The sequence below is a fragment of the Microbacterium sp. NPDC090014 genome (assembly GCF_044748285.1).
GTDB lineage: Bacteria > Actinomycetota > Actinomycetes > Actinomycetales > Microbacteriaceae > Microbacterium.
Genome location: NZ_JBIVFS010000001.1, coordinates 1,012,979 through 1,128,321, shown reverse-complemented (window position 1 = coordinate 1,128,321; position 115,343 = coordinate 1,012,979). Strand labels below are relative to the sequence as shown.

91 protein-coding genes and 3 tRNA genes (2 of these 94 running past the window's edge) are annotated in these 115,343 nt (G+C 68.5%); 33 read left to right on the top strand and 61 right to left on the bottom strand.

Features of this window, described 5'->3' with window-relative positions:
• Window positions 1–1,097, top strand: partial view of a DUF4192 family protein gene (locus tag ACIPV5_RS05350; RefSeq protein ID WP_400340208.1) — the 3' portion only. The gene continues 22 nt to the left of window position 1, outside the view; 1,097 of the gene's 1,119 nt are visible here — the last part of the coding sequence; its start codon lies off the left edge, out of view; the stop codon is at window positions 1,095–1,097.
• On the opposite strand, the gene lysS is transcribed toward ACIPV5_RS05350, so the two are convergent.
• Entirely contained in the window at window positions 1,090–2,616 is a 1,527-nt protein-coding gene (lysS, locus tag ACIPV5_RS05345; protein ID WP_053098735.1) for a lysine--tRNA ligase, read from the bottom strand. The genes ACIPV5_RS05350 and lysS overlap by 8 nt on opposite strands.
• An 80-nt stretch (window positions 2,617–2,696) precedes the next feature.
• Between lysS and ACIPV5_RS05340 the strand changes: the two genes are divergently transcribed.
• Window positions 2,697–4,544 carry a DUF2207 domain-containing protein gene (locus tag ACIPV5_RS05340; protein WP_400340206.1) on the top strand — a complete coding sequence of 616 codons (1,848 nt, stop codon included), beginning with the start codon at window positions 2,697–2,699 and terminating at the stop codon, window positions 4,542–4,544.
• Window positions 4,545–4,546: 2 nt separating this feature from the next.
• Here ACIPV5_RS05340 and ACIPV5_RS05335 read toward each other — a convergent pair whose 3' ends face one another.
• The 10 genes from ACIPV5_RS05335 to hpt form a co-directional block, all read right to left on the bottom strand.
• Entirely contained in the window at window positions 4,547–5,251 is a 705-nt protein-coding gene (locus tag ACIPV5_RS05335; RefSeq protein ID WP_053098733.1) for a DUF2520 domain-containing protein, read from the bottom strand.
• A complete protein-coding gene (locus ACIPV5_RS05330; RefSeq protein ID WP_400340205.1) occupies window positions 5,244–7,148 on the bottom strand; it encodes a PH domain-containing protein in 1,905 nt (634 codons plus the stop codon). Before ACIPV5_RS05330 ends, ACIPV5_RS05335 begins: the two co-directional genes overlap by 8 nt.
• The gene (locus ACIPV5_RS05325) at window positions 7,145–7,741 is read right to left on the bottom strand and encodes a PH domain-containing protein (RefSeq protein ID WP_053098732.1); all 597 of its coding nucleotides are present in this window, start codon (window positions 7,739–7,741) and stop codon (window positions 7,145–7,147) included. The genes ACIPV5_RS05330 and ACIPV5_RS05325 overlap by 4 nt, the downstream gene beginning before the upstream one ends.
• Entirely contained in the window at window positions 7,677–8,174 is a 498-nt protein-coding gene (locus ACIPV5_RS05320; protein WP_053098731.1) for a DUF3180 domain-containing protein, read from the bottom strand. Before ACIPV5_RS05320 ends, ACIPV5_RS05325 begins: the two co-directional genes overlap by 65 nt.
• The gene (gene folK / locus ACIPV5_RS05315; RefSeq protein ID WP_400340203.1) at window positions 8,171–8,710 is read right to left on the bottom strand and encodes a 2-amino-4-hydroxy-6-hydroxymethyldihydropteridine diphosphokinase; all 540 of its coding nucleotides are present in this window, start codon (window positions 8,708–8,710) and stop codon (window positions 8,171–8,173) included. Before folK ends, ACIPV5_RS05320 begins: the two co-directional genes overlap by 4 nt.
• Window positions 8,707–9,099, bottom strand: a complete 393-nt coding sequence (gene folB / locus ACIPV5_RS05310) for a dihydroneopterin aldolase (protein WP_400340201.1) — start codon at window positions 9,097–9,099, stop codon at window positions 8,707–8,709. The genes folK and folB overlap by 4 nt, the downstream gene beginning before the upstream one ends.
• Window positions 9,100–9,102: 3 nt before the next feature.
• A complete protein-coding gene (folP, locus tag ACIPV5_RS05305; protein ID WP_285365292.1) occupies window positions 9,103–9,903 on the bottom strand; it encodes a dihydropteroate synthase in 801 nt (266 codons plus the stop codon).
• The gene (gene folE, locus ACIPV5_RS05300; protein WP_053098727.1) at window positions 9,900–10,499 is read right to left on the bottom strand and encodes a GTP cyclohydrolase I; all 600 of its coding nucleotides are present in this window, start codon (window positions 10,497–10,499) and stop codon (window positions 9,900–9,902) included. The genes folP and folE overlap by 4 nt, the downstream gene beginning before the upstream one ends.
• Window positions 10,500–10,502: 3 nt before the next feature.
• Entirely contained in the window at window positions 10,503–12,503 is a 2,001-nt protein-coding gene (ftsH, locus tag ACIPV5_RS05295; RefSeq protein ID WP_400340199.1) for an ATP-dependent zinc metalloprotease FtsH, read from the bottom strand.
• An 81-nt stretch (window positions 12,504–12,584) separates the two neighbouring features.
• Entirely contained in the window at window positions 12,585–13,136 is a 552-nt protein-coding gene (hpt, locus tag ACIPV5_RS05290) for a hypoxanthine phosphoribosyltransferase (protein ID WP_053098725.1), read from the bottom strand.
• Between the two features lie 137 nt (window positions 13,137–13,273).
• Here hpt and ACIPV5_RS05285 point away from each other — a divergent pair, with 137 nt between their 5' ends.
• Window positions 13,274–13,861 (top strand): DUF937 domain-containing protein, encoded by a 588-nt coding sequence (locus ACIPV5_RS05285; protein ID WP_056276759.1) that lies wholly within the window; start codon window positions 13,274–13,276, stop codon window positions 13,859–13,861.
• A gap of 95 nt (window positions 13,862–13,956) precedes the next feature.
• Here ACIPV5_RS05285 and tilS read toward each other — a convergent pair whose 3' ends face one another.
• Window positions 13,957–14,943: a tRNA lysidine(34) synthetase TilS gene (tilS, locus tag ACIPV5_RS05280; RefSeq protein ID WP_400340197.1), complete on the bottom strand. Its 987-nt coding sequence runs from the start codon at window positions 14,941–14,943 to the stop codon at window positions 13,957–13,959.
• 77 nt (window positions 14,944–15,020) lie between these two features.
• On the opposite strand from tilS, the gene ACIPV5_RS05275 reads away from it, so the two are divergent.
• Window positions 15,021–15,677 (top strand): TMEM175 family protein, encoded by a 657-nt coding sequence (locus tag ACIPV5_RS05275; RefSeq protein ID WP_400340195.1) that lies wholly within the window; start codon window positions 15,021–15,023, stop codon window positions 15,675–15,677.
• On the opposite strand, the gene ACIPV5_RS05270 is transcribed toward ACIPV5_RS05275, so the two are convergent.
• Together ACIPV5_RS05270 and ACIPV5_RS05265 are read right to left on the bottom strand one after the other, a co-directional pair.
• Window positions 15,644–16,441: a 3-hydroxybutyrate dehydrogenase gene (locus tag ACIPV5_RS05270; protein ID WP_400340193.1), complete on the bottom strand. Its 798-nt coding sequence runs from the start codon at window positions 16,439–16,441 to the stop codon at window positions 15,644–15,646. The two genes, ACIPV5_RS05275 and ACIPV5_RS05270, sit on opposite strands and share 34 nt — an antisense overlap.
• Window positions 16,438–17,817, bottom strand: a complete 1,380-nt coding sequence (locus ACIPV5_RS05265; protein ID WP_056276751.1) for an MFS transporter — start codon at window positions 17,815–17,817, stop codon at window positions 16,438–16,440. Before ACIPV5_RS05265 ends, ACIPV5_RS05270 begins: the two co-directional genes overlap by 4 nt.
• A gap of 111 nt (window positions 17,818–17,928) precedes the next feature.
• Between ACIPV5_RS05265 and ACIPV5_RS05260 the strand changes: the two genes are divergently transcribed.
• A complete protein-coding gene (locus ACIPV5_RS05260; RefSeq protein ID WP_400340191.1) occupies window positions 17,929–18,900 on the top strand; it encodes a LysR family transcriptional regulator in 972 nt (323 codons plus the stop codon).
• A gap of 68 nt (window positions 18,901–18,968) precedes the next feature.
• Window positions 18,969–19,460: an inorganic diphosphatase gene (locus ACIPV5_RS05255; protein WP_053098719.1), complete on the top strand. Its 492-nt coding sequence runs from the start codon at window positions 18,969–18,971 to the stop codon at window positions 19,458–19,460.
• Between the two features lie 68 nt (window positions 19,461–19,528).
• On the opposite strand, the gene ACIPV5_RS05250 is transcribed toward ACIPV5_RS05255, so the two are convergent.
• On the bottom strand, window positions 19,529–20,896 hold the full coding sequence (locus ACIPV5_RS05250) for a peptidoglycan DD-metalloendopeptidase family protein (RefSeq protein ID WP_400340190.1): 1,368 nt from the start codon (window positions 20,894–20,896) through the stop codon (window positions 19,529–19,531).
• Between the two features lie 211 nt (window positions 20,897–21,107).
• On the opposite strand from ACIPV5_RS05250, the gene ACIPV5_RS05245 reads away from it, so the two are divergent.
• The 5 genes from ACIPV5_RS05245 (at window position 21,108) to ACIPV5_RS05225 (ending at window position 23,549) form a co-directional block, all read left to right on the top strand.
• Window positions 21,108–21,180, top strand: a tRNA-Glu gene (locus ACIPV5_RS05245).
• A 29-nt stretch (window positions 21,181–21,209) separates the two neighbouring features.
• Window positions 21,210–21,283 (top strand) — tRNA-Asp (locus ACIPV5_RS05240).
• Between the two features lie 70 nt (window positions 21,284–21,353).
• Window positions 21,354–21,426 (top strand) — tRNA-Phe (locus ACIPV5_RS05235).
• Between the two features lie 261 nt (window positions 21,427–21,687).
• Window positions 21,688–22,311 carry a GntR family transcriptional regulator gene (locus ACIPV5_RS05230; protein ID WP_082297981.1) on the top strand — a complete coding sequence of 208 codons (624 nt, stop codon included), beginning with the start codon at window positions 21,688–21,690 and terminating at the stop codon, window positions 22,309–22,311.
• Between the two features lie 317 nt (window positions 22,312–22,628).
• Complete coding sequence (locus ACIPV5_RS05225) at window positions 22,629–23,549, top strand: AEC family transporter (protein WP_285365312.1); 921 nt, start codon at window positions 22,629–22,631, stop codon at window positions 23,547–23,549.
• Here the strand turns inward: ACIPV5_RS05225 and ACIPV5_RS05220 are convergent.
• Entirely contained in the window at window positions 23,530–24,264 is a 735-nt protein-coding gene (locus ACIPV5_RS05220; protein WP_400340188.1) for a DUF2071 domain-containing protein, read from the bottom strand. The two genes, ACIPV5_RS05225 and ACIPV5_RS05220, sit on opposite strands and share 20 nt — an antisense overlap.
• 69 nt (window positions 24,265–24,333) lie before the next feature.
• Between ACIPV5_RS05220 and ACIPV5_RS05215 the strand changes: the two genes are divergently transcribed.
• From ACIPV5_RS05215 to ACIPV5_RS05200, 4 genes are all read left to right on the top strand, one after another.
• The gene (locus ACIPV5_RS05215; protein WP_400340186.1) at window positions 24,334–24,837 is read left to right on the top strand and encodes a hypothetical protein; all 504 of its coding nucleotides are present in this window, start codon (window positions 24,334–24,336) and stop codon (window positions 24,835–24,837) included.
• Window positions 24,838–25,000: 163 nt separating this feature from the next.
• Complete coding sequence (locus ACIPV5_RS05210; protein ID WP_056276732.1) at window positions 25,001–26,431, top strand: hypothetical protein; 1,431 nt, start codon at window positions 25,001–25,003, stop codon at window positions 26,429–26,431.
• Window positions 26,432–26,543: 112 nt separating this feature from the next.
• Window positions 26,544–27,449, top strand: coding sequence for an ABC transporter ATP-binding protein (locus ACIPV5_RS05205; RefSeq protein WP_400340184.1), 906 nt, complete (start codon window positions 26,544–26,546; stop codon window positions 27,447–27,449).
• Window positions 27,446–28,276 carry an ABC transporter permease gene (locus ACIPV5_RS05200; protein WP_400340182.1) on the top strand — a complete coding sequence of 277 codons (831 nt, stop codon included), beginning with the start codon at window positions 27,446–27,448 and terminating at the stop codon, window positions 28,274–28,276. Before ACIPV5_RS05205 ends, ACIPV5_RS05200 begins: the two co-directional genes overlap by 4 nt.
• A 79-nt stretch (window positions 28,277–28,355) precedes the next feature.
• Here ACIPV5_RS05200 and ACIPV5_RS05195 read toward each other — a convergent pair whose 3' ends face one another.
• The 7 genes from ACIPV5_RS05195 to ACIPV5_RS05165 all read right to left on the bottom strand — a co-directional run bounded on the left by ACIPV5_RS05195 (window position 28,356) and on the right by ACIPV5_RS05165 (window position 33,747).
• Window positions 28,356–29,474, bottom strand: a complete 1,119-nt coding sequence (locus ACIPV5_RS05195) for an acyl-CoA desaturase (protein ID WP_053098710.1) — start codon at window positions 29,472–29,474, stop codon at window positions 28,356–28,358.
• Window positions 29,475–29,622: 148 nt separating this feature from the next.
• On the bottom strand, window positions 29,623–29,907 hold the full coding sequence (locus tag ACIPV5_RS05190; protein ID WP_295100509.1) for a hypothetical protein: 285 nt from the start codon (window positions 29,905–29,907) through the stop codon (window positions 29,623–29,625).
• Window positions 29,908–30,065: 158 nt separating this feature from the next.
• Window positions 30,066–30,473 (bottom strand): twin-arginine translocase TatA/TatE family subunit, encoded by a 408-nt coding sequence (locus ACIPV5_RS05185; RefSeq protein ID WP_400340181.1) that lies wholly within the window; start codon window positions 30,471–30,473, stop codon window positions 30,066–30,068.
• Window positions 30,470–31,264 carry a twin-arginine translocase subunit TatC gene (gene tatC, locus ACIPV5_RS05180; RefSeq protein ID WP_320491445.1) on the bottom strand — a complete coding sequence of 265 codons (795 nt, stop codon included), beginning with the start codon at window positions 31,262–31,264 and terminating at the stop codon, window positions 30,470–30,472. The genes ACIPV5_RS05185 and tatC overlap by 4 nt, the downstream gene beginning before the upstream one ends.
• A 3-nt stretch (window positions 31,265–31,267) precedes the next feature.
• The gene (locus tag ACIPV5_RS05175; protein WP_053098707.1) at window positions 31,268–31,510 is read right to left on the bottom strand and encodes a twin-arginine translocase TatA/TatE family subunit; all 243 of its coding nucleotides are present in this window, start codon (window positions 31,508–31,510) and stop codon (window positions 31,268–31,270) included.
• 42 nt (window positions 31,511–31,552) lie between these two features.
• Entirely contained in the window at window positions 31,553–32,527 is a 975-nt protein-coding gene (locus ACIPV5_RS05170; protein WP_400340179.1) for an intradiol ring-cleavage dioxygenase, read from the bottom strand.
• An 89-nt stretch (window positions 32,528–32,616) separates the two neighbouring features.
• The gene (locus ACIPV5_RS05165) at window positions 32,617–33,747 is read right to left on the bottom strand and encodes a low temperature requirement protein A (RefSeq protein WP_400341243.1); all 1,131 of its coding nucleotides are present in this window, start codon (window positions 33,745–33,747) and stop codon (window positions 32,617–32,619) included.
• Between the two features lie 354 nt (window positions 33,748–34,101).
• Between ACIPV5_RS05165 and ACIPV5_RS05160 the strand changes: the two genes are divergently transcribed.
• The 7 genes from ACIPV5_RS05160 (at window position 34,102) to ACIPV5_RS05130 (ending at window position 45,603) form a co-directional block, all read left to right on the top strand.
• Window positions 34,102–35,634 carry a sugar transferase gene (locus ACIPV5_RS05160; protein WP_072590690.1) on the top strand — a complete coding sequence of 511 codons (1,533 nt, stop codon included), beginning with the start codon at window positions 34,102–34,104 and terminating at the stop codon, window positions 35,632–35,634.
• 98 nt (window positions 35,635–35,732) lie between these two features.
• A complete protein-coding gene (locus ACIPV5_RS05155) occupies window positions 35,733–36,881 on the top strand; it encodes a DUF1972 domain-containing protein (RefSeq protein ID WP_400340177.1) in 1,149 nt (382 codons plus the stop codon).
• On the top strand, window positions 36,878–37,993 hold the full coding sequence (locus ACIPV5_RS05150) for a Gfo/Idh/MocA family protein (protein ID WP_053098702.1): 1,116 nt from the start codon (window positions 36,878–36,880) through the stop codon (window positions 37,991–37,993). The genes ACIPV5_RS05155 and ACIPV5_RS05150 overlap by 4 nt, the downstream gene beginning before the upstream one ends.
• Window positions 37,994–37,995: 2 nt before the next feature.
• Window positions 37,996–38,883, top strand: a complete 888-nt coding sequence (locus ACIPV5_RS05145) for a hypothetical protein (RefSeq protein ID WP_200955152.1) — start codon at window positions 37,996–37,998, stop codon at window positions 38,881–38,883.
• Window position 38,884: 1 nt separating this feature from the next.
• Window positions 38,885–40,030 (top strand): glycosyltransferase family 4 protein, encoded by a 1,146-nt coding sequence (locus tag ACIPV5_RS05140; RefSeq protein WP_400340175.1) that lies wholly within the window; start codon window positions 38,885–38,887, stop codon window positions 40,028–40,030.
• A 178-nt stretch (window positions 40,031–40,208) separates the two neighbouring features.
• Window positions 40,209–40,826 carry a DUF4352 domain-containing protein gene (locus ACIPV5_RS05135; RefSeq protein WP_053098699.1) on the top strand — a complete coding sequence of 206 codons (618 nt, stop codon included), beginning with the start codon at window positions 40,209–40,211 and terminating at the stop codon, window positions 40,824–40,826.
• A gap of 64 nt (window positions 40,827–40,890) precedes the next feature.
• Window positions 40,891–45,603: a PKD domain-containing protein gene (locus ACIPV5_RS05130; RefSeq protein WP_400340173.1), complete on the top strand. Its 4,713-nt coding sequence runs from the start codon at window positions 40,891–40,893 to the stop codon at window positions 45,601–45,603.
• Between the two features lie 58 nt (window positions 45,604–45,661).
• Here the strand turns inward: ACIPV5_RS05130 and ACIPV5_RS05125 are convergent, their stop codons facing one another.
• From ACIPV5_RS05125 to ACIPV5_RS05090, 8 genes are all read right to left on the bottom strand, one after another.
• Window positions 45,662–48,061, bottom strand: coding sequence for a right-handed parallel beta-helix repeat-containing protein (locus ACIPV5_RS05125; protein ID WP_400340171.1), 2,400 nt, complete (start codon window positions 48,059–48,061; stop codon window positions 45,662–45,664).
• 284 nt (window positions 48,062–48,345) lie between these two features.
• Complete coding sequence (locus tag ACIPV5_RS05120; RefSeq protein WP_082298073.1) at window positions 48,346–48,969, bottom strand: CDP-alcohol phosphatidyltransferase family protein; 624 nt, start codon at window positions 48,967–48,969, stop codon at window positions 48,346–48,348.
• Window positions 48,970–49,058: 89 nt separating this feature from the next.
• Complete coding sequence (locus ACIPV5_RS05115) at window positions 49,059–54,410, bottom strand: PKD domain-containing protein (protein ID WP_400340169.1); 5,352 nt, start codon at window positions 54,408–54,410, stop codon at window positions 49,059–49,061.
• Between the two features lie 95 nt (window positions 54,411–54,505).
• A complete protein-coding gene (locus ACIPV5_RS05110; protein ID WP_400340168.1) occupies window positions 54,506–55,156 on the bottom strand; it encodes a hypothetical protein in 651 nt (216 codons plus the stop codon).
• A gap of 54 nt (window positions 55,157–55,210) precedes the next feature.
• A complete protein-coding gene (locus tag ACIPV5_RS05105) occupies window positions 55,211–56,410 on the bottom strand; it encodes an O-antigen ligase (RefSeq protein WP_150115149.1) in 1,200 nt (399 codons plus the stop codon).
• 61 nt (window positions 56,411–56,471) lie between these two features.
• A complete protein-coding gene (locus tag ACIPV5_RS05100) occupies window positions 56,472–57,797 on the bottom strand; it encodes a hypothetical protein (protein WP_400340166.1) in 1,326 nt (441 codons plus the stop codon).
• 37 nt (window positions 57,798–57,834) lie between these two features.
• Window positions 57,835–59,064, bottom strand: coding sequence for a lipopolysaccharide biosynthesis protein (locus tag ACIPV5_RS05095; RefSeq protein ID WP_400340164.1), 1,230 nt, complete (start codon window positions 59,062–59,064; stop codon window positions 57,835–57,837).
• 106 nt (window positions 59,065–59,170) lie between these two features.
• Window positions 59,171–60,349 (bottom strand): glycosyltransferase, encoded by a 1,179-nt coding sequence (locus tag ACIPV5_RS05090; protein WP_400340162.1) that lies wholly within the window; start codon window positions 60,347–60,349, stop codon window positions 59,171–59,173.
• Between the two features lie 162 nt (window positions 60,350–60,511).
• Here ACIPV5_RS05090 and ACIPV5_RS05085 point away from each other — a divergent pair, with 162 nt between their 5' ends.
• The gene (locus ACIPV5_RS05085) at window positions 60,512–60,973 is read left to right on the top strand and encodes an adenylyltransferase/cytidyltransferase family protein (protein WP_053098689.1); all 462 of its coding nucleotides are present in this window, start codon (window positions 60,512–60,514) and stop codon (window positions 60,971–60,973) included.
• A 49-nt stretch (window positions 60,974–61,022) separates the two neighbouring features.
• Here the strand turns inward: ACIPV5_RS05085 and ACIPV5_RS05080 are convergent, their stop codons facing one another.
• On the bottom strand, window positions 61,023–61,415 hold the full coding sequence (locus tag ACIPV5_RS05080; protein ID WP_056276678.1) for an SIP domain-containing protein: 393 nt from the start codon (window positions 61,413–61,415) through the stop codon (window positions 61,023–61,025).
• A 108-nt stretch (window positions 61,416–61,523) separates the two neighbouring features.
• On the opposite strand from ACIPV5_RS05080, the gene ACIPV5_RS05075 reads away from it, so the two are divergent.
• The 3 genes from ACIPV5_RS05075 to ACIPV5_RS05065 are packed head-to-tail and all read left to right on the top strand — an operon-like array spanning window position 61,524 to window position 65,006.
• Entirely contained in the window at window positions 61,524–61,787 is a 264-nt protein-coding gene (locus ACIPV5_RS05075; RefSeq protein ID WP_053098687.1) for a glutaredoxin domain-containing protein, read from the top strand.
• A gap of 38 nt (window positions 61,788–61,825) precedes the next feature.
• Window positions 61,826–63,214: an MFS transporter gene (locus tag ACIPV5_RS05070; RefSeq protein WP_400340159.1), complete on the top strand. Its 1,389-nt coding sequence runs from the start codon at window positions 61,826–61,828 to the stop codon at window positions 63,212–63,214.
• Window positions 63,215–63,251: 37 nt separating this feature from the next.
• A complete protein-coding gene (locus ACIPV5_RS05065) occupies window positions 63,252–65,006 on the top strand; it encodes an aldehyde dehydrogenase family protein (protein WP_400340157.1) in 1,755 nt (584 codons plus the stop codon).
• Between the two features lie 24 nt (window positions 65,007–65,030).
• Here ACIPV5_RS05065 and pip read toward each other — a convergent pair whose 3' ends face one another.
• On the bottom strand, window positions 65,031–65,993 hold the full coding sequence (pip, locus tag ACIPV5_RS05060) for a prolyl aminopeptidase (RefSeq protein WP_171821979.1): 963 nt from the start codon (window positions 65,991–65,993) through the stop codon (window positions 65,031–65,033).
• Window positions 65,994–66,002: 9 nt separating this feature from the next.
• On the bottom strand, window positions 66,003–66,884 hold the full coding sequence (locus ACIPV5_RS05055; RefSeq protein WP_056276671.1) for a neutral zinc metallopeptidase: 882 nt from the start codon (window positions 66,882–66,884) through the stop codon (window positions 66,003–66,005).
• Between the two features lie 50 nt (window positions 66,885–66,934).
• On the opposite strand from ACIPV5_RS05055, the gene ACIPV5_RS05050 reads away from it, so the two are divergent.
• Both ACIPV5_RS05050 and ACIPV5_RS05045 read left to right on the top strand, forming a co-directional pair.
• The gene (locus ACIPV5_RS05050) at window positions 66,935–67,924 is read left to right on the top strand and encodes a malate dehydrogenase (protein WP_072590671.1); all 990 of its coding nucleotides are present in this window, start codon (window positions 66,935–66,937) and stop codon (window positions 67,922–67,924) included.
• Between the two features lie 52 nt (window positions 67,925–67,976).
• Window positions 67,977–68,447, top strand: coding sequence for a recombinase family protein (locus tag ACIPV5_RS05045; RefSeq protein WP_056276664.1), 471 nt, complete (start codon window positions 67,977–67,979; stop codon window positions 68,445–68,447).
• 25 nt (window positions 68,448–68,472) lie between these two features.
• Here the strand turns inward: ACIPV5_RS05045 and ACIPV5_RS05040 are convergent, their stop codons facing one another.
• From ACIPV5_RS05040 to ACIPV5_RS04985, 12 genes are all read right to left on the bottom strand, one after another.
• A complete protein-coding gene (locus ACIPV5_RS05040) occupies window positions 68,473–69,225 on the bottom strand; it encodes a hypothetical protein (RefSeq protein WP_056276661.1) in 753 nt (250 codons plus the stop codon).
• Window positions 69,225–70,436: a hypothetical protein gene (locus ACIPV5_RS05035; RefSeq protein WP_400340154.1), complete on the bottom strand. Its 1,212-nt coding sequence runs from the start codon at window positions 70,434–70,436 to the stop codon at window positions 69,225–69,227. Before ACIPV5_RS05035 ends, ACIPV5_RS05040 begins: the two co-directional genes overlap by 1 nt.
• On the bottom strand, window positions 70,436–70,732 hold the full coding sequence (locus tag ACIPV5_RS05030; RefSeq protein WP_053098679.1) for a hypothetical protein: 297 nt from the start codon (window positions 70,730–70,732) through the stop codon (window positions 70,436–70,438). Before ACIPV5_RS05030 ends, ACIPV5_RS05035 begins: the two co-directional genes overlap by 1 nt.
• Complete coding sequence (locus tag ACIPV5_RS05025) at window positions 70,729–71,031, bottom strand: SAV_915 family protein (protein ID WP_053098678.1); 303 nt, start codon at window positions 71,029–71,031, stop codon at window positions 70,729–70,731. Before ACIPV5_RS05025 ends, ACIPV5_RS05030 begins: the two co-directional genes overlap by 4 nt.
• Window positions 71,032–71,050: 19 nt before the next feature.
• The gene (gene eccCa / locus ACIPV5_RS05020) at window positions 71,051–75,025 is read right to left on the bottom strand and encodes a type VII secretion protein EccCa (protein ID WP_230100959.1); all 3,975 of its coding nucleotides are present in this window, start codon (window positions 75,023–75,025) and stop codon (window positions 71,051–71,053) included.
• The gene (locus ACIPV5_RS05015) at window positions 75,022–76,266 is read right to left on the bottom strand and encodes an FHA domain-containing protein (RefSeq protein ID WP_053098676.1); all 1,245 of its coding nucleotides are present in this window, start codon (window positions 76,264–76,266) and stop codon (window positions 75,022–75,024) included. Before ACIPV5_RS05015 ends, eccCa begins: the two co-directional genes overlap by 4 nt.
• On the bottom strand, window positions 76,263–77,627 hold the full coding sequence (locus ACIPV5_RS05010; RefSeq protein ID WP_053098675.1) for a hypothetical protein: 1,365 nt from the start codon (window positions 77,625–77,627) through the stop codon (window positions 76,263–76,265). Before ACIPV5_RS05010 ends, ACIPV5_RS05015 begins: the two co-directional genes overlap by 4 nt.
• A 118-nt stretch (window positions 77,628–77,745) precedes the next feature.
• A complete protein-coding gene (locus ACIPV5_RS05005; protein ID WP_187248882.1) occupies window positions 77,746–79,182 on the bottom strand; it encodes a hypothetical protein in 1,437 nt (478 codons plus the stop codon).
• Window positions 79,172–80,509: a S8 family peptidase gene (locus ACIPV5_RS05000; protein WP_400340151.1), complete on the bottom strand. Its 1,338-nt coding sequence runs from the start codon at window positions 80,507–80,509 to the stop codon at window positions 79,172–79,174. The genes ACIPV5_RS05005 and ACIPV5_RS05000 overlap by 11 nt, the downstream gene beginning before the upstream one ends.
• A complete protein-coding gene (locus ACIPV5_RS04995; RefSeq protein WP_053098672.1) occupies window positions 80,509–80,946 on the bottom strand; it encodes a hypothetical protein in 438 nt (145 codons plus the stop codon). The genes ACIPV5_RS05000 and ACIPV5_RS04995 overlap by 1 nt, the downstream gene beginning before the upstream one ends.
• Before the next feature lie 127 nt (window positions 80,947–81,073).
• The gene (locus ACIPV5_RS04990; RefSeq protein ID WP_082298072.1) at window positions 81,074–81,355 is read right to left on the bottom strand and encodes a WXG100 family type VII secretion target; all 282 of its coding nucleotides are present in this window, start codon (window positions 81,353–81,355) and stop codon (window positions 81,074–81,076) included.
• A gap of 41 nt (window positions 81,356–81,396) precedes the next feature.
• Window positions 81,397–81,711 carry a WXG100 family type VII secretion target gene (locus tag ACIPV5_RS04985; protein WP_053098670.1) on the bottom strand — a complete coding sequence of 105 codons (315 nt, stop codon included), beginning with the start codon at window positions 81,709–81,711 and terminating at the stop codon, window positions 81,397–81,399.
• Between the two features lie 444 nt (window positions 81,712–82,155).
• Between ACIPV5_RS04985 and eccD the strand changes: the two genes are divergently transcribed.
• From eccD to ACIPV5_RS04970, 3 genes are read left to right on the top strand one after another with little or no spacing between them, the layout of a single operon-like run.
• Window positions 82,156–83,490 (top strand): type VII secretion integral membrane protein EccD, encoded by a 1,335-nt coding sequence (gene eccD, locus ACIPV5_RS04980; RefSeq protein WP_056276643.1) that lies wholly within the window; start codon window positions 82,156–82,158, stop codon window positions 83,488–83,490.
• Between the two features lie 3 nt (window positions 83,491–83,493).
• Window positions 83,494–84,846, top strand: coding sequence for a type VII secretion protein EccB (eccB, locus tag ACIPV5_RS04975; RefSeq protein ID WP_400340148.1), 1,353 nt, complete (start codon window positions 83,494–83,496; stop codon window positions 84,844–84,846).
• Window positions 84,846–86,186 carry a S8 family serine peptidase gene (locus ACIPV5_RS04970; RefSeq protein ID WP_400340146.1) on the top strand — a complete coding sequence of 447 codons (1,341 nt, stop codon included), beginning with the start codon at window positions 84,846–84,848 and terminating at the stop codon, window positions 86,184–86,186. Before eccB ends, ACIPV5_RS04970 begins: the two co-directional genes overlap by 1 nt.
• Before the next feature lie 116 nt (window positions 86,187–86,302).
• Here the strand turns inward: ACIPV5_RS04970 and ACIPV5_RS04965 are convergent, their stop codons facing one another.
• The 10 genes from ACIPV5_RS04965 to ACIPV5_RS04920 form a co-directional block, all read right to left on the bottom strand.
• Window positions 86,303–86,863: a hypothetical protein gene (locus ACIPV5_RS04965; RefSeq protein WP_400340144.1), complete on the bottom strand. Its 561-nt coding sequence runs from the start codon at window positions 86,861–86,863 to the stop codon at window positions 86,303–86,305.
• Window positions 86,860–87,690 (bottom strand): PP2C family serine/threonine-protein phosphatase, encoded by an 831-nt coding sequence (locus tag ACIPV5_RS04960; RefSeq protein WP_056276631.1) that lies wholly within the window; start codon window positions 87,688–87,690, stop codon window positions 86,860–86,862. Before ACIPV5_RS04960 ends, ACIPV5_RS04965 begins: the two co-directional genes overlap by 4 nt.
• Window positions 87,687–89,459, bottom strand: a complete 1,773-nt coding sequence (locus ACIPV5_RS04955; protein WP_400340142.1) for a DUF5684 domain-containing protein — start codon at window positions 89,457–89,459, stop codon at window positions 87,687–87,689. The genes ACIPV5_RS04960 and ACIPV5_RS04955 overlap by 4 nt, the downstream gene beginning before the upstream one ends.
• Window positions 89,456–92,008 carry a transglutaminase domain-containing protein gene (locus ACIPV5_RS04950; RefSeq protein WP_400340140.1) on the bottom strand — a complete coding sequence of 851 codons (2,553 nt, stop codon included), beginning with the start codon at window positions 92,006–92,008 and terminating at the stop codon, window positions 89,456–89,458. Before ACIPV5_RS04950 ends, ACIPV5_RS04955 begins: the two co-directional genes overlap by 4 nt.
• Window positions 92,005–93,375, bottom strand: a complete 1,371-nt coding sequence (locus ACIPV5_RS04945) for a DUF58 domain-containing protein (protein ID WP_400340138.1) — start codon at window positions 93,373–93,375, stop codon at window positions 92,005–92,007. The genes ACIPV5_RS04950 and ACIPV5_RS04945 overlap by 4 nt, the downstream gene beginning before the upstream one ends.
• A complete protein-coding gene (locus ACIPV5_RS04940; RefSeq protein WP_053099368.1) occupies window positions 93,372–94,337 on the bottom strand; it encodes a MoxR family ATPase in 966 nt (321 codons plus the stop codon). Before ACIPV5_RS04940 ends, ACIPV5_RS04945 begins: the two co-directional genes overlap by 4 nt.
• A gap of 99 nt (window positions 94,338–94,436) precedes the next feature.
• The gene (locus ACIPV5_RS04935; protein ID WP_400340136.1) at window positions 94,437–100,427 is read right to left on the bottom strand and encodes an Ig-like domain-containing protein; all 5,991 of its coding nucleotides are present in this window, start codon (window positions 100,425–100,427) and stop codon (window positions 94,437–94,439) included.
• Window positions 100,427–101,557, bottom strand: a complete 1,131-nt coding sequence (locus tag ACIPV5_RS04930) for a serine/threonine-protein kinase (protein WP_400340134.1) — start codon at window positions 101,555–101,557, stop codon at window positions 100,427–100,429. The genes ACIPV5_RS04935 and ACIPV5_RS04930 overlap by 1 nt, the downstream gene beginning before the upstream one ends.
• A 169-nt stretch (window positions 101,558–101,726) precedes the next feature.
• A complete protein-coding gene (locus ACIPV5_RS04925) occupies window positions 101,727–102,293 on the bottom strand; it encodes a DNA-3-methyladenine glycosylase I (protein WP_053098659.1) in 567 nt (188 codons plus the stop codon).
• Between the two features lie 58 nt (window positions 102,294–102,351).
• Window positions 102,352–103,035, bottom strand: a complete 684-nt coding sequence (locus ACIPV5_RS04920) for a GntR family transcriptional regulator (RefSeq protein WP_082297970.1) — start codon at window positions 103,033–103,035, stop codon at window positions 102,352–102,354.
• A gap of 174 nt (window positions 103,036–103,209) precedes the next feature.
• Here ACIPV5_RS04920 and ACIPV5_RS04915 point away from each other — a divergent pair, with 174 nt between their 5' ends.
• Window positions 103,210–103,929 (top strand): GntR family transcriptional regulator, encoded by a 720-nt coding sequence (locus ACIPV5_RS04915; RefSeq protein ID WP_400340131.1) that lies wholly within the window; start codon window positions 103,210–103,212, stop codon window positions 103,927–103,929.
• Complete coding sequence (locus ACIPV5_RS04910; RefSeq protein WP_400340130.1) at window positions 103,929–104,603, top strand: GntR family transcriptional regulator; 675 nt, start codon at window positions 103,929–103,931, stop codon at window positions 104,601–104,603. Before ACIPV5_RS04915 ends, ACIPV5_RS04910 begins: the two co-directional genes overlap by 1 nt.
• A 149-nt stretch (window positions 104,604–104,752) precedes the next feature.
• Here the strand turns inward: ACIPV5_RS04910 and ACIPV5_RS04905 are convergent, their stop codons facing one another.
• From ACIPV5_RS04905 to ACIPV5_RS04885, 5 genes are all read right to left on the bottom strand, one after another.
• Window positions 104,753–105,799, bottom strand: coding sequence for an NAD(P)-dependent alcohol dehydrogenase (locus tag ACIPV5_RS04905; protein WP_400340129.1), 1,047 nt, complete (start codon window positions 105,797–105,799; stop codon window positions 104,753–104,755).
• Between the two features lie 132 nt (window positions 105,800–105,931).
• Window positions 105,932–108,001, bottom strand: a complete 2,070-nt coding sequence (locus ACIPV5_RS04900) for an acyl-CoA dehydrogenase (RefSeq protein WP_400340127.1) — start codon at window positions 107,999–108,001, stop codon at window positions 105,932–105,934.
• A gap of 150 nt (window positions 108,002–108,151) precedes the next feature.
• Window positions 108,152–109,384: an HTTM domain-containing protein gene (locus tag ACIPV5_RS04895; RefSeq protein ID WP_053098653.1), complete on the bottom strand. Its 1,233-nt coding sequence runs from the start codon at window positions 109,382–109,384 to the stop codon at window positions 108,152–108,154.
• Window positions 109,381–110,187, bottom strand: coding sequence for a DUF5819 family protein (locus ACIPV5_RS04890; RefSeq protein ID WP_230100871.1), 807 nt, complete (start codon window positions 110,185–110,187; stop codon window positions 109,381–109,383). Before ACIPV5_RS04890 ends, ACIPV5_RS04895 begins: the two co-directional genes overlap by 4 nt.
• 83 nt (window positions 110,188–110,270) lie before the next feature.
• On the bottom strand, window positions 110,271–115,343 hold the 3' portion of the coding sequence (locus ACIPV5_RS04885; RefSeq protein ID WP_400340125.1) for a choice-of-anchor G family protein. It continues 627 nt past the right edge of the window; 5,073 of the gene's 5,700 nt are visible here — the last part of the coding sequence; the start codon falls outside the window, past its right edge — the gene reads right to left on this strand; it ends in the stop codon at window positions 110,271–110,273.

Below are 115,343 nucleotides of genomic sequence, written 5' to 3'. Positions count from 1 at the left end.
CCGGCTCCGCTGAGTTCCTCAGCATCGTCCCCTCTCTCGCAGGCTTCACTCCGACTGAGAGCCTCGTCCTGCTGCCGTTCCGTGGCACACGCACGTACGGCGCGATGCGACTCGACCTCCCCCGCAGCCACGACGACCTCGCCGACTACGCGGATGCCGCGGTCGGCCTCGTCTCGCGAGTCGAGCGGACGGATGCGGTCGCCCTCGTGGTCTATACGGATGACACCGTGCAGCGCACACGCGACGGGCTGGTGCTCCCCTTCGCTGTCGAGGTCGATGAAGTGCTGGGTCGGGCGGAGGACGCCGGACTGCGTATCGTCGACGCGCTCTGCGTGACCCCCGACGGGTGGTCGAGCTACCTCGACGGCGATCCGCAGGTCCGCCGTCTCGACCGCCTCGCACCAGAGGTGCCGGGCGTCGGTGACGTCTCCGGGGACCAGCTGTCCGGTGCTGCTCTTCCTGCAGTCGGCTTCGCCGACAAGGAGCGGGTGGGGCGCGCACTGCGTGACGTCGGCGGTCTCCTCGAACGAGGTGGCACACCTGGGGCGACGGGCACGGAGAACCCTCAGGCGATCGCGGCGCTCGTGCTCCTCGAGGACATCCCGGCCTTCTTCGAGTCCGTTCTGGCATCCCCGGACGATCTGCCGCCGTTCGCCACCGCGGCCCTCCTCTGGTGCCTCGATCGCCCGCTCTTCCGAGACGTGGCGCTGACCCAATGGGCGACCGATACGCGCGGCGGCGAGCGCACGCTCCAGGCGCAGCTCGACTTCGCGGGCGCGACGACCAGGGTGCCCGACGACCTGGGCGATGTCTTCCTCGGCCGGGGACCCACTCCTGATCCGCAGCGACTCGCAGTCGCCCTCTCACTCGTCCGCACGGCTGCCGCTCTCGCCCCGCCTGCCGCGAGACCCGCTCCGCTCACCGCTGCGGCATGGCTCTCGTGGGCACTCGGCCGCTCGAGCCATGCCGCGCAGTACCTCGATCTCGTGCGGGCGATCGATCCCGAGTACGGTCTCGCCGCGCTGCTCGCGTCGATGATCGACGCGGCGATGCTGCCGGAGTGGGCGTTCAGACGCGGCGCGACGCCCGCTATTTGACGAGGGGGAAGAGGATGGTCTCGCGGATGCCGAGCCCGGTGATCGCCATCAGCAGGCGATCGATGCCCATGCCCATGCCGCCGGACGGCGGCATGCCGTGCTCGAGCGCCCGCAGGAACTCCTCATCGACCGGCATCGCCTCGACGTCACCGCGGGCGGCGAGCTTCGCCTGCTCGACGAAGCGCTCGCGCTGGATGACGGGGTCGACGAGCTCGGAGTATCCGGTCGCCAGCTCGAACCCGCGGATGTACAGATCCCACTTCTCCACGACGCCCTCGATCGAGCGGTGCTCGCGAACGAGGGGCGAGGTGTCGACGGGGAAGTCCATGACGAAGGTCGGGCGCACGAGGTCGCCCTTCACGAAGTGCTCCCACAGCTCTTCGACGAGCTTGCCGTGCGTGGCCTGAGCGGGCAGGTCCACGCCGTTCGCCTCGGCGAAGGCGATCAGGTCCTCGACCGGATCGCTCGGGGTGATCGTGCGACCGGATGCCGCCGACAGCGACTCGTACATCGAGATGCGATCCCATTCGCCACCGAGGTCGTACTCGGTGCCGTCCGCCCAGGTGACCGTGGTCGAACCGGCGACCGCGATCGCCGCCTGCTGCACCAGCTCCTGCGTCAGCGCGGCCATCTGGTTGTAGTCGCCATAGGCCTGATAGGCCTCGAGCATCGCGAACTCGGGGCTGTGGGTCGAGTCTGCGCCCTCGTTGCGGAAGTTGCGGTTGATCTCGTACACCCGCTCGATGCCGCCGACCACGGCACGTTTCAGGTACAGCTCGGGCGCGATCCGCAGGTAGAGCTCCGTGTCGAACGCGTTCGAATGGGTGACGAACGGGCGAGCGGACGCTCCACCGTGCTGCACCTGCAGCATCGGGGTCTCGACCTCGAGGTAGTCGTGGCTGCCGAACGTCGCTCGGAGGCTCGCGTTCACCGCCGCACGAGCGCGGACCGTCGTGCGCGCCTGTTCGCGGACGATCAGGTCGAGGTATCGGCTGCGGACCCGGCCCTCTTCGCTGAGCTCCGAGTACGCATTCGGCAGCGGCAGGATCGCCTTCGAGGCGATCGCCCACCCGTCGGCCATGATCGACAGCTCGCCGCGGCGGCTGGAGATCACCTCGCCGTGCACGAAGACGTGATCCCCGAGGTCGACGTACTCCTTCCAATCGGCGAGCGACTGCTCCCCGACGTTCGCGAGCGAGATCATCGCCTGGATCCGCGAGCCGTCGCCGGCCTGCAGCGTCGCGAAGCACAGCTTGCCGGTGTTGCGACTGAACACCACACGACCCGCGACTCCAACGACGACGCCCGTCTCGGCACCCGCCTCGAGCTCGCCGTACTCGGCGCGCAGCGCCGGGATCTGGTGAGTCACCGGCACGCTGACAGGGAACGCTCCCCCGCCGGCATCCGCGCGGTTCGCGACCAGACGCTCGCGCTTCGCCAGGCGCACGGCCTTCTGCTCGTGGACGTCTTCTTCGGTGGCGGCGGTGGTCGTCTCGGGCGCGGCAGACGCGTCAGTCATTCGGGGCTCCTTGAAAGTCGTGTCCAGTTTACCGAGGTCCGACCCCTCACCCTGCGGTCGAGTCTGGGTAGCCTCGAAGCATGGCAGCCACCAGACTCGCCCGCACGCTCGTCACGATCGGTCTCACCGCCGCTGCACTGCTCGTGCCCACGACACCGGCAGCTGCAGCTGCAGCAGCAGCGGGACCCGCACCTGCCGCCGGCGCCTCGACCGCGATCCGCGCCGACGTGGACGACTTCTCCTACGCATCGTGGGATGCACGGTACGAGGTGGGTCTCGACGACGACGGCCGCTCGCACATGCACGTCACCGAGTCCCTCACGGCTCGATTCCCCGAGGTCGATCAGAACAAGGGGATCGTCCGCGGCCTTCCGACGAGCTACGAGAACGCGTGGCTCGATGTGCGAGTGCTGTCGGTGACCGACGAGACCGGGGCCGACGTGCCCTACGAGACCGAGCAGGAGGACGGGCTGCTGCTGGTGCTCACCGGCGACGACGACTACGTGCGCGGACTCACGACCTACGTGATCGAATACGAGATGCGCGACGTGATCCTGGCGGCAGACTCCGGAGTCGACGAGTTCTACTGGGACCTCCTTCCTCTCGACAGCACGCAGCCCGTCGAGGACTTCCGTGCGGAGATCGTGTTCGACGAGACGATGACGGATCGGTTGACCGGAAACGCCCGCTGCTACACCGGCTACCAGGGATCGACGAACGAGTGCGACCTCGTCGCGTCGCCCGACGGCGCGCAGTTCGCTGTCGAGGCGAAAGAGCTCTCCCCCGGCGAGGGGATCACGGTCGCCGTCGGATTCGACCCCGGCACCGCTGTGCAGCCGTCGGCTCGGCAGCCCGATCCCGTGACCGACACCGTTCCCGCGATCGCGGCACTGGGCGGGCTCGGGCTCTCGGTCGGAAGCTGGATCGCCGTGTCGGCGTTCAAGAAGAAGCGACGCACATCCAGCGGCATCATCGTCGCGCAGTACGACGTGCCGGATTCGCTGCCGCCACTGCTGGCCGCCGGGATCGTGCCCGGCGCCAAAGACCCGATCCCCGCGGAGATCATCCACCTCGCGGTACGCGGCCTGCTGCGCATCGAGGAGGGCACCGACGTCGAGCAGCCACGGCTGCGACGCCTTCCGGGTGGGAGGATTCCTGACGAGCTCGACGCCCAGGCACTGGATGCGCTCTTCGTCGGCGCCGACGCCGCAGGAGTCGCCGAGGTTCCGAGTTCGAGCGAGGACTTCGCGGCCCGCATGAAGACGCTGTCGCAGAGCGGCATCGAGGCAGCGGTGTCACGCGGCCTCACCACCAAGGCGCGCAGCAGGGGCGCGATGATCCTGCAGTGGTGTGCGATCGGCGTCGTGCTCGCAGGCTTCGCCCTCGGCCTCTGGGGGATCATCGGCGGACGTGTCACAGCGATTCCTGCGTTCGTCGCGATCGCGTTCGGTGTCTTCCTCGTTCTCCTGTCCTCCTTCTACGGCTTCTCGAAGCACACCGTCCTCACCGCCGAAGGCGCCCGACTGTACGAATACCTCATGGGCGTCAGGGAGTTCATCCGCGTCGCCGAAGCCGACCGACTCCGGATGCTCCAGTCGTACACGGGCGCCGAGAGGCGACAGGACGGCAGCGCGAACGTGATCGTCGTCTACGAGCGCCTGCTCCCCTACGCGATGCTGTTCGGCATGGAGAACGAATGGGGCGCCATTCTCGAGCAGGTGTACGCCTACGAGCAACGAGGCGCGTCGTGGATCGGGGATCCCAGCGCGCCCTTCGTCCGCGGTCAGCTCGTGGCGTTCGCTGCGACGTCGCACGCGTCCGCGACGTACGCGGCACCGAGTGCGAGCTCGTCGTCGAGCGCAGGCGGATCGTTCGGCGGCGGCTTCTCCGGCGGAGGCGGTGGAGGCGGCTTCTCGGGCGGTCGCTGACGTCAGAGCAGAGGGGGCGGCCCTGACGCATCGCGGAGCGCCCGTTCGACCGTCGACTGCACCAGGGCGGAGAGGTATCCCCCCGGGTTCTCGACGCCGAGTTCACCGAGGCGCGAGGTGGACTGCGCGATGATCGAGCGTGAGAACTCGGTGACGGTCTGGATCGCGTCGGCGTAGGCCTCCCGATCCGCCTCCGAGATCACGACCGGCTCGCATCCCATCTCGACCGCCAGAGCCTGTGCGATGGGAAGCACCGCCGCCGGAGCGGTGACCGCCGCATAGCTCGCCTGCAGCTGACGCAGATCGATCGACGTGCCCGTGAAGGTGATCGCCGGATGCACGGCGAGCGGGATCGCACCGCTCGAGGCCGCCGGTCGCAGCACCTCGATGCCGTGACCGGGGTCCGTGTGCAGCACGAGCTGGCCGAGCTGCCAGCCTCCGACCTCGGCGATGCCCGCGATCAGGCCCGCCAGCTGATCGTGAGGAACGGCCACCACGACCAGCTCGCTGCGACGCACGACCTCCAGCGCATCGAGGATCGGGACGTCCGGCAGCACCGCTGACGCACGGTCGTCGTCAGAGCCGCTCGTGATGCCGATGATCGCGTGTCCTGCTCCGGCGAGAGCCGCGCCGATGACCGGCCCCACTCGTCCCGCGCCGATGATGCCGACTCCGAGGCGCCCATCGCGGCGCGTCGGATCACTCACCGTTCGGAGCCGGCGCTGCGGGCGGGGCCGGAGGTACGGGCGGAGCGACAGGCGGAGCCGGTGGCGCGACAGGCGGAGCCGGCGGCGCGACAGGCGGGGCCGGCTGCACGACAGGCGGAGCCGGAGGAGGCAGCGGGGCCCCGGAGACGCCTGCAGCGGCATCCGCCCCGGGGACCGGGTACCCGGGAACCTGCGCTCCCTCGGCATCCGTCACGTATTCGCCCCACCGGTGGGTGTGATCGCGCGCGGCGGCGGCGACCGCTGCCGAGCTCACCCTGTCGAGCAGGTACAGCGCGTCATCGCGTTCGAGACCCGACAGATAGCCCGTGATGAGCCCCTGCACGGAGTGCACCTGCGCACCGGACACACGCTGCGCACGGTCGATCGGCCCCTGCGAGAGCGACACTCCCTGCAGCCGGGCGAGCGGGAAGATCGCCAGCTTGCGCCAGACGATGCCACGCCGGAGCAGGAGTCCGAACTCGGTCAACGCGAAGCCGTGACGCTTCCACGACACGGGCCTGCGCCACCATGCGCGCCGAGGCATCGTCCGGTACGGGTCGCCCTCGACCGGTCCGAGAATGCCGTGCTCCCACACGAGCGGGATGTCGGCGACCGGAGCATCGGGAAGGATCAGCGCGAGCACGCGTTCGACATCGGCGCGCTTGCCGACCGGCAGCACGACGCTGAACTGCTGGGCCGAACCCGACGACTGCTGAGCGGCGCTCTTGCCGCTCATGCGGTTGATCCTGATGGTCCACCAGCCGAACGGCCGCCACAGCAGCGACTGCGTGACCTCCACGGCGAAGATGCGTCCAGGCGGCAGCGTCTCGGTCACGGTCGTCAGCAGACCGTACGTGATCCGCACGCCGTCGGGCGTCGGGGCGATCGAGTAGCGCAGCGACTTCGAGATCTGCGCCCAGGTGATTCCGACGATCGCGATGATCATGGGGATCGCGATGCCCAGCGTGATCCCGAGACCGAGGAACCCGCCGATGGGGTCTCCGTCGATCAGCGAGCCGATCGCGACGCCGCCGACCGCGACGCCGAAGATGATCCCGAAGAAGATGAGCCAGAGGACGCTCGAGATGAGCTGGGAGCCGACGAGACGCCCCGTCGGGATCTTCACCACACTCTCGGGCTCGACGTCGCCGAGGTCGACGCCGCTGATCAGATCGTTGACGCCGGCGTTCATCGATCCGACGAGTTGTGCCCGTGCCGAATCGGGCGCGACCGTCCCCGAGCCTGCGGCGTCAGAGGAGCGCACGCCGGCCGCGGCGTCCGCAGCTGTGAGTCTGGCTGCGCGCGCACCCGAGGCGAGGCGCAGGATGTCGGTGCGCACCGCCTCTGCGCGCGGAGTCGCGAGGTACTCGAGCTCGACGTTGGAATCGGTGCCGGCACCGACGACCTCGAGCTTCGCGAGTCCGATGATGCGCGCGGGGAACGGACGGGTGAGGTTGACGCCCTGCACCCGGTCGAGCGGAGCGCGACGGTGCGAGCGGAAGACGATGCCCTTGCGGACCTCGACGTGGTCCCCCGTGATCCGGAACTGCTGGAAGCGCCAGACGAACCAGAAGATGAGCACGAGGACGACGACCAGTCCGAGCACGCTGAGCAGCACGATGACGATGAGGTTGTTCTGCAGCACCCAGTCGACGGGATCCCCGCCGCTGTAGTCGTACTGCGCCTCTTCGGGGGTGAAGAGGTCGACGAACCAGGCGATCAGACGGTCGCGAAGGTTGGCGATCGCGATGCCCGCGATGATGATGAGGGCCAGCCCGCCCTTGAAGAGCGGGGTGAGCGGATGCATCCGATGCCACTCGCCGTCGGCGAGGGTCTCGCGCCCGGTGGCCGCGCTGGGCCGCTCTCCCGTCGGTGCCGGCGGCTGGTGCTCGCTCACAGGCCCGTCCGGCGAGTCTCGGCGACCTCGATCAGGGTGTCCCGCAGCGCTTCTGCCGCCGTCTGGGTGAGACCGGGGATCTGCACTCCGGTCGTCGCAGCGGCGGTGACCATCTTCAGCTGGGAGATGCCGAACGCGCGGTCCAGCGGCCCCTGGGTGATGTCGACGAGCTGCATGCGTCCGTAGGGCACGGCGATCATGCGCTGCCAGAGGATGCCCTTGCGGAAGACGATGTCGTCTTCGCGGAGCATGTATCCGATGGCCCTCGCCTGCCTCGGCAGGATGACCATGGTGATCAGCGTGATGAGCACGACGACACCCGCCGGGATCCACGCCCAGGTCTGATGCAGCACGAGCGCGAGAACCGCCGCGACCGCGAGGACGACGGCGATGAAGATCAGGTTCTGCACGTTCTGCGAGACCACGTAGCGAGGGGAGATCTGATGCCAGGTCCCGTCGAGCTCGAGTCTCGCCTCGCTGCGCGCGGTGCGCAGCTGCGGGTACGTGCCCTGGTCGAGGGCCGCGCGGTCAGTGACCTCCGCCGAGTTCAGCGGGGCCGGGATCCCCGGCTCGATCTCTGGGTTCTGAGTCATCAGGATCCTTCGGAAGTATGCAGAACTGTTCGGCGATGAGCGCGGCGACGGCCAGCACGACCGCGCTTCCGATCAGTGCCAGCATCGCCACAGTCGACCCTACCGGGGGATCGATCGGCCGGGAGAGGAGGAACGCCAAGAGGCCCGCTCCGAACCCCGCCATGATCGCCCCGACGAGACTGGACGCGCGGGCCAGCGTCACCGCGCGCGTCGCACGGAACGGATCGATGCGGACGCCGTTGCGAACACTCGCGCGCACGGGCCAGGCGACGCCCAGCGAGGCTGCGCCGATGAGCAGGAGCAGCACGGGCAGCAGCAACGACGGCGTGAAGGTCGTGCGGCCCATCGCCGTCAGCATGTGGTCGAGGACGAAGCCCCCGCCGGCGGCGAGCACGGCGAGGAGCACGAGGAGTCCGATCGAGGTGCGCTTCATCGCTGCTCCCGGCGTCGCAGATCCGCGACGAGGTCGGCGACCCGACCCGCACCGGGAAGCACTGCGTCGCGATCGAGTTCGAGCCACGGCTCGAGGACGAACAACCTCTCGAACGCACGGGGATGCGGCAGCTGCAGTCCGTCACCCTCCGCCGACTCGTCACCGTAGGCGATCAGGTCGAGGTCGAGTGTCCGATCGCCCCATCTCTCCAGGCGCTCGCGGCCGTACTCGTCTTCGATCGCGTGCAGCATGCCGAGCAGGATCGACGGAGCGAGGCGGGTGGTGACCAGGGCGACCGCGTTCACATACCCCGGGGCCTCGGGATCCGGCCCGTCGAGCCGCAGCGCGACGGTTTCGATCAACGAGGACAACCGCACGTCTCTGACCAGCGGCAGTCGCGAGATGCGCTCGGCGGCGGCGCGGATCGTGCCTTCGCGATCACCGAGATTCGCGCCGAAGGCGACGACCGCGACGGCATCCTCGCGCCCGGGTCGCGGGCCGGGGAGACTCGGCGGGTTCGCCAGATTGCGACTCATCGCGACTCCTCCTCGGCCAACTGCTGTCGCGCCCGGTGCACGGTGACGGCGACGTCCGAGAAGGTCAGGGCGATCGGAGCATGCGGCTTGTGCACCGTGACGGTGACGGAGTGCACCCGGGCGTCGGCGAGCGCGACAGCCGCGATGCGATCGGCGAGCGTCTCGATGAGGTTCACCGGCTCGCCCGCGACGACCTCTGCGACTCTCTCGGCGAGCTCTCCGTAGTGCACCGTGTCGGCCACGTCGTCCGATGACGCCGCATCGTCCAGCGGCATCCGCAGGCGCAGATCGATCGTGAACTCCTGACCGTTCTCCCGCTCGTGGTCGTACACGCCGTGCCGACCGAACACGGTCAGTCCGGTGAGGACGATCTCGTCGAGGACATCCATGGTTCATCCCTCCCAGGCATGCACGATGGCCAGAGCATCGCGGGTGGCACCGACATCGTGGACTCTGACGGCCCAGACTCCGGCGCGGGCGGCGAGGGCGCTCGTGACCGCTGTCGCGAGGTCGCGACGCGCCTCGGACACCGCCGCAGGGTCGGCGCCGATGGTCTCCGCGAGGAACCTCTTCCGGGAGGTGCCCACGAGCACGCGTGGCCCCAGCGCGACGATCTCGTCGAGGCCGCGGAGGACGCCCCAGTTCTGGCCGCCCTTCTTCGAGAATCCGATCCCCGGGTCGACGATCAGGCGCGACGGCGCGATTCCCGCAGCCGCGGCCTCGCCCATGCGCTCGCGCAGCTCTCCCGCGACCTCGCGGGCGGCACGACGATACTCGGCGTGCTCGTACATGTCAGCGGAGAAACCACGCCAGTGGCCGATCGCATAGTCCGCGCCGGACTCGGCGACGGCAGCCAGCATGTCGGGGTCGGCGAGCCCGCCGGAGACGTCGTTGACGATCCGAGCGCCCGCTCGGACGGCCGCCGCCGCAGTCGACGCGTTGATGGTGTCGATGCTCACAGGCGCGCCCTCAGCGACGAGTCGCTCGATCACGGGGAGCACGCGCTCCTGCTCGATCTCCGCCCCCACGCGCTCGGCTCCCGGCCTCGTCGACTCGCCGCCGACGTCGAGCACGGTGGCTCCCTCGGTCCGCAGCCGCAGGCCGTGTTCGACGGCCCGATCCACGTCGAGATACCGACCGCCGTCGCTGAACGAGTCGGGCGTGACGTTGACGATCCCCCAGATCCCCGTCATGCGTGCCCCGCGCTCGGGGCGCCGATAAGCGCGATGAGCTCCGCCCTCGCGATCGGGTCCGTGTACTCGCCGCGGGCGGCGATGGTCAGCGTGGACGCCTCCGGCTGCCGTCCTCCGCGCATCGTCACACAGCCGTGGCTGGCATCCAGCACGACGAGCACTCCGCGGGTGTCGAGGTGCTCCGCGATGGTGTCGGCGATCTGCTCGCCGAGTCGTTCCTGCACCTGGGGGCGGGTGGCGAGGATCTCGACGACGCGCACGAGCGCGCCCAGCCCGACCACCTGCTCGCCCGGAAGGTAGGCGATGTGCGCGCGCCCCGCGAACGGCAGCAGGTGGTGCTCGCACACCGACCGGAATCGGATGTCCCGCAGCAGCACGGCACCCGAGGGGAGCGTGTCGGGTGCGGGACCCCGGGCGACGCTGATCGTGTGCGCGAGAGGCGCTGCGGGGTCCTCGCCGACCCCGGCGAAGAACTCCGCATACAGATCGCCCATCCGCGTCGGCGTCTGCTTCAGCCCGGGACGGTCAGGGTCTTCGCCGATCGCCTCGAGCAGTTCCCTGGTGAGTCGCTCGACACGCGCGCGGTCGACAGACACGGGTCAGGCCGTCGCTGGTCGAGCCTGACCGGCTCCCGCCGATCCTGGCTGTGTGCGCGGAGCCGACGCCGGCGCCTGGATCGAAGCAGCCAGCGAGACGTCCTTCTTCGGGACCTCGATCGGGGGACGCTCCGAGACGGGGCGGTCTTCGCTCGAGAGCCACAGCGGACGTTCGGGGAGCTTCTTCACCTCGGTGAAGATCTCGGCGATCTGATTGTGGTCCAGCGTCTCCTCCTCGAGGAGGGCCAGAGCGAGCCTGTCGAGGATGTCGCGGTTGGCGCTGATGACCTCGTACGCCTCGTTGTGCGCCTGCTCGATGAGTGCGCGCACCTCGGCATCCACCCGCTCCGCGACCTTCTCGGAGTACTCGCGGCCACGGCCCATGTCGCGCGCGACGAACATGTCGCCACCCTCGGAACCGAGCTTGACCGGACCCACCTGGGTGGTCATGCCGTACTCGATGACCATCTTGCGGGCGATCGAGGTCGCCTTCTCGATGTCGTTCGAGGCACCGGTGGTCGGGTCGTGGAAGATGATCTCCTCGGCGACGCGGCCACCCATCGCGTACGTGAGCTGATCCTGCAGCTCGTTGCGCGTGACGGAGTACTTGTCGTCGAGCGGCAGCACCATCGTGTAGCCGAGGGCCTTGCCGCGAGGCAGGATCGTGATCTTCGTCACAGGGTCGGTGTAGTTCATCGCCGCAGCTGCGAGAGCGTGACCGCCCTCGTGATACGCCGTGATGAGCTTCTCCTTGTCCTTCATCACGCGGGTGCGACGCTGAGGGCCGGCGATCACACGGTCGATGGCCTCGTCGAGCGCGCGGTTGTCGACCAGCTGCGCATTCGAGCGAGCGGTCAGCAGCGCGGCCTCATTGAGGACGTTCGCGAGATCGGCACCCGTGAATCCGGGAGTCTTGCGGGCGACGACCTCGAGGTCGACGCTCTTCGACAGCGGCTTGCCCTTGCTGTGCACCTCGAGGATCTTCTGGCGGCCGCGGAGGTCAGGGGCGTCGACGCCGATCTGGCGGTCGAAGCGGCCCGGACGCAGCAGCGCGGGGTCGAGGATGTCGGGACGGTTCGTCGCGGCGATCACGATGACGTTCGCGTTCGGGTCGAAGCCGTCCATCTCGACGAGCATCTGGTTGAGCGTCTGCTCGCGCTCGTCGTTTCCGCCGCCCATGCCGGCACCGCGGTGACGACCGACGGCGTCGATCTCATCGATGAAGATGATGGCGGGAGAGTTCTCCTTCGCCACGTTGAACAGGTCGCGCACTCGCGATGCGCCGACACCGACGAACATCTCGACGAAGTCGGAACCCGAGATCGAGTAGAACGGGGCTCCCGCCTCGCCGGCGACCGCGCGGGCGAGCAGCGTCTTTCCGGTTCCGGGAGGGCCGTACAGCAGCACGCCCTTCGGGATGCGGGCGCCGATGGCCTGGAACTTGGCCGGGTCCTGCAGGAACTCCTTGATCTCGTGGAGCTCCTCGATCGCCTCGTCCGCACCCGCGACGTCGGCGAAGGTGACGGTCGGGGTCTCCTTGTTGACGAGCTTGGCCTTGGACTTGCCGAACTGCATGACCTTGCCGCCGCCGCCCTGCATCGACGACAGGAGCCACCAGAACAGCAGGCCGAGCAGCACGAGAGGAAGAAGAAGGGAGAGGATGCCGTCGAACCAGGTCGCACGCGGAACGGCATCGTTGAAGCCGTCCTTCGGGTCGGCGTCGTTGATCGCCGTGACCACTTCTTCGGCCCGGGCGTCGACGTAGTAGAACTGCACCTTGTCCGCGCCCTCGAAGGCCTTGGACAGGGTCATGTCGACCCGCTGGTCGCCGTCGGTGTTGACGACCTCGGTCACCGTCTTGCCGTCGAGCAGCTCGAGACCCTCCTGGGTCGTGATCTGCTTGGGGGCGCCGAGGTTCGAGATCAGCAGGAAGCCGCCGAACAGCAGCAGTCCGATCAGAGCGACGTAGATCAGCGGGTTCCGCGTGAGCTTCTTGACATCCATGGTCGGATCAGCGTATCGCGCGTGCCCTAGGTGGCCGCTGTGCGTTCACCCACGGCGTAGCGGGTGCGCTGGAGCGTCCGCTCAGCTGTAGACGTGCGGGGCCAGCACGGCCACATCGCGCAGGTTGCGGTAGCGCTCGTCGTAGTCGAGGCCGTAGCCGACCACGAAGTCGGTCGGGATGTCGAAGCCGACGTACTTGCAGTCGATGACCACCTTCGCGGCCTCGGGCTTGCGGAGGAGGGCGAGCACCTCGATGGACTCCGCACCGCGCGACTCGAAGTTCTCGAGCAGCCAGCTGAGGGTCAGACCCGAGTCGATGATGTCCTCGACGATCAGCACGTGCTTGCCGTTCAGGTCGGTGTCGAGGTCCTTGCGGATCTGCACGACACCACTCGACTTGGTGCTCGCACCGTAGCTCGAGACGGCCATCCAGTCCATCGGAGCGTGGAACGGAAGCGCGCGGGCGAAGTCGGCCATGACCATGACCGCGCCCTTGAGCACGCCGACGAGGATGATCTCCTTGCCCTCGTAATCGATCGCCACCTGGGCCGCGAGCTCATCGAGCTTCGCGATGATCTCCTCCTCTGTGACGAGGATCTGAGCAAGGTCGTCCTGGATCTCCGCGGCGCGCATGGATCGATTTTAGGCGACGCATCACCATGGTCCTGCACAGCATCCGCAGATCGTCGACCAGAATTCCGGATGCGCGCCGGCATCCCCACTACTCTGACGGTGTGACGGGCGGACGCCCCGGACGGAAGGATTCACCCATGGCTCTCGACGACATCCTGAAGCAGGTCCCGATCGACGACATCGCCGCGAAGCTCGGAGTCTCCCCCGACGTCGCCAAGGAGGCGGTCGAACAGGGCGGAGCGGTGCTGCTCGGCGGCCTCGCCAAGAACGCCTCGACCGCTGAGGGCTCCTCCGCGATCGAGAACGCGCTCAAGCGCCACGAGGGACGGACCGGTGCGGCGAAGGTCGACGACATCGATCAGACCGACGGCGGCAAGATCGTCTCGCACATCCTCGGCGACGACGAGCAGAAGGTCACCCAGAAGCTCACCGAATCGAAGGAGACCGCCGGCATCGACTTCGGCAAGCTCCTTCCGATCCTCGCTCCGATCGTGATGGGCCTGATCGCCAACGCCACCAAGGACAAGTCCGCGAAGTCCGCGCCTGCAGAGTCGCAGTCGGGCGGCGGCGGAATCGGTGACGTCATCGGCGGCATCCTCGGCGGCGGCTCCACGGGCGGCGGCGGAATCGGAGACATCCTCGGCGGCATCCTCGGCGGCGGAAGCTCGTCCGGCGGCGGCGGAATCGGAGACATCCTCGGCGGCCTGCTGGGCGGAAAGAAGTAGCCCCCGCCAGCCTGCCGGACGACACCCCTGCGGCCCCCTCCTGAGGAGGCGACCGCGGGGGTTCTCCGTCTCCGCGAGGAGTGGGATGCCGCGGCTCAGCGCGCGGTGAACACGATGCGGCCGCCCGCTCGAGCCGCCGAGCACCCCGGCAGATCGATGGGCCCCTGACCCGACCAGTCGATCGCCAGACGAGCGACCTCGAGGGTCTGCGATCGGGTCAGGCTCACGCCGAACTCGCTGTCGACCACGAGTCGGATGATGCGGTTGCGGAGAGCGGCGGGGTTCGCGGCGAGTGCGGCGACGCTCACGGAGATCCCCGCCTCGGCGTGCTCGACGATGTCCTCGATCGTCTCGTGGATCATCTCGTCGAACGCCTCGGCGTCTTCGCGCAGCTGCTCGGCGGTGCGCGCGAGCGCCTCGGCGATGCCGGGGCCGAGCTCGGTCTCGAGCACGGGAAGGACCCGGTCGCGCACCCGCACCCGGGCGAACCGATCATCTGTGTTGTGCGGGTCGTCCCAGACCTCGAGATCGGACTCCGCGCAGAACGCTCGTGTGGTCTCGCGCCGCACCCCGAGCATCGGGCGCACCCAGCGCAGTCCGTCATCGTCCTCTCGCACGGGAGCCATCCCCTGCAGGCTCGCGGCGCCGGATCCGCGTGCGAGACCGAGCAGCACCGTCTCGGCCTGGTCGTCGAGCGTATGCCCGAGGATCACGGCCGCCGCACCGGCATCCGTCGCGGCGTCCTTCAGCACCCGGTACCGCGCGTCTCGCGCCGCTGCCTCAGGGCCTCCGTCAGCGCCGACCTCCACGCGCACGACCAGCGCGTCGAGCCCCAGCGCGGCCGCCGCTCTCGCAGTGCGCGCGGCGACGGCATCCGACCCGTTCTGCAGCCCATGGTCGACGGTGAGCGTGCCCACCCGAAGCCCGAGCTTGGGCGCCTCGAAAGCGGTCGCCGCGGCGAGCGCGAGGGAGTCCGCTCCCCCGGAGAGAGCGACGACGACTGTCGACCCCTCGGGCAGATCGGCGAGCGCGGTGCGCACGGCGAGGCGGATCTCGGCGATGACGGGAGAGAGCGACGGCACAGACCAACGGTAGATCACGGGGACGGATCACCGCACAGCGCTCGCGCTGGACGGGCATCGCGCTCTAGCCTGGCGCCGTGACGGATCACGTGCTGCGGTTCAGGACCGAACGATTCAAGGCGTTCGTCGACGCGGTCGTCGCCATCGCGATGACGCTGCTGATCCTGCCGCTGATGGAGTCCGTGTCCGAGGCCGCCGCCGGAGGTCTGGGCACCGCCGAGTTCTTGCAGGAGCATGCAGGACAGCTGCTGAGCTTCGGGCTGAGTTTCGTCCTCATCGCCAATTTCTGGATGGGGCACCACCGACAGTACGACGAGGTCACGCGGATCACGAGCCCGCTTCTCTGGCTCAACGTGGCCTGGATGGCGACGATCGTCTGGCTGCCGGTGCCTACGGCGATGCTCGGTCAGATGGACACCGACCCGCTGCAGGTGGTCCTCTACATCGGCACGCTCATCGCCACGCAGATCACCACGCTCGGCGCGCGCATCTATCTGCTGCGGCACCCTGACCTGACGAAGACGCCGCCCTCCCGCATCCGTCACGGTGCCGCCGCCGACATCGCCTCGATCCTGCTCTCGGCGGTGGCGATGCTGCTGGCGATCAGCCTCGGAGGGGTGGGGTACCTCGCCCTGCTGCTGCTCTGGCTCACCGGACCTCTGTCATCGCTCCTGGATCGGCTCTGGACGCGGATCGTTCCTCATCGCGCCGACCAGCCGCCGTCCATCGCATAGCTCGCCCCGGTGACCATCGACGCCTCGTCGCTCGCCAGCCAGGCGACCAGCGATGCCACCTCGTCGGGCTCGATCAGGCGCTTGATCGCGCTTTCGGTCAGCATGATCTTCGCCAGCACCTCGGCTTCAGGGATGCCGTGCACACGCGCCTGGTCGGACAGCTGCTTCTCGACCAGCGCCGTGCGCACGTAGCCGGGGTTGACGCAGTTGCTGGTGACGCCGTGCTCCCCTCCTTCGAGCGCGGTGGCCTTCGACAGTCCCTCCAGCCCGTGCTTGGCCGCGACGTAGGCGGACTTGTAGGGCGATGCGCGCAGTCCGTGCACCGATGAGACGTTCACGATGCGGCCGAACCCGTTCGCGTACATCTCCGGCAGAGCCGCGCGGATCAGCAGGAACGGAACCTCCAACATGAGGGTCACGATCCGTCGGAAGTCCTCGGGATCGAAATCCTGGATCGGGCTGATGTGCTGGATCCCGGCGTTGTTCACCAGGATGTCGACACCGGCCAGCACGTCGGCCAGCCGGTCGTCGGTGACGGCGGCCGGCTCCAGCAGATCGACCACCCAGCTCGAGCCTCCGACCTCGGCCGCGGCGGCCTCGCACTGCGCGCGATCCTTGTCTGCGACCACGACGTGAGCGCCACGCGCGGCCAATGCTCGCACGACCGCCAGGCCGATCCCGCTGGCGCCTCCCGTCACCAGGGCTCGGCGGCCGCTCAGCGACAGACCGGCCCCACCCGGCCTCTCGATGCTTCGCTCGGTCATGCCGCGCTCACCCGGGGAGTGTTCAGCCCGTGCTTGCGTGCATCCGCGTCATCGATGTCGTGCAGGGACACCCCGCGGGTCTCCTTGAGGGTGACCACCGCGACCGCGGTGACGGCGCAAGCTGCCGCGACGTAGATCGCCACCGGCAGCCACGAGCCGAAGTCCTGCAGCAGGGCCGTGGCGATGATCGGCGCGAGCGAGCCCGCGACGATCGAGGTGACCTGGTACCCCAGGGAGACGCCGGAATAGCGCATGCGGGTCGGGAACATCTCGGCCATGATCGCCGGCTGCCCCGCATACATGAGCGCGTGGAAGCACAGACCGATCGTGACCGCCGCGATGATCACGAACGGGTTCTGGGTGTCGAACATCGGGAATGCGAAGAACGCCCAGCTGGCTCCGAGCACCGCGCCGGCGAGGTAGACGGGCTTGCGTCCCCAGGCGTCCGAGAGCCGGCCGACCTGCGGGATCACGACGAAATGGATGGCGTGCGCGACCAGAAGCGCCAGCAGCAGCTGACTCGTGTCGTAGGCGTGCACCGTCTTCAGGTACACGATCGTGAACGAGACGATGATGTAGTACAGGATGTTCTCCGCGAAGCGCAGGCCCATGGCTCCGAAGATGCCCCGCGGGTACTTGCGCACGACCTCGAGCACTCCGTAACTCACGGCCTTGTCGGCCTCGACCTGTGCGCGGGCCTCGAGGAAGATGGGCGCCTCGCTGACGTGCCGGCGGATGTAATAGCCGATGACGACGACGATCGCCGAGACCCAGAACGCCACGCGCCATCCCCAGCTCAGGAACTGGTCGGCGGGAAGCGCCCAGGACATGCCGAGCAGCACCAGGGTCGCCAGCAGGTTGCCCACCGGGACGGCGGCCTGGGGCCAGCTCGACCAGAACGCGCGAGACCTGTCGGGGCTCTGCTCGGCGACCAGCAGCACGGCACCGCCCCATTCACCGCCGACGGCGAACCCCTGGATGAATCGCAGGAGCACGAGCAGCGCCGGCGCCCAGTAGCCGATCGAATCGAAGCCGGGCAGGCACCCCATCAGGAAGGTCGCGACCCCGACGAGGATGATGGTGATCTGCAGGGTGTGCTTGCGGCCGAGCTTGTCGCCGATCTGGCCGAACACGATGCCGCCGAGCGGACGGGCGATGAATCCGACCGCGTAGGTCAGGAATGCGGCGATGATGCCGTCGAGCTCGGTGCCGGCGTTGGGGAAGAAGAAGGTGCCGAAGACGAGCGATGCGGCGGTGGCGTAGAGGAAGAACTCGTACCACTCCACCACCGTGCCCACCATCGAGGCGGCCACGATCTTCTTCAGCCCGGATGTTCGGGTCTCGACCTGCGAGTCGACCGGTTGCTCGACGCCCATGAATGCACTCCTTCGTGTTCTGCAGCGTCCTCGTCGACGGCTGCCTGGCGGGCCGGTATCCCGTCTGCGGGCGGCCCTCGCCAGTATGTGCACGCCCGGCTCTGTGCGCCAATGACCAGTCGAGCAGAGACGGAGTGCACAATTGCAGATGTGACATCTTCCCCGAGTACCTCCGAGCCGCACGCCGACGATCTCCTCATCCTTCTCGCCGTGTCGCGCACCGGTCGCTTCACTACTGCCGGCCAGAGCCTGGGGCTGAATCACACGACAGTCTCGCGACGCATCGCCGCATTGGAGAGAGTCCTCGGCGGGCGGGTCCTCGCCCGCAGCTCGGGAGGGTGGGAGCTGACAGACCTCGGGCGTCGGGCGGTGCGCGCTGCCGAGGACGTGGAGACGGCGGTGGCGACGATCCATGAAGGAGAAGCCGAGTCCGATCAGATAGCCGGGGTCGTGCGGATCTCCGCCACCGACGGGTTCAGTGCGTTCATCATCGCGCCCGCGGTCGCGCAGCTGCGGCGAAAGTATCCGAGACTCAGCGTCGAGATCGTCAACGTCACCCGGCGGGCTCTGCAGTACCGTTCCGGGCTGGACTTGGAAGTGGTGGTCGGAGAACCGCAGGTGCACCGCGCCGAGGCCATCCGACTCGGCTTCTACACCTTGGGCATGTACGCGTCGCACGGGTACCTGGACGAGCACGGGACGCCCGGCGACTCCCATGAGCTGAGCAGGCATCCACTGGTCTACTTCGTCGATTCGATGCTCCAGGTCGACGATCTGGATGCTCCTCGACGACTCGTGCCGGGGATGCCGGATTCGCTCAGCTCCACCAACGTCTTCGTCCATGTCGAGGCCACACGCGCCGGCGCGGGGATCGGCTTCCTTCCGTGCTTCCTGGCCGACGGCCACGCCGATCTGGTGCGGCTCCTCCCCGACGACTTCGCCGAGCGCCTGCCCTACTGGATGGTGCTGCGTCCGGACTCGCTGCGCCAGCCCGCGGTCGCCGCGGTGGCTGCCGCCATCCGCGACCGCACGGCGGCCGTCCAGGATGCACTGCTCGGCATCGCCCCGCCCGCCGAACGCTGACAGCACCCGTCGACGGCCCGGCTAGGCTAGTGCGCGGCATCCAACCGTCATTTCTGAGGAGCACACGCATGGGCGCACACGACGCCGTCATCGAGATCCCGCGCGGCAGCCGCGTGAAGTACGAGGTCGACCACGAGACCGGACGAGTGCACCTCGACCGCGTGCTCTACACGACCTTCGGGTACCCCGCCGACTACGGCTACTTCGACAACACCCTCGGCGAGGACGGCGACCCGCTCGACGTTCTCGTGCTCCTCGACCACGCCATCTACCCCGGCGTCGTCGTCGAGGTGCGCCCGGTCGCCGTGCTCAAGATGAGCGACGAGGCCGGCGGAGACGACAAGCTCGTCGCCGTGCTGTCGAAGGACCCCCGTTGGGCCCACATCCAGGACATCGGCGACGTCGCCGAGTACACCAAGAAGGAGATCGAGCACTTCTTCGAGCACTACAAGGACCTCGAGCCCAACAAGTGGGTCAAGGTCGACGCATGGGGCGACGCCGCAGAGGCGCAGCGCATCCTCGACGAGGCGATCGTCCGCTTCGGCGAGCAGGGTCACTGACCCCAGGCTCCGACGAGAAGACCCCCGGTTCCGCTCAGCGGCCGGGGGTCTTCTCGTTGTGGTCGTTCTCAGACCGAGACGCCGCGATCTGCGAGGAACGTGATCGGGTTGGTGTACCTCCCGTTGATGTACACCTCGAAGTGCAGGTGGCAGCCGACGGATGCTCCGGTGTTGCCCGCGTAGGCGATGACCTGACCGGAGTTGACCCATGACCCGCTGCGGACGGCGAAGCCGCCGTCCCTGATGTGGGCATAGCCGGAGGAGACTCCCCCACCGTGCTGGATGCGGATGTAGTTGCCGTAGTTGCCGCGCGGACCGGCGTAGTCGACGGTTCCGGACTGCGCCGCATAGATCGCCGCGCCGCACCCGTTCGCGAGGTCGACGCCGTAGTGGTAGCCGGAGCAGGCTGCGCAGGGCTTGGGCCGGGGGCCGAATCCGGCGCTCCGGTGTCCTCCGTGCGGTCGAACCCAGCCGCCGGAACCCGGCGAGCCGCCGACGCCTCCGCCGCCACCTCCTCCGCCGCCGTTGCCTGCGGCGGCTGCCGCGGCCTCGGCCGCTTCGCGACGCTTGCGCTCCTCCTCCGCGACGCGCACGCCCTCCTTGTACCCGGCCACGGTCGTCGCCGTGGCGTCTTTCAGGGCTGAGAGCTGTGCCTGCATCGTCGCGAGGTTCGCCGACTGCTCGTCGAGCGCAGCCTGAGCGGCGTCCGCAGCGGCCTGAGCCTCGATCATCTTCTGCTCGGCGATCTGCTGCAGGCGATCGCGCTCCGTGCGGGCGACGACAGCCTGATCGGTGAGCTGCTGGGCCGAGTTGCGGGCAGCGACCGCGTTGTCGTGCACGGTCTGGTTGTACTGATAGACCTTGTCCATCGTGCCGAGACGCGAGAGCAGCTGGTCGGCGTTGTCGGCCGAGCCGGCGAAGAACAGCTCGAGGGCGGTGTCGTCGCCGCCGTTGCGATACAGCTGCGCCGCGAGCTGGGCCGCCTTCTTCGTGGCGTCATCGGCGGCGACGGCCTGCTCATCGGCCTTCGACTGGAGCTCCTCCGCGACGGCGATGGCGTCGAAGTAGGCGAGCTGCGCGGCGTTGTACTCCTCGCCCGCGAGCACGGCCTTGGCCTGCGCATCCGCCACCCGCTGCTTGAGCGACTGGATGAGTCCCTCGATGCGCGTGACCTCCGCTGCCTTCGCGGACTCGTTGTTCATGGCGTTCTGCACGTCGTCCCAGCTGGGGTACGAGGCGGCGTACGCGGCGGTCACTCCTGAGGAGACGCCGAAGGCGCTGAGGGCGACGACGCTGAGCGCGCCGAACGTGAGGGCGCTGCGACGGGTGACCGAATGGTCCTTCCAGAACGCGCGGCTCTCCGCAGGGGTCGGCGCGCAGCCGCAGTCGTCGGACGCCGCCGCAGCAGCATCCGACGTGGAGTGATGGTCGTTCACACGGCCCCTTTCGCCGGTTTCACAGCTGCCACACTAACAACTTCTTTCACATCCGCACCAGGGGGCGGACAGCGGGAGAGGGCACAGCGATGTGAGTCCATCGTCCTCCTGAACACGCCCGGGAGACAGCAGGCTCGCCCTCGATTCGCGTTTTGCTCAGATCTTCCCTTATGCTTGAGCGTCGGCAAGGAAGTCCTCCGGGACAGACTTCGGCCCCATCGTTTAGCGGCCTAGGACGCCGCCCTTTCACGGCGGTAGCACGGGTTCGAATCCCGTTGGGGTCACTCCTTCCGGTACAATTGAAAACAAGTATGGCCCTGTAGCGCAGTTGGTTAGCGTGCCGCCCTGTCACGGCGGAGGTCGCGGGTTCAAGTCCCGTCAGGGTCGCTCTAAGCGACGGGCCCTTTTCTTCGAGAAGGGCCTTTCGTCTAGATGCGACAGGTCTAGCCGGTCGCATGGCTCTGTAGCTCAGTTGGTAGAGCGCACGACTGAAAATCGTGAGGTCACGGGATCGACGCCCGTCGGAGCCACAGGGTGATCATTACAGTCACCTTAGGAACCCTCGCCTAGCTTCTACATGGCGGGGGTTTCCGCTTTTTCCGGTGAGAGTCGGTGTCTGCTCCGCTCCCCTGGGCTGCTGGTTCTGTGCCTGTCGTCACGCGCTCCAGCCACGAGACGACACGTCTCAGGACGACCGTCTCGATGCGTCGAGCAGGTGCACGGGCCGCAGGTCAAACACGCATTCGCTCGGCGGACAGCCCCGCCATACCTATGCGTCGTAATATACCGATATGGGACCTGAACTGCCCGTTGTGCCTGGGGCGCAGCGGAACCTCGGAGCTGAAGAGCTCTTTCGTCGACTCGCGACGTCGATCGCCGACGGCACCTACGCGCCTGGCGCGAAACTGAGCGACAAGGCGATCGCAGACGATCTGGGAGTCACCCGCACCCCCGTCCGAGAGGCCGTGCAGCGACTGGCGCGCGCCGGTCTGATGGAGGTCCACGCGAACCGCTACTCGATGGTCACCGACATCACCGACGAGCGGTCCCGCATCACCCGCGAGTTCGCCGCCTCTCAGGGCGGGGAGATCATCCGTGAGGCCGCGCTTGCGCTGTCCGAGGCGGATCTCGCCATCGCGTGCGAACTGATCGCCGACGCCATCCGGTCCGTCGAAACGGGCGAGGGATGGATCGAAGCCCATGTGGAGCTCTTCGAGTTCCTCACCGACCGCGCGCTCAACGATCTCTATCGACTCATGCTGAGCGACTTCTGGTATCTCGTGTTCCGCGACCTCTACCTCGGCGAGCCCCGGGTGGACACGAAGGAATCGCTCGAGGAGCTCGAGTCCGCGATGCGCGCCCGCAGCGCGAACGCCGGCGTGAAGGCCGTGCAGAGGATGCTCCGCCTGAAGTAGCGGCCACTCCCGAGGGAGTTGGTTCCGGTCCCCCGCGCCCGAACGGGGGGACCGGAGCAGTCGATGAGAAGGTCCGCAAGCGCACCCACCCCCATGTGGGCGCTCAAGACCGAGAGAACTCGAGGGCACCGTCTGGTTCGACCGACGGAGAGCGGCAGATGCTGCTCGTCGTGTTCTCAGCGTATGGCCGCACCCCGTCTTGACGCTGATCGGAGCTCATCCATTGACGCGGGCCCACTCCGACTGCTACGGCGGACTCCCGCGCGCGGACCGTGCCGGTGGCGACGACGTGCGTCCGGGCTGGATACGCTCGAACCATGCTCGAGACGCTCACCGGATTCGCCGTCGTGGGAGTCGCGATCGCACTCGGCTATGTGCTCGGTCGGATCGACCTGCTCGGACCGCACGCCCGGCACGTGCTCGGGCGTCTGATCTTCTTCGTGCTGTCGCCGTTCCTGCTCTTCACCGTGCTCGCCCACGCCGATGCGAAGATGCTCTTCTCCTCGCTGCTGCCCGTGTCGGCGATCGCGGCCGTCGCGATCATCGGGATCTACACACTCATCGCGCGGCTCTGGTGGAAGCGTCCGGTCGGAGAGACCCTGATCGGAGCGCTGTCGGCGGGGCAGGTCAACTCGAACAACATCGGCATCCCGTTGTCGCTCTACCTTCTCGGCAGCGCCGCGTACCCCGCACCGGTGGTGCTCATGCAGCTGCTGGTGTTCACCCCGATCTCGCTGACGATCCTCGACGCCGTCACGAGCGATCGCGTCTCGCTGCGAAAGACGCTCGTGCGCACGGCGACGAATCCCATCATCATCGCGTCGCTCCTCGGCACGCTCATCTCGGTGCTGGGCCTCACAGTGCCGCCCATCATCATGGAGCCGGCTCAGCTGATCGCCGATGCCGCCGTGCCGGTTCTGCTGATCAGCTACGGCATCTCCCTGCACGGCCAGCGCGTGCTCGGCGCCCCCGGCCACCGGCGGGACATCATCCTCGCCACCTCGCTCAAGCTCATCGCGATGCCGCTGATCGCGTGGGTGGTGGCCGAGTTCGTCTTCGGGCTCTCGCCGGCCGAGGTGCTGATCGTCGTGATCCTCGCCGCGCTCCCCACCGCACAGAACGTCTTCAACTACTCGCAGCGCTACGACATCGGCGAGACGATCTCGCGCGACACCGTATTCCTGACCACTCTCGGCTGCCTGCCCGTGCTGATCCTCATCATGTTCCTGCTGGGCTGAGCACCGCGTCGATCCGGGACTCGCGCACGTCCGACAGCGTCAGCGGAAGATCGCGCATCACGACGACACTGTCGAACACCGCTGAGCCGGCGGGAAGAGCGTCGAAGAACGACGAGCTCACGCTGTGCAGGTGTGCGTTCTCGACCCTCCACGCGTCGGTGGTGAGCGCGACCGATTCGACGCTGCGCCCTCCCCGCGCCGCCGACCAGCCGAGCCTGCCGGCGCGATAGAAGTCCGAGGCCTCGTCGATCGAGGCGAAGAGAGAGCTCGACCATGCGCCTCCCACCTCGACATCCGCGCAGAGACTGTGCTCGCCGGCATCCATCGTGACCGCGTAGCGATCATCCCCCTCCTCGATCTCGAACCTCGCTCGGCGATGCACCCCCGGGAACAACCGTCCGCCGAAGATGACCGGATGCCACGCCGAGCTGTGCCGACCGACGATGAAGACGCCTTTCTGCACGCCATCCGCGGTGTCCCACTCGACGGCGACCCGGTGGGCGGCGTTCTCGGAGCGCAGACCCCACCGGCGCCGCGCCCAGCTCGGTCGGATCGACTCCAGCCCCAGCACGCACACGCCGGCCACCGCAGACCCGTCGACGATCTGCGGGCGGAATCCCGTGGGCAGCAAGGAGGCGGCGACCTGCGGCTCGACCCGATAGGTGATCAGGAGTCGCCGACGGAGCTGAGCACGGACACCGCGGATGATCGTCATGCCCCGAATGTAGCACTGGAGCTAAATTCCTCCAAGGCCTCGGGGACGAGGTGCACGTAGGTTGTATCCGTGGACAATCCGCTCATCTACATCGCCGCGATCGGCGCGATCATCGTGCTCGCGATCCTCCTTCCCCGCTGGGTCCGTCGCTCCACCGGCGCCGCCGGCGGCAGAGCAGGGCAGCGTCACGCGGCCGACCGCCTCACCGGGATACTCGAGGAACTGGGCGCGACGCTGGTGCTGCAGACGTCTGAGGCCACGGCGAGGGAGATCGTCGACGGGGTCGTGCGTCAGCAGCCACGCAAGTTCACCCCGCTCGCGAGCGGAGGCTACGGTATCCGATTCGTCGAACCGGATGACGCGATCGTGCGGGTGGTCGACGATGAGAACGGGACCCGTCTGCAGGTGGAGAGGATCCGCGAGCATCTGGGCGTTCCCAACACTTCCGAGTTCTGGTCAGACCTGCGCTCCGCCGTCTCCGCCGCAGCACGCGCTGAGGGCGTCCAGGTCTCGCCCGGGCCGCCCTTGCGGCACCGGCGCGACGATGCGACCGAGTCGTGGATCGCGGAGTAGAGAAGCCCAGTGCGTACCGGAACATCGGGTGCATCTCACAGCCGTCGCAACTAGGCTGTGTTACTGCTGATCACGCACCGGCCAGCCCACAGTCGGCCTCGCGACGGCACCATTTCTCATCACAGCTCTCAGTCCCTGTGACCTGCGCCGGAAAGGCCGACCCATGAGTGAATCCCCCGACAACGACCGGACCCCCGACTTCTTCGACAAGCTGATCGAAGAGACGCCGCGCGAGCAGTCCGGCTTCACGGCCTCGTTCCGCGGCTACGACAAGGCGGAGGTCGACTCGGCCCTCAGCACTCTGCGCAATCAGCTGAAGCAGGCGAAGGCCGACCTCGCCGCCACCGAGGCACGTCACGAGGACGCAGTCGAGGCGCTTCGCGAAGAAGAGCGCATCGCCCGCGAAGAGCTCGAGGCGGAGCTCCTCGCCACCAAGGCGAAGGCTGCCGAGACCGAGCAGCAGGTCGCCACCCTCACCAACGAGCTCGTCGACACCCCGCGCGCGGATGGCCAGGAGGCACCGTCGCGGGAGCAGTTCGAGGCGATCCTCCGGGTGGCCGAGGAGCAGGCCAACGTCCTCATCCAGAACGCCGCCGTGCAGGCCGACCGTCTGATGGCGGCCGCGCGCGAAGAGGTCACCGCACAGCGGGCCGAGGCGGATGCCGACGTTACCCGCATCATCGCGCACGCTCAGCACGACGCCGACCAGGTGCGCCTGAAGATCGACACCGAGTACACCGCCCACCAGGCGACGCTCGAGCGCGAGGCCGCGCACGCCGCCGAGCGGGTGCATCAGGCGACGCAGGAGGCCACGGCCATCCGCACCGAGGCGGAGAAGGGCGCTGCGGCGCTCCGCTCGCTCGTCACCCGCGAGACCACCCAGCTGCGCGCCGAGGCCGAGCGCGAGGTGCGCGAGATGAACGCCCGCGTCCTCGAGTTCGAGGAGACGCTCACCCGTCGGCAGGACGACGCTCAGCAGGAGTTCCTGGTGCTGCACAACCAGGCCGTCGCCCACGCCGAGCGCATCACCACCGATGCCAACGAGCAGGTGGCCGCTTCGCTCGATCACGCGCAGCGCATCTCGGCGAAGGCTGACGACTACGAGCGCCTGATGCGGTCGCAGGCGCAGACCATCGAAGCGGATGCCCAGGTGCGCGCCCGCGACACCCTGGACCGTGCCCGCGTGAAGTCGCAGAAGATCGTCGACTCGGTGACGGGTCACACGTCCGCCGTGCTGCGGGATGCCGAGGACCACGCGCGCCAGCTGCGCTGGCAGCAGCAGCAGCTCGCCAGCTTCATGGCCGAGGTGCGCGAGCTGATCCGCCCGGAGGGCATCTTCAGCGACGAGGCATCATCCGTCGGCTCTGCAGCAGCCGCGTCGCAGGTCGATGACGACACCGACGCCGAGACCGTCGAGGTCGAGGAAGCCGAGCTGATCGACGACTCCGACGACGCGGTCGACGAGGTCACCGGCGACGAGGAGTTCCGCGGTGACGAGGCACTGGAGGACGAGCTCCTCGACGAGAACGCCGAGACGATCGACGGCAAGATCACCATCGAGGTCGTCGAGTCCGATCAGAAGGCCTCCCGCTGAGCGACTTCTCCTGACCGACCGAGCGGGGGCGTGGGCGGATATCCGTCCACGCCCCCCGCTTCGTTCACCCGTCCTGCTATCGCTCGGAGCCGTCAGCGTGCACGCTGTACCTATGACAGACAGCGTGATCGAGGTGCGGGATCTCCGCAAGGAGTACGGGGGTGCCGTCGCAGTCGACGGCATCAGCTTCGACATCCGCCGGGGAGAGACCTTCGCTCTTCTGGGCCCGAACGGCGCGGGCAAGTCGACGACCATCGAGATCCTCGAGGGCTATCGCCACCGCACGTCCGGCGACGTGCGCGTGCTCGGTGTCGATCCCCAGCGCGGCGGTCTGGCGTGGAAGGCGCGACTGGGGATCGTCCTGCAGTCCACCGGAGAGGCCGGCAACTTCACCGTGCGGGAGCTGCTCACCGAGTTCGCCGGTTACTACCCCCACCCTCGTCCGGTCGACGAGGTGATCGCCGCCGTGGGGCTCGAGCACAAGCAGCGATCCAGAGCGGGCAAGCTGTCCGGTGGCCAGCAGCGCCGTCTCGATGTCGCCCTCGGGATCATCGGACGCCCCGAACTCCTGTTCCTCGATGAGCCGACGACCGGCTTCGATCCCGAGGCCCGACAGCAGTTCTGGCAGCTCATCCGCACCCTGAAGTCCGAGGGCACCAGCATCCTGCTGACCACTCACTATCTCGATGAGGCCGCCCGGCTGGGCGATCGCGCGGCGGTGATCACAGACGGGCGCATCGTGGCGATCGGCAAGATCGACGAGATCGGCGGGCCCGAGGCGAGGACGCCGATGGTTCGCTGGAGGGATGCCGCCGGCGTGCGCCGCGAGCAGCGCACGACCGCTCCCGGTGCGGTCGTCTCCGAGCTGCAGCGCGCGGGCGGCGAGCCGGACGGCCTCGAGGTCGTGCGTCCCACTCTCGAGGACATCTACCTCGGCCTCATCCGTGAGCACGGTGCCGCATCCGATCCCGATCCGACCGCAGAGGGCCTGCGGGCAGATGTGGCGGAGTCCGCATGAACACCACGACTGCCACGCCGAACTTCGGGCTCGCTCGCACGGTTCGCCTCGGGGTGCGCCGCATCCCGTTCGAACTGCGTCAGTACTTCCGTGCCAGCGACCAGGTCTTCTTCACCTTCCTGTTCCCCACCCTCATGTACCTCATCTTCGCGACGATCTTCACGGGCGACATCGGCGAAGGGCCCGACAAGATCAGCATGGCGACGTACTATCTTCCCGGTCTCGTCGCAGGAGGCATCTTCCTCTCCGGGATGCAGGGCCCGTCGATCGAGATCGCAGTGGAGAAGAGCGACGGAACCCTCAAGCGGCTGGGCAGCACGCCGATCTCACCGGCGACGTACTTCATCGGCAAGATCGGTGAGGTCTTCGTCACCGCGATCCTGCAGATCACTCTGCTGCTGGTCGTCGCGGTCGTCCTCTATCAGGTCGAGCTGCCCTCGGATGCTGAGGCCTGGGGTCGCTTCGCCTGGGTCTTCGTGCTCGGCCTGCTCTCGTGCACGCTGCTCGGCATCGCACTGTCTGCCGTGCCGCGGTCGGGCAAGACGGCGTCCGCCGTGGTGATCCCGGTCGTGCTGCTGCTGCAGTTCATCTCCGGCGTCTACATCGCCTTCACCGCGCTGCCGGAATGGCTGCAGAACGTCGCTTCCGTCTTTCCCCTCAAGTGGATGGCTCAGGGTATGCGCGCGGCGATCCTGCCCGAGTCGTTCTCCTCGGCAGAGCCGAGCGGATCATGGGATCTCGGGCTCGTGGCGGTCGCCCTCGCCGCATGGCTCGTGGTCGGCTTCATCCTCAGCCGCGCGACGTTCCGCTGGATCCGGCGGAACTGACCGTCTGGCATGCGAACGGCCCCATCCCGAAGGATGGGGCCGTTCCATGTGCGGGTCGGCTGCGATGCCGCGAGAGTGTTTACGCCCGGACGAACTGGGCCGCTGCGGGGCAGTCGAACGGATCAGCACCGGCGGCGAGACCGACGCGGTTGAGGTACTCGATCACGATCGCGTACGACCGGCCGAGGCTGGTCTCGGTGTAGGGCACGTTGTTGGCGGCGCAGTAGTCGCGCACGACCTCGCGAGCCTTCGAGAGGTGCGGGCGGGGCATGTTCGGGAACAGGTGGTGCTCGACCTGGTAGTTGAGTCCGCCCATGAGCCAGGTGGCCCACCATCCGCCACGGATGTTGCGAGAGGTGCGCACCTGCTTCGAGAAGAAGTCGAGACGGGCGTTGGGATCGATGATCGGCATGCCCTTGTGGTTCGGCGCGAAGGACGCGCCCATGTAGACGCCGAAGACGGCGAGCTGCACACCCATGAAGGCGAATGCCATGCCGAGCGGCAGCATCAGGAACACAGGCACGAGGACGATCGCGAACCGGAGGGCGATGAGGCCCAGCTCGATCCAGCGACCCTTGGCCTTCTTGCTGGTCACCAGGTGCTTCACGCCCAGGTAATGGAGGTTCAGGCCCTCGAGCGTCAGCAGCGGGAAGAACAGCCACCCCTGCTTGCGCGTGATCAGACGGACGATACCGCGGGACTGCGCGGCGTCGGTCTCGAGGAACGAGATCGTGTCGACCTCGATGTCGGGGTCCTTGCCGACCTGGTTCGGGTTGCCGTGGTGCTTGGTGTGCTTGGAGTCCCACCAGGAATAGCTGATTCCCACCACGCCGGCGGCGAGGATGCGGGCGAGGCGGAAGTTCGCCGGGCCCGTGGAGAGGATCTGACGATGCGCGGCCTCATGGGCGAGGAACGCCACCTGTGTGAGGATGATGCCGAGAGCCCCGGCCATCAGGAGCTGGAGCCAGCTGTCGCCGAGAAGGATGAAGCCGGTGATGACTCCGCCCAGAGCCACGGCGATGCCGGCGGCCACGAAGATGTAGAACCATCCGGCGCGCTGGAGGAGGCCGGTTTCGCGGATGACCTGCGAGACCTGCTTGTAGGCGTGGGTCATCGGAGGAATGTCCGCATTGCCCGAATACGTCTGACGTACCGGTCCGAGAACTGCGTCGGTCTTTTCGACCTGTGAAATGGAGATGTTGCTCTCCCGTCGATCGGAGCCCTTGAGCTGATGTGAAGCCCAAGGCAGATCGCCGAACGCTTAACTCAGGCTAACCCTGCCCTCATGCGATTTGGGGAATACATCAGCATCCCTTGACGATTCACAGTTCCCCCGCATGGAACGGTCAGGCGCGTGCGCGACGCGGTCGGCTGCGGAGGGCGCGGCGAAAGGGAGAGCTGAGGCTACGCGGGCGAGATCTCGGCGCATTCGCGCTCTCGAGAGCGTCACGGGCGGCATCCAGCGACTCGAACGAGCCGAGGTCGTCACCGCGCTGGTCGCGGGCGACATGCGCGGTGCCGTCGAATTCGACGAACCCGGCGAACTCGCCGCCGCGGGTCGCGACGTGCACATCTGTGTCGGCCTGTTTCCAGGTCAACGGATCGGAAGGAGGAAAAGTGGTCGTGCTCATGGTGATACTCATTGCTGTGTGACGGGCACGCGTTGTCGCGACCCGCAAGATGTGAGATCGAAGGCGGATGCCGCGCGCATCGATGCGCTTGGTCCGTAATGGCCCTGATCAGTGGCTCCGTGGTGGCCTAGAGGGCGGCCAGAACTCACGTTGCTCCATCAGTCTAGCAGGTCGGCGCCGCGCACGCGGGCCTCCGCCTCAACGGGCTCCCACACGCGCCGTGGATGACCGGACGATCCAGCCACGATCCAGCGCCCCTCGGGCTCCGGCTGCGGGGCCTCAGCGGCTTGCGAGCCGTCCGGCTCCTCCCCCGCACCCCACGCCTCGCGGATGATCTGCCTCGGGTCGTACCGCCGAGGATCCACGGCGGTCCATTCCTGGCGGATGCTCGCCACTCCGGCCTCCTGCTCGGCTCGCCGCGCCGCCTCGCCGACGGTGAGCGTCACCCGGCGGACGAGGGCGCCGAGACGGCCCGCATAGTCCGGCAGTCGCCGAGGACCGCTGATCACGGCTGCGATCAGCGCGACGAGGAACAGCTTCTCGATCGTGAGTCCGAACATCGTCATGCCTCCGTCGTGCCGACGGCCGACTCCCCGACCCTGCGGTCATGCAGCCATGCGAGCAGCAGGGCGATCAGGAACAGCAGGGTCATGGGAATCGCGATCAGGAACATCGACAGCACGTCGGCCGCGGGGGTCACGACCGCACTGAAGAGGACGATCGCGACGACGACGAGACGCCAGCTCCGCGCGATCGCCGCCGCCGACACGACACCGAGCAGGTTGAGCATCACGACGAACACCGGGAGCACGAAGGCGACCCCGGTCGCGAGCACGATCTTGAGGATGAAGTCGACGTAGTACGACGCCTGCAGCAGCGTGCTGTCCTCGGTCGAGGCGAAGCTCGCGAGCAGCTCGACCATGTGGGGGAAGAGAAGGAAGCCCATCAGGCATCCGCCGACGAACAGGGGAACGGATGCTGCCAGGAAGCCGAACGTGTACCTCTTCTCTCTGGTGGTCAGCCCCGGAGCGAGGAACGCGAGCAGCTCGTGCATCCAGACGGGACTCGACAGCGCGACACCGGCGAAGAGCGCGATCTTGAGCCGAAGGTCGAAAGCCCCGGTGATGCTGTCGTAGTTGAGGCTCGCATCGCGCGATTCGGCGAGCGCACTGATCGGTGCTCGCACGACCTCGAGGATCTGGTCCGAGAGGAGATACCCGGCGACCACCCCGGTCAGGAGCGCCGCCGTCGCACGGAACGAGCGCGTGCGCGCCTCCCGCAGGTGCGAGGACAGCGGCATCCTGGCCAGGGCGGGCGCGGTGCTCGCCTCGACGGCATCAGCGGCGAGCGAGGACACGGTTTACTCCGCGGGCCGCAGGACGGGCTGCGGGAGGTCTGCGGACTCCCGAGCGTCGACACGGTCCCGGCCCCTCGGCATCGGCTCGACCCGTGCCTCGTTCGAAGGCTCGGCCACCTCCGATCTGAGGATGCGCATCGACTGGCCGACGCTCTTGGCGAGGGCGGGGAGCTTCGCGGCGCCGAAGACGAGGACGACGATCGCGAGGATGATCAGGGCGTGCCACCCTGTGAGGTTCTGGAGCATGGTCTCTGTTCTTTCGCGTGGAGGGGTTGTCGGGGTTCGGGTTCAGTCGGACGGCGGCTCGCCGCCACCACCGGGGCCACCCGCGCCGCCCGACGGCGCGGAGCCTGCGCCGGGCGTCGTGGCCGTGTCGACGCCGACCACGAGCGTCGCGGTGTATCCGCTGCCGCCGCCGGCGACAGTGGCCAGCTGAAGGGCGCCGGAGTCGTCGCCGAAGACGTTGTCGCCGGAGAGGCTCGTCTGCGACAGGTTCTGCGTCGAGCCCGGGTAGCGGGAATCGGCGTAGACGGTGGCGCAGACATCTTCGGGCAGTGCCAGCTGGGACGTGGCGATGGCGTTGGCCGAGTCGGTGATCGAGGCGAGGTCGGGGTAGACCTCGAAGTGGATGTGCGGCCAGCGGCCCGAGTAGCAGCCGGGGAAGATCGACGTGAACGAGACCTTCCCCTCGGCATCCGCCACCTGCACTCCTCGGAGGTAGGTGACATCCTCGAGCCCCGACGAGTACATCGAGTACTCCCCCTCAGCCGTGCAGTGCCATGCGTACACCGCGACGCCCTCGAAGGGGACGCTGCCGTTCGCGAGGTCGACCACCTGGAACTCGAAGGTCAGCGGGATGCCGTCGGCTGTCGCCGACCCGTCGATCGACGTCGTGATGTCCTGTCGCACGATGCCCGAATCCTCGAGGACGTCCGGTCCGTTCGATCCGTCTCCGGGGTAGGGGCCTGCGGTCTCGTCGGGGATCTCGCCGGCCGCTGTCGTGGTCGACGATCCGGACGTCGTCCCCGTATCGCTCGTCGATGTCGACTCGCTCGTGCTGCCGCCGCCCGACGGGGCGCACGCGGCGAGCACCATCGCGCCCACCCCGAGTCCGGCGAGTCCGAGAATGCCGCGGCGCGTCACCAGGGTGCGGATGTCGAAGGCGGCGCCCTGATCCACGACCTCCTCATCGGCACGGTCGAGCAGCCGCCCCTCGTAGGTCGGGCCCTCAGGGGTCTGTAGGGGTTCGGGGATGTGGCTCATGATCGTGCTCCTTTCGATGTGGATGGGTGTCGATGTACCCATGGTCACGGAGGAGGCGATCAGCGAGCTATGCCGCGTCTATGCAGAATCTATGGCTCTCGACGCACCGGCGGATGGAGGACGAGGACGACCACGATCACCACGAGCACGAGGGCGCTGACCGCCACGGGGATAGGCAGCAGGGCGTCGAGGAGGACGACAGCCGCACCGACCGGCACGACGGTGTTCACCACCCTGTCGGCGTTCTCGCGGATCGCGATCCACCAGACGCCGAGCAGGAAGATCGCGATCGGGATGGTCACGGTGAACGACGCCTGGATGGTGGAGAGATGGCTCTCCCCTATCAGGACGTCGAGTTCGACCTCGATGCCCGCCGAGAAGGCGGCGGCAGCGGCGAAGACGAGATAGTGCGTGTAGCCGTAGCGGAGCGAGCGGCCGAACGTCGTGATCGCCCTGTGGTGCGGCGCCCAGAAGTAGATCCACCAGAGAGATGCGGTCACGACCAGGGTCAGCACGGAGATCGAGATGAGAGGGACGAAGGAGTCGAGTTCGTTCTTCGCGTCGATGATCGCATTGGCGGAGGCGAGGAGGCTCTCGCCGAGCACGATCAGGGTGAACAGCCCGTAGCGCTCGGTGATGTGATGCGGATGCCAGGGCGTCTGTCTGCGGTGCTCGGCGAACACGGGCACGCTGACCTCGACGAGAGCGAAGATCACGAAGGCCACGAGCTGGAGGGGGCCCGACGGGATGAGCAGGAAGAGCACCCAGAGCACCTGCACACCGGCGATCCCGATGGCGTACCGACGCGCGGCGGCCTTGAGATCTCCCGCACCGCGGGACGCCCGGAGCCACTGCGCGATCATGGCCACGCGCATGACGATGTAGCCGATCACCGGGACGGTGAAGTCCCCCTCCTCGAACGCCGCAGGGATGCCGGCAGCGAGCACGAGCACCCCGCCCATCTGGATGATGGTGGTGACGCGATACAACCAGTCGTCTGTGTCGAAGGAGGTGGCGAACCAGGTGAAGTTCATCCACGCCCACCACACCGCGAAGAACACCATCGCGTAGGAGGTGATTCCGTGCACGAAGTCGCCGTGGCTCAGCGCGTGGTGCAGCTGGGCCGAGGCGATGCTCACCGCGACGACGAAGACGAGATCGAAGAACAGCTCGAGCGTGCTGGCCGTGCGATGAGGCTGAGCCGGATCCCTCGGCAGCATGCGGCTGAGATGGAATCGAGGCGCTGAAGTGGTGGTCACGCGGTCAGAATATCGGGGGCCATTCTCCGACTAAGCAGATGTACCGGAATACAGGTTGATCCACTCCCGTGAATTATCTTCCCCTGAACGTTTGGTTCCGCTAGAGTGAACGAAGTCTGCAGTGCCTGCTGCCAGCACCACCGTGTGGGACGGTGACCGCAACCCGTGATGTGGGATCACGGATGCAGCAGGACCCGAGGGGTCGGGAACGCAGACGATGCCATGGACGTGGGGTCCGTGGTCTGGGGAATATCTGGGGATAACTATGGCGCACTGGGGAATTCTGCGTACATTCAAGGCTCAAGGGGCCTCGGCATGACTTCCGTCGAGGATGCTCTGAGCATCACTCGCGCGGGTTCGGTCTTCACGCCGGTCTCTGCTCCGCGAGCCGCGAAGTCGGTCACGCGCACGGTGGTCACACCGCGCGTGTCCGCAACGCTGGAGCGACGTCGCCAGTGGGAGCGGCGTTATCGGATGCGACTGCGGATCACGGATGCTGGGGTCATCCTGTTCGCAGTCGGAATCACAGCAGCGGTCCAGGTGATGACCGGTGTCGCAGGGGAAGAGGCCCTGCGCAACGGCATTCTGCTGGCCACGCTCTGGTATCTGATGCTCGGCGCGCTGCACACGCGTGACGCAGCGCTGTTCCGCGCCAGCGCTACCGAGTACCGCGGTGTGGCACACGCGAGTGGATTGGCGTTCGGGATCATCGCCATGCTCAGCGTCGTGCTCGGCTGGCAGACGATGCAGCTCGTGCTGCTGGTCGGCCTGCCGCTCGGTGTCCTCACGCTGCTCGTCACGCGCTGGGCGTGGCGGCACTGGCTGACGGCGCAGCGTGCGCGAGGTCGTTTCGCCTCGCGCACGCTCGTCGTCGGCAACCGCGACGACGTCGAGTACGTCATCCGCACCCTGCACCCGATCGGCGCCTCCGGGTACCAGGTGGTGGGCGCGACGCTGCTCGACGGCAACGCGCGAGATGTCGAAGCACGCGGCGAGCAGTTCCCCGTGCTCGGCAACGTCAACTCCGTCTCCACCGTGGCTGCCGAACTGGGCGCCGACACGATCATCGTCGCAAGCCGCCCAGACGGCGAGCCCGACTTCGTGAAGCACCTCAGCTGGCAGCTCGAGGGCACCGCCGCAGAGCTCGTGCTCTCGAGCCGCCTCACCGATGTCGCGGGCCCGCGCATCTCCTTCGCTCCTGTCGAAGGTCTTCCGCTGATCCAGGTGCAGATCCCCTCGTACGAGGGCGGTCAGCACGTGCTGAAGCGCGCACTCGACATCGCCGTCGCGTCCGTTGCTCTCATCCCGATCGCACTCATCACCCCGATCCTCGCGCTCCTCGTCAAGCTGGACTCGCCCGGACCGCTGTTCTTCTCGCAGGAGCGCGTCGGTCGCGACGGTCGCACCTTCAAGATCATGAAGTTCCGCTCGATGAAGACCGACGCCGAGCAGCAGCTCGCGACGCTCAAGGAGCAGAACGAGGGAGCGGGCCTGCTGTTCAAGATGAAGGACGACCCCCGCGTCACGCGGGTGGGCAGGATCCTGCGCAAGCTGTCTCTCGACGAACTGCCGCAGTTCTGGAACGTCCTCATCGGCGACATGAGCGTCGTGGGTCCGCGCCCGCCGCTGCCCACCGAGGTCACCGCCTACGACGGCACCGTGTTCCGTCGGCTCTACATCAAGCCGGGCATCACGGGCCTGTGGCAGGTCTCCGGGCGCAGCGATCTCTCGTGGGACGAGAGCGTTCGCCTCGACCTGCGCTACGTCGAGAACTGGTCGGTCATGAACGACCTGCAGATCATGTGGCGCACCGCCAAGGTCATGGTCCAGCCCAGCGGGGCATACTAGGTACAGAACACTGTGGTTCGGTCTGCCGGGGAGGCGGATGCAGGGCCGTGATGCAGTGAAATGGGTGCGGGAGCACCCGACATGAGGGGGAAATCACCGTGCCATCAACCGTTCGGATACTTGGCACCCACGGCGTTCCTGCCGCCTATGGCGGCTTCGAGACGGCGGCCGAGAACGTCGGTCTGTATCTTCGCGATCAGGGGTGGAACGTCATCGTCTACTGCCAGCTCCCGGGCGAGGGTCCGACCACGGTCGACGACTGGAACGGTCTCCAGCGCGTGCTCGTGCACGAGCCACGTGAAGGCTGGAAGGGCACGTCGGCATTCGACCTGACCACGATCCGTCACGCGATGCGCGAGCACATCGACGGCGACGTCTGGCTGACCTTCGGCTACAACACCGGTGTCTTCGACGTCATCCCGCGGCTTCGGCGGATCCCCAACGTCATCAACATGGACGGCATGGAGTGGACACGCAAGCGCTGGGGCATCGTCAAGCAGGGAATCCTGCTGGTGAACGAGCGTCTCGCCGGCTGGGTCGGCGATGTGCTGATCGCCGACCACCCCGTGATCGCGACGTATCTGCGGCGCCACTTCGGCACGCGGCGCGTTCAGACCATCACCTATGGCGCCCACGAGGTCGTCGATGCTCCGACCGCACCCGTCGAGGAACTCGGCCTCGCGCCCGGCAGGTATGCGACCGTCGTCTGCCGACCGATCCCCGAGAACTCCGTTCTCGAGATCGTGCAGGCGTGGTCGGCCACCTCACGGGGAATGCCGTTGGTGGTCGTCGGCCCCTACGGCGAGGACGACCCTTACCACGTGGCTGTGCGGGCGGCGGCATCCGATGAGGTGCTCTTCCCCGGCGCCATCTTCGAGCCGGAGCGGATGCGGTCGCTCCGCTTCCACTCCGCTCTCTATCTGCACGGTCACACTGTCGGTGGGACCAACCCCTCGCTCGTCGAGGCCATGGCCGCAGGCAACCCCGTGATCGCTCACGACAACTCTTACAACACCTGGGTCGCAGGACCCGACAACGCCTACTTCACCGGAGCCGACGATCTCGCCGGCCTGCTCGACGACGTGCTCTCCGATGACAGCAGACGGCAGCGCATGGGCGCCGCCAGCCGCGACAGGTTCCACGCGGAATTCACCTGGACCAAGATCGGCGCCGAGTACGAGAAGGCGCTACGGACGGCACTCGCGCGACGAGGCCACACGCATCAGCAGACAGGGGTAAACGCATGATCGATGTCGCGGTAGTCGGACTGGGGAAGATGGGACTGTCCCACCTGTCGATGATCAAGGCCCACCCAGACGTGAATCTCGTCGGAGTGTGCGATGCGACGGGGTACCTTCTCGACATCCTCGCGAAGTACACGGGGGTCACGACATACAAGGACCTCGACAAGATGCTCGACGAGGCTCGTCCGCAGGCAATCATCATCGCGACGCCGACGCACCTGCACGCCGGCATGATCCGGCGGGCGCTCGAACGCGGCATCCACGTGTTCTGCGAGAAGCCTCTCGTCATCGACCCCGCTGACAGCATCGAGCTCACCGCACTCGCCGAGCAGAAGGGTCTGGTCACACAGGTCGGTTACCACAATCGGTTCGTCGGCGCCTTCCGCGAAGTAAAGCGACTCCTCGACCTCGACGCGATCGGCACCGTGAACACCGCGCTCGCCGAGGCGTACGGCCCCGTCGTGCTCAAGCCCGCCGGGCGCACCTGGCGAAGCGAGCGAGCGACCGGTGGAGGGTGCCTCTACGACTACGCGGCGCATCCGCTCAACCTCCTCACCTGGTACCTGGGCACACCGGAGTCGGTGAGCGGCAGTCAGCTGACGAGCATCTTCTCCGCCCAGATCGACGACGCTGTCGCGAGCACTCTGCACTACCCCGACGGCACGGCGCAGATCATCTCCAACTGGTCTGACGAGTCGCAGCGCAAGATGACCACCAAGATCACGCTGTGGGGCACCAACGGTCGCATCTACGCAGACCGCCAGGAGATCCACGTCTACCTGCGAGACACGGCGACGATCCCCGAGGGATACCGTGTCGGTTGGAACGTCCGATACACCACCGAGCTCACCGAGGCACCGTGGTTCTATCTGCGCGGCGAGGAGTACAGCGCCCAGCTCGACTCGTTCGTGCAGCGTGCGCAGGCCGGTGCGTCCGCCGGCACGAACGACTTCGCGTCGGCCGCGGTCACCGACAGGGTGATCTCCATGATCAGCGAGGACGCGGTGCGCGAGGACTCGCGCCTCACCTCTGACGCAGCATCCGATCTCGCAGTGAACACCGCACCGAAGGGGCGCATCGCGGCGGCATTGACCGCGCTGCGCGGAGGGAAATGACTATGACGACAACCACTCGAACGATGGACCGGCTGCTGTTCGGTGACAACCAGTTCTTCGGCGTCAATCACATGTCAGAAGAGAAGGCACGGGCGCAGCAGATGCGCTTCCAGGACACAGACGCCATCATGAGCGTCCTGGACGCCGCGTACGACGAGGGTGTCCACACCTTCATGTGCACCACTCACGACCGGATCGCCGAGGTGACGGACCACGTCCGCGCGCACCCCGATCGTTACTCGGACATGACCTTCTTCCCGTGTATGCCGTATGCGCACAAGTACGCCAATGCGGTGACGGAAGACGGCTTCCTCGGCGCAATCCGCAAGTTTCTCCCGGAGGAGGGACTCCTCGACAGCATCGCTCGCGGCACCTCCTCGCTCGCCCGCAAAGACATCGAGGGCGTGACGACGCTGCTCATCGATGCCGAGATGAAGATGTTCGAGGGCCTCGACACCCCCGTCATCTGGCTTCAGAACGTGGTCGTCGATCTGCTCTCGGGGCTGGGCTTCACCGACGCGTTCCGCATCTTCGCCGATCACGTGCGCAAGCGCTACAACGCGGAACCCGGTTTCATCACGATGAACCTGCCTCGCCTGCTCGACGACCTCGACAAGGCCGGCGTCGAGAACCCGATCGTCTGCTCGAACATCAACAAGCTCGGCTTCCGTATGTCCGGGGGCGTCGACGCGTACCGCGAGGCGATGGACAAGCGCCCGTTCCGCGCGGTCGCGATGTCGGTGTATGCCAGCGGTGCCATCCCGCCGCGGGAGGCCATCGAATGGGTGACCTCGCTACCGAACCTCGAGTCGATCGTCTTCGGCGCATCGAGCAGGGCGAACATCGCGTCGACAGTGAGTCTCGTCGACGAATACTGGCCGCAGCGCTGACATGCCCACCGGTGATCCCAACGTCGTCCTGATCGCGAACCCCGGTGCCGACCTCTACGGCTCGGATCGGATGGTGCTCGAGACCGTGCGGGCTCTCGTAGTTGCGGGGCGACGAGTCGTCGTCACCGTGCCGGCTTCGGGACCTCTCGTGCCGCTGCTCACGCAGGCGGGTGCCGAGGTGGTCGAATGCTCGACTCCCATCGTGCGCAAGGGCCTGTTGAGTCCGCGCGGGCTGATCAGCCTGTTCGTCACCGCTCTGAGGTCGATCGGACCGGGCCTCCGACTGATCCGGCGCGTCGACCCCGGCGCCGTGATCGTGAACACGATCACTCCCCCGCTGTGGATCGCCCTGGCCCGGTGGAGCCGCCGGCTGACCGTGTGCCATGTCCATGAGGGTGAAGGCTCCGTGTCGGGCATCCTGCGACGCGCGCTCTATCTTCCACTCGTGTTCAGCCATCGGGTGATCGCGAACAGCGATTTCACAAGGCGTGTCCTCGCCGAGGCCGCGCCTCGGGTGCGCTCGCGCACCGTGGTGGTGCACAACGCCGTTCCGGGGCCGCCAGAGGTCGTGCCACCGCGTTCGTCCCTCGTCGCGCCGACCCGCCTTCTGTACGTCGGGCGTCTCTCTCACCGCAAGGGTGTGCATGTCGCGGTCGATGCGCTCGACATCCTCGTGCGCGGTCGCCGGGACGCCCGCCTCGACATCGTCGGAGCCGTCTTCCCGGGCAACGAGTCCTACCTCGAGGAGCTGCACGCTCGCATCGAGCAGCGCGGACTCGGCGAGCGCGTCTCCTTCCTCGGCTTCAAGGCCTCCGTGTGGGACGCCCTGGCCCGCACAGATCTCTCGCTCGTCACCTCTTTGGTCGACGAGACGTTCGGGAACACCGCTGTCGAGGCCGCGCTGTCCGCGCGCCCCGCAGTCGTGAGCAGGGTCGGGGGTCTGCCCGAGGCTGTCAGCGCCTCGCAGAGCGCCACGCTCGTCACCCCCGGCGACGCCGCCGAACTGGCTGCGACCATCGCCGCGAAGATCGACGACTGGCCCGCGCAGGCTCGGCTCGCACTGGCGGATTCCGTCGCCGTCGCTGAGGCGTTCTCGACTGCGCGCTATTCGGACGGCATCCTGGCCGCGCTTGCCCTGAAGGTCTAGCGAACTCTATCCACAGGTCTCTTGTCCCCCATCCGGTGGACATGATATGATCTCGCCACTGGGGATAGTGTCATTTGGGGATGACACAAGCTGACCGATCCGTTCTGAACGGATCGATGTCGGCAACCCTGATTGGGGAATCTGGGGATCGACAATCATGATGATTGCGCGTACAAGCATGTCCATCGCGACCCTCGCGCTCTGCGTGAGCCTGGTCGCTTGCACCGGCAGCAGCGAGGCACCGAGCGGCGGGGGGCCGTCGGCGAATCCGTCGGCGACGTCCACTTCGGATCCGACCGCGGGTGCCGTAGCACCGAGCGAGTCCGACGGGCCGTCTCCGGACGAACCGGTCGCGAAGATCGAGAGGGCGGGCCAGTCGGGCGAACCGAGCGTGAAGGCGGATCCCGCCCGCACCTCGGATGCGGTGTCCTATGACGACGGCGTGAGCGTCGCGATCGACGATGTCACGTTCGCAGCAGAGACGGCGCAGGGCCCCGGGAGCTTCCCGGACCGCGAGTACGCCCGCCTGACGATCACGATCGACAACGGCTCCTCGCAGGCGATCGACCTCGGCACCTCCGTGCTGACATTGCTCGACGCTAACGGCGCGACCGCCGTGCGCGTATACGCCGCAGAGGCTGAGACCGTCGACCTCGCCGGTGTCCTGGCAGCCGGAGAGAGCGCCACCGCCGCGTACGCCTTCGCCGTTCCCGCCGATGCGCGCGACGAGGTCACGCTGGTCGTCGACTTCGACGGCGACCATACATCCGCAATCTTCCGCGGAGGGCTCGACTGACATGTCATCACTGAGCCCGCGCGCCACCACTCGACTCGACCGCATCTCAGAACGAGGAACTTCCATGACACGCACCGCCCGCGGAGCAGATCGTCTCCGTCGCGTGATCGCCGCGATCGCCACCGCGGCCACGGCGCTCGCCATGATCGCTTTCATCGCGCTGCCGACCGAGTCGGCATCCGCTGACACCCCCGGCCAGCCCGACACCGTCACCGCCGACGTCCTGCCGACGTGGCAGATCAACGGCGTCGTATGGAGCCAGGCGGTTGCCGGGAACACCGTGTACGTCACGGGCAGCTTCACCAAGGCGCGTCCGCCGGGGGTCGCCGTCGGCGGCCCCGGCGAGATCGACGCGAACAACGTGTTCGCCTTCGACATCACCACCGGCAACCCGGTGCCCAACTTCAACCATGCCTTCGACGGCCAGGGCCTCGTCGTGCGGGTCACCCCCGACGGCAAGACGGTCTACTTCGGCGGCGACTTCACCGCTGTCGACGGACAGGCTCGCGCGCATGTGGCCTCGTTCGACGTCGCAACGGGTGCGATGCTCGATTGGGCACCGCGCGCTGACGGACAGGTACGCGGTTTCGCGTTCGCCGGTGACACGGTCTACGTCGGCGGCAACTTCCGCTCCAGCGGGGGGCAACCGCGCAGCGAGCTGGCCGCCTGGAGCAGCACGACCAAGGCGATCCTCCCGTGGGCTCCGTCTGCCGCCGGCGACGGATTCGTCTGGGACATGCTGATGAGTCCCGACGCGTCCCGCGTCATCATCGGAGGCTCCTTCACGACGCTCAACGGCGCGTCCGCCTACGGCATGGCATCGATCGACGCCGCGTCGGGCACCGCCCTTCCGTGGGCCGCCACCGACAAGATCAAGACGGCCGGCCTCAATGGCGCGATCTCGAGCCTCAGCACTGACGGCACCCAGGTCTACGGGACGGGCTATGCCTTCGGCGCTGGAGCGTCGTTCGAGGGAACATTCGCTGCGGACCCGTACACGGGCTCGATCAACTGGGTCAACGACTGCCTCGGCGACACCTACGGCTCGTTCCCCAGGGACGGGGTGCTGTACTCCGTCTCGCACAAACACGACTGCAGTGTGGTCGGAGCGTTCGGCGACACGAACCCGCGTTCACGCTGGACCAAGGCCATCGCCGAGAGCACGACACCCACGGGCGTCATCACCAAGAAGGACGCCTACGGCTGGGACTTCACCGGACTCCCGTACACCGAGCAGCTGAACTGGTACCCCGACCTCGAGTTCGGCACCTACACCAGCTCTCGCCAGGCGGCCTGGTCAGTGACCGGCAACGCGAACTACGTGGTGCTCGGCGGCGAGTTCCCGAAGGTGAACAACGTCGCTCAGCAGGGGCTCGTCCGCTTCGGCAAGACGAGCGTCTCGCCGCACGCGGTCGGCCCGGTGTACAACGCGGGCCTCACACCGGCTCCGTACTCGAACGAGTCCGGCGTCGTGCGCGTGCCGTTCACCAGTGTCTGGGATCGTGACAACGCCACGATCACGTACGACGTCTTCCGCAGCCCGTCGGTGAAGATCGCGACCTTCACGCGCAGCGACGGCCGCTTCTGGAACCTCCCGGACCTCAGCATCACCGACACCGGGCAGGCGCCCGGAGCGCAGGTGCGCTACCAGGTCAGGGCCAAGGACGCAGACGGCAACGTCCAGTGGAGCGCGTGGTCGCCCTACGTCACCGTGTCGAGCACGCCGACCGCTGCATACCGCGCGGCAGTGCGAGCGAGCGGAGCCGAGCATTACTGGCGCCTCGATGAGACCACGGGAACCCGCCTCAAGGACGACATCGGAAACGCAGCGGGCACTGCGACAGGCCTCACGCTCGGCTCGAGCGGCGCGATGACGAACGACACGAACGCGGCCATCACCTCCGCGGGCGGCAGCTCACCGAAGATGACGACGCAGGACGTCAACGCCGCGCCCGCCGCAGTCACCGTCGAAGCCTGGGTGAAGACGACGAACACCAGGGGCGGACGAATCGTCGGCTTCGGCGACTCGGCCACCGGCACCTCGACCTCGGGCACCACCGATCGCGTGCTCTACCTCGACACCTCGGGGCGAGCGAACTTCGCGATCAACGACGGCTCCTACCGCACGATCTACAGCCGGACCGCCGTGAACGACGGCAACTGGCACCACATCGTGGGTACCGTCGGCAGTGAGGGGATGCAGCTCTTCGTCGACGGCAAGCGCGTCGACCGCGACCAGGCCAGAACCTCGCCGAGGATCTACGACGGGTATTGGCGCATCGGCGCCGACCAGACCAACGGCTTCACCAACAAGCCCACCAACGCGGGACTCGCGGGAACGATCGACGACGTCGCCGTGTATCCGGCGGCCCTGAGCCCGTCGGACATCCAGTCGCACTACCTCGCGAGCGGGCGTTCCGCAGCCTGGACCTCGACTCCGACGGATGTCTACGGCGCCGCCGTATCCACGGACAAGCCTGACCTGTTCTGGCGTCTCAACGAGACCGTTGCGGGAAGCATCGTCGATTCGGCGACCGGCGGCACGACCGGAAACCTCTCCGGCACCGTGACCCGGGGGCAGGCATCCGCGATCGGGGCCGGCACGGCGACCACGTTCAACGGGACGAGCGCGCTCGTCGTCGCTCAGGAGGCTTGGACGGCGCCGAGCACCTACAGCGCCGAGCTGTGGTTCAAGACGACGTCGACCAGGGGTGGGACCCTGATCGGGTTCGGGAACACGACCAGCGGACTGAGCTCGTCGTACGACCGTCACGTGGTGATGCAGAGTGACGGCAAGATCCAGTTCGGAAGCGGGCAGCCGCAGACGACGCTCGTGACCCCCACGGCTTACAACGACGGGCAGTGGCACCATGTGGTGGCCACTCAGGGCACCGGCGGCATGAAACTGTGGTTGGACACGCAGCTGGTGGGCAGCAACTCGATGGCAGGGGCTGAGAACTACCGCGGCTACTGGCGCATCGGCGCGGACCGCACCTGGGGAAGCACACTCAGCAACTACATCGCCGGCACACTCGACGAGGTCGCCGTGTACCCCACCGCTCTCTCTGAGCAGCGGGTGCGCGATCACTTCGCCGCAAGCGGCCGGACAGTGCCAGGACGTGCCCCGGTGGCAGCGTTCACATCTGCGGCGAACAAGCTGAACATCGCGGTCGATGCCAGCACCTCCACCGACGCTGACGGGGGCCCGCTCGTCTACGCCTGGAACTTCGGTGACGGCACCCTGGCGGACGGGCCGACGGCGTCGCACACCTACGCCGCTGGCGGAACGTACACGATCACGCTCAAGGTGACGGACAGCACATCGTTGGTCAACACCCTCACGCGCGCCGTGACGGTCGCTCCGAACCAGGTCCCGACGGCAGTCGTCACCACGAACGCGGATCACCTCGACGTCGCCTTCGACGGGTCGGCATCGACGGATCCTGATGGCACGATCGCCTCGTACGCCTGGGACTTCGGTGACGGCGGGACAGGCACCGGGGCGACCGCGTCGCACAGCTACACGACGGCGGGCACATTCACCGCAACGCTCACCGTCACCGACGACAGCGGCGCCACGGCGACCGCGACTCGCACGGTGACGACGACGCTGGCGCCGAACCAGGATCCGACGGCCGCCTTCACGACGGCGACCGACATGCTCCGGGTCTCGACCGACGCGTCCACGGCGGCGGACCCGGACGGCACCATCGAGTCGTACGCCTGGCAGTTCGGAGACGGTGCGACCGCGACCGGAGCCACCGCGGAGCACACCTACGCGAATGCCGGCACCTACACGGTGACGCTCACGACGACCGACAACAGAGGGGGCACCTCGACGGTCACGCACGACGTCACCGTCGCGCAGAACCAGGCACCGACCGCGGCCTTCACCACGTCGGTCGCGAACCTCACCGCCTCCGTGAACGCCTCCGGCTCCGCGGATGCCGACGGTACCGTCGCCTCCTACGCCTGGGACTTCGGAGACGGCACCTCGGGCTCGGGTTCGACAGCCACGCACGCCTACGCTGCCGGGGGCACGTACACCGTGACTTTGACGGTGACGGATGACCGAGGCGCCACTGCCACCACAACGAACGCGGTCACGGTGGCGGCTCCGCAGGTATGGGCGCAGGACGCCTTCACGCGCACGGCGACCAACGGCTGGGGCACCGCGACGACGACGGGCGGCCCATGGACCATGTTCCCGAGCAGCGCGACGGCCCTCAGCAAGTTCGCAGTCAACGGCACGGGCGGCACGGTCACGCTGTCCGCTGGCAACAACTACTCGGCATCGCTCGCCGGCTCCACGCCGTCGACGAACACCGAGGAGCGGTTCACCGTGGCGTTCAACCAGCCGTCGACCGGCGGCGGCTTCTACTTCTCGGCTCTGGGCCGTCAGATCGACAGTGGCAACGACTACCGCGCGAAGTTCCGTGTAGCCTCCACGGGCGTCGTGTCGCTGTGGCTGACGAAGACGATCGGCGGGGTCGAGACGGTCCTGTCGTCTACGACGATCCCCGGTCTCTCGGTCACCACCGCAGATCAGCTGAGCGTCAGACTGCAGGTCACCGGAACGAACCCGACCACGTTGAAGGCGAAGGTGTGGCGCACGTCGGCCACCGAACCCACCGCGTGGGCACTCACTGCCACGGATGCGACGGCGTCCCTGCAGACCGCCGGCTACGTCGGAGTGAACAGCTACCTGTCGGGGAGCGCGACGGCAGTGCCGGTCGTGTACACCTACGACGACTTCTGGTCCGGCCCGGCTCAGTAGGGGAAGCAAAGAGGCCGGGGTGCTCACGCACCCCGGCCTCTTGCATGTGTTCCGCCGATCAGGGGAAGCGGGCCCCGATGGTCGGCGTCGCAGAACCGAGGATCGTCGCCACCACTGCTGGGATCGTCCGGGCCGACGCGGTCACCCCGGCCAGCAGCCTTCCGGAGCGATCGGTGGCCGCACGACCTTCGATCGCGGTCGAGTTCGCGTCCTGCCCGGTCGTGCCGCGGTACGTCGCCCACGTCGAGAAGACGTAGGGGTTCACGTTCTCCGCGCCGCGCGACCAGACGACGAACCAGGTGGGTGCGGCGGCACCGTTGCGCTGGACCACATTGCCGTCCGAGCGGATGTTCAGCTGCGCGGGTGTGTACCGGTGGGTGTAGTCCTCGACGCACACCGTGCAGTTGCCCGCGCTCTCACCGATGACGTTGTTGCCCATCGAGATGTCGCGGATGAGCCACGGCATCGTCGGGTCCGGGAACGGGCGCCGAGCGTTGTGTCCCGGCACCGACGCGTCAGTGGCGCTTCTGCTGTCCTGCACGACGTTGACGGCGCGGTCGCCGCCGATGATCGTGTTGTTCCAGAGGTTCACACCACCGGTGTTGTTGATCTTGACCCCGTTGCCGACGTTTCGCAGCACGAGGTTGTTGACGAAATCGATCTTCTGCGAGAGCTCGAGGAATGCCCCGGCTCCCTTGTTCTCGATGATGTCGGATCCGGCGATGCGGACGTCGTACACGGACTGGTCGAGCCAGACACCCGGCCCGTCGTTGCGCAGCAACGCGGAATCGGTCACCGTCACGCCGCGCGACTTCGCGATCTTCACTCCGCCGGACACCGGCGATGTGTTGAAATGCTCGGCGTTGTTCTCGATAGCGAGCAGATCATCGATGACGAGCGCATCGGCGTAATTCGCGCCGAGGCCCATGAGGCCGTTGCGTGCGAGCGTGACATCGCGGACCGTGGCGTTCGACGACCCGACGAAGAGTCCTGTCGAGGCGTTGTCGTAGATCACGACGTTCTCGAGAGTCGCCCGCGGCGCCTCGACCGTGACGGCGCCCATCATCCACACGGACGTCGCATAGTTGCGGATGCCGATCCCCCGCACCACGGCTCCCTCGCCTCGGAGCGATAGCGCCTTCGTCAGCGTCGAGGTCTTGACGTTGCGTCCGGTCGGATCGGTGCCGAGGTAGAGGCGGTCGTTCGCGACGTCGGTGAAGAATGTGCCCGCCTTGAGATTCGCGAGCGAGGCGACCTCCGCCTGTGCGACGCCATCGATCCAGACCTGCTCGGGATGCGCGGCCATGGGATGCGCGTCGTTCAGCCATCTCCACCCGGCCTCGGTGCCGTCGGCCTCACCCTTCGTGAACGATGGGGTGGAGTCGAAGTCGTACTTCCAGTCGGCGCTGAACCAGCGTCCACTCGAGCCCTGCCAGTTCTTCAGCGTCGACGCCCCGTCGAACCAGACGGCCTCGCCGGGGTAGGACTGCACCGTGAGCTTCTTGCCCGCGGGGATCACGACCGACTCGTGATACGTGCCTGCCCGAAGCACGAGAGTGGCCCCGGATGCTGCACGGTCGACCGCAGTCTGCACGGTGGCGAAAGGCGCTGCGGACGACCCTGTTCCGGCGGCCGTGCCGCTGGGACTCACGAAGAGCGCACCCGATGGAACGGCGTAGTTCGTCGACCCCACCACCGCAGAACCGGCCGCGGTGCGAGTGCCGGCCACGTTCCAGACCGGGGCTCCACCTGCGGGGGCCGCCGGAGCGGTCGGCGTCGTCGGAGTGGTCGGCGTCGTCGGGGCCGTCGGAGCGGTCGGCGTCGCCGGGGGCGTTGTCGGCTTCACCTCCTGCTTCGTCGTCACCCGAAGATCGTCGAACAGGACCGCGAGTGCGGGAGTGCTCCGCGAGACATAGAGTCGCACTCCGGTGCGGCCGGCGACCGTGAGTCGCTTCGTCGCACGGTCGGTGACGCTGAGCTTCCAGGTGGACGGCTTCACGCCCACGGCGTGCACACGCGCGTCGATGGTGACGGCGACCGTCCCCGCGAGACGGGTCTCGAGCACGAAGGGGACTCCGGCCTTGACCCGCAGGTCCGGAACCGAGGTGTGGCCGAGCGAGGTCTGCACGCCCGCGTTGACTCGGAGCGTCTCGAGAAGGATCACGCCCTTCGGGTCGACGCGCACCTGGGTCTGATAGAAGCCGTCGGCGGTGAGGCGCGACTGCAGGCTCAGGTACACGCCGGAGCCTGCAGTCGGAAGCTTCGGAAGGGTGAAGACCGTGGACTGGGTCGAGTCTCTGACCGACAGGCCGACAGGCCGAGCGGTGACCGTGGCGCCCGGGGCGGCGGCGGTCAGCTTGGCCGCGCCGTTGGCGACCGAGGCTGAGGTCACGGGTGCCGCGTCGTAGGTCGTGCCCTGGGCCGATGTGCCGAGGCCCTTGGCGACGGTACGGGTCATGGAGTCCTGAACCACGACCACGTCTGTCGTCGCCGCCGCGGCGGGTGAGACGACGACCAAGGGGAGTAGAAGTGCGGATAGGGATGCGATGAGGGGGAGGGTTTTTTTGCGCATGAGGGGGAGGCTCCGATGTGCTTCTCGTCACTGCAGGGTCGGGGTGGCAGCTACGACATCCGCCTTCGGGTGGCGGATTATCCTAGACCATAGCCTGAATTCCCTGGGTAGTCACGCTGGGTTCGCTGATATCGATTGAGTAAACGTCAGCGATCGGAGATCCTTTCGACTCAGCCGAGCGCCGACATCTTTCGGAACCATATGGCCAAGGCCGCGGCCAGGTACAGCAGCGCGGCGAGTCCCAGCAGGCTGTATACCAGCATGAACGCGGGCGCCCAACCCCAGAGCACGAACGCGAAGCACAGCACGCCGTAGTCGGTGGGTAGACCCATCAGAGAACGGACGAGCGAGAATCCCCCGGCCTGCGCTGCCTGCGGCACCCCGCGCTTGCCGCGCAGGAGGTCGTTCAGGATCATCCCGAAGAAGGTGACCGTCGAGATCACGGCGAACCCGAGCGGAACCAGAAGCCAGAGATCGGAGGGCAGCGGGAAGAAGCGGTACCAACCGATCACGACGGCGAGCGGGAGGGAGACGAGCTTGGTCGAATCGAGAACGTGATCGAGCCATTCTCCGGCGAGCGATCCGCCCCCACGCAGTCGCGCCACCTGGCCGTCGGCGCTGTCCCACGCATAGCCGATCGCGAGAAGCAGCCAGACGACGATGCCGAGAACGATGGACGGGGGCACTGTCGCCAGCAGGACGATCCCCGTGAAGGTGAACGCGGCGCTGATGAGCGAGACCTTGTTGGGCGTGAGGCCGGCGGTGTATGCGCCCGCCGCGATCACTCGACCCACCGGACGATTGACGAACACCGAGTAGGCGGGGGCCCCGCGGGCCCTCCCCTTCTGCGCTGCTGAAAGGCTCCGGTAGGCGTCTGCGAAACTCAGGGGGTCACTCCTCGTGCTCGGAAGTCATCGAATGCCACGGTGTACGGAACGCTGCTGAATCCGGACCCCGCGTATGTCGAGATCCCGATGTAGCCGGCGGTCTGCAGGGCTGCGGTGGAATCGGTCGTGGACAGCTGCCAGGCAGCCGGTTCTGTCGTTCCCGCCGCCCAGAGCTTACTCCGCAGCGTCGTCGTACCTGTGCCGAATGCCTGCACTCGCACGTTATATATCGTTCCCGCTGCGAATGTGAACCCGGTGAGGTTCTGCGAGACGAGCGCCGTGCCGCCGCGAGCGAGCTGCGCCGTCACCGAGCCGTCGGCCCCGATCAGCCAGCGTGCACGGTAGTCGTCCGCACCGACGACCCGGGCGAGAGCCGCGACGTAGACCCGCGCGCCCGTCGGCAGTGCGGGGGCCGTGACCGTGAAGGTCAGGTCCGTGCTGGTCGAGGTCGCCGCGTTCAGCGATGCGGTGCGGGTCTGCCCCGCCGCCTGCGTCGTGAACTTCGCGGCGCCGTTGTCGATCGACACGTTCGCCGCTCCGCTGGTCTGCGACCAGACGCCGCCGGTCTGCGCCGTTCCCAGAGCACCGTTCGCCCGACCGAAGTCGTCGGCGGCGAAGGCAGCGCCCGCGGGAGCGACCACGGTCACCGACTGGGTGACGGTGTTCACGGCGCCGGCGTTGTCGGTCACCGTGAGCGTCACCGTGTATGTGCCCGCTGCGGCATACGGGTGCGAAGTCGTCGCGCCCGTGCCGGTGGTGCTGTCACCGAAGTTCCACGCATACGAGGCGATCGAGCCGTCAGGGTCCGTCGATGCCGAGGCATCCACTGCGACGGTGAGATCCGTCGGTGTGGCCGTGAACGAAGCGACCGGGTTCTGGTTCCCCGGGGCCGGAGCCGTCACGGTCACCGGCTTGGTCACCGTGCCCGTCGCACCCTTGTCGTCCGTCACAGTCAGCTTCACCTGATACGTGCCCGCCGCGGCGTACGTGTGCGCCGTCGGCGTCGCTCCCGAACCCGTGGACCCGTCTCCGAACTCCCATGCGTACGACGCGATGGTTCCGTCGGCGTCCGCCGAGGTCGACCCGTCGACCGTCGCTGCGAGGCCGCTCACCGAGCTGGTGAACGCGGCCGTGGGCGCCTGGTTGGCGGGAGGAGTGGGACCGACCGTGGTCGAGCCTGCCCAGAAGTTGTCGAACCGTGTCTGGAAGGGCACGTTGGTGACGGATCCGCCGAGGTACACGCCGAGTCCGACGTGGCCGGCCGACTGCAGTCCCGCCGTGGAGCTCGTCGTGGTCGACGTCCACGCGGTCGGCTCCGTCGTTCCGACCTTCCAGACCTTCGCCCGGACCGTGGTCGGAGACGTGCCGGTCGCCTCGGTGCGCACATGCAGCGCCTCGCCCGCGGCGACGGTCAGCCCGGTCGGAACCGTGGTCAGCACGGTGGTGGTCTGCTGCAGCTGCAGCTGCACCCCGCCGGTCGGAGACACGATCACACGGGACCTGTAGTCCTCGGTGCCGACGCGGCGTGCCGCCACTGTGTAGTACGCGCTGCCTCCGGTCGGAAGCTGCGGCAGGACCACATCGACGTCCACCGCGGTGTCTGTCGAGGAGACGCCGGTGAGGTAGGCGTACCGCTGCGCTCCTCCGGCGGGCTGCTGGAACGCCGCGTATGCACCGCTGACCAGGTAGTTGGATGCCGTGTTCGACAGCGTCCAGGCCCCACCCGTGTTTGCGGTCCCGAGGCCGCTGGCGGCCGTGCGGTTGAACGAATCCGAGGCGTATGTCACTGCACCGACCGGCGCCGACACGGTGATCGAGGCGGTCTTCTGCGAGGTGGCACCCTCGTCGTCGGTGACGGTCAGGGTGATCGTGTAAGTGCCGGCTGCAGCGTATGTGTGCGTCGCCGTGGCCCCCGAGCCCGCTGCCGTCGAGTCACCCCAGTTCCAGGAGTATCCGGCGATCGTGCCGTCGGTGTCCTGAGAAGCGCTCGCGTCGACGTCGACCTTGAGGTCGGCCGCCGCCGAGGTGAACGACGATACGGGCGCCTGGTTGGCCACCGCCTCGACGATCGCCGTCTCGGTGTCGGTCGCGCCCTTGTCGTCGGTGACCGTGAGGGTCACCGTGTAGGACCCGGCGACGGCGTAGGTGTGCGTCGCCGTAGCACCGGAGCCCGCGGGCGATCCGTCGCCCCAGTTCCAGCTGTAGGCCTGGATCGTGCCGTCGGCGTCAGTCGAGGCCGAGGCGTCGACCGCGAGGCCGAGCTTCGTGACCGCGGTGGTGAAGCTGGCGCTCGGCGCGATGTTCGCCGGCGCGCCGGTCGTTCCCAGCGCGTAGTGCTGAGAGACGGCGGTCTCGGAGATGGGCGTCAGATAGACCGCTACCTCGTCGATGGCTCCGTCGAACTCCCAGTCTCCGGGGCCCCAGGTGACGTCGCCACCCACGTGCCAGTATCCGGTGTAGTCCTGCGCGTTCGTCTGGCCGTTCGACCCCTGCAGCACGCCGTCGACGTAGAGACGCATGCCGGTCGCGCCCTGCGTCGCGACCACCTGATGCCACTGACCGTCGTTGTACGACGCGCTGGTCTGCAGCGTCTCGGCGAAACCGACCCACACGCCGTAGATCAGCTTGCCGTCGGGTGTCATGTAGACGTGTCGGTCGTACCCGGAGGAGTTGCCGTCAGCGCTGTTTCCGAATCCGATGATCTTGCCACCGGTCGTGGTGTCCGTCTTGAACCACGCCTCGAGCGAGTACGACCGCGGGTTCGTGAAGGCGTTCTGGCTGATGACCTGGCCGCCCTCGAACGTGGCCGCCGAGTTGCTGACTCCCTCGAGAGCTCCGTTCGCGCCCCTGGTGACAGCGCCGAAGTAGTTGCCCTTCTGGTTGTAACCGGAGGCGTCTGCCGCGACACTGCCGGTCGACTCGCCGAGACGCCAGTACAGCGCGGGGTCGGCGGCGTAGACGGCTGCGCCGTATGCGTCGCTCGGTGCGGTCGAGCCCTCGAGCTCGCGTCCGGATGCGGTGTAATGGGCGGCTGCCTGCTCGCGCGTCAGCGGAGCCCCGTAGATGGCGACCTCGTCGATCTGACCGTCGAAGAACGCGGCTCCAGACCAGGAGGTGTCTCCACCGACACGCCAGTACCCGTTGTACGGCTGGGCAGAGGTGACATCGGTGCGCTGGGCGACCCGGACGCCGTCGATGTAGAGCACCATGCCGCCGTCGCTGAGACCGGCGGACATGTAGTGCCACTGACCGTCGTTGAATGCGGACGACGAACTGATCGTCTGAGATGAGCCGGGGTAGACGCCGAAGGTGACGCGTCCGCTGGCCTCCATGTAGACGTGGCGGTCATAGCTGCCGGATGTGCCGGTCGAGCTGCTGCCGAAGCCGACGATCTTGCCGCCGTCGGTGGAGGTCGTCTTGAACCAGGCCTCGACACCGAAGGTGTCAGGGCCGGCGATGGCCGAGGTGGTCGACGCGAAGCCGTTGGCCGAGCCGTCGAAGTCGGAGGCGTCACGGGAATCCGAGAGCATGGCGCCCGAGGTTCCGCGGGTGACGCCGCTGCGTACCGCGAGGTCCGATGCACCGGCCCAGTCGTACGAGAGGGTCGCGGACGAGTCGTCGAGCGGCCAGTAGCTCAGGGGCGCGTCCTCGAGCACCGCGGTACGGTACGCACTCGGAGCCGCCGAGCCGGACGCCGTCACGGTCGTCGTCCCGCCGAGGATTGAATGACCTTCGTTGTCCGTGGCGCGCACCCGGTATGTGTAGCTCGTGCCGTTCGTGACGGTGGTGTCGACGAACGCCATCGGGGGCAGGCCCCAGTCGGCGGACTTCGACCGGATCTTCTCGTAGGTCTTGACGACCACGTTGTCGCGCATGACCTCGTACTTCAGGAACTCGCTGTCACGGTCGTAGTTGAGTGGCCAGCTCACGCGGATCGATCCGCCGGTGAGCGCGATCGAGGATGCCGGCCACGCGGTGTTCCAGAGGATAGGGCCCTGTGCGTTCGGAGCCTTGCTGGTCACGGCGAAGCGGGCGAGGCCCTGCTGCCCGGTGTTGTTCACCCGGGTGAACTCGCCGCCGTACACGAGGTACTCGCTGTTGGAGGAGACCGACCACGGACCCTGCGATGCGCCACTGACGTTGCCCGCGTTGAAGGCGGGGAACCAGTGCTGCAGCTTGGGTGCGGGGTTTCCGCCGAAGTCGTAGTAGCCGAGGTTCAGGCCATAGGGCGTGGTGCGCTCGACGTCCTTTGTGACGGCCAGGCCGCGGTAGAACGACCAGGGGTCGCTCTGCGGGAATCCGTCGACGAGGCTGCCGCAGTAGTGCGAGTGGCCAGCCGCGTACACGCTGTCGCCCATGGGCTCGACGTCGTACTGGTCGCCGTGGCAGTCGTTGACCCAGACCAGGTTGCCACTCGACCACGACGCACGGAACGAGCCCTCGAGGTTGCCGCCGTTGCCGAAGACGTAGCCGGTGCCGTAGATGTCGTCGCCGTCGGACTTGAGCGAGAGAATCGCCGCGTCGAGACCGGCGTTGCGGATCACGTTGTTCGCGGAGAAGGGCAGCAGCGAGGCGTCGGATGCCGACACCATGGCCAGTCCGTAACCGGGATTGGAGCTGCCGTTGAGGGTCAGGAAGTTTCCGCCGAGCACGACCTTGTCACCCGCGGGAGAGACGGTGACGACGCGGCCCTGACGTGACTCGAGCACGGGCGCCCAGGGGAGCAGAGTGCCGCTGCGGGTGAAGGCTGCGGCGCCGGAGCGGTCGTTGCCCGAGACTCGGCCGAACGTGCCGGTGATGTACACGGTGTCGTTGGTCGCGGCCACGCCGGAGGTGACGCCGTTGGAGTTCGGGTTGAACGCGGCCAGGTTGCCGCTGGGCAGATCGAACGCGGCGACGCGGTTGCGCGTCTGGGTGTTCACCGTGGTGAAGTCGCCGACGATGTAGAGCCGCGTTCCGTCGGGCGAGGCCTCGACCTGGCGCACCTGGCCGTTGATCGAGGGGGCGAACGAAGTGATCAGCGCGCCCGTGCGGATGTCGTAGGCCAGCAGGTTCGATCGGGGCGTCTCGTTCGTCCCCGCGGCCGCGCCCGCCGGGCGTGCGCTGGTGAACTTTCCGGCCGCGTAGACGACGTTGCCCACGACTGCCTGATCCCAGACGATGCCGTTGATCTGAACCGTCGGAAGCGAGTCGGCGGTCACCGTCGGCGCTTCCCCCTCGGGTGGACTGACGTCCGCCTGAGCCGGCGAGATCGCCACCAGCGATCCGAAGGCTATGGCGAGCGTCATCGCGATCGCGATCGATGCTCCCCGTGCGCGGCGTCCCCAAGACAGAGCTGTAGTGCCCATCGTTCATCTCCCCAGATGATGGACCGTTCGCGCTCAACCCCTACATTGGCACCGAACGATGATTCCCCAGTATTCCGTCGTCCGACGGTGACGACCTAAGGTCGAGGACCGACGAAGACGACGTTTGGCGCAGCGGCCAATATATCGACAGTAACACGCACGTCCCCGTCAGGAGAAGAGGGAACTGCAAACTGGTATATCGCATCCGCGCTGGCGCCTGCCGGGATGGAATCCGGCCACACTGTGGTGCCCTCGCCGGTCAAGCCCGCCGCGGGAAGCCGGTCGTCCCCGCCATAGGTCAGCGTGACGTTCGCCCCCGCCGTGTCGACGGGCGCATCCGAATCGTTCGTGAGGCGGACAGTCACCTGGATCGCCGGCCCGCTGGGCTCGCCCGGGATGTCGTTGCCTGCGGTGATCGACTCGATCGTCGTGACTTCGGCGACCACGCCGTCGACCGCGGGGGCGGGTTCGTCGAGAGGCACCTCTTCACCGTCGCCGGGCTTCGCGACGTCGTCGGTGGCACCGGGCGTCGGAGTCTCGAATTCGGTGGGCTGTGGTGTCGGCGTCGGTCCCGGTGTGGTGGTGACCCCCGGTGTGGTCGACGCGCCGGGCTCCCCCTGACCTGAGTTGCTGTTCGCGATCACGCCCCACACGATCCCGCCGATGAGGAGCACGGCGACCACGCCGACGATCGTCCATCCACGCCACCCCATCCGCCGCTGCGGACCTCCGACCGACTCAGTCACTGGCCTCTCCTCCGCGCCGGGTCTCCGCGTCGACGACACGGATATTCCGACATTCTAGGTGAGACTCGCCTGTCGCGACCGGCGCCCGTCCACCCGATCGTATTCGGGTCCGACAGGGTCATCGGCGTGCCTGGAACGATGGGTGAGCAATGAGGCCACGACGAAGAACAGGATGAAGGCAGTCGCACTGTCGATGAGACCGCTCTCCGTGACGGAGCGGATGATGACCAGCGTCAGCAAAGGCGTGATGAGCCATCGGCGCCGAGATGAGATCAGCGCGCTCGCCACGCACCACACGATCAGCGCTCCGATCAGCGCGGTGCCGATGAGCCCCGTCTGGGCGAGCAGCGAGGCCCAACTGCTGTCGAGCACCTGCTCGTCACGCCATTTGATATCGACCGGGATCTTCTTGGCGGAGAGGCCGATTCCGATCCACTTCTGCCATTCGCTCCAGTCCCATCCGATCACGACCCTCCACACGTCGAAACGCGAGTCGAGAGCGGTGGAGGTGTCGTTCGACCCTGCTCGGGTGGCGAGGCTGCCGAAGACGTCGGTGAACGACCCGATCGCGTAGCCGAGTGGAAGAGCGCCGAGAAGAAGGTAGACGACGCTGCGGTCCCGGATGCCGTTGACCACCACTGCGACGCCGATTCCGACCACGATCGCGAGCAGGCCGGTGCGTGATCCGCTCGCCACGGCGATGCCGACCAGGAGGACGGCGGCGAGCAGCCGCCAGACCCGCACGCCGTTGCGCAGCATGAGGATGACGAGACCGACGATCGGCGCCGCCACAAGGCCGGCGAGTTCGTTCGGGTGGATCTCGGGGATACCCCCACCGAGACGACCGCTCGCCGCCAGGCTCGGCAGTCCGGTCACCGCCGCGACGACGGCCACTGAGGCCATCGCCGCGAGCAGGCACACGATGCTCGTCACCCACGGCACCGTCGTGAGGAGGAAGAGGATCGTCGCCATCACCAGGAACATCCTGCCGACGAGGACGATCGTCGCAGAGTCGTTGCCCGCGAGAATCGACCCGAGAACACTGACGAGCAGCGCGACGGCGATCACTCCCGCGGGTGCGATACCGACGGCGACCCGCTCGCGCGTCCTCGCCGCCAGCGCGACCGTCGCGGCGAGCGCGAGAAGCGCGATGAACGCCTTGGCGACAACCACCCCATCCGCGCCGCCGGAGTAGATCGTCGCGCTGCGCCAGGGGATCACGCTCACGATGATCAGCACATAGAGAGCCCCCACCACCGCCACTCTCGCCGCGCTGGGATGGTGCGCGGACTGCTGCCGAGGCGGGCGCTGAAGATCAGTCGGAGCGAGCATGCGAGCCTCCGGCGCCCGCGGCGACGGTGTCGCGATCGGAGACTCGCCACGACTCGGCGATCGAGCCCAGCGACCGAGACCCCGTGTGCAGCATGACGACGCCCAGAGGGCGGACGCCCATGACCCGCAACCGTGTCGCCACGGCGACGAGGTCGGTCGCCGACGTCGAGTTGTGCCTCACCGTGATGATGAGACCGGCGCCCGGGCCCATGAGCTGTTCGATGAGCGCGGATGCGCCGGGTTCGCACACGACGATCACCACGTCGAAGCTGTCGTGCATGGAGCTGACCAGCTCGGGGAGCTCGGAGACGAGCCTCTCGAGCGTGATGGGCTCCGCGGCGACGAAGACCGCTCTCTTGTCCTCATCGTCCGAGATCGTCGCCCCGTCGAGCACCTCGTTCAGGGTGTGCCCATGACCGGCAACGTGGGCCTCGCGGGTATCGATGACACAGGCGGTCGCGCCGATCAGACGCTGCGCTTCGAGCATCCCGGTGACCGCATCGTCGTCGATCGCTCCGTCCGAGGCGGGGACGAGCACATGCGTTCGCATGCGCCCTCCGGCGAGCGCCACGAGGTTCCCGGCCGCCTCCTCGTATGCGACGATCGCGCCGGAGCCGTCATCGGGACGGAGTCGACTGCGCCGCGGAATCTGCCCGATGACCGGGAGACCCGAGGCGCGCCGCACGTCGGAGATGGTCCGAAGCCGACGGTTCGTCGTCGTGCGATAGACCGCGATGATGGCGCCGAGCGCGAGGCCCGCGATGCCGCCGAGTCCGGTGATCGCGGTCACCTGAGGCGAGATCGGCGCAAGGGGAGCGACCGCCGGGAGCACCTGATCGAGTGCCACGGTGTACCGTGCGTCGTCCTCGTCGTTCTCGGTCTCGCCGATCAGCTCCGAGAGATGCGTCGCGGCCGAGTTGGCGATGTCGGTGGCGAGCTCAGCGGTGGGAGCATCAGCGCGCACCACGAGCAGCACCGTGTCGGCTGTGTTCTCGGCGGACAGCATCTGTCGAATGTCACGGTCGGTGTACTCGTCCTCGTCGAGGTCGAGTTCTGCGCGCACCTTGTCGATCACCTCGGGGCTGTCGACCAGCGGCGGATAGGACTTGATGCGGGCGAGGCTGAACTGATTCCGCTCGAAGAGAGATGCCTCGGTCGAATCGACACGGAGCAGCAGTGTCGACGTGGCCGCGTACGTCTCGGGCAACAGCTTCGTGACGAACCACCCCATGCCGGCACCGAGCACCGCGAGTACGACGATGACAACCCATCCCTCGCGCAGGATACGTCCATAAGGGACATCTTCCATCGCCAACCCCCTCAGCCGAAGACAGGGCCTAAACCTATCATTCACGGTCCTGTGCTCTGTCACCACGCGGGCTGCCGGGGCCACGACCCGCGACGACCAGCCAACGCAGTCCCAGACCCCCGAGCAGTGATGCGACGGCGAGCGCGAACGGCAGCGTCGACGGTTGCGCACCCAGCGCGATCATCACGATCACGGCCGCGATCGCGAGGATCGTGTCGGAGAGACGGATCACGAATACCGCTACCTGGCGACCGGCGACCGCCCCCAACGCCCCGTACGGGGTCACGACAGCGACGGACATTCCGTAGGCCAGCCACGCGATCACAGCAAGCGGGTCGACCTCGACATCGAACAGGAGCGGACTCACCCACGGGATGAGCACCACGGCGATCGCGCTCATCACCACCGTGCCTGCGAGCAGGAAGACCACGACACGGTCGGCCTCGCGTACGGATCCGCTTCCGCCTGCCTTGTGCTGGTCGGCGAAGCGCACGAAGAGGAAGGACGAGAGCCCGCCTATCACGAGGATCAGCGGAGAGGTGTAGGTGCGAGCGGCCTCGAGCAGACCGACGGCGGTGAGCCCGGCGCCGGCGAGCACCAGCAGACGCAGCACGGTGAACAGGCTCGGGCGCAGCACCTGCTGAAGCCCACGCCACATTCCGTACCGCCAGACCGCGGCCATGTCCGCACCACGGAGGCCCACGAGACGCCTGTCGCTCCGAGGTGACAGGAACCAGCCGACGAACGTCGCGACGATCTGTCCCGCGGCGATGCCGCCGAGGAAGGCGGCGAGTGTCAGGGTGCCCGTGACATGCACCGTGAGGATGATGGCGAGCGCGACGACGAATCCTGCGACGTCGGTGATCGCGGTGCGGATGAACAACAGATGCGCGATCAGCATCCGCCGGACGATCTCCTCGACCGCGAACGCGGCGAGGGCAAGTGCGAACAGCGCGGATTCCGCTGCGTCAGAGAATCCGGTGAGCCAGGCGATCAGGAAGGAGCCAACCGCCAGCACCGCGGATGATGCGAGCAGCATCGCCTCGAGGCCTGCCCTGATCGGGCGCTGCGAGCGGTCGAGCACCACGAGGGAATCGCCGACGAGGCCGGTAACGACAGCGGTGGCGACGATCACCACCCCGTACAGGATCGCGAATCGGCCGTACTCCTCGATGCCGAGCAGTCGGGCGACGAGGATCTGCAGGAGCAGACCGATACCCGCCTGCGCCGCCTGCGCGATTACGGCCCCCAGTGCCTTGCGCTTCATGTCGCCTCCCCGCCTGACATCCTCGCACGCCATCGACGTCGCTCGATCCCGGCGTCGGAGCGCGGCCATCCGCAGCACCGGCGGCCCCGGTCGTACGCTCTTCGGCTCAGAGCTCGCCGGGCTTCATCGCCTCGGCATCGATCGCCCGTATGATGCGCAGCGTCGCCGTGTCCGGCTTCGGCTCCCCGTCCTCCGTCGCCTCCTTCGCCCGCCGCTGCGGCGCGTAGACCACGAGGGAGTGGAAGAGGAATCGCGCGAAGAAGGCGACGATGAGCGACAGCCCCGTCGCGAGCACGCTGGAGATATGCCAGGTCTCGACCATGAGCGCCATCACGGGGATCCGCAGTGCGGCTTCGACGTTGTTGAAGGTGAACGACGCGGCGAATCGGCCGCCCAGTCCGCGTGCGTCCGTGCGCATGTCTGCGAAGACGAACCGCTCCTGCAGGAGGAAGTTGCCGATGATCGTGACCTCGGCGCCGATGATCGCGGCCCATATATAAGGAACACCTGCGGCGGTGAGCAGCCACATGATCCCCAGGTTCGCGGCCGCGCCGATCACTCCGATGATCGCGAAGAGCGACATCTTGCCGAATCGGAGTCTGGCCAGGTGCGCGACGAAAGTCGCCCCCTGACGCAGGCTCGCCTTGGAGGTCCCGTGACGACGCTCGCCGAACTCCATCGGCACCTCGGCGATGCGGAGGTCCGTGCGAGCGAGGATCTCGAGGAGGATCTTGAATCCCTGCGGCTTGAGGGCGGCCAGGTCCAGACGCGACCGGTCGACGAGGAAGAACCCGGTCATCGGATCGGTGCTGCGGGCGAGACGGATCGGGAACATCGCCCGTGTCAGCCAGGTGGCCGCCCTGGAGACACCGAAGCGGACCGCCGTTCCCAAGCCGCTCGTGTCGCCGCCGCCGATGTATCTCGAGGCGGCGACGAGATCGGCACCGCCTTCGCCGTGCCTTCCCAGGAGAACGGGAAGCAGCTCGGGCGGATGCTGCAGGTCGCCGTCCATGACGATGCAGAGATCGTGCTGTGCGGCCTCCAGCCCGACGACGACCGCTCCCCCGAGCCCACCGGTGTTGTCGGCCCTGTGGATCACGCGCACGGGCAGCGAAGCATCGGCTGCCACCCGCTCGACCTCGGCGGCCGTGCTGTCTGTGCTGTCGTCGACGAACAGGATCTCGGCGTCGTACGCGGCGAGCGCGAGCGCGGTGCGGGCCACCAGTTCAGCGACGTTGTCGCGTTCGTTGAAGGTCGGCACGATGACGGTGACCGCTGTCCCCACTGTCCGCCCCCTTCGCCTGTACCGGCATCACTGCGGACTCCATAGTTCCATGTGTTCCTATGCGTCGGGAAACCGCGACCTGCTAGAGTGACGGGATGCGGCTGTGGGAGTCGCTGGGCGGATGGGGATCCGCCTCTGGGGAAATACTGATCTGGGGAGATCATGGGGACGCGCATCGGCTATGCCGTGGGTGCTTTCGACCTGTTTCACGTCGGGCATCTCAACCTTCTTCGTCACGCCAAGCAGCACTGCGACATTCTCGTCGCCGGTGTCGTCAGCGATGAGATGCTGCGGCAGGTGAAGGGCATCGAGCCCGTCATCCCGACCGTCGAGCGGGCGGAGATCGTCCGTCACATCTCGTTCGTCGATGATGTGTACGTCGAGACCACGCCGTCGAAGATGGATTCGTGGCGAGACGTGCAGTTCACGCACTTCTTCAAGGGCGACGACTGGCGGGGCACCGAGAAGGGCCTGCGGCTCGAGAGGGAGTTCGGGGAGGTCGGCGTCGAGGTCGTGTACTTCCCGTACACCGCGCACACGTCGAGCTCGTCGCTGCGTCGTGCGCTCGATGCGATCAGCGCAGGCGCGACCGTCGGCGGCGCTCCTGCGCTCGCGACGCGCTGACTGCCCCTGACTGACGGCGGGGCGGGCCCGGGCCGGACCCTGCCGTCAGTCAGTTCGCGACGCCGAGCAGGCTGCGCGCCATCCGTGCGACGTGCGGCGGCGTGTGCGCACCGAGCCAGACCGTCCATTGCAGCGCCGGCTCCGCGCACGTCCACTCGACGCACCAGGAGTGCACCGCGTTCGCGAGGCGCTCGCCTTTCGCATGCTGACGGGCACCGTCACCGCGCAGCAGCCACCGCACGGACACTCCCTCGGGCACGTCGATGTGGCGGAACTGGATGCGAGCGGCCGCCTCGATGAGGATGACCCCCTCGGCATCCCACGGCATGCGAGCGGCGATGGCGGCGATGGCCCCGGCATCGGTCGAATCACCCGCGATCAGCACGACTCCCTCGATGTTCTCCCAGTCCGGATCCTCGAGGTGCTCGCATGCGCTGTTCATACGCCCGAGTATAGGTAAGGGTACCCTTATCTATCAATGGCGGATCAGTCGCATCGCCGCATCCGCCGTCTCGGCGCCTGCCCAGCCGAGCGGCTCTACGCTGGATACATGACTTCTCCTGCAGACTCCGCCATCACGATGTTCGGTGCCGATTGGTGCCGCGACTGCATCCGCACCAAGAAGCAGCTCGACTCCCTCGGCGTGGAGTACACCTATGTCGACCTCGTCGCCGACCCCTCCGCGGCCGACGTCGCGAAGGAGATCTCCGGTCGCACGAACATCCCCGTCGTGGTCTACCCCGACTCCTCGCACCACGTCGAGCCGTCGAACGCGGACGTCGAGTCGAAGCTCCGCGAACTCTCCCTGATCTGACCTGAAGCGGCCTCGTCGCGCACCGATACACTGGCGCGATGAGCACCGCGGCTCGGCCCGAACGGGCGTCCGTCCGCCTGCCCGTTCGCACGGTCGCCCTGTACGCGATCGGCTCGCTCGGCACAGGCGGCTATGCCACGCTGCCCGGGCTCGTGCTGACGTACTTCCTGACCGACAATCTCGGCGTCGCCGCACTCGCGGCCGGTCTCATCGTGACCGCCGCGAAGATCTGGGACGTCGTCATCGACCCCCTGATCGGCGCAGCCTCGGACCGCCAGTACGCGAAGACCGGTTCGCGTCGCGGACTCATGGTCGTCGGCGCTCTGACACTCCCCGTGTTCTTCGCGTTGACCTTCGCGGTGCCGCCGGCGTGGGGGCCCCTCGCCGGCGCGGTGTGCGTGCTGCTCGCGTTCCTCGCCACCGCGACGTCATTCAGCCTGTTCCAGGTGCCCTACGTCGCGCTGCCCGCCGAGCTGACGTCAGGGTACGACGAGCGCACCCGCTTGCTCGGGTGGCGCGTGGTCGTGCTCACCGCATCCATCCTGCTCTTCGGCGCCGGCGGACCCGAGTTGAGACGCGTGACCGCCGACCCCGTCACGGGATACCTGCTGATGGGCGTCGTCGCCGGCGTGCTCATCGGCGTCGGCATGCTCATCGCATCGCGGACAGCCGATGCGGCCGCGCGGAGCATGGCCGCGGCTGACCGACCGAAGGCCCTCGTCCCCGTGGGCCTGCGTGAGCAGTACGCTGCGGGCCTGCGCACGTTGCGTCGCAGCCAGCCCTTCCGCGCACTGCTCGGCACGTTCCTGCTGCAGGCTCTCGCCACCGGCACGATGCTCGCCGGCGCGCAGTACGTGGCCACCTGGGTGCTGCGCTCGGAGGACGCCGTCACGCTGGTCTTCCTGGCACTCGTCGGTCCCGCCCTGGTGGCGACGCCCGGCTGGACGATCGTGGCGCGACGCCTGGGCAAGGAGCGGGCGTTCGCGATCGCGAGCGGGGTCTTCCTGACCGCCGCCGCATCGCTCGTCGTCGCGGTCTGGACGCCGGGAGCATGGATGTACGGCTCGATCGCGGTGGCGGGCATCGCGTACGCCGGACTGCAGTCGCTGCCCATGGCGATGCTCCCCGACGTGATCTCGCACGATGAGCGGCACAGCGGGCGCGGGCAGGCGGGTACCTTCACGGGAGTGTGGACGGCGGGAGAGACCATCGGGTTCGCGCTCGGAGCGAGCGCTGTGTCCCTCACCCTCGCCGCGACGGGCTACGTGTCGAGCGTCGCAGGTGCCACAGCCTCACAACCGGATGCCGCGATCACGGGCATCGTGCTGGCGTTCAGCATCCTGCCCTCGTTCCTGATGGCAGCGAGCCTGCTGACGCTCCGCCACTACCGTCTGCGTCGCGCCGACATCGACACCCGACCGGAGTAAGCGACATAAGCTGGGATCCCGTCCGAAGGAGACGCCGATGACTTCTGCGACAACGCCCGCCGCTTCGACGGCGAGCCCCGAGCTGGGCGAGGCCGAACGCACTCGCCTCGACACCGCGATCGAGGACCTGCACGCCGGCACCCGAACCTGGGCAGCGCTGACACTGGCTCAGCGGGTCACGCTCCTGCGGGCCGTCCGCTCGAGCGTCGCCGCCGCTGCTGAGGACTGGGCGCACACCGCAGCCGCCTCGAAGGGCCTCGACGCCCGGCATCCGCTGCGTGGCGAGGAATGGCTCAGCGGTCCCTACAGCGTTCTTGGCGCCCTCGACGCCTACATCGAGACCCTCGCGCGCCTCGCGCACGGCACCAATCCGCTCGACGGGATCACGATCGACCGCGCCCCGGGTGGACGCACCCGCGTGCATGCCTTCCCTCTCACGGGCCTCGATCGGTTCCTGCTCTCGGGCTACACGGGCGAGGTCTGGCTCGAACCCGGGGTGACCCCGAACGGCGCACGCGCCGCGGCCGGACTGGCCCAGCGCACACCCTCGGAATCGGGAGGCGTGGGGCTCGTGCTCGGCGCCGGCAACATCACCTCGATCCCCGTGCTCGACGTGCTCTACGAACTGCTCGCGCACAATCGCACGGCGCTGCTCAAGGTCAATCCGACCCAGGATGCGCTGGTGCCCGTCTACAAGCGGGCGCTCGCACCGCTCATCGGCCCAGGACTGCTGCGCATCACCCGTGGCGGGCCCGAGGTCGGCACCTACCTCACCGGCCATTCCGGCCTCGCGCACGTGCACATCACCGGATCGGCCGCGACCTTCGACACGATCGTGTGGGGCACCGGAGCTGCCGCCACCCGGCGACGCCGTGAGGACCGCCCGCTGCTGAAGAAGCCCATCACCGCCGAGCTCGGCGGAGTATCGCCCATCATCATCGTGCCGGGCGAGTGGACCGACGCCGATCTCACGTACCAGGCCGAGCACGTCGCCACCATGCGCCTGCAGAACAGCGGCCACAACTGCATCGCCGGACAGGTCGTCATCATGTCCTCCGACTGGGCGCAGGCCGATGACTTCCGGGCGGCCCTCCGCCGCGCCTATGCGAACGCTCCGGAACGACCGATCTGGTACCCGGGCTCCCCCTCGCGGATGCACCTCGCGACCGACGCGTACCCCGATGCCCTCGTGCTCGGCGACAGAGTGCTGGTCGAGGTCTCCGAGGGCGACGACGCCACGGCGCTGCAGAGCACCGAGTACTTCGCCCCGGTGCTGGGCGTCGTCTCGCTCACCGGAACCGGTCAGGAGTTCCTCGACTCGGCGGTGGCCTATGCGAATGACCGGCTGCAGGGGACCCTCGGGGCGAACCTGCTCATCGAGCCGTCGACTGAGAAGGCCCTCGGCGCCGGATTCGACCGTGCCATCGCCGCCCTGCGCTACGGGTCTATCGCGATCAACGGCTGGACCGCCTTCGGCTTCATCACCCCGACGATGACCTGGGGAGCATTCCCCGGCAGCACGATCGCCGACGTCGGCAGCGGCATCGGAGTGGTCCACAACGCGCTCCTGCTCGACCGCGTCGAGCGCTCGGTGATCCGCGGACCGTTCCGTCCCTTCCCCCGGTCGCTCCCGGTGGCGAATGGCGGCGGACGCCTCAGCATCCTCCCGAAGCCGCCGTGGTTCGTCTCCGCGCGCACGGGGGCGACGGTCAGCGAAGGGCTCACGCGATTCCGCGCCGACGGCGGTCTGATCCGGCTGGTGAAGACGCTGACTGCGGCTCTGCGCGCCTGACGCGCTCCCTGTGGCCGCGAGCCGTCAGGCCGAGAAGCGGTCGGTCGCGGCACGCAGCGCTCGCTGGATGCCGGGCTCCGTCGCCGAGTGACCCGCGTCGTCGACCACGACGAACTCCGCCTCCGGCCAGGCCACGTGCAGATCCCACGCCGTCATCATCGGCGTGCACACGTCGTGGCGTCCCTGCACGATGACCGTCGGGATATGGCGGATGCCGTCGACACCGTCGATCAGCTGACCCTCGCTCCACCATCCGCGATTCACGAAGAAGTGATTCTCGATCCGGGCGAAGGCGATAGCCGTGTCCGGGTCTGACATCGCCTCGATCTGCGCGGCGTCCGGGCGAAGGGTCACGGTCGACGCCTCCCACCGTGACCAGGCCACCGCCGCCGGACCATGCACCGCAGGGTCGGCGTCGAACAGACGCCGGTGGTAGGCCTCGATCATGTGCGAGCGCTCGAGCACCGGAATCGGAGCGATGAACTCCTCCCACAGGTCGGGGAACAGTGCGGCAGCCCCGCCCTCGTAGAACCATTCGAGCTCTGCGCGCCGAAGGGTGAAGATGCCTCGCAGGATCAGCTCGCTGACGGCATCCGGATGAGCCTGCGCATAGGCGAGTGCGAGCGCGCTACCCCACGATCCCCCGAACACCTGCCACTGCTCGACGCCGAGGTTCTTGCGCAGCAGCTCGATGTCGGCGATCAGGTGCGCGGTGGTGACGAAGCGGAGGTCGGCGTCCGGCGCACTCGCGTGCGGGGTGCTGCGCCCGCAGCCCCTCTGGTCGAGCAGCACGATGCGGTAGACCTCCGGGTCGAAGAATCGTCGCTGCCAGGGCGAGGTGCCACTGCCCGGTCCGCCGTGGAGGAAGACCACGGGCTTGCCCTCGGGGTTCCCGCTGACCTCCCAGTACATGCGGTGTCCGTCACCGACGAGCAGCTCGCCCGTCTCATGGGGCTCGATGGGCGGGTACAGCGCGTCCAGGTCCATCGCGCCTGCCTACAGCTCTCCGCCGGACACGGTCAGCGGCTGCTCACAGACGTCCAGACCGTTGGTGTATCCCTGGGCGAACCAGGCCTTGCGCTGCACACTCGTGCCGTGCGTGAAGCTCTCGGGATTGACGGTGCCGGACGACTGCTGCTGGATGTTGTCGTCGCCGACGGTGTTCGCGGCGTTCAGGGCGTCCTCGAGCTCCGCCTCGGTCGGCGGCAGGAGGTAAGGAACCCCGTCGGGGTCCTTCTCCTTCGTCATCTGCCCGATCCACGCACCCGCATAGCAGTCGGCCTGCAGCTCGACGCGCACGCCGTTGCTGTCCGGCCCCGTGCCGTTGTTCGGGTACCTGTCCATGACGCCGGTGATGTACTGGATGTGGTGTCCCCACTCGTGCCCGACGATGTACAGCTGGGCGAGGTTGCCGGCGGATGCTCCGAACTGCTGCTCCATCAGATCGAAGAACGTGGGGTCGATGTAGACCGTCTCATCCGGCGGGCAGTAGAAGGGACCGACCGCGTTCGACGCGGTGCCGCAGGCGGTCGAGGTCGCTCCATCGACCACGATCAGCTGCGGCGGCCGATACGGATCGATGTAGTCCTCCCAGTAGCCGTCGAGCGCCAGCTGGGATGCGGCGACACGGCAGTCGACGTTCTCGTTGGCATCCTCGCCGGTCTGGCAGTTCTCGATCACGCTGCCCCCCTGCGGCTCCGTCCCGCCACCGGTCGTGCCGCCGCCCAGGAGGCCGGTCAGATCGATGCCGAGCAGGGGTCCGGCGATCAGGGCGATGATGCCGAGCAGGCCGACGCCGCCCGCTCCGGCTACGACGGCACCACGGCCACGTCGGCGGGCCGTGTTGCCGGAGACGTCTGCGTCAGGGTTGAAGGTCATGCCACGAGGGTACTCTGCACCACGGGCTCGCACCGTCGTAGGCTCGAGGCATGACGACCACCATCACGCTCACGGGTGCGGGCGGACAGATCGGCTACGCACTGCTCTTCAGGATCGCCGCGGGAGACCTGCTGGGCCCCGACGAGAAGGTACGGCTGCGGCTGCTCGAGATCCCTCAGGGACTCGGCGCCGCCGAGGGTGCGGCCCTCGAACTGCAGGACGGCGCCTTCGGACTGCTCGAGCACGTCGAGGTCACGGACGACCCGGCCGTCGGCTTCGACGGGTGCGATCTCGCTCTGCTCGTCGGCGCGAGACCGCGCGGGCCGGGCATGGAGCGCGGAGACCTGCTCGCGGCCAACGCCGGCATCTTCGGCCCCCAGGGTGCCGCGATCGCCGCCCATGCCGCGGATGGCGTGCGGGTCACGGTGGTCGGCAACCCGGCGAACACGAACGCGCTGATCGCGTCGGCCTCGGCGGACGGCGTTCCGGCCGAGCGATTCGCGGCGCTCACCCGGCTCGACGAGAATCGCGCCAGAGCCCAGCTGGCACAGACGCTCGCCGTGCCGGTCGACACCGTGCGACGTGTGCCGATCTGGGGCAATCACTCCGCGACGCAGTTCCCCGACGTCTCGCACGCGACCGTCGGCGGCAGGCCCGTCGCCGATGCGCTCGAGGCCATCGTCGGCGATGTGCCCACGTGGCTCGAGCAGACCTTCATCCCCCGGGTCGCGAAGCGAGGTGCCGAGATCATCGAGGTGCGCGGCTCATCGTCCGTCGCCTCCGCCGCGAACGCCACGATCGAGCATGTGCGCGACTGGGTGCGCGGCACCGACGACTGGACCTCGGCCGGCGTGGTCTCGCATGGCGAGTACGGCGTGCCCGCCGGCCTGATCTCGTCGTTCCCCGTGCGGTCGGTCGACGGAGAATGGCAGATCGTCGAGGGGCTCGAGGTCAGCGAGTGGGCCCGCACGCGCATCGATGCCTCGGTGGCCGAGCTCGTCGAGGAACGGGACGCGGTCACAGCCCTCGGGATGCTCTGAAAGGTCACCGCTCCGGCTCCGCGCAGGGCAGAATGGATGCCGGAGGTGCGCGATGAGCGAGACGATCGATCCTATGAAGGCGACGGCATCCGTCGACGAGGCCCTGACGAGCCCGCTGCATCTGCCGCACGCGGCTGCGGAGTGCCCCAAGTGCTTCACAGAACTGCAGCAGAATCGCGACTTCTGGCTCGCACGCCCTGACGGTTCACGTCTGGTAGGGCTCGTGGTCTCCCGCGAGGGCATGCCCTCGGTGGTCGAGCAGCGCGACGATCTCACGCGTTTCGGGGTGCCGATCGAAGGATTCCGGCACCCCGCTCCCGACATCCTCGAGAGCTGGAGCGATCGGCTGTCGCGATTGATCAGCACACTGAAGCCCGGTGACGTCCTGGTCGTGGCGAACATCAACGCTCTCGGCCGCGACTCCGAAGAGGGCGCACGTACCGCCAAGGAGCTGCGTCGCCACGGCATCATCGTCAAGGTGCTGAGTCACGACGCGCGTCATCTGGCCGACGCCACGCGCTGAGCTCGCGGGTTCACATGTCTCGCGCTCAGAAGTCTCCCGAGCGAAGTCGAGCGAGAGTTCCCGCTCCGATCTCGGCGCGGGCCTCGGGGCGTTTCCCGTAGAAGGAGACAAGTTCCGCGAGGATCACCGGATCACTCGCGAGATCGCGCGTCGCCCACGAGGATGGACGCGTCGTCGTCGTACGGACGACCACGCGATCGCCCTCCAATGATGCAGCCGAGATCTCATCCCAGGCCGCATTCACGCGGTTGCGTGGAATCCGCAGCTCGACCCCGTCACGACGCAGGGTGAGGCGATGGCCGTCGAGAGGACGGAACCACGAGCGCACGCCGACGGTGAGCAGGATCAGCCCGATCACCGGCACGCCCAGCAGAGTCAGTATCGTCATCCGTTCGGCAGGAACGGTGAAGATGCTCCACGCCCATCCGGCGAGGAGCAGCGCTCCGGCTGCGACGAACGCGCGCAGCGGCCAGACGACCTCCGCCGCACCGCCGAACACGACCGTCGATCCGTCGACCGCAACCCGTACGACCCTCACCCGTTCGATCCGGAGATGAGCGGTCAACAGCCACGCCGCGACGCCGACCGCCAGCACGACCCCCGATCCGAGGAGCTTCATGGCCGGGGCGGGGTCGGCCAGCAGTGTGACCGCATAGAAGACGACTGCTGCCGTGAGCACGACGCCGAGCACCACCAGCCCCGTCGTCGACCCCTTCTGGCCCTGCCATCCGGCATGGCCGGGAACCCAGACGGTCTCCGCGGTCTTCTCCTGCCCCATCACCCGAACAGACCCTTCCACGCCTTCCCGACGCCGTCACCGACGTCGCCGACGAAATCGGTGGTGTTCTCCCACGCGTCCTCGGCGAAGTCCGTGGTCGCGTCCCATGCGTTCTCCATCCCTGCATCGATGGACTCCCGCACGTCCTGCGGCACCCAGCTCTCGTACGCCCAGACAGCGCCGGCGCCCACTGCCACCGCAGCCCCGCCGACGACGACCGCAGTGCCCCAGACCGGCAGAGTGATCACGCCCGCCGCGGCGAGAGCCGCGACGCCGGCGGTGGCAGCGATGCCGCCGACGACACCGCCGCCGATCTCCACAGCAGTGGAGGAGGGGTCGTCACCTGTGGACATGTCGGAACCCAGGTTCCAGATGTCGATGCCCCAGCCCACGACCGGCAGCGCCTTGCCCGCTCGGGAGAGTCGCCGAGCGAGGTCTTCCGCCTCGTCCGCCGCCCAGCGCATTCCGCCGGGGTTGGCCGCCTCCGCAGCCGCCTTCACAGCCGGGTTCCCGGACCGCAGCTCGCGCACGAAGTCGGAGGCCCCGAGGCGGAGATCCTCCGCATGGGAGACAAGGTCGCTCGCCGTCGTCTTCCACGCGAGCGCCTGCCCTTCGAGGTAGATCTTCGGAGCCTCACCGCCCGCCTCGTGGAGCCCGGCGAGGATCTTCTGTGCGGTGGACTGCGTCGGGAGCCCATCGAGGAAGCCGTCGAGATTCTCGCTGATCCAGACTTCGAGCTCGCCCCACCACGAACCGACGTCCTCGGCGATCTTGTTGTACAGGTCGATGCGGTCGAGGTGCTGCTGCCACTCATCCCAGTACGGATCGTCGCGCGTCGCAGGACACACGGGAATCAGGGAGACCGGCCGACCGATCACCATTCCGTTCACGGGGAGCCCCTCACCGCGGGCCTTATCCCGATGCGCGGCGAAGTCCTCCTTCATCCGCTCCAGCTGGCCGGCGTACGAGCGCAGCTTCTCCGCCGCGTCGCGCGCCAACCCTGCGATCTCGTCCGCCGCGTCCGTGGTTCGCGACAGGATGGTGACGTAGTCGTCAGCCGATTCGCCGTACCAGTGCGATCGGACGCCCGTGGGGATGAAGCTCGTCGTGCGGGACGACCCGTCGGCCGCGTCTTTCAGACCGGGATCGAGCCACTCCGCAGCCGCCCGCACCTGCGCGGCGTCACCATGGGTGGTCGTGTCGATCGTCATCAGAGGTCCTCGACGATCGTCGCGACCGGGGTGAGCTGATCGATCACGTCCTGCTCGTTCGTCGCGGAATCCTGTGCGATGGCACGGACGATCTCTCCGAGCGTGCCGTTGATCCGGTACAGCGCGTCGACGCCGTCACCGACCCGCATCATGATCGCCGCCACCGCATCGGAAGCGAGGCCACCGTCGACGGCGGTCGGAATGGCGGCGAGCTTGCCTTCGATCGCCTCCACGGCCTCCTCATGCATGCTCGCGTGGACGGCCATGACCTCCGGGTCCATCGCGATGCGAGTCATGCGATCGCCCCGTCCCGTCGATACGACGCGGGCACATCGAGATCGAAGATCACGACGTCGTACGGCTGCGCGCGTTTGATCTCCGCGAGGTCCTCGGTGCGCACCAGGATCCACGGCTGCCGTTCGCCCGCAAGCGTCAGCAGCCGGTCGAGCGCCGTGTATGCGAGGAGAGCGAGTCGCCCGTCCTTCAACTCCCTGATCTCGACGAGCTGCGCCTCCGGAGTCGACGTCACGCTCAACGGCAGATAGAGCACGGGCGGCACCATCGGCTGAGACGGCGTTAGGGGTTCGAAGGTCATGACGGCCTCTCTCTCGGTCCTACTGGTAGCTCGGCGGCACCCACAGCAGCTGGGCGGCGACCAGCCCGCGGTCTCGGCTGACGATCTGGGCGCGCCCCGGAATGGCCGGGATCGCCTTGACCTTGCCGATCAGCTGGCCCTCCTCGGGGTTTCCCGAGAGCAGGATGCCGGTGGCACCCAGGTCGGTCATCCGCTGGATGATCGGATCGTAGGCCGCGCGGCTGGCTCCGCCGGTGCGACGCGTGAGGATCACGTGGAGCCCGAGGTCGGCGGCCTGCGCGAGCAGAGGCGCGAGCACAGCGACCGGATTGCCCTGCGACGTCGCCACGAGGTCGTAGTCGTCGATCAGCACGAAACCTTCGGCGCCCTTCCACCACGACCGGGAGCGCAGCTGGTCGGGTGTGACATCGGCGCCGGGGATGCGGCTCTGGAAGAACTGCGCGAGCTCGCTCATCCCGCCCTCGGTCATCTCGTGCGACGTGAGGTAGGCGCCGAGATACTCCTGCGGTATCTCGCCCAACAGCGCTCGGCGATAGTCGACGACGAAGATCTTCGCCTCCGTCGGGCCGTAGAGACGCGTGATCTCATGCACGACACCACGGAGCATCGACGACTTGCCCGAGTCGGCGTCGCCGTAGAGGTAGAGCAGAGGCTCTTCGAGCGGATCGATCGAGAACGGGGCCAGGTTGGCCTCGTCGATTCCCAGCAGGATCTCGCGGGGTTCCGAGCCGTCGGTCGAAGCGGCGGCGGCGACCGCTCGCAGATCGGCGTGGCTGATGCGCGACGGCAGCAGACGAAGCTTCGGACCCGCGGGGCCGTGCCACGCTGATGCCACCCGGGTGACCAGGTCGTCGATGCCGTCGGCCAGCGAGGAGGCGTCATCGACACCGTCGATGCGCGGCAGTGCGGTCAGCATCTGCAGGCCGTTCTCGTTGAGTCCGCGGCCCGGGATCGACGTGACGTTCTCGGCGGCCTTGCGGTTGACCTCGGAGTCGGTCGGATCGCCGAGGCGCAGCTCGATGCGGGTGCCGATGAGGTCCTTGATGTTGGCTCGGACCTCCATCCAGCGCGACGCCGTGATGACGATGTGCACACCGTAGGTGAGGCCGCGCGCGGCGATCGCCTGGATCTGCGGTTCGAGCATCTCGAACTCGGCACGCAGTGTGCCCCAGCCGTCGACCAGGAGGAAGATGTCGCCGTAGCCGTCGTCGGCGAGGCCCTGGGCGCGGCGCTGGCGGTAGGTGTCGATCGAGTCGATGCCGTTCTGACGGAAGTACACCTCGCGGGCGTTGAGCAGGCCCGTGACCTCGGCCACCGTGCGACGCACGATGTCGGGTTCCGAACGCGTGGCCACCCCGCTGATGTGCGTGAACCGCTGCAGGCCGGTGAAGCTGCCGCCGCCGAAGTCGATGACGAAGAACTGCACCTCCTGCGGAGTGTGCGTGAGCGCCAGCGCGACCAACGTGGTGCGGGCGAGGGTGCTCTTGCCGCTGAGCGGAGCGCCCACGATCGCCATGTGACCGGCCGCCCCTCCGAGCGAGATCGCGAGGTTCTCGCGTCGCTGTTCGAGCGGCACGTCGACGATTCCCAGCGGCACGGTGAGTGCGCCGGCGCCCCGCCAGCGCGGGGAGATGAGACCGAGGGCGGGGTCTTCGACAAGGTCGCCGAACAGCTGGTCGAGCGTCGCGGGCGTCTCGAGCGGCGGGAGCCACACCTGATGGGCGGCCGGTCCTCGACCACTCATCGTCTCGACGGCGATCTCGAACGTGTTGCGCTTCTCTTCGGGCTCGGCGTCGACGACGACCTCAGGCTCGTCGACGGGCGTCTCGGCCCGCCACACGGGTGCTGCGGTGAAGAGCTCGACCGCTGTCGACCCGGTGCTCTGCGCAGAGCCCGATGTCGCGCGGCGCCGGCGGCGGGGCGGAGGCCCGGACACATAGGCGGCGCGGAACTGCGTCATCGTCTCGGTGTCGGACTTCAGGATTCCGGCACCGGGCTGAGTGGGCAGGTGGTACGCGTCAGGAACTCCGAGCACGGTGCGCGACTCGGCGGCCGAGAACGTGCGGAGGCCGATGCGGTACGACAGGTGCGTGTCGAGACCGCGCAGCTTGCCCTCCTCCAGGCGCTGCGAGGAGAGCAGCAGGTGCACCTGGAGCGAACGTCCGAGGCGACCGATGTTGACGAACGTGTCGACGAACTCCGGCTTCGCCGACAGCAGCTCCGAGAACTCGTCGGCGACGATGAGCAGAGCGGGAAGCGGAGCGAGGTCCGTGCGTCCGCCACGGCGGGCCTTCTCGTAGTCTGCGACGTTGGCGAAGGGCCCCGTCGCCCGCAGCAGCTCCTGACGGCGGACCATCTCGCCTTGCAGCGCATCCTGCATACGGTCGACGAGCGAGATCTCCTCGCCGAGGTTCGTGATGATCGCCGAGACGTGGGGCATGTCCGCCATACCGGCGAAGGTGGCACCACCCTTGAAGTCGACCAGCACGAAGTTGAGCTGCTCGGGAGAATGCGTCATCGCCAGCGCGAGCACGAGCGTGCGGAGGACCTCGGACTTGCCCGAACCCGTCGCACCGATGATGAGGCCGTGCGGGCCCATGCCCTGCTGGGCCGATTCCTTGATGTCGAGGATCAGAGGGCTGCCGTCTTCGGTCTGCCCGATGGGCACCCGGAGACGGTCGCGCTCGAGACGCGGGGCCCACGCGGCATCGAGATCGAGATCGCGGACGTCGGGAAGGCCGAGCAGCTCGACGAGCTCCGCCTGATCCGTCGCGCTCTTCTTCTTCGCGATGGTCGTGCCACCCGCGTAGAGGGCGATGAGTCGACGCGCTGTCGCCTCGGCCTCGACGATGCTGATCGAGTCTGCTTCGAACGGACGCGCGGGAACCTGCAGGCTGACCAGCTCGGCTCGGCGACCCTTGTCCCCCGGCTCGAACGCGATGCGCAGGGCGTTCGGATCGTCGAGATCGCCCCACCGTGAGGGGAGGTCGATCACGGTCACACCCTGCACGCCGTCGCCGCTGACGAGCGCGTCGTTGAAGGAGGTGCTGACCCCATCGGTCAGGATGACGATGTGCGGCACCTTGGCACCGGATCCGTCGCGCGCGAAACGCGACCGCTCCCTGACCTCGGCCGGAAGCATCTCCTCGAGCTCCGACAGCTGAGAGCCGATCATGCGCGCAGCGCCGAGTCCGTCCCTGACCGTGCGCGAGTGCGTGTGCGGCATCCACTTCGCCCACTCCCACTGCGGGAGCACCGCCGCGTCCGCCGCGATGACGACCTGCACCGTGTCGGGGTCGTGCATCGTCGCGAGGTGCAGCAGGATGGCGCGCGCGAGGCCGCGGGACTCGGTCTCGTCTCCCGTGATCTCGACACGGGCGTAGTCGCGCAACGTGATGCCGAGCGAGAGGTTCTTCTGGATCTCGTGCGTCAGCATGAAGCGGTGCGCGGCAGAGGCGGCGACCGGGTCGAGCTGGGCGAGCGGCGGCAGCTCCGGTGCCTCGAGCGAGATGCACAGCGGCTGGTCGCTCGTGCCGACACGTACCGTCAGGAAGTCGGGATCGTTCATCCCGCGTTCCCACACCCTGGTGCGCTCTTCGGCGATGTACGGCAGCGCCGACGGTGCGGGGAGGTGCCAGTTCGCGGCACGGCGCTGCTGGCGAGCCGCGACCCGCACGGTCTGACGCAGCTCGGTCAGGTAGGCGAGATACTCACGGCGCGAGCCGAGCGTCGCGGCCTGCCGCTGGGATCGCTGACGCCATCCGTTCACCGCCACGAAGCCGAGCGACGACAGCAGGAACATCCCGCCGGTGAGCAGTCCGGTCACCGACTGGTTCGACATCGTGACCATGACGATCGCGCCCACGCTGCCCAGCATCGGCAGGAGGGATCCGAGGATTCCCATACCGCCGTCATTGGGCTGCAGCTCGGGCGGCGCCTGGACGGGGAGCTTTCCGGAGGGGACTCGGGGCGGCGCGAGACGGGGTCCTGTCATGCTCTCTCTCCGGCGCTGCTGTCGGTGGCCAGCAGGAGGCTGATGGTGAAGCTGCGATTGCCGATGCGCACCCGGTCGGCGTCGTCGAGCAGAACGCGCTCACCGGCGACGAGCTCGGTCGTCTGCCCGTCGTCGGATCGGATGTCGGACCCGTTGGTGGAGCCGAAATCGGTCACCCAGGTTCTGCCGCGCGAGTGCTCGAGCCGGAGGTGCGTCTTCGACACCGAGGAGTCGGGGTCGGTCACGGTCACCAGCCGATCGTCGTGCACACTCGCCACCGGCGCGCGACCGATGTTCGCCGCCAGAGGGAGCCCCAGCTGCACGCGCTGGCCGGTGTCGAAGATCAGGAGCAGCGCCCCGGACTCGGATGCCGGGGTCGGAGCATCGGAATGCTGCGCAGCCGCCGGGGCGACGGTGAAGAGCGGCTTGTCGTCACCCTGGGCCGCGGGGGCGGGCTTCTCGGTGCGGTGCGAGGCCGCGCGGGCGTCGGTGGGCTCGGAGTCCTCGTCGACGACGGACGGATGGGCACCGAGAGGCACGACCTGCGGAGGAGCGAGCGGAGTGGCGACCTCGGCGACCGTCGCCTCCTGCGGCGCATCGGCGGGCGCCCGAGGCGGGACGGCGACGACGACCGTGCCGGCCACGCGATCGGCCCACGATTGACGACGTCCGCCACGGTCCCATGCGCTCGAGGCGACGACGACCCAGCTGCCGACCGCGACGAGGAAGCCGGCGCCGGTGATGATCCCCCGCACGAACTGGCGCCCCACGCCGGGCGAGTACGGCCGGTCGCCGCGAGACGCGCGCAGACGCAGCACGGCGTTGCCCAGGGTGAGTCCTGTGCGCGCTTCGAGCACGCACAGGAAGATCGCGAGCTCGGCGACCGTGAGGCCGGCCAGCAGCATGCTGCGAGTGGTGATGAGGACGATGGACGCGGCGAGGATGACGGCGGCGCTGTCGAGCGTGAAGGCGGCGATCCGCGCCCCGGTCCCCGCGGGCGAGCCGACGAAAGCCGGACCGAGCCCGTCTTCGGGTCGTCTCGTCCTGGCGCGTGTCGAGACGATCGGAGTGGGGCTGGGAGGCGCGGATGCGGACCGGAGGGGCGCGCCGTCGACACCGGGGGCCGCGGCGATCAGCGCCGGCGGGAGCGCAGGGACCTCCCCGAGCTGGCCGGGTCCGGGCTGGACGGGCGGGATCGCTCCACCGCCCGGCCAGGACTGTGGTTCACCGTTCCCGCTCATCCGGCCATCATTCCACGAACGAGGGACAGCACATTCGCGTAGAGCAGCGCCGCGGGAAGGGCGAGGGCGACGGCGAGCCATTCGAAGGCGTCACCGAAGCGCGACCAGATGAGCGAGCTCGCACCGCGGGAGACGGGGATGATCACGGCGACCGCCGCGAGGCCCACCGCGAACAGGACGGCGGCGCCGAGCACCTGGAAGCCGGAGCCCAGCGCTGCGGCCGCCTGCAGCCCGGCGACCACGGACACCACCGCCGCCGCCGCACGCGGGAGCCAGCGGAGGATGCGCGACGTCGTGTGCCGAGGGGTCAGGAGGAGTGCGAGCGCGACGCAGACGAGGAGTGCGATACCACCCGAGATCACGAAGGGGTCGTCCGGCCACGGGCGCAGGAAGGCGAGAGGAGCCATGAGCGCGGCGACGACGCTGAGCACTGCTGTTCCGGCGATGAGCCGGGCCGAGGAGTCATCGACGACGGCGATGATGCGCTCGGGCCGCAGCAGCCCGACCGACTCCGGGATCGCCCCTCGGACCGTCCACCGGCTGGTCATGAAGTGCTTGTAGTCGATGAAGTACCCCTCCGGGAGGTTAACCAGGCTGCTGGGCAGTGCGCGCAGCCCGAGCGGCACGAGTCCGAGAGAGATGGCTGCGGCCTCGGCGGGGCCCCATCGCAGGAGCAGCGAGAGCCCCCAGACCGCCGCGAGACCCACGAGGAGCACCGTCGCCGTTCCGGCGGCCGCGCGCATCGGACGGGCTCGGGCAGAGACGGCGATGACCGAAGTGGTGATGCCCGCGGCGAGGAACCCGGATGCGGCAGAGAGGTGCGCACTCGCGTCGAGCTGAGCCGGGATCAGGAGCGCTCCGGCCGAGAACGACAGGAGGACAGGCGCGAGGACGCCGAGGATGCCGCGCACCCCCGCTGCGGAGTCCCGGCGCGACCATGCGACGGCACCGCTCACGGCGCCGACCACGAGGAGGAGACCGATCAGGAGCCTGAGCAGCGGATCTCCGGCCCCCTGGGCGAAGACCGCGACGAGCAGCAGTCCGCTGACGCCGAGCATCCACCATCGGGCGCCGTGGTCCGCGCGCGAAGGCCGCTCCGGCGCGCCCGTGGCTCGCGCCTGCGGCGCGAGTGCCGTGCGGTCGATCAGCGCGTAGAGGCCTCCGTCGATGAGGTCCTCGCATTCGGTGTCGCCGGGGATCTCGAATCCGCCGGGACCGATCGTCGCGAAGCGATCGGCCGTCGACAGTCCGCTGAGGACGAGCGCGTCATCGAGGGTCTCGTCGAAGGGAAGCGAGAGGTCGAAACGACGGTCCTCGCTCTGAAGAACGATCCGACGCCGTTCTACCGTTTCGACTGACATACCTGAACCCTATCGACCGTGTGCGGCTGCTCACTCCGCGGCGTGACCGACCACCGACCATGCACGCGTGCGGGGCGTGGACGCCATCCGCCGTCCACGCCCGCCGCGGTGATCCTGATCAGTCCGCGTGCTCGTCGCGGGAGCCCGCCTGGGCGCCCTTGGCACGCGGACCGCGCTCCTCGTCGTCTTCGAGCTTGGGAGCGATCGGACCACCGAGACCGGAGCGCTTGGCCTTCTCCTCCTCGTCGGCGCCTCCCGCGCCGCCCATCATTCCCATACCCGGACGCATGCCGGAGCCTGCTGCTCCGGACGAGCCCGCCGCACCGCCTGCTCCGCCGACACCGCCAACACCGCCAGCGCCACCGACGCCGCCAGCGCCACCGACACCTGAGCCGAATCCACCCGCGCCGCGCGCACCCACTCCGCCGACGGCGGACTTGCCCAGCAGGCCGCCACTGCCTCTCTGGCCGGCGCCGGACGAGCCTCCGAGTGCGGATCCGCCGAGGGTGCCCATGCTGCCGATACCGGCGATCTTGGATCCCGCAGCGATGGCCGCGGCTCCTGCGCCGCCGCCCACGATGCCGCCGATGCCGCTGCCCCCACCGATGACTCCGCCGGGGAGCGTCGAACCGGGGTGCAACGGATACCCGCCTCCGGTTCCTGAACCGCCGCCGCCGGTGCCTCCCGGCAGCACGCCGCCGCCGGGGAAGTCGACCGTCGGGTCATCGCCGCCGGTATCACCGGGGCCTCCCGGTCCGTCGGGGTCGTACTCCCAGTCTCCGGGACCATCGGGAATCGTCGGATAGGTGGGGTCAGGCAGGTACTCGGGGACGGTCGGGTCCGTCGGCGTCGGCGGGACATACTCGCCGACCCCGCCTCCACCGCCACCGGTCTGGTATCCACCGCCACCGGGCGTGTACCCGGACGGGCCGCCGCCGATCCCCGGGGATCCGATCCTCGGGGCGTCGATCTCCGCGCCCGGGATCGGCTCGTCAGAACCGGACGGGGCCTTCGACGACCGGTAGTCGACCTCGTTCATCGCGCGGGCCGCCTGAGCCAGCTTGTTCGTCGGCTCCGTCAGCGACGCCTCGACCTTCTGAACGACCTCGCGCGCGGCATCCTCCCGCTGGTTGCCGAGGAAGTCGCCGATGGCGTCCAGAGCCTTGTCCGCCGCGAGCGGACCGAGGACCGGGTGCACCACCAAGGACGCGCCCTTGGCAGCGTTCGCCCAGAAGGGGTCGATCGATGCCGACGGGAGTTCGGCGGCCGCGATCTCGCGTCGAGCCGAGTTGCCTTCGACGACCGCGGAGTCCACGGCCTCGACGAGTCTGAGAATGGCCGATACCTTCGACCGGATCTCGTCGATGTCAGCGGTCGCCCCCTTGGCGGACTCGCCCTCCCAGAACTCGGAGAGGCGCACGGCCGAGAGCGCTCGCTCCAGTGAGGTGAACGCATTCGTCACGGCGGAGAGCCGCGGGATGATCGAGTCGTCGAGCTGCCGGATGCGGTTCAGTTCCGCCTCGTACCCGCCCGGGCCCATCTGCTTACCGGCCATGGTTTCCCCCTTGTTCGGTGGTGTCTCGTCGTGAGGAGCGTGTCAGTACGATCGCGAGGATGATCCCGCCGATCACCAGCAGCAGGAGGACGATCCCTCCGCCGATGAGCCAGGGCGTGATCGGCGATGCCTGCTGATCGGGTTGCTCGGCGACCGGCGCGTCCGTCGGGACGGGTGTCTGCGCGCCGCTTCCGAGCGCCGCCTTCGCCTCGTTCACGTCGCCGAGAGACGGCTGCGCGTACGTGTCCTCGGTGTCGAAGAGCGGGTTCACGTCAGGATATTTCGACGGGTCGACCGCGAGCATCCCCGTGAGGGAGGCCGCTCCATACCCGGTGCTGTCGTTCCACTCCGGCTCGTGCTCGCCCTTGGTGCCCGTGTTGTGGATCAGGCTCTGGATCAGCTGCCCTGCTGTCGCATCCGGGTACTTCTGCTTGACCATCGCGAGGAAGCCCGCGACGATCGGCGTCGAGAACGACGTTCCCGACCCGATCTGCTGGGCGTCCCAGGAATCCGGGGTCCCCTGCAGGAGGAGCCCGACCCCGGGTGCGGCGACGACGACGTCCTCCGCCAGGTTCGGCTTGCCGTTCGTTCCGGTCTGGATCTTGCCGTCCTCACCGAAGGCCTGCACCGCGACGACTCCGTTGAGCCCCGCGGGCCACAGGCTGATCCCGTCCTCGTTCGACATGCCGGCGACGACGACCGCGTCGGAGGCATAGGCGTCGGCGAGACCCTGCCGCATGTTGATGCTGCTTCCGGAGGAGATCGAGATGATGTCGGCGCCATCTGCCGCGGCGTCCGAGATCGCGCGGTCGAGGGCGAAACGACCGTCGTCGCCCAGCTCCTCGCCGTTCTCCTGGAGGCACTCCGCATCGCCGCCGTCTTCGCCGATGACGCCGTCGAGGACGCCGGTGCTGTAGAAGACCACCTCTGCCCCCGGCGCCACACCCTTGACCGGGGCACCCCCGGCCGGAGCCTCGCCGGTTCCGGCGATCATCGAGACCACCTGGGTGCCGTGAGAGGACTTGCCGTACTCGGCAGAGACCGCCGGATACGGCTGGCCGGTCGCGTCGAAGCAGTACGAGGAGTCATCGACGGTGACGTTCGCCCCGCGGAGCCCGACCACGTCGGGGTTGATCTGACTGTCGATCACGGCGATCTTGATTCCCGCCCCGTCGAAGCCCGCATCGTGCGCCTCTTGGACCTTGCCGCGATCGAACCACCACAGACCCGATGCGGCGGCCGCTGTCGCGCTCGAGGGCACCGCGATCGCGGCGGCCAGCGCCATAGCGCCGACCGCCGCGATCACTCCGCGGCGAGTGCGTCTCATCAGTAGTCGGCCTCTTCGGGCTCATCGGCACCCGTAGACGTCGGTGCAGATGCCTGGACTCCGGCTGAGCCCCCACCCGTCGCGCCGGTCCCAGCGCCTGTCGATGTCGCGGTGTCGCCGTCGCCCTGGGCAACGGCCGAGTCCAGCAGCGACACGATCAGCTTCGTCTCGTCGGCGAGCGACGCGTCCTGCTCGGCGATCTGCATCACGGCGGCGCGAATCACGTCGTGGGTGTCCTGGATCTTGGCGATGGTCCGCGCCGTGGCGTCTCCCATCGACTGCGCGGCATCGGCCACGGCCCGCCGGAAGTCGACGGTGGCCTTCGACGACCCTCCCTCCGAGACCGCCACCTCAGACGGGCTGGGGAACTCCTGCAGCTCACGCAGGATCCGCTTCAGCTCAGCGAACACTCCATCGAAGTCGATTGCGATGCTCATCGACGCCCCTCCCCTTCACAACGGCAGATGATTCCGAAACATCTGCTGCGCCCTCCGACTCGATCGCCGAACAGCACAGCAGACGGCGCGGGCCCGGCGCATCGCTGCGTCGGGCCCGCGCCACGGATCAGGCCCCGAAACGCCCAGCGGCCGACTTGTCGGTCTGGACGTACTGGCCCGAGATCTCCTCGGTCTTGCCCGCGATCTGCGTGAGAAGCTGCTGCATCTCGCTCAGCGAACGGTTCCACTTGGCCTGAGCCTGGTCATACGCCTGCTGCGCGGAACCATCCCACGCCGCACGGAGCTTGCTGACCTCTGACTCGAGACGGTCCAGCTCGGAACGAATACCCTGCGACCCGCTGCGGATCTGCGCTGCCAGAGCGTTGACCTGCTCCGGGCGAACTGACATCGACTGCATCATGTTCTCCTTGAAATCTCTGTGGTCTACGCTCAGGCGCCCATCATCGAGCCGAGGCCCGAGATGGTCTGCTGGTGAGCTTCTTCGGTCGCAGCCTGGTCACGCTCGGTGCCCGCAAGAGCATCCTCGAGCGTCACGAGGACCTCGTTCAGCTGACGCGCCTGCTCGTCCCACCGCGACATCAGCGTCGTGAACGACACAGCAGCCGCACCGGTCCAGAAACCACGCAGCTGCTCGATCTCACCGCGGACCTTCTTGGTCTGCTGGTCGATCCCGGACTTGGTCTCCCGCACCGCCTGGGCTCCGCGACGCAGAGCCCCTTCTTCTGCGGAGATGACATCAGCCATAACTCACTCCCTCCGGTCCACATGGGACACACGTGCGGGGGAGCGCATCCCAGTCTTGGGACGACAACGAAACAACCCCCCACGAATCTGTTTCACGACACAGGCTAGAACACATCGGAACGAATCGCCAGATTTCATGATGCATCCGAGCGGAGATCCTGCAGTCGATGGAGAAAATCGAAGATGCTCAGTTCAGCGCCCTGTCACGGCACACGATCAGCGCACTGGTTCCCCCGCGCTTCGAGTATCGCGTAGAGGCTCGAGAGGTCCTGCCTCCGATCACCAGAACGCACAGCGCATCCTCCGGGAGATCGTGCAGTCGATGGAGAAACGTCGCATCCTGCGACTGTGCGTTGTCGCACGCCTCAACTAGGGTGAAAGGCGGAATGCGCAGCCACGGGTCTCCTCCCGCCCGGCTGCACACCATGGAGGGGGCATCGTTCCATGACTCAGAGCAGCGCAACGGCAGGCACCGTGCTGCGGCTTTCCGTCGTCAGCGACGACCGTCGGCTCGACGTCGGCGTGCCGTCGCAGGTCCCGCTGGTCGAGATCATCCCCGGGTTCGCCCGGAGTCTCGGCGTGCTCGACCCGACCCTCACCCACGGCGGCTACTCGTTGCAGCGAGCCGATGGCACACCCCTGGACCCGGCACGCGGCGCGGCGGCGCAGGGTGTGCACGACGGAGAGCTGCTCACTCTCGTCCGCGGCGGCCTCATGCAGGAGCCGCGCGTCTACGACGACGTCGTCGAAGCGGTGATCGACGCGACGGCAGAGCAGCACGGCTCCTGGACGCCCGCGGACAGCTCGCGCACAGCGCTCTTCGTCAGCCTCACCTTCCTCGCCCTCTGCGCGCTGCTGCTCGTCGCCACACCGCCGACGTCCCTCCTGCCCGCGATCATCGCGGGCTCGGGAGCCATCGTCCTCAGCGTCGCGGCCGCCGTGCTCATGCGTCTCCGTCAGCCGGAAGCCGGACACGCCCTGGGACTCACCGCCGCGGCCTACGGAGGGCTCGCGGGTTTCCTCGCCGTTCCCGTGCAGAGCATCTGGGGCTGGCCGCTCGCGGCCATGGGACTGGGTCTCGTCATCGTCGGCGGCCTCGGCCTCGCCGTCACCCAGGAGAAGCCCGAGATCCATCTCGTGCCGATCGCGCTCGGCGCCTCGATCGGCATCACCGCGACGACCGCCGCGATCTTCGGCGATGCGCTCGCTCCCTACGCGATCATGCTCGCCACGACCGCACTGCTCGCGAACGGCATCCCGTGGCTCGCTCTCAGCTCGACGCGCATCAGAGTCATCTCCCCTCAGAGCGACGCCGACATGTTCGCCGCACCCGAGCCCATCGATGCCGACGAGGTCAAGCGCCGCGCCGCCGCGGGGACGCGCACTCTCATCGCACTGCGCGCTGCGCTGGGCCTCGCGGCGCTGATCGCGACCCCTCTGGTCGCCGGGAGCGGCGTCTTCGGCGCTCTGCTCTGCGTGCTCGCGTTCGTGGGCATGATGTTCCAGTCGCGTCAGATCCACGCGCGCCTCGGCGTGCTCGTCCTCATGGCCATCGGCGCGATCGGGCTCGCCGTCACCGGTGTGACGGTGGCACTCGCTCTGCCCGACGTCCGCACCTGGATGCTTCTCATCCTGGTCGTGGCCACCGTGATCCTGGTCGGTCTCACGCTGCTCACGCCGAAAGCGCGTCTGCGGCTCACGAGGCTGGGCGACACGGTCGAGGTCATCGCACTCGCTCTGCTGCTGCCGCTCGGCGTCACGACGGCCGGACTCATCTGACCCATGGCGACCAAGAAGGATCTGATCGAGGCCCAGGGCTTCAGCAGGCGCCGCCTCCTCTCGGCGTTCACCGGCGGAGCCCCCGGGGGCAAAGAGCTCGACCCCGCGAAGCCCCTGCGCGCGGTCGTCGCCGGAGTCGCACTCACGGTCGGCGTGATCCTCGTCGGGGTGTTCTGGGGAATCATGCAGCCCGGGCTCCCCGGCGACTGGCAGAACAACCGCCTGATCGTCGCCACCGACACCGGCGCCCGCTACGTCTCCGTCGAGGGCACGCTGTACCCGGTGATCAACACGGCCAGCGCGCGGCTTCTGATCCCCGCCGGAGAGTTCAAGGTGGTGCGCACGGATCAGGCGGCGCTCGACGGGATCCCGGTCGGCCCCTCGATCGGCATCCTCGGTGCGCCCGATGATCTGCCCGCGCCCGCGGCGCTGATCAACTCCTCCTGGACAGCGTGCATCGACGACACGGCCGGCGCCGCCGTGTCACTGTCGAGCGCGCCGATCGCCGAGGTGTCGACGGGAACTGGTGCCGTCGTCCAGCGCGGCGACGAGCTGTTCGTGATCGCAGACGGCAAACGCCACGCAGTGCCCGCCGACGATGCCAACGCCGTGCTCCGCGCCGTCGGACTCGGCACCAGCGACGTCCTCGAGGTCGACGGACGATGGCTCAACCTCTTCGAGTCCGGTGACGAGCTCGAGCCGATCCGCATCAACGGCGTCGGCGCATCGGTGCCCGGAACGGATCTGAGAGCCGGCACGATCGTGCACACCCAGGGCAGCCCTGCCGACGAGCGCTACGTGGCGCTCGGCACCGGTGAGCTCGCCAGGCTCAGTCCCCTCGCATATCAGCTCTACCTCCTCGGCAGCGGCCAGGAGGTCGGTGCTCAGCAGGAGGTCTCCCCCGCCGAGGTCGCCGACGTGGAGACCCGCCCGTACATCGGGGGCGAGGACTGGCCGACGCTGCCGTTGACCACGCTCGCCGCCGGCGAGACGCCCTGCGCGATGCTCACCGATGACGCGCACACGGTGCTCGCGGCGACGACCACCGAGTTGCCCGAGCAGCGCTCCGGCGTCGATGTGAAGGTCGGTGGCGGCGCCCTCGTCGAGGTCACGGGTGGGTCCGAGGACGCGGCGGGTCTGGCCGTGCTCATCGACGAATCCGGCACCGCGTTCGCGATCCCCGGTGCTGCAGCAGCGCAGAGCGCCGAGGAGTCCGCAAGCGGCCCCATCGCTCAGCTCGGGTACTCCCCCGAGGACGTCGGACAGGTGTCGGACGCGTGGATCGAGTTCTTCGCCGCCGGCCCCGCGCTGACCTCCGATGCTGCGAGAGAGTCGCCCGGCTCGGGGACCGACTGATGCGCGGCCGCACAGCCGCTCTCACGGCCGTCGTCCTCGGCGCCACGCTGCTGGGCGCACCGGCATCCGCTCTGGCATCGCCTGCCGTCCCGACGTCGATCGCATCGATGGCGACGTCCGGCGATGCCTGCACACCCGGCAACGTGGTGTTCACGCCCGAGGTCCCACCCGCCCTCGCACTGCTCGGTGCTGACGAGGCCCACCGCGTCGCCACGGGCCGAGGGGTCGTCGTCGCCGTCGTCGACTCGGGCATCGATGCCGGCAATCCGCATCTCGCCGGAGCCGTGATCGGCGGTGTCGATCTCGTCGGAGACGGCGAGCGGGCTGACGGTCTGACCGACACGACCGGGCATGGCACGGCGATCGCCGGGCAGATCGCCGCACAGCCGGTCGCGGGCTCCGGCGTCGTCGGACTCGCGCCCGACGCCCGGCTGCTCTCCGTGCGAGTGTTCCGCAGCGAGCAGCAGCAGGACAAGGACAAGGGGTACGGGCCCACCTCGCAGCGCATCGCGGACGGCATCCACTGGGCGGCCGACAACGGCGCGGACATCATCAACGTCTCGATCTCGCAGACAGCCGACTCCCCCGATCTCCGGGCGGCGGTCGAACACGCGTCCGCCGTCGGCGCCCTGGTCGTGGCGAGCGCCGGGAACAGGGCGTCAGATCCGGACGCGGAGGACGGCGCTCGCTACCCCGCGGCCTATGAGCAGGTTCTCGGGGTCAGCGCGGCCGACGCCACCGGACGCGCGACCGATGACTCGATCCACGGACCCCAGGTCGGCGTGACAGCCCCCGGAAGCACGGTGCTGAGCGCAGCGGTGGGCGGGGGCGACTGCGTCTTCGCCGCCGATGCCCCTGCCTCGAGCTTCGCGACCGGATACGCGAGCGCGGCTGCCGCACTGGTGGCGCAAGCGCACCCCGAGGATCCGCCCGCAGGCTGGGCGTATCGGCTCACCGCCACCGCCCTGCGAGCCGACGCCGACAATCGGGACGATATCGACGGCTGGGGATTCATCCAGCCGCTCGCCGCCATCGAGCTGCTCCCGGATGAGACGACGCGCGGGCCCGTGAGCCCATACTTCGACACCTCGGAGAGCGCCGTGCGACCGCCCGCAGCCACCGCCGACCCCGATCATGGAGCGTCGCCGTTCCTGCTCACACGGGAGGCCGCGCTGTTCACCGCGATCGGCGGAGCGACTCTGCTCGGTGTGCTCGGCATCCTCATCGTGCTGCGTCGCCGCAGAGAGCAGCCGGTCGTGGATCCGGTCGAGGTCGAACGCGAAGGCGGACTGCTCAACATCCCCGGTCCGGCATCGGGTGACCCGAGCACGTTTCACTGAGACGCGCGGCGCGATGGTCCGCAGCGACACGGCGCGGCCGCTTCAGGGCACCCAGGCGGCCCGACGGCCGGTGGGAGTGCGCGGACGCTGAGCACGGCTCCGTCAGGGTGAGGGCGTCACCCGAAGACGAAGAAGCCCAGACCCACCAGACCCGCGAGGGAGACGACGCAGGCTGCTGCGAACGTGATGAGGGCCGCCCGGCTCCAGCGCAGTCCCTGCTTCGCGACCGACGGGAGATCCGGGTCCACCGTGCGCGTGGGCGCCGCGGCGCCGATCACGACGGGCGGGGCAGAAGGGCCGAGCGGGGCCGGACGCGGCCGGTAGATCTCCGGTGCCGGCGCATCCGTCGGCGCCTCGAACGAGGCGGGCACGTCAGCCTCTGCGCGGTCGGCAGAGTCGTCGCTGTCGGCGGGCTGTTCCGATCTCTTGCGTCGCACACGACGCGGCGTCCGGGAGACGAGCACCGTCGACTCGTCGACAGGGTCGTCCTCCCGATCGGCACCTGGCTCCTCAGCCTCCGCGGGTCTCCGGTCGACGACGACCGTCGCCTCGTCCACGTCATCCGCTGGCTCAGCGGGTTCGGCGACTTCGGCGGGCTCGGCGACCGATCTCCCCCGGCGCCGATCGCGTCGGGTCAGCATGACGGTCTCTTCGACCTCGGTCTCGTCGTCCGTCATCTGGCTCGAACCGGGATCGTCGTGCCCTCGAGCATCGAATCGGTCAGCGAGGCGGATGCGGCATCGCGGCCCGCAGTGAGGTCGTCCGAGTGCCCGTTCGCGCCTCCCGAGATCACGTCGATCACGACGACCGACACGTTGTCGCGACCACCCGCTTTGAGCGCCCGGCTCACGAGAGCCGCTGCCGCGGTCTCCGGCCGCCCGTTCATCGTCAGGGTCGCTCGGATCGCCTCGTCGCTCACCTCGCCGCTCAGGCCGTCGGAGCAGATCAGCAGTCGCTCGCCGTCGACCACGGGCAGCAGCCAGCTGTCCGCGGTGCTGTCGGGAGCACCGATCGCCCTCGTGATGACGTTGCGCTGCGAGAACGTCGAGAGATCCTCGGCGCGGAGCTCACCGGCATCCACCAGTTCCTGCCCCAGCGAATGATCGATCGTCAGCTGTGTCAGCTCGTTGCCGTGGTGCCGGTAGACACGGGAATCGCCGACGTTGAAGACGAGCCAGTGCGGCACGCCGTCGTGATCGACGAGAGCGACACCGGTCACGGTGCTTCCTGCGCCGCGCTTGTGCTCGGCGGAGATGTCATCGACCACAGCCGAAGCGCGACTCAATGCCTGTCCGATGTCGGCGACGTCGACCGTCGCCCCGCGAAGCGGCTCGAACGCCTCCACCACCGCAGCGCTCGCACGATCCCCCGCCTCATGCCCGCCCATGCCGTCCGCGACGAGGAAGACCGGAGACGCCACCAGCACCGAGTCCTCATTCGCCGAGCGCGTGAGACCGGTGTCGGTGAGTGACGCGACGCTGAGGACGACCGAGGAGAGCGTCATGAATCGCGCTCCGCGATCACATGCATCCCCACTTCACCGAGGATGAAGCGGCCGTTGCCGGTGACGCTCTCTCCGGGATCGAGCAGGGTCTCGGTGCCGTTCTCCTCGACCACGACGACGCCGTTCGTGGCGTGCAGATCGGTGAGACGCCACTCGTCGTCGTGCACGACGAGACGAGCGTGCGTCTTCGACAGCGTGCGGGTCGTATCGGAGATGGCGAGTCGCTGCTCGCCCGGCTCGCCGATCGGATTGCGGCCGATCACGACGCTGGCGCCGGACAGCGAGAACTTCCGTCCGTCATCGAGCACGAGCGATCGGCGGACTCCGCGCTTGCGGGCGACGACGACGGTGGCGTCGAGGTCCTCGTCGACATCGTGCGTCGGACGCGGTGTGACGACCGTCTTGTCGACGTCGGCCGCGAGGCCTCCGAACGGCATCGCGAGGGGCGCCGGGACGGGTTCCTCGACCGCGGGTGCGGGCGCTGCATCGGCCGGGGGCACCACCGCGGCCGTATGCACATCCGCGGTGGTCCCCGCAGCTGCGGGGGACGACGGGACAGGCCGGATCACCGGCGCCTGCGGCTGTTCATCCGAGAGGCCACCATCTCGGAACGAGGGCGGAGCGGGCCGCACCATACGCTGCGCCTCTTCGGCGGGAGCCGCGGCAGGCGGGTTCTCCGCCGGCCGCTCGAACTCGGGCACGGGAGCGGATGCCGGGGCCGCCGCCGGTGTCTGTGCCGATTGCTGAGGCACGACGTCGTCGGATACCGGCACCGGCGGCGCGGGTGGCTGCGGCGCCGCCGGAGCCACAGGCGCGCCACCCATTGCGGCCATGATGCCGGTGGTCGGGTGCGCCTCGGTCGGAGCCGGCGGGTTCGCGGCGGGTGCCCGCTCCGCTGCAGGGGGCTCAGGTGCGCGCACCGGCGCGGGCGGCGCAGGAGGCTGCAAAGCCGGCGCCTGAGGAGCAGGAGGCTGCAAAGCCGGCGCCTGAGGAGCAGGAGGCTGAGGCGCAGGAGGCTGAGGAGCAGGAGGCTGCTGCGCGAAGGACGAGGTGGGCGGCTGCGGCGGAGCGAATGATGCCGCCGGCGCACCCTGCACAGCGGGCTGTCCGGCGACGGGAACCGGCGGGGCGCCCGGGACGGGAGGCGCGCCCCACCCTGAACCCGCGGGACCACCGCTCGCCGCGGCTGCGGTCGCAGTCCGGTCGGGCTGCGCGGTCGGACGGCTCGGTGCGGCGTAGTCGGGGAACACGGGCGCGGGGGCGTCAGGCTGGCTCTGGGTATGCGGAGCCAGCGACGGGATCGTGTACCCCGATGCGTCCCTCGCCGGGGTGGCCGTGGGCTGCGAGCTTCGGCGCGGGCCGGGCTGCAGAGCGGCCAGCCGTTCGCCCTCGGGGTACGGCGGCGCCCCCCAGGCGAGAACCGTCGCCCAGACCGGGGGCAGAAGGATCGCGAGCACCGTCATTCCCGCACCGCGACCGAACCTCCGATTGATGCGGTGGGTCGCGACGACCTTGAGGTAGATGCCGTACAGCTGCACGATCGGGATGAAGTAGAACACCACCGACCACGCCGGCACTCCGCCGCGCGCCAGGATCTCCGCCTCGTTGAGGATGGGGACCCAGCCCTTCCACCCCTCTCCGTCGATGCGCGGGAAGAGGCGCGACAGCGCCAGCGCGTACCAGACGTAGACGGCGAGGCCGATGAGCACGCCGACGCCGCCGACGATGGCGAGCATCGTGACGTAGCCGGTATCCACGGGCGCGATCATGAGTTCCCCTTCTTCCGGTCGCCGGGCGACCAGGTCAATCCGAGCGTAGCGAGCACAGGCACGGCGGCCGTGAATCCACGACCGTTCGCGCCCCGTATGCGACCGACGAACGACGTCGGTCGCACGCGCATGACGATGCGATGCCACCATCTGCCTGCCGCTGCGAGCTCCGTCCGCTCGGCGTCGACGATCTCCCAGGCGGCGCGCGCATCCTCGTCCGTCGGAGGATGCTCGGCGAACACGGCGCGATCGACGATCTCTGCCAGGCGGTCCGCTGCCTCTCGGTCGGTCGAGAGCGCGCGCTGGATGCGGGTGCCTTCGGCATCCATCGGCACATCGTGGTCGGCGTACACGTCGACCAGCTCCTCCCACGCCCCGGCGAGACGCACCTCGGGATCTTCGGCGGTTCGGCGGGCCCTGGCTCGCTGCCGTTTGGCCAGCAGCAGCACGAGGAAGGGCAGCGCGAGCAATGCCAGCGCGAGCATGCCGAGCCCCACAGCGCGGAGGATCGGCAGCAGGACGGCGAGCACCTCTGACTGCGGCGACTCGAGCGGAGGCGCGTCATTGTTGGAATCGCTCTGCGCCTGAGGCGGATCCAGCGCCTCCGACCGGGGCTGCTCGGGCACCGTGGGATGCTCGGGCAGCTGCTCGCCCTCGGTGATGGAACTCGGAAGCATCGCGTACTGCGGTGTGGTGTCGACCGGCATCCACTCGCCGCCCGAGCCTCTCACCTCGACCCAGGCGCTCATGTTCGCGCCCGTGCAGGTCTCCGTGCAGGCGGGAATACCGGGCACCTCTTCTGCGGCCGCAAGGCGCGCACCGATCACGACTCGGGACTCGAGCCCCCAGTGCTCGGCGAGAAGCGCCGCTGCCACTGAGAACTGCTCATCGTCGCCGACCGCCGACACGAGCAGCTCGGGCGCGGCATCCGAGCCTGCCCTGCGCTCCTGTTCGAGCAGGTCGGTGAACAGCTCCTCGATGCGGGCCGCGGAGTGTCCCGCATAGCTGGGTGCGAACGCGTATCCCTCGGACTCCTTCAACGAGGCGATCCATCCCGCCGCCGCCTCATCGTCGATCAGCGCGTGGCTGAGGTAACCGCGGGAGCGCAGGCGGTCGATGATCTCGAGATACCCGGCCCCGGTGCGGGGCTGCTCCTGCATCTCGGCCCACTCGGTGAGCGAGGGATACAGGTCGGTGTCGAGGTTCGAGGCACCGCCCTGCACGGCGGTGATGTCGCCGGGGCTCGCCGGGGCGTCCACGAGCACTCTGTAGCGATCGCCCGGAACGAGCCCTTCTCCCCCGCCGGGCGCCTCTGCCACGGTGATCGCCGTGTCGCCGCCCGAGTTGACGTGGAACCCGTCGGCGAGCGCTTCGGCGCGCGCACCCGAGAAGTCCGGCGCCTCGGCGAGACCGGCCGGCGAGGGGACCCAGATGCCTCGATAGGCGTCGCCGATCGTGATCCCGAGCGACACGCGGCCCTCGCCGGGCATCGCACTGCGGGGCAGCCGGCTGAACCGGTCGTCCGGCGCGATGTGGAAGTCCTCGCCGTCGTACGAGTCGAGGGTCACGAGCCGGAGGCGCTCCAGCGCTCCAGAATCGCCCTCCACCTGCACGACCGTGTCATCGAGAGTGCTGCCGGCGAACCACGATCGGTAGGCACTGAGGGGGCTCGCCTGCTGCTGCACGACGATCATCGGCTCGACCTCGTCGCGCAGAACGGAGCGGTCGCTCCACCCGGCCGCGGCGGGAGCCACCGCGAAACCGGCGACGAGGGCGATCACCGCGAGACCGGCCGACAGGAGATGCCGACGGATCGTCAGCCACACCGGGGTCGCCCGGCGCGAGATGTTCGCCGCCGCGACGGTGCGCAGCGCCTGTGCCCGCTGAAGCCGCGAGCGTCCGACCAACCAGACGAGAGAGACCACGAAGAGCGCGACGCCGATCAGCCATTCCCGAGGAGCGGGAAGCGCGACGCCGAGCACCGAGACCGGAGCCGTCGTGCCGCTCACACCGAAGGCGATGCCGAAGACGCTCATCGCGGTCACGACGGGAACCGCTATGGTCGCCCGACGTCCGCCTTCGAGCACGAGCAGAGTGGCGATGAAGGAACCGAACAGCATGACTACGAGGAGCGGGATGAGCACCGCCTGGTACTCACCGAGGGGCGGGTTCAGCGTCAGCATCTGCTTCCAGCCGAGCACCACCCCCAGCACCGCGTCGCGGATTCCGCCCAGGAACGCGGGAAGCGACGAGAGCGCCGATGGGATGGCGAGCGGAACCGAGACGACCAGATAGACGCCGGTCACCGCGAGCGCACCGATCAGCAGCCCCCACCGCAGCAGCCGGGTCAGCACGGCGACGACCATGCCCAGCAGGCCGCCGATCAGGCCGGCCGCCAGCGCCCGGGGGGACTCGTACACCGGCCATGCAGCCGCCGTGGCGAGACCGATGCCGACCAGCACATATCCGAGAGACCAGAGGGTCAGAGCCGAGAGCGCGAACGTCCGGCGCGACCTCGCGACGCCGCGCCGCGGACCCGCGGCGCTCATCGCAGTGCTCCGCGGGCGAGCATCTGCGGAAGGTCGCCGAGTGCGCCCAGCGTCATCACGGCGAGTTCGCGCGCCGTGCGCAGGGTGGGCTGCTCGCCGAGTTCGCTGCGCACCGCGACCGCCTCGACCGCCGCCGGCAGCGTGATGGCGGCGTGGCGCAGACGCTCGAGCGGCATGCGCGAGCCCGTCATCAGGAATCCGATCGACAGGTCGGGGTAGGACTGGGCGGTGAGCGCGGCGACCGCCTCGAGCCGCATCACGCGGTCGGCCGGATCGATGGTCGAGGTGGCATCGAGGAGGGCCTTGGGAGTCACCGTGGGAAGAGTGCGTATCGACAGCAACTCGGCACGGCTGTGCTCGGGGATCTCGTTGCTCACCGAGAAGAGCACGTCACGACCGTCGCGCACACCCTGCAGGGCGAGGGATGCGGCGGCGCTGACCGTGTTCTCGAACTCGTCGTCGCTCTCGTACGACTCGCTGTCGAGGTCGAGGATGATGGCGATGCGAGCGTGCCGCGACTCCTCGTACTGACGCACCATGAGCTTGCCGGTCTTGGCGGTCGACTTCCAGTGCACGTGCCGCTGCGAATCGCCCACGACGTACTCGCGCACCGCGTGGAACGAGAGGTCGGCATCGACGAGGGTCGAACTCGGCGTGCCCTCGAGATCGCCGATGAGACCGGCGCTGGTGCTGGGCAGGCGCACCGTGACCGGATGCACGTGGATGCGCTGGACATCGGGCCAGCGCAGCTCACGGCGGAGGATGCCGATCGGATCACCGCGGGTGATGGTCATGGGGCCGACGTCGATGACACCGCGGCGGTGGGCGGCGATCGTCAGCTGCTCGCGATGGTGGGCGGCGGGGCGCAACAGGGGGACGTGCGCTTCGACGAGCCCCTCCCCCACGGGAACGTCGACGATGCCGGGCAGCGACAGACGCTCGCTGTTGTTGCGCACGTCGAGCGTCGCACCGATCTCGGCACCGGCGACCACGCGGTCGCGGTCGAGGGTCAGCTCGATGCGATAGTCGTGGGTGCCGAGGATGAAGGGGATGCAGGCGATCAGCAGCACGAGCGCGATCGCCGCCACCGCCCACGCCTCGACCCAGCCGAACAGCAGCCCGGCGGTGACGCACAGGACCAGCGCCGCGACGACCAGCATCCCGGCGGATGTGACCGTCTCACGCACCCACGCGACAGCCGCTCGGGTTGCGCGCTCCGTGCTGCGAGCGGCCCGACGCACGCCGAAGACGGCGCCGCGGACGGGGCCGCGGCGCGTGCGGTCGTAGCGCGTGACCGTCGACGTGCGCGTCGACGTGCTGGTGCCCGCCGTGGTGCGCGTCAGACGGGACTCGGTGCTGAAGCTCACGCAGTGCCGTTCTCGCGCGGCGGCTCGACGTCGAGCAGGATCTGCCCCACCACGGCGACCGCGGTGACGCCGTCGAACTCGGCCTCCGGCTCGAGCACCAGGCGGTGCGCGAGGGCGACGACGGCGAGCTCTCGGACGTCGTCGGGGGTGACGAAGGTGCGACCGTTCTTGGCAGCCCACGTCATCACGAGACGTGACAGGGCGAGGGCCCCTCGCACACTGGCACCGAGGCGGACCTCGGACGCTCGACGCGTCGCATCGACGATGCGCATGATGTAGTCGGAGACCAGCGGGTTCACGTACACGCCGCGGGTCATCTCGGCCATCGTGAGGATGGTGTCGACGCCGACGATGCCGTCGAGCACGTGCTTCGGCTGGGCTGCTCCCTGGAGGATGCGCATGGTCGCGGCTTCGTCGGGGTATCCGATCGACGTCTTGATCATGAAGCGGTCGAGCTGCGCCTCGGGCAGACGGTAGGTGCCGCCCTGCTCGATCGGGTTCTGCGTCGCCATCACGAGGAACGGCGATCCGACCGGCCGCGTGACGCCGTCGACCGTGACCGTGCCCTCTTCCATGACCTCCAGCAGCGCCGACTGCGTCTTCGGGCTCGCCCGGTTGATCTCGTCGGCGAGCACGATGTTCGCGAAGACGGGACCGGCGTGGAACTCGAAGGCGCCCTCCTTCTGGTCGTAGACGGTGATGCCCGTGACATCGCCGGGGAGCAGGTCGGGCGTGAACTGGATCCGGGTGCTCGTTCCCGTCACGGTCTGCGCGATCGCCCGCGCGAGAGCCGTCTTGCCTGTGCCGGGGAAGTCCTCGAGCAGCACGTGGCCGCCGCTGACCGCCGCGGCGAGCACGAGCTCGATCACGTGCCGCTTGCCGAGGATCGCCTGTTCGACGTTGGCAGTGAGGATCGAGAACGTCTCGGCGAACCAGGCGGCCTGTTCGGCGGCGATGGTCACGGGAGCAGCGGAGGGAGCAGGCATAGGGCAACCGTATTCGTCTCTGGCACCTGCGGTGTGCAGGGCGGTGGGGAGGAGGGAGTCGTCATCGCGGCGGGTTCATCCGGCAGGATCGGCGGGGTCGGCGGGCTTGTCGGAGTCCTTCGGATCCTCCGGCTCCGGCTCCGGTTGCGTGCACAGCGTCACGCGGTGCGTGATCGGCTTGAGCGAACTGAAAGCGCCCGTCCACGTGATCTTCATGTCGACCATGGAGATGCCGTCGACGATCCTCGGAGTCACGGCGAGGGAGTACGACCCGCGGGCGGCAGGGCTGACGACGAACGCGTCATCCGGGTTGGCGGGCACGCACTCGCGGAACTGCACGGCCACCGTCGTCGGTGCTGTCCTCGGCACGATCTGCACCGCGTCGGAGCAGTACATAGTGAGCACCGCGTGGCAGGAGCGCGCGCTCACGGGCAGCGGTGACGCGTCGGCGCTGAGAACGAAGTCTGAACGGGTGGTCCCGTACATCTCATACTGCGGCACGAAGCCGTCCTTCGCGGCGATGTTCGGCGCCGACTCCAGGCCGTACACATATCGGGTGTTCTGCACGGTCGGCTGGGTCGCCACCGTGTAGCTCGTGTTGCCCTTCGGGCCTTCCACGAAGGTGAACGTGAAGACCTGGGTGGTCGCCGACTCGGCGACGCCGAAGCCGTTCGATGCGCACGCCTTCACGTTGTAGGTCGAGTACTCGGCGAGCTTGGTGAGGGTGGGTGACGACGACTGCGCCTCCGCACCCGAGACCTGCAGACGACCGTCGCCGTCAGCGGTGCAGCTCGCATTGCCCGATCGCCAGGCGAGGTACACGACGTCGATGCCGAGGGCGCTGCCGTTCGGCTGCGCTGCCACTCCCGAGACGTCGATCGAGGTGTTCGACGTCGCGATCGCGCGTGCTCCCGAGGGGTCGAAGTAGACGGTTCCCGCAGCGGTGACGGACGTGCGGAAGGCTCCGCCCTCGTTTCCACCGTCACCCGTCGGCGGCTGGAACTGGCTGATCGGGACGATCGTGATGTTCTGCGGGCCCGGCGCCAGCGCGATGTCGGCCGTCGTCGTCGCGCCGGTGCGGTTGATGACCTGCCCGGTCTCCTCGATGCGGAACGCGAGGGAGTCGTCCGACGCGTCGACCGCGAGAGCGACGATGCCGCGCCCGCGCTCCGTGCTGCCGGGGCGATAGACCGGTGTGGCGTTCGCCTTCGACACCACAGGGGCGGCGTACGCCCAGCTGGTGTGCGGTGACGTCGCCGCCGATGTGCCGACCGCGTTGACGGCCGCCGCGGTGAAGACGTGCGGCGCTCCGTTGACGAGTCCGTTCACCGTGCACCGGTAGGCACCTGCCGCCGGGCTGCACGACGCGTTCGCCGGCGCTCCGTCCTGCAGGATCTCGACCCCCGTGACGCCGGGGTGCGCGCGACCGGCCTCACCGAGGGGCACGTCGAGCACCACGGTCGAGCGGGTGAATCCGACCGTCGTGACGCTGGCGGGTGCCTGCGGGAAGCCCTGCAGATCGAGGGTCAGGGTTCCGGTGCCGGTGCGCCCCTGCGCATCCTGCACGACGAAGGGGATGATGCACTGTCCACCCGGCGCCTGCCCTCCGCCGGGCCAGCTCGCCGTGATCGCCTTGCTTCCCGAAGTCGAGATCGACGCGACATCGCATCGTGTGCCCCCGCCGAGGGACATCAGTCGGAGGCCCGATCCGGGCTTCCCGGCGAACGGGTCGTACTCCCCGGCGACGTCGACGACGTCGATGGTGCAGCTGGGGTTCGTCACGATGCACTGCTTCGTGAAGGTCGCGCCGCGCGGCGCATCCGGCGGCGCGGCTCCGACGACGAGGCGGACGGATGCCGACGGCTCGCCGTACTGGGGCACCGTGACGCTGACGTTCTCGGCGTTGCCGGGTCGCGCGTCTGCGCGTGCCTCGATGGTCAGCTGAGGCCCGTTTCGGGTGACGATGAAGGCCGAGCCCGAATAGACGATCCGGTACTCGAGGGATCCCGCGTCACCCTCACGTCCGCCCTCCCACGCCGCCATGTTCGCGTACATGTCGACCGTCTCGGTGGTTCCGGGGGCGATCGTGTGCGAGATCGACGACAGCAGCAGCTGCGGCTCGGCAGGACGGATGCTGATCGGCACGTCTATGAACGACCAGCGCTCCTGCCCCTGCAACCGCACCTGGACCAGGCAGGTGTCCGACCATGGCGCTTCACGGCCGGCGCGATACGTCACGCTGCCTGCACCCTCGGCGGAGCACGACGCGGCTGCCCGCTGCGCGGTGAACTGCCCGGATCCCACTTCGAGGGCATCTGAGGAGGTCAGGTCGACGTAGTCGGCCGCATCGAACGAGACCGAGGCGTCCTCGTCGACCACGACAGGAGTCGAGGCGGGCTTGAGCTGGACCTGCATGTCGTCGAAGGCGGGTATGCGCAGGAACCCGTAGGCGACCACCGCTCTGCCGCCCGATCCCTCGCCCTTCAGCTGGAACGGAACGAGCGCACCGTCTTCGGGGGCAGCGCCCACGATGCGGTTCCCCTGAACAGTGAACCCGGGCTGGTCGCCCCACAGGCTCAAGGTGAGGGAGGAGGCGTCACCCGAGGGCCAACTGACACGATCGGTCACGACGTCGATGCCGCGATCCGGGAGCTCCTCCCGATCGCGCGCAGTGAGCACCGTGTCGGCGACGCTCGGCTGGTCGGCGACCGCACCGTCGGTCACGGTCACGACGATGAGACCCTGCGACGTGCTGGATGTGCGAGTGGACTTGACCGTATAGAAGTAGGAGTTCGTGCCGGCGGTGTCTCCCGCGCGCAGCACGACACGGCCGTCTTCGAGAGAGGTGTCGGGATCGATCAGCGCGTTCAGGCGGTCGTAGAGCGGATTCCCCTTGACCGGTGGCGCGTTCGGGACGAGTTCGGTGATCTCGAGCTCGCTCTGCGCCGGATCGAGGTCGTTGAGACGCGGGTCGAGGATGATCGGTGTCGTCGACCCGGCCTCGACGCGCACGTAATCGCTGAAGGTCACGGGCGCCGCGTCGTCGATGTCCGCGTCGAGCACGCCGACGCGGACGGTGCCCGTCCCCTGCTCGCCCTGCGGGTCGCGCACCGTGTAACCGAAGCTCACCTGACCGCCGTCGACACCGCCCGCGGGCGCCCGGTAGACGATCGCGTCGCCGTCGGCCGAGATCGTCGCCGTGCCCGCACCCTTCTGGGGCTGGTCGACGCCCGCGAGCACGACTCGATCGCCATCGCTGTCCATGCCGGTCGAAGGCACGGGCAGCGACACGGTCTGACCGCTGAGGACTCGGCCGGTCAGGGTCGACGGCGTCGGGGCACGGTTGGTGCCCGGAGGCACGACCGTGACCGTCACGACACCGTTGTCGGCGAGGGCGGGGTTGCGCTCGAGTGACACCGAGTACGACAGACGGTAGGTGCCGGGCGTCGTGGGTGCGAGGTAGCGCAGCGCGTTGCGGTCGGCGAAGACGAGCTCACCCGATTCGCCCGAGCCGGTCACCTCGGGGAGAACGACCAGGGGCTCCCCTCGCGGCGCCACGTCATTGGCCGTGACAGCGATGCGCGTGAGCGAACCTGCGCGCACGGTGATCGCGTCGGGGAAGACGATCGGACGCGTCACCGTCGACGGCGGCGTGAGGAAGACCGTGACGGTTCCCTGCACTGCGGCACCGGTGCCGTCGGCGATCGTCACGGTGGCCTTGCCGATGACCCCGGGCTCGCCGTCCTCCGTGGTGCTGTTCACCCGGATGCTCTCGTTGCCGACCACACGCACGCCGAGCTGCGGCGTCGAGCTCACCGCATCGGCCAGCATCAGCACCCGACCACTGGTGTTCTGCACGGCGCGGATGACGTCGACCGTCGTGTCCTCGCCCTCGCGGACGAACGCGGTCAGCGGTGCCATCGCGAGGCCCGCGGATCCGTCGACCGCGGTGATGCGGATGACGGCCGACTGCTCGGCCTGGGTGGTGACGTCCTGAGCCGTGTAGGTGACGACGTACTGCCCCGGTTCGGCCACCGTCATCTCGACGGTGCCGGATGCCGCGTTCGGGTTGACCTCGAGTCCCTGCGCGGTCGCCGCAGTCTGCACGGCGTCGACGAGACGATACGAACCGGAGCCGCCGGACAGATGATCTGAGATGCGCACCGATTGGAGCTCCCCGACACGCGCCGTCAGCGCGACCGGCGAGGCGACGAGAGCCGGGCTCCCTGTGACCTGCACATCGAGGGTCTTCTCGGCGGTCGCGCCGTGCACGTCCTCGACCACCACGGTGACCGAGATCACGGCATCCGCGGCGTTCGGGTCGGTGTGGCGGATGGCCACCCGCCCGTCGGCCATCGGCACGACCATGACGGGCGACGAGGAATCGGTCTCGTAGGCATCGCTGAGCACGAACGGATCGCCCTCGGGATCGACCCAGCCCGACAACGCCGAGACGACCGTGCTGCCGCCCGGAAGGAGCTGGGGCGTCGGCCACTCCTGCTGGCAGGCGTCGACTCCGCACCACACGGGCGCGGAGTTCGCTCCCGGATCGACGACGGTCAGGGTCACGGTCGCCGGAGCCGACACCGCGGCGCCGTCGGTGACCGCATATGTGAAGCTCGCCTGCCCCGACCCCGCCTTGACATCGACCACCAGCGACTGCCCGTTCGCGACGAGGGTCAGGTCACCGAACGCCGGGTCGCCGAGCCCGCCCGAGACCGATTCGGGATCGATCGACAGCACGTCCTTCTTGTTCGGATCGTGGTCGTTGAGGAGCACCGGCAGGATCACCTGCTCGCCCGCACGGACACCGAATGCGTCGTCGACGGCGACGGGCGGCATCTGCTCGGCCACGTCCTCGACGATGATCGTGCCCTCCTGCTGCTCGGTGTCGTCTTCGATCGCCCACTGCTCGAGCGGGATGAGCACGCCGTCGGGGGCCGTCCAGATGAGTCCGGTGCCGATCTCGCTCAGCACCGCTCGATCGCCGTTCTCCTGGAAGACCGGTTCGATCGTCGAAGAGTCGAGGGCCTCGTCCGGAACACGCAGCGGAACGGTCTCGCCACCTGCCCACAGAGTGCCCGCACCCGTGTCGAGCCAGGCGGCATAGACCTCGCCGTCGACGACGACCGGCGTCGCCGGCACGCCCGACGCGTCAGCGACCCGCTCCGACTCTCCGGAATCCAGATCGACCGACACGAGTCCGTCGGAGTCGGCGATCGACACGTTCTCGCCCGACTCAGCGCCCTCCTGGAGACGCGCGTCCTCAGCGACGTCCAGCTCCACGGGTTCGTCGCGCCCCTGCAGCCACAGCTCGCCGGTGCCCGCCTGGAGCATCGCCCAGCGGTCGCCCACGACCGTGACGAGGAGGCCCTCTGCGGCATCCGGAGCCTGCGAGACGGACTCGGGATCGCCGAGGAAGCGGTGCTCGTCGATGTCGAACCGGCGGATCGCGCCCTCGTCTGCGGAGAAGAGCACCAGCAGGCCCGCGGGCGACAGCCCGATCGCATCCGCCGTGTACGTCGGAGGGTCCTCGCCCTCCTCGACCTCGACGCCCGCGAACGGGTCGACGAGAGCAGTGGCGGCACCCGCCTCGAGAGTGGTGACCGATACCTGGCCGGTGTCGGTGCGATACGCCACATAGGCACCGGCCGACAGGATCTCCCGCGTGCCCGCCGGCGTCGGCTCGGAAGCGATCGGCGTGCCTTCATCCGACGCGTCGGAGAGCAGGTCGGCGGGATTCGCGGGGTCGAGATCCCACCGCTGCCTGTTGCCCTGGGCGTAGATGACGGCCGCCGAGCCGCTCTGCCAGACGGCCTCGGGATCGTCGACGTTGCGCACGGTGTCGATCTCGGCGAGCTCGGTGTTCACGCGGGCGTACTGGCCGCTGTCGCGCATGACCCAGACGGACGACTCGAGGCGGGGCACCTCCTGCGACTGGTATCCCTGGGCCGTGATGGCGAGCGTGAGCACCACCGCCAGGGCGGCGACACCCGAGATGGCCGCGATCAGGCGTCCGCGCGATCGGGGGTTCGCCTCCGCGCGAGCGCGGTCGCCGATGGCCATCACAGGACCCCGGTCAGGTAGAGCACGCCGACGCCGACGCCACCGAGGACCGCTGCTCCGATCAACGCGCCGATCACGCCGGCGACGAGGGGCGAGCGGGTCTTCGCACGCGCGGCGGGCAGTTCGTCGCGGTCGCGCGGCATCGCCTGCTGCTTCGCGGCGCGCACTGCACGTCGCGAGTCGGGGGCGACGGTGGTGATCACCGGGCCGCGGGCGCTGGAGTCGGAGAAGCTGACGGGCGCTGCTGCGGCCCATTCAGCGGACGCCGCCTCGAAGGCCGTCGGGTGCAGACCCAGCTCGAACTGCGCCCAGCGCAGGCGTTCCGCGAAGTCGGCCATGCTTGCGAACCGTCTGGCCGGATCACGGTGCATCGCGGTCGCGAAGATCTCGTCGATGATCGGCGGGATGCCGGGTATCGGCACCGCGGTATAGCGCGCCTTGATGATGCGCTCGGTGAGCTGGTCGCGGGAGTTGGAGCCTCGGTCGGCGCGTTCGAACGGGCTTCTTCCCGCGAGGAGCGTGTACAGGGTGGCTCCGAGGCTCCAGATCTCGCTCGGGACGGATCCGGAGACGCGCTCCTGCAGCACCTCCGGCGAGCTCCACGGCACCGACATCGCGATGGTCTCTCCGCCGCCCTCGTCGATCACGGCGGCCGCGATGCCGAAGTCGGCCAGCACGGGGGCGCCGAGGGAGTTGATGAGCACGTTGGACGGCTTGATGTCGCGATGCAGGAGTCCGGCCCTGTGCACGGTCTCGAGGGCGCCTGCCATGCGCACGCCCGTGTCGAGCACCTCGGCGAGCGCCAGCGGCGCCTTCTTGTACCGGGCGCTCATGGTGTCGGGGCAGTACTCCATCGCGAAGTACGGCCGACCGTCTGCAGAGATGGACGCCTGATAGATGGTGACGATCGAGGGGTGGGCGCTGAGCCGCGCGGAGATGTCGGCCTCGACGTTGAAGGTGCGGAGAACCTCGCGGTTCACGGCATCCGCCAGCAGCACCTTCACAGCGGCGACGCGTCGCGGCATGTCCTGTTCGTAGAGGAAGACATCTGCGAACCCGCCGGATCCGAGCGGACGCACATAGCTGTACCCCGCCAGCGTCGGCGGTGTCGATGCCATGCGCGTGGCCACCCATGCTCCTCACGGTCGGTCGGGAGACCGCGCTCTGCATGATCCCTGCGCGCCGCGCTGGGCGATCCCCCCGACCACGAGTATATCGAGGGTGTGGACGATCCCGAAGGCGGGCGATCGCCCCTGCACTCGCCACGACAGGGCGGGCGCGCCCAGCACACCTCGGTGGTCAGGCGCGCCAGCACCCGACGACATGATCGTCGACCATGCCCGCGGACTGCATGAGCGCGTACATCGTCGTCGGACCCACGAATCGGAAGCCGCGACGACGCAGTTCCTTGCTCATCGCCGTCGACTCCGGCGTCACCGCCGGTACATCCGCGAAGGATGCGGGCCGCGGTCCCGATGCCGGCGCGAACGACCACATCAGCTCATCCAGCTCGCCGTCTGCCATCGAGCGCACGATTCGGGCGTTGCCGATGGTGGCCTCGATCTTCGCCCGGTTGCGGATGATCCCCGCATCCGCCATGAGCCGCTCGACGTCGGATCGGTCGAACTCGGCGACCCGCTCGGGCTCGAAGCCGGCGAAGACCTCGCGGAACCGGGGGCGCTTGCGCAGGATGGTGATCCACGAGAGCCCCGCCTGAAACCCCTCGAGGGCCATCTTCTCGAACAGCGCCCGGTCGCCGTGAAGCGGGGTGCCCCACTCCTCGTCGTGATAGCGGCGGTATTCGGCGTCGTCGCCCACCCACCCGCATCGGTCGCGGAGGTCGGGGCCGGCGATCAGAGACGTCATGAGCCCACGCTAGCCGCCGCCACCGACACGGCGGGTGATCCCGGCTCTCCTGCCGGGACTACGCAGCGGCCTCTGCGGGGCCGGATCCGAGCGCGTCGATGAACGACGTCGAGAACCCGTCGAGAGCTTCGCGCGCCGCGGCAGCATCCTGTCGTTCGATGGCGGCGAGGGCGGCGGAGAGGAGACGGCGGCGGGAGGCCCGATCCGTGTCGAGATCGATGCCGTGGTGGCGCGCCGTCTGCGGATCCACGAACAGCCGCAGCGGGTCGATGTGGTCGCGGGCGAGGCGGGGGCCCAGACGGCCGAGCTCACGCGAGATGAGGATCTCGGAGAGCTCGAGGTAGCCGAGCAGCTCGCAGGTCTCGTCCGCCAGTCGCGTCGACTGCTGGTGCGTGCGCACCGGCGGGCCGATGCAGCTCTTCTCGACGATCAGGCGACCGACGACGTGGGCGCGCTCGATCATGTCAGCGCGCGACCACTCCGCCACACGAGTTCCGGCGCTCGGAGACACCTGGACGAACCGCATCTCGACAAGCCGTTGCAGCGCCTCGCGCACCGGCGTCCGGGAGACGGCCCACGCGTGGGCGAGCAGATCGAGCCGCAGTCGCTGGCCGGGCGGGATGCGGCCGCTCACGATCTCGGCGAGCAGGCGCTCGTAAGCGAGACCGCTGAGAAGCTGCGGGCGCAGTTGGTCCTCGAGGGAGCCCATGGGCATGATCACATCGCTCTCATCAACTAACATATTGGATGATTAGAGGATGACATAAGTTAGCCGTGGACACAAATCATCTGATATTTCGATGCGCGGGCAACCTGCCTAGATCGTCGCCTCCATCCACCGAGAGTCAGGGCATGGGTATATATTGCGGGCGATTGATATATCAGGTACCCAGATGATTCCGACTAGCATTGACCCATGCCTGTGCCCAAGACCCCGGCGCAAATGCCCCGAAAGCTGCTGCGCGACCAGATCTTCGACACGCTTCTGGATGCCATCGTCGCCGGTGACCTGGCCGCAGGGGAGCCGATCTCCGACAAGCAGCTCGAGAGCTGGTTGGGCGCCTCGCGCACGCCGATCCGGGAGGCGGTGAACCGGCTCGCCGGCATGGGGCTGATCGAAGTGCTTCCTCAGAGGGGCACCCGCATCGCACCTCTCGATCCCACGAGGTTCGCAGAGGAGATGGAGATGCTCGGCGTCGTGTACTCGGCGACGGTGCGCGAGGCTGTCCCGCTCCTCACCGACGCGGACCGGACGCAGATCGCCGACCTGCACACGACGGTGAGCCGGACCTCGAACGCCCTCGAACGCGCACGGATCGTGAACAACCTGATGAACGTGTTCGTCGACCGCTACCGCAACACCCTCGTTCAGCGCATCCGCGAGAAGTCGGTGCCGCACGTCACCCGGATGATCACCGCTCGACCCGGCGCACTCGACGCGACCGACACATCGGCCGCGCTCGACGCACTTGCCTCCGCCGCCGCCACAGGGAACGCGGATGCCGCAGCCGTGGCCGCACAGGCGTACTTCACTGCAGGGGCCGCAAGCGTGCAGGCACGAGATGCGGCCGAATCGAGCCCGCAGGTCGCTGCTGGCGCCGATACAGCTGAGCGGCTCGGAAGCGAGGACGCGTGATGCCCACGAGGGACACACCTCCGCCGCGGCGGCTGCTTCGCGACGAGGTCTACGACACGATCCTCGGCGCGATCCTCGACGGGACGTTGGAACCCGGGGAAGTTCTCCACGACGAGGAGCTCATGACGTGGCTCGGGTCGTCCAGAACCCCGATCCGCGAGGCGCTCAATCGACTCGCCGAGGAGGACGTCGTCGAGTTGGTGCCGCACCGTCACACCCGGGTGGCCCCGGTGAACGTCGCGGCGATCAACGAGAGCCTATTCGTGATCGGAGTGATCCACGAGCATCTTGCCCGCACCACCACCGCCGACCTCGCGGATGCGCACATCGCCGACCTGCGTCGCGAGCTGGCGCATGTCGAGGATGCGGTGGATGCAGATGACGCGGCCGCTCTCGGACGAGCGATCCGCCGGTATTTCCTCGTCGTCGTCCGCGCCGCGACGAACTCCGTGCTGCGAGCGAAGGCCGAGACCCTGTCACTGCAGCTCGTGCGCTTCCTCACGCCTCGCGAGAACCTCGTCACGCCTCTCCAGGCGCGCGATTTCATCCGCGCGATCACTGCAGCGGCCGAAGCCCGTGACGGCGACCGAGCCGGAGATCTGATCCACGAGCTGCACGCCGCGACGCGCAGCAACTTCCTCGAGTACTACCGCGAGCCGGATCCCGCGAACTGAGCGCGGCTACGGCTACGGCTACCGCGCCGCCCTGCCGCACAGGCCCAGCACCACCCCGACCCACACCGCCGCACCCACTGCGCGAACGGTCCCAGGGGAGCAACCGACGGGGGTCCCCTGGGGCGTACCCCGAGGACCCCCTCCGGAACTCAGTCGGCGATGGTCGCGGCGTCGATCACGAAGCGATAGCGCACGTCAGAGGCGAGCACGCGCTCGTACGCCTCGTTGATCTGCGATGCGCTGATGATCTCGATCTCGGCTGCGATGCCGTGTTCGGCGCAGAAATCGAGCATCTCCTGGGTCTCCTGGATGCCGCCGATGTTGGACCCCGCGAGCGATCGACGCCCGCCGATCAGAGACGAGACGTTCACTGAGAGCGGTTCTGCGGGGGCTCCCACGCAGACCATCGACCCGCCCACGTCGAGCAGACCGAGGTAGGCGCGGAGGTCGACGACCGCGCTGACCGTGTTGAGGATGACGTCGAACGACCCGCGCAGCGAGCGGAACGTCTCGGGATCGCTCGTCGCATAGTAGTGATCGGCACCGAGACGGAGGCCGTCATCCTTCTTGCTGAGCGTCTGCGACAGCACGGTGACCTCTGCTCCGAGAGCGTGCGCGATCTGCACGCCCATGTGGCCGAGTCCGCCGAGGCCGACGACCGCCACGCGCGTGCCGGGTCCGACGTGCCAGTGCCGCAGCGGGGAGTACGTGGTGATTCCTGCGCAGAGCAGGGGTGCCGCGACGTCGAGCCCGAGCGCGTCGGGGATGCGCACGGCGAAGGACTCGGTCACCACGACCTGCTCGGAGTATCCGCCCTGAGTGACGCTGCCGTCACGGTCGGTGCTGCCGTAGGTGAAGATCGCACCGTTGGAGCAGAACTGCTCGTCGCCGCGCAGGCAGTTGCGGCATTCTCCGCACGAGTTCACGAGACAGCCGACGCCGACCCGATCGCCGACGGCGTGCTTGGTGACATCCGATCCGATGGCCGCGACGGTTCCGGCGATCTCGTGTCCGGGTGCGAGCGGGTACTGCTGCGGCCCCCAGTCTCCGCGCACCGTGTGGATGTCGGAGTGGCAGATGCCGGCGAACGCGATGTCGATCAGGATGTCGTTCGGGCCGAGCTCGCGGCGCTCGATGACGGTCTTCTCGAGCGGTGCGGCCTCGCTGGGTGCGGCATAGGCGGTGACACGGGTCATCTCGGACTCCTCTGATCGGTGCGGATGGGCCAGATCGACACTACTCGCGCCCTCCTCTGCGGCACCTGACCGCCCACGACGAAGGCCGGGACCACTGATCCCGGCCTTCGTCAGCGGAGCGAGGAGGAAACCTCAGCGCTTCGCGTTCTTCTTGAGCGCCTTCTCCAGCACAGGGGCGTCACCGGATGCCGCGAGCGCCGCGTAGTACTCCCGAGCCTCGTCCTGCCGCACGCGCTCGGCGCCGGAGGCGATGGGCGCCCGGACGTGCTCCGGCTCGTAGCCGAACGCGTCGACCAGGTCGAGTGCGTACGGACGGAGCCTGGCGCACAGACGGTCGATGTATCGCGAGACCGCGGCGGCGCGCTGCGTCGAGAGACGCCCGTGGATGAGGTGCCAGGCGAGGTGCTTCTCGATGAGCTGCAGACCGAAGAGGTCGCGCAGCCACGTGAGCACCTTCTTGGTGTCGGCGTCGTCGACGCGGTGGACGGCATCCGTGAACGCCTCCCACTGCAGCAGCTCACCGTGCGCACGGGCCGCCTCGATCAGCTCGGCCTGATTCTCGTTGAACAGCTTCGCGCCGAGGGCCTTGTCCTTGCCCGCCGGACGCAGCCGGCCGGCGATGTCGGCGACCATCTGCTGCACGCGCTCGGCGAGCAACTGGTGCTGCTGCTCCTCACGCAGACCGTTCTCGACCGAACGCGAGACCTGACCGAGGTCGACGACCGACTGGCCGAACTGACGAAGGCCTGCGCCGTGGAACAGCTTGCCGGCGGTCATGCCTACGGCGAACTTGGCCAGGGCCGCAGCATCCTTGCCGGTGAACTGCTTGGCGTAGTCGCTGAGCAGCCGCTTGCCGACCAGCTGGAGGAGCACATTGTTGTCGCCCTCGAAAGTGACATAGATGTCGAGGTCGGCGCGAAGTCCCACGAGACGGTTCTCGAACATGAAGCCCGCTCCGCCGCAGGCCTCGCGAGCCTCCTGGAGGGTGTCGAGCGCGTGCCAGGTCGACAGCGGCTTGAGGGCTGCCGCCAGGGTCTCGAGGTCCTCACGGTCATCAGGGGTGTCGATGCGGCCGGAGAACACGCCGTCGAACTTCTGCAGGAACTCGTCGTGCGCGAAGATCTGCGCGTAGGTCGTCGCCAGGCGCGGCAGCAGGCGGCGCTGGTGCTTGCCGTAGTCCATGAGCACGACCTCCTGGCCGTCTGCTCCGTCGAACTGGCGGCGCTGCGTCGCGTAGGTGATCGCGATCTTCAGCCCGAGAGCCGAAGCCCACGACGCGGCGCCGTCGAGCGAGACCCGTCCCTGCACCAGCGTGCCGAGCATCGTGAAGAAGCGGCGACCGGGGCTGTCGATCGCGCTCGAGTACGTGCCGTCGGCCGCCACATCGCCGTACTTGTTCAGCAGGTTCGTGCGGGGGATGCGGATGTGGTCGAAGCTGAGGCGGCCGTTGTCGATGCCGTTGAGTCCGCCCTTGAGTCCGTCATCCTCACGACCGATGCCGGGAAGATCGACGCCGTCTTCGCCGCGCAGCGGCACGTAGAAGCAGTGCACCCCGTGGTTCACGCCGTTCGTGATCAGCTGAGCGAACACCGTCGCCGCCACGCCGTGCAGCGCCGCGTTGCCGAGGTACTCCTTCGTCGCGCCGCGGAACGGCGTGTTGATCACGAACTCCTCGGTGCTCGGGTCGTACGTGGCGGTGGTGCCGACCGCTGCCACATCGGAGCCGTGCCCGATCTCGGTCATCGCGAAGGCGCCGGGGATCGAGAGATCCATGACACCGGGCAGCCACTTCTCGTGGTGCTCGGCGGTGCCGAGCTGCAGGATGGCGGAGCCGAACAGCCCCCACTGCACTCCCGACTTGATCTGCAGACTCGGATCGGCGACGACGAGCTCCTCGAAGCCGGCGATGTTGCCGCCGTTGTTGTCTTCTCCGCCGAGTGCGGTCGGGAACGCCCGGTGCACTGCCTTGTTCTCGACGAGCAGGTGCAGCTGGCTGAGCACACGCTCGCGGTGCTCGTCCTTGCTCAGCGCGTCATCGCGCCAGAACGCCGAATCCTTGATCAGCTCGCGCGCCTCGCGGCGCGTGTCGGCCCAGGTGCCCATCAGCAGATCGGTGACCCGGGCGACATCGAACCTCAGGTTCGCATCTGCGCTGTCGGTGTGCGGGCGAGTCGTCTTCGGACGGACGGCGGCGTCGACCATGAGCGTTCCTCTCAGAGGGAAGTAGGGATACTCCCATGGTAGGTCTGCCACAACCAGGAGCGAACTGCTGTGTGCGCATCCTCCAACAAGCTCCCGGGACGGCGCCCGGTCGGATTGTCGTCAGACCACAGTCTCAGCCCAGCCGCAGTCTCAGGCCTCGACGCGTGCGGGCGTGGGAGGCGCGGTCTGCGCCTGCTCCCACCGCCGTCTCGTCCCTTCGCTCAACCGCGCCCAGGTCCGATCGCGGATGAAGATCGAGTCGATCGCGATCATCGTCAGCGAGAACCACGGCAGCCCCATCAGCACGCCGATGCCGATGTGGAAGGAGAGGATGCCGATGAGGCCGATCAGCCGAGTGGGCCGTGTGAGCAGCATCAGCGGGAACGCCACCTGCAGGATGATCGAACCCCAGGTCGCCGCGACCACCATCGGGCCCCAGGTCGTGACCAGGTCACTCAGCACCGGCCATGTGCCGAACCGAGCGGTCTGCAGCGGGTTGTACACCGCGTAGCCCTCTTCCCAGGGCGCACCTCCCGCTTTGTAGAGAGCACCCGATGCGTACACGAAGCACACCTGCGCGGTCAGCGCCACGAGTGCCAGATTGTGGAAGACCGTTCCCAGGAGGGCGGGCTGGCTTCCCGGAGCGAACCACTCCCCCTTCTTGGCGCGACGTCTGGCATCGATCGACCAGCGAGCGGCCGGGTCGGCGAAGAACAGCAGGAGCAGCGCGATGCGGAACATGTTGTCGCCCTGATCGCCCACCATGTCGTTCGCCTCGATGAACCCGACCCAGAGGCAGAAGAACACCGGGAGGACGATCCGGAAACGCCAGCCGAGGACGAACAGCACCGCCAGCACGCCGAGCAGCAGATAGAGGGCGGTGTAGAGCGCGTCATTGCCCATCGCGGCATGGAACGCGCTGAAGATCCAGATCTTCGGGAACTCGCTGACGGGTTCGGCGAGTTCGCCGTTCCACGCCGACCCCGAGCCGAACGTATAGAGACGAGTGCTGAAGTTCGACGCGAGCAGGCCGATCGCTGTGACGCCGAAGAGGATGCGGGTGACCGCGAGACCGTAGAGGGCCTTCTTGCCGTTGAAGAGCCAGTCCCCCACGAACGCGGAGATCCGGTCGATCGCCGAGAGGACCATCGACCACAGTCCGCCGATCATCGACGAGGCGAAGCTCAGCAGGCGGGTCACGAAAGACCGGGGAGGCGGGGCGGCAGGCGCGGGCGTGCGCGGCGGCGAAGGCTCGGGCGCAGAGGCGGGTGGAGCGGATGCCGGAGCGGGCGCCGTCACGGTCGACCGCCCGGCAGCATCCTTCTTCCGGTCCCGGTTCGCGGCGCCGTTCGTCTGGGGCGCGGTCTTGGTGGGCGCGCTCACGGCTGGATCCTCTCGAACTGGGCGCGGAAGGTGTTCGCGAAGTTCTCGCGACTCTGCCCTTCCTCTTCTATAGGCAGGCGCCACCCGGTGGTCGAGAACGTGGGGTCGGGGCGCTGCGCGCTCGGATCGTTGCGATCCGCATAGGGCACCACGTTCTGGCGGCTCACGCGGTACTGGACCTTGATGACGGAGTCGGCGCCCCAGATCGCATAGGCCACCTGGGTGGCGTAGGCGGTGGAGAGGTGCTCTTCCGCCATGTACGCGTCGGTCGACGGGTTGTCGCCCTCGAGTTCGTCGAAGGAGCGCACCATCCACTCCTCCCAGCCATCCTCGGCGAAGTCGAGCCCGACGACGGCCTTCTGGTCGTCGTCCAGCTTGTTGTAGGCGTTCATCTGGCCGCTCGCGACCTCGCTCGACTGGATCCCCGCTCGGGGCGGGAAGAGGTTGTAGCGGATCATCGAGAGCTCGACGTCGGTGGCGCTCACCCACCCGGTCTCGATCTCCTCACCGTCCTTCTCGATGACGGCACGCACGTTGAAGTGGTAGTCGCCGTTGATGGGCTCGGGCGCGAAGACGCTCCACGACTGACCGAACATCGGCAGCATGTACCCGGCGAGGACTTCTTGCGTGGGGATCTCGCGGAGCGCCGAGTACGGAGCGATCCACAGGAACGACGCCCCCACGTGCCACAGGGTGAGCAGACACGCGGCGAACGCGATGAGCTTCACCCACCAGGTCGGGCGCGGTCGAGGGGCGGTCGCGGCGACCGCCGCATCCTGCACTTCGGGTGAGGTCTCAGTCATCGTGCCCATCCACATCCTTCTCACCGCTGAAGGTCGGGGCCGCCGCAGCGACGGCCCCGACCTCTCAGCGTTCCTGCACTGCGTTACTCCGTCTGGACGAGCGGCCGTCTGGAACGCGCGACCCTTGTCATTCCGAGTCCGAGCATCAGCAGCAGAGCCGCCAGCGCGATCCACCCGCCCTGGATCTCACCACCGGTGGTGGCGAGGCCCGTGGCCACGACCTGGAACGAGGCCGACACGCTGCCGGAGGTCGCTCCGGTCAGTGTCACGGCGTGGGTTCCGAGGTCGGTGCCGGAGGGGATCGTCCAGGTGAAGGTGACCGTGCCCTGCGCATCGGCGACCTGGGTGCCCAGTGCGATCGGCTCGGACGTCATCACACCGGTGACGGACTCGCCGGGCTGGAACCCGGTGCCGACCGCCGTCTGCTTCTCACCGCGCTCCAGAACCGGGACCTTGATCGTGATGGCGATCGGTCCGGTCGGGTCGGCTGCCGCGTCTGCAGACGCCGAGGCCTCAGCAGTCGCCGAGGCGGATGCCTCGGCAGCAGCCTCAGCGGAGGCATCAGCCGCCGCCGACGCGGACGCCGTGGCCGACGACGAGGCGTTGGCCGCCGCGGCCGCCGACGCGGTCGGATCAGCGTCAGCCGAAGCCGATGCGTCAGCCGCACTCGTCGAGGTCGCGTCGTTCTGCGCCGACGCCTGCGCCGCTGCCGCGGAGGCGGCCGACGCGTTCGCATCCGTCGTGGCCGTGGCCGAGGCATCCGTGGATGCGTCGTCCGTCGCCGCCGCAGACGCGGCCGCATCAGCCGTCACGTCAGCCGCCGCCGAAGCGGAACTCGTCGCATCGGCCAGAGCCGCAGCGACAGCCGCCGCCTGAGCCGCCGCGTTGCTGTCGTCATCAGCCTGAGCCGACGCCGCAGCGGATGCCGAGGCGTTGGTGTCGACCTCAGCCGACGGGTCGGCCGCAGCCGAGGCATCAGCCGTAGCCGCAGCGTCAGCCGTGGTCGCAGCGGATGCCTCGACCTCTGCCTCAGCGGAAGCATCAGCCGCCGCCGTCGCGGACGCCGTGGCCGACGACGAGGCGTTGGCCGCCGCGGCCGCCGACGCGTTCGGATCGGCATCTGCCGCCGCGGACGCGTCAGCCGCACTCGTCGAGGTCGCATCGTTCTGCGCCGCCGCCTGAGCGGCCGCTGCAGCAGACGCGTCCACATCCGTCGTGGCCGTGGTCGACGCGTCCGTGGATGCGTCGTCCGTCGCCGCCGCAGACGCGGCCGCATCAGCCGTCACGTCAGCCGCCGCCGAAGCGGAACTCGTCGCATCGGCCAGAGCCGCAGCGACAGCCGCCGCCTGAGCCGCCGCGTTGCTGTCGTCATCAGCCTGAGCCGACGCCGCAGCGGATGCCGAGGCGTTGGTGTCGACCTCAGCCGACGGGTCGGCCGCAGCCGAGGCATCGGCCGTGGCGACTGCGTCGGAAGAGGCGTCGGTCGATGCACTGGCGATCGCCGCCGCGCTCGAGTTCGATGCTGCGCTCGTCGAGGCGTCCGATGTCGCCGAGGCCTCAGCCGCAGTATCCGTCGTCGCGTCGGCCAGCGCCGCAGCCTGAGCCGCTACCGCCGCACCGGCGTTCGCCTCCGAGGTGGCGTCCGCCGTGGCTGCCGTGGACGATGTCGCCGTCGCCGCCGACTCCGCCGCAGCCTCAGCCGTCGGGTCAGCCGCAGCCGATCCCTCTGCCGTGGCGTCCGCGAACGCCGCCGCCTGCGCGGCCGCTTCAGCGATCGCGTCGGTCGATGCATCGGCGTTCGCCGACGCGGATGCCGACGCCGCCGCGTTCGTGTTGGCCGCAGCCTCGGACGAGGCATCCGTCGACGAGTCGGCGATGGCCGCCGACTCCGACGACGCCGCCGAGTTCGACTCCGCCGCCGTCGATGCATCCGCGTTCACGTCATCCGACGCGTCGGCCTGAGCCGCCGCCTGCGCAGCAACTGCCGCCGAGGCGTTGGCCGTCGACGTGACATCGGTCGTCGCGGCCGACGAGGCATCCGGCGTCGCCGCCGCATCCGCCGCCGAGGTGGCGTCCGAGGTCGCCGCCGCTGAGGCCGCCGACGTCGCGTCTGCGAGGGCCGCGGCCTCAGCCGCCGCCTGCGCCGACGGGTCGCCGTCTGCGGTCGCGTCAGCCGAAGCGGATGCCGATGCAGCCGCGTTGGTGTTGACGTCACCCGGGTCGCCCGCGGTCACCTCGGTGGTGTCCGTGTCGCTGGACGCGCCGGATGTCGCGGTGAGCAGGTAGCCCGCGCCGGGCTCGGCATCAGCCGGAACCGGGTAGTTCTCCGTGAACGCACCGAACTCGTCAGTGGTCGCGATGACCGGGCCTCCGATGTCCGCTCCCCCGCCTGGCGCGGTGAGCTGCAGCGACACGGTGGAGTTCACCGGCCAACCCGTGCCGGTGACGGCGAGGTTGGTACCTGCCGGAACCGACGAGGCCGCGTCGACGACGACAGGAGCAGCCGTCACCTCGGTCGTGTCGGTGGCTGTCTGCGTGCCCGCGCTCGCGGTGACCGTGTATCCCGTGCCCGCGGGAGTTCCCGCCGGCACCGGATAGTCGATCGCGAAGCCGCCGAGAGCACCGGTCGTCACCGTCTGGGGCGTGCCGATGACCGCACCACCGGGGGCTGTCAGCTGCACGGTGACCTCGGTGTCGGCCGGCCACTCAGCACCGGTGATCGCCAGGTCCGTCCCGGCCTCGACGGTCGCGGCCGCGTCGACGGTCGCCGCTGCGGTCACCTCCGTCGTGTCGGTCGCCGTCTGGGTGCCGACGGTCGCGGTGATCGTGTAGCCCGTGCCCGGCGTCGCCGAGGCGGGAACCGGGTAGTCGAGCGTGAACCCGCCGTCGCCATCGGTCGTGACCGTCTCAGGACCGCCGACGGTCGCTCCGCCCGGAGCGGTCAGCTGCACCGAGACCTCGGTGTTCGCCGGCCAGCCGGTGCCGGTGACGGGAAGGCTCGTGCCCGCCTGCACCGTGTCCGCGGCATCCACCGCTGCCGCGGCGGTCACCTCGGTCGTGTCCTCAGCCGTCTGGCCGCCGACCGTCGCGGTCACGGTGTACCCCGTGCCCGGGGTCGCCGACGCGGGAACCGGGTAGTTCAGCGTGAACCCGCCGTCGCCATCGGTCGTGACCGTCTCGGGACCCCCGACGTCAGCGCCGTCCGGGTCCGTCAGCTGCACCTCGACGACGGTGTTGGCCGGCCAGTTCGCACCGGTGATGGGGAGAGAGGTTCCCGCCTGCACCGTGTCGGCCGCATCCACCGCAGCGGCGGCCGTCACCTCGGTGGTGTCGATCGCCGTCTCGGCGCCAGCGGTCGCGGTGACCGTGTACGCCGTTCCGGGCGTTGCCGACGCGGGCACCGGGTAGGAGAGCGTGAACTCACCGTCGCCGTTCGTCGTGACCGTCTCGGGGCCACCGACGTCCGCGCCTCCGCCCGGAGCCGTCAGCTGCACCGAGATCTCGGTGTTCGCCGGCCAGTTGGAGCCGGAGACCGCGAGATCGGTGCCTGCCTGAACGGTCGGCGCCGCATCGATCGAGGCGACCGGAGCGTTCGTCACCTCGGTGGTGTCCGTCGCCGTCTGCGCGCCCAGCGTCGCGGTGACCGTGTAGCCGGTTCCCGCAGGAGTTCCGGCCGGAACGGGGTAGCCGAGCACGAAGGCACCCGACCCGTCCGTCGTGACGAGCTCGGGGCCGCCGATGTTCGCGCCGCCGCCGGGAGCGGTCAGCTGCACCGAGATCTGTGTGTTCGCGGGCCAGTTGGTGCCCGAGACGCCGAGGTCGGTTCCGTCCTGCACGGCAGGTGCCGCATCGATCGCTGCCGCGGCGGTCACCTCGCTGGTGTCCGTCGCCGTGCTGGTGCCGTCGGTCGCCGTGACGATGTAGCCGGTGCCGGGCACGGTCGAGGCCGGGATGAAGACCGTGCCGGTGAAGTTGCCCGACGCGTCGGTGGTCACCGGCGCTGATTCGTTGACCGGAGTTCCGTCCGGTGCTGCCACCTGGATCGTCACCTGGGTGTTGGCCGGCCAGCCGGAGCCGGTGACCGGAAGATCGGTTCCGGCCTGCACGGTGGATGCGGCGTCGATAGCCGCGACTGCCGCCGCCGCTGCCTTGACGGTCGACGACGCGAGATCGAGTTCGACCCCTCCGCCCACGGCCGGGAGCAGATCGATGGCGAGCGCGCGCACGGTGAAGCTGTCACCGGGGATGTCTCCCGGCTCGGACTGCTCGTTGATCGTGATGGTCGCGATGCCGGACAGCACGCCCTGCAGCACGGGGTCCAGCGTCGAGAGCACGGGGCCGGTGACCGCTGCGAGGGCCGGCTGGACGAGCGGGATGACGCTGGTCAGCGCGGTGTTCACCAGAGGGCCGGTGGTCGTGGTGACCGCCGTGGTCACAGCGCTCACCACCGGGTTGAGCAGCGCACCGATGTTGAGCCCGGCGAGCGAGATGTCGGTGGTCACCGTCGGAACCGGCGTGGCCGTGCCCGCGAACTGAGCGAGCGAGCCGGCGATCGTGACATCGCCGGAGACCAGGTCGATCCCGGTGAGCGGGTTGGTGAGGTCCACCCCGACGGTGAGCGTGACCGCCAGCGAGTCGAGGGTGGAGTCGAGGATGGTCGCGACCTTGCCGTTGAGGCTGTTCGGGTGCGTTCCGGTCAGAGCAGAGGTGATCCCCTGCTGGATGGCGGCGATCGTCGTCGCAGACAGCACAGGGGTGTTCGCGGGAAGCGAGTTGAGGTCGGCTCCTGCGCCCGTCTCCACGAGGATCTGAGCGAGGTCGACCGAGATCGTCCCGTCGCTCAGGTCGACGAGCACCGAGCCCGTGGTGTTCTCGAGCGGCTCCGTCAGGAGCTCCGTGACGACCGTCGCCCCGACTGTGTCGAGGCCGGCGATAGCGACCGTTCCGCCCGTCGCCTCGAAGGCGGCGACGAGGGGCACATCCGGAATCGCGTTGATCGTGTTGACCACGGTCGTGACGAGCCCGGTGAGCGCTCCGCCGGGACCGGCGAGGTCGCTGACCGGGGTCACCGTGCCCTGGATGGCCGTGCCCAGAGTGGTCGCGAGCCCCGCGACCAGGTTGCTGTGCAGGTCGAGGTCCAGGCCCGCGATGCGGTA

What these genes read in the sequence shown, in the direction of transcription:
- lysS (WP_053098735.1), bottom strand. Translation starts at nt 2,616, where the DNA reads ATGACTGACGCGTCTGCCGCGCCCGAGACGACCACCGCCGCCACCGAA.
- ACIPV5_RS05340 (WP_400340206.1), top strand. Translation starts at nt 2,697, where the DNA reads ATGGCAGCCACCAGACTCGCCCGCACGCTCGTCACGATCGGTCTCACC.
- ACIPV5_RS05325 (WP_053098732.1), bottom strand. Translation starts at nt 7,741, where the DNA reads ATGACTCAGAACCCAGAGATCGAGCCGGGGATCCCGGCCCCGCTGAAC.
- ACIPV5_RS05320 (WP_053098731.1), bottom strand. Translation starts at nt 8,174, where the DNA reads ATGAAGCGCACCTCGATCGGACTCCTCGTGCTCCTCGCCGTGCTCGCC.
- folK (WP_400340203.1), bottom strand. Translation starts at nt 8,710, where the DNA reads ATGAGTCGCAATCTGGCGAACCCGCCGAGTCTCCCCGGCCCGCGACCC.
- folB (WP_400340201.1), bottom strand. Translation starts at nt 9,099, where the DNA reads ATGGATGTCCTCGACGAGATCGTCCTCACCGGACTGACCGTGTTCGGT.
- folP (WP_285365292.1), bottom strand. Translation starts at nt 9,903, where the DNA reads ATGACGGGGATCTGGGGGATCGTCAACGTCACGCCCGACTCGTTCAGC.
- ftsH (WP_400340199.1), bottom strand. Translation starts at nt 12,503, where the DNA reads ATGGATGTCAAGAAGCTCACGCGGAACCCGCTGATCTACGTCGCTCTG.
- hpt (WP_053098725.1), bottom strand. Translation starts at nt 13,136, where the DNA reads ATGCGCGCCGCGGAGATCCAGGACGACCTTGCTCAGATCCTCGTCACA.
- ACIPV5_RS05285 (WP_056276759.1), top strand. Translation starts at nt 13,274, where the DNA reads ATGGCTCTCGACGACATCCTGAAGCAGGTCCCGATCGACGACATCGCC.
- ACIPV5_RS05270 (WP_400340193.1), bottom strand. Translation starts at nt 16,441, where the DNA reads ATGACCGAGCGAAGCATCGAGAGGCCGGGTGGGGCCGGTCTGTCGCTG.
- ACIPV5_RS05265 (WP_056276751.1), bottom strand. Translation starts at nt 17,817, where the DNA reads ATGGGCGTCGAGCAACCGGTCGACTCGCAGGTCGAGACCCGAACATCC.
- ACIPV5_RS05260 (WP_400340191.1), top strand. Translation starts at nt 17,929, where the DNA reads ATGACCAGTCGAGCAGAGACGGAGTGCACAATTGCAGATGTGACATCT.
- ACIPV5_RS05255 (WP_053098719.1), top strand. Translation starts at nt 18,969, where the DNA reads ATGGGCGCACACGACGCCGTCATCGAGATCCCGCGCGGCAGCCGCGTG.
- ACIPV5_RS05230 (WP_082297981.1), top strand. Translation starts at nt 21,688, where the DNA reads ATGGGACCTGAACTGCCCGTTGTGCCTGGGGCGCAGCGGAACCTCGGA.
- ACIPV5_RS05225 (WP_285365312.1), top strand. Translation starts at nt 22,629, where the DNA reads ATGCTCGAGACGCTCACCGGATTCGCCGTCGTGGGAGTCGCGATCGCA.
- ACIPV5_RS05220 (WP_400340188.1), bottom strand. Translation starts at nt 24,264, where the DNA reads ATGACGATCATCCGCGGTGTCCGTGCTCAGCTCCGTCGGCGACTCCTG.
- ACIPV5_RS05210 (WP_056276732.1), top strand. Translation starts at nt 25,001, where the DNA reads ATGAGTGAATCCCCCGACAACGACCGGACCCCCGACTTCTTCGACAAG.
- ACIPV5_RS05205 (WP_400340184.1), top strand. Translation starts at nt 26,544, where the DNA reads ATGACAGACAGCGTGATCGAGGTGCGGGATCTCCGCAAGGAGTACGGG.
- ACIPV5_RS05200 (WP_400340182.1), top strand. Translation starts at nt 27,446, where the DNA reads ATGAACACCACGACTGCCACGCCGAACTTCGGGCTCGCTCGCACGGTT.
- ACIPV5_RS05190 (WP_295100509.1), bottom strand. Translation starts at nt 29,907, where the DNA reads ATGAGCACGACCACTTTTCCTCCTTCCGATCCGTTGACCTGGAAACAG.
- ACIPV5_RS05185 (WP_400340181.1), bottom strand. Translation starts at nt 30,473, where the DNA reads ATGACGATGTTCGGACTCACGATCGAGAAGCTGTTCCTCGTCGCGCTG.
- ACIPV5_RS05175 (WP_053098707.1), bottom strand. Translation starts at nt 31,510, where the DNA reads ATGCTCCAGAACCTCACAGGGTGGCACGCCCTGATCATCCTCGCGATC.
- ACIPV5_RS05170 (WP_400340179.1), bottom strand. Translation starts at nt 32,527, where the DNA reads ATGAGCCACATCCCCGAACCCCTACAGACCCCTGAGGGCCCGACCTAC.
- ACIPV5_RS05165 (WP_400341243.1), bottom strand. Translation starts at nt 33,747, where the DNA reads ATGCTGCCGAGGGATCCGGCTCAGCCTCATCGCACGGCCAGCACGCTC.
- ACIPV5_RS05160 (WP_072590690.1), top strand. Translation starts at nt 34,102, where the DNA reads ATGACTTCCGTCGAGGATGCTCTGAGCATCACTCGCGCGGGTTCGGTC.
- ACIPV5_RS05150 (WP_053098702.1), top strand. Translation starts at nt 36,878, where the DNA reads ATGATCGATGTCGCGGTAGTCGGACTGGGGAAGATGGGACTGTCCCAC.
- ACIPV5_RS05145 (WP_200955152.1), top strand. Translation starts at nt 37,996, where the DNA reads ATGACGACAACCACTCGAACGATGGACCGGCTGCTGTTCGGTGACAAC.
- ACIPV5_RS05140 (WP_400340175.1), top strand. Translation starts at nt 38,885, where the DNA reads ATGCCCACCGGTGATCCCAACGTCGTCCTGATCGCGAACCCCGGTGCC.
- ACIPV5_RS05135 (WP_053098699.1), top strand. Translation starts at nt 40,209, where the DNA reads ATGTCCATCGCGACCCTCGCGCTCTGCGTGAGCCTGGTCGCTTGCACC.
- ACIPV5_RS05130 (WP_400340173.1), top strand. Translation starts at nt 40,891, where the DNA reads ATGACACGCACCGCCCGCGGAGCAGATCGTCTCCGTCGCGTGATCGCC.
- ACIPV5_RS05125 (WP_400340171.1), bottom strand. Translation starts at nt 48,061, where the DNA reads ATGACCCGTACCGTCGCCAAGGGCCTCGGCACATCGGCCCAGGGCACG.
- ACIPV5_RS05115 (WP_400340169.1), bottom strand. Translation starts at nt 54,410, where the DNA reads ATGGGCACTACAGCTCTGTCTTGGGGACGCCGCGCACGGGGAGCATCG.
- ACIPV5_RS05100 (WP_400340166.1), bottom strand. Translation starts at nt 57,797, where the DNA reads ATGGAAGATGTCCCTTATGGACGTATCCTGCGCGAGGGATGGGTTGTC.
- ACIPV5_RS05095 (WP_400340164.1), bottom strand. Translation starts at nt 59,064, where the DNA reads ATGAAGCGCAAGGCACTGGGGGCCGTAATCGCGCAGGCGGCGCAGGCG.
- ACIPV5_RS05085 (WP_053098689.1), top strand. Translation starts at nt 60,512, where the DNA reads ATGGGGACGCGCATCGGCTATGCCGTGGGTGCTTTCGACCTGTTTCAC.
- ACIPV5_RS05080 (WP_056276678.1), bottom strand. Translation starts at nt 61,415, where the DNA reads ATGAACAGCGCATGCGAGCACCTCGAGGATCCGGACTGGGAGAACATC.
- ACIPV5_RS05075 (WP_053098687.1), top strand. Translation starts at nt 61,524, where the DNA reads ATGACTTCTCCTGCAGACTCCGCCATCACGATGTTCGGTGCCGATTGG.
- ACIPV5_RS05070 (WP_400340159.1), top strand. Translation starts at nt 61,826, where the DNA reads ATGAGCACCGCGGCTCGGCCCGAACGGGCGTCCGTCCGCCTGCCCGTT.
- ACIPV5_RS05065 (WP_400340157.1), top strand. Translation starts at nt 63,252, where the DNA reads ATGACTTCTGCGACAACGCCCGCCGCTTCGACGGCGAGCCCCGAGCTG.
- pip (WP_171821979.1), bottom strand. Translation starts at nt 65,993, where the DNA reads ATGGACCTGGACGCGCTGTACCCGCCCATCGAGCCCCATGAGACGGGC.
- ACIPV5_RS05055 (WP_056276671.1), bottom strand. Translation starts at nt 66,884, where the DNA reads ATGACCTTCAACCCTGACGCAGACGTCTCCGGCAACACGGCCCGCCGA.
- ACIPV5_RS05050 (WP_072590671.1), top strand. Translation starts at nt 66,935, where the DNA reads ATGACGACCACCATCACGCTCACGGGTGCGGGCGGACAGATCGGCTAC.
- ACIPV5_RS05045 (WP_056276664.1), top strand. Translation starts at nt 67,977, where the DNA reads ATGAGCGAGACGATCGATCCTATGAAGGCGACGGCATCCGTCGACGAG.
- ACIPV5_RS05040 (WP_056276661.1), bottom strand. Translation starts at nt 69,225, where the DNA reads ATGGGGCAGGAGAAGACCGCGGAGACCGTCTGGGTTCCCGGCCATGCC.
- ACIPV5_RS05035 (WP_400340154.1), bottom strand. Translation starts at nt 70,436, where the DNA reads ATGACGATCGACACGACCACCCATGGTGACGCCGCGCAGGTGCGGGCG.
- ACIPV5_RS05030 (WP_053098679.1), bottom strand. Translation starts at nt 70,732, where the DNA reads ATGACTCGCATCGCGATGGACCCGGAGGTCATGGCCGTCCACGCGAGC.
- ACIPV5_RS05025 (WP_053098678.1), bottom strand. Translation starts at nt 71,031, where the DNA reads ATGACCTTCGAACCCCTAACGCCGTCTCAGCCGATGGTGCCGCCCGTG.
- eccCa (WP_230100959.1), bottom strand. Translation starts at nt 75,025, where the DNA reads ATGACAGGACCCCGTCTCGCGCCGCCCCGAGTCCCCTCCGGAAAGCTC.
- ACIPV5_RS05015 (WP_053098676.1), bottom strand. Translation starts at nt 76,266, where the DNA reads ATGAGCGGGAACGGTGAACCACAGTCCTGGCCGGGCGGTGGAGCGATC.
- ACIPV5_RS05010 (WP_053098675.1), bottom strand. Translation starts at nt 77,627, where the DNA reads ATGTCAGTCGAAACGGTAGAACGGCGTCGGATCGTTCTTCAGAGCGAG.
- ACIPV5_RS05005 (WP_187248882.1), bottom strand. Translation starts at nt 79,182, where the DNA reads ATGGCCGGTAAGCAGATGGGCCCGGGCGGGTACGAGGCGGAACTGAAC.
- ACIPV5_RS05000 (WP_400340151.1), bottom strand. Translation starts at nt 80,509, where the DNA reads ATGAGACGCACTCGCCGCGGAGTGATCGCGGCGGTCGGCGCTATGGCG.
- ACIPV5_RS04995 (WP_053098672.1), bottom strand. Translation starts at nt 80,946, where the DNA reads ATGAGCATCGCAATCGACTTCGATGGAGTGTTCGCTGAGCTGAAGCGG.
- ACIPV5_RS04990 (WP_082298072.1), bottom strand. Translation starts at nt 81,355, where the DNA reads ATGTCAGTTCGCCCGGAGCAGGTCAACGCTCTGGCAGCGCAGATCCGC.
- ACIPV5_RS04985 (WP_053098670.1), bottom strand. Translation starts at nt 81,711, where the DNA reads ATGGCTGATGTCATCTCCGCAGAAGAAGGGGCTCTGCGTCGCGGAGCC.
- eccD (WP_056276643.1), top strand. Translation starts at nt 82,156, where the DNA reads ATGACTCAGAGCAGCGCAACGGCAGGCACCGTGCTGCGGCTTTCCGTC.
- eccB (WP_400340148.1), top strand. Translation starts at nt 83,494, where the DNA reads ATGGCGACCAAGAAGGATCTGATCGAGGCCCAGGGCTTCAGCAGGCGC.
- ACIPV5_RS04970 (WP_400340146.1), top strand. Translation starts at nt 84,846, where the DNA reads ATGCGCGGCCGCACAGCCGCTCTCACGGCCGTCGTCCTCGGCGCCACG.
- ACIPV5_RS04965 (WP_400340144.1), bottom strand. Translation starts at nt 86,863, where the DNA reads ATGACGGACGACGAGACCGAGGTCGAAGAGACCGTCATGCTGACCCGA.
- ACIPV5_RS04960 (WP_056276631.1), bottom strand. Translation starts at nt 87,690, where the DNA reads ATGACGCTCTCCTCGGTCGTCCTCAGCGTCGCGTCACTCACCGACACC.
- ACIPV5_RS04955 (WP_400340142.1), bottom strand. Translation starts at nt 89,459, where the DNA reads ATGATCGCGCCCGTGGATACCGGCTACGTCACGATGCTCGCCATCGTC.
- ACIPV5_RS04950 (WP_400340140.1), bottom strand. Translation starts at nt 92,008, where the DNA reads ATGAGCGCCGCGGGTCCGCGGCGCGGCGTCGCGAGGTCGCGCCGGACG.
- ACIPV5_RS04935 (WP_400340136.1), bottom strand. Translation starts at nt 100,427, where the DNA reads ATGGCCATCGGCGACCGCGCTCGCGCGGAGGCGAACCCCCGATCGCGC.
- ACIPV5_RS04925 (WP_053098659.1), bottom strand. Translation starts at nt 102,293, where the DNA reads ATGACGTCTCTGATCGCCGGCCCCGACCTCCGCGACCGATGCGGGTGG.
- ACIPV5_RS04920 (WP_082297970.1), bottom strand. Translation starts at nt 103,035, where the DNA reads ATGTTAGTTGATGAGAGCGATGTGATCATGCCCATGGGCTCCCTCGAG.
- ACIPV5_RS04915 (WP_400340131.1), top strand. Translation starts at nt 103,210, where the DNA reads ATGCCTGTGCCCAAGACCCCGGCGCAAATGCCCCGAAAGCTGCTGCGC.
- ACIPV5_RS04910 (WP_400340130.1), top strand. Translation starts at nt 103,929, where the DNA reads ATGCCCACGAGGGACACACCTCCGCCGCGGCGGCTGCTTCGCGACGAG.
- ACIPV5_RS04905 (WP_400340129.1), bottom strand. Translation starts at nt 105,799, where the DNA reads ATGACCCGTGTCACCGCCTATGCCGCACCCAGCGAGGCCGCACCGCTC.
- ACIPV5_RS04900 (WP_400340127.1), bottom strand. Translation starts at nt 108,001, where the DNA reads ATGGTCGACGCCGCCGTCCGTCCGAAGACGACTCGCCCGCACACCGAC.
- ACIPV5_RS04890 (WP_230100871.1), bottom strand. Translation starts at nt 110,187, where the DNA reads ATGACTGAGACCTCACCCGAAGTGCAGGATGCGGCGGTCGCCGCGACC.